General features: G+C 63.3%; 122 protein-coding genes and 2 pseudogenes (2 of these 124 running past the window's edge). 90 read left to right on the top strand and 34 right to left on the bottom strand.

Annotated features, from left to right (window positions below; all coding sequences use genetic code 11):
* Positions 1–402: the start of a tripartite tricarboxylate transporter substrate-binding protein gene (locus L1081_RS28035; RefSeq protein WP_489417889.1), read on the bottom strand. 576 nt of this gene lie to the left of the window's left edge; only the first 402 of its 978 coding nucleotides appear in the window; its start codon is at positions 400–402; its stop codon lies beyond the left edge, outside the window.
* A gap of 112 nt (positions 403–514) precedes the next feature.
* Positions 515–1,468, bottom strand: coding sequence for an NAD(P)-dependent oxidoreductase (locus tag L1081_RS28040; protein WP_489417890.1), 954 nt, complete (start codon positions 1,466–1,468; stop codon positions 515–517).
* Between the two features lie 111 nt (positions 1,469–1,579).
* Here L1081_RS28040 and L1081_RS28045 point away from each other — a divergent pair, with 111 nt between their 5' ends.
* On the top strand, positions 1,580–2,734 hold the full coding sequence (locus L1081_RS28045) for a citrate/2-methylcitrate synthase (RefSeq protein ID WP_489417891.1): 1,155 nt from the start codon (positions 1,580–1,582) through the stop codon (positions 2,732–2,734).
* Here the strand turns inward: L1081_RS28045 and map are convergent.
* Positions 2,698–3,510 (bottom strand): type I methionyl aminopeptidase, encoded by an 813-nt coding sequence (gene map, locus L1081_RS28050; RefSeq protein WP_489417892.1) that lies wholly within the window; start codon positions 3,508–3,510, stop codon positions 2,698–2,700. The two genes, L1081_RS28045 and map, sit on opposite strands and share 37 nt — an antisense overlap.
* Complete coding sequence (locus tag L1081_RS28055) at positions 3,510–3,764, bottom strand: TA system antitoxin ParD family protein (RefSeq protein ID WP_489417893.1); 255 nt, start codon at positions 3,762–3,764, stop codon at positions 3,510–3,512. Before L1081_RS28055 ends, map begins: the two co-directional genes overlap by 1 nt.
* 191 nt (positions 3,765–3,955) lie before the next feature.
* Here L1081_RS28055 and L1081_RS28060 point away from each other — a divergent pair, with 191 nt between their 5' ends.
* Entirely contained in the window at positions 3,956–4,597 is a 642-nt protein-coding gene (locus L1081_RS28060) for a dihydrofolate reductase family protein (protein ID WP_489417894.1), read from the top strand.
* Positions 4,598–4,770: 173 nt separating this feature from the next.
* Here the strand turns inward: L1081_RS28060 and L1081_RS28065 are convergent, their stop codons facing one another.
* Positions 4,771–5,667 carry a LysR substrate-binding domain-containing protein gene (locus L1081_RS28065; RefSeq protein ID WP_489417895.1) on the bottom strand — a complete coding sequence of 299 codons (897 nt, stop codon included), beginning with the start codon at positions 5,665–5,667 and terminating at the stop codon, positions 4,771–4,773.
* A 181-nt stretch (positions 5,668–5,848) separates the two neighbouring features.
* Between L1081_RS28065 and L1081_RS28070 the strand changes: the two genes are divergently transcribed.
* Positions 5,849–6,484 carry an NAD(P)H-dependent oxidoreductase gene (locus tag L1081_RS28070; protein ID WP_489417896.1) on the top strand — a complete coding sequence of 212 codons (636 nt, stop codon included), beginning with the start codon at positions 5,849–5,851 and terminating at the stop codon, positions 6,482–6,484.
* A 54-nt stretch (positions 6,485–6,538) separates the two neighbouring features.
* Positions 6,539–6,961, top strand: a complete 423-nt coding sequence (locus L1081_RS28075) for a 2'-5' RNA ligase family protein (RefSeq protein ID WP_489417897.1) — start codon at positions 6,539–6,541, stop codon at positions 6,959–6,961.
* 284 nt (positions 6,962–7,245) lie between these two features.
* Here the strand turns inward: L1081_RS28075 and L1081_RS28080 are convergent, their stop codons facing one another.
* The gene (locus tag L1081_RS28080; RefSeq protein ID WP_489417898.1) at positions 7,246–7,704 is read right to left on the bottom strand and encodes a hypothetical protein; all 459 of its coding nucleotides are present in this window, start codon (positions 7,702–7,704) and stop codon (positions 7,246–7,248) included.
* A gap of 380 nt (positions 7,705–8,084) precedes the next feature.
* Between L1081_RS28080 and arr the strand changes: the two genes are divergently transcribed.
* From arr to L1081_RS28120, 8 genes are all read left to right on the top strand, one after another.
* Complete coding sequence (gene arr / locus L1081_RS28085; RefSeq protein ID WP_489417899.1) at positions 8,085–8,480, top strand: NAD(+)--rifampin ADP-ribosyltransferase; 396 nt, start codon at positions 8,085–8,087, stop codon at positions 8,478–8,480.
* Positions 8,481–8,683: 203 nt separating this feature from the next.
* Positions 8,684–9,256 (top strand): hypothetical protein, encoded by a 573-nt coding sequence (locus tag L1081_RS28090; protein ID WP_489417900.1) that lies wholly within the window; start codon positions 8,684–8,686, stop codon positions 9,254–9,256.
* A 9-nt stretch (positions 9,257–9,265) separates the two neighbouring features.
* Positions 9,266–9,652 (top strand): hypothetical protein, encoded by a 387-nt coding sequence (locus L1081_RS28095; RefSeq protein ID WP_489417901.1) that lies wholly within the window; start codon positions 9,266–9,268, stop codon positions 9,650–9,652.
* Between the two features lie 192 nt (positions 9,653–9,844).
* Positions 9,845–10,411: a hypothetical protein gene (locus L1081_RS28100; RefSeq protein WP_489417902.1), complete on the top strand. Its 567-nt coding sequence runs from the start codon at positions 9,845–9,847 to the stop codon at positions 10,409–10,411.
* Positions 10,412–10,574: 163 nt separating this feature from the next.
* The gene (locus L1081_RS28105; RefSeq protein ID WP_489417903.1) at positions 10,575–10,799 is read left to right on the top strand and encodes a hypothetical protein; all 225 of its coding nucleotides are present in this window, start codon (positions 10,575–10,577) and stop codon (positions 10,797–10,799) included.
* A 44-nt stretch (positions 10,800–10,843) separates the two neighbouring features.
* Positions 10,844–11,281, top strand: coding sequence for an Imm45 family immunity protein (gene imm45, locus L1081_RS28110; protein ID WP_489417904.1), 438 nt, complete (start codon positions 10,844–10,846; stop codon positions 11,279–11,281).
* Positions 11,282–11,399: 118 nt separating this feature from the next.
* A complete protein-coding gene (locus L1081_RS28115) occupies positions 11,400–11,972 on the top strand; it encodes a hypothetical protein (RefSeq protein WP_489417905.1) in 573 nt (190 codons plus the stop codon).
* A 167-nt stretch (positions 11,973–12,139) separates the two neighbouring features.
* Positions 12,140–12,634, top strand: coding sequence for a GNAT family N-acetyltransferase (locus L1081_RS28120; protein ID WP_489417906.1), 495 nt, complete (start codon positions 12,140–12,142; stop codon positions 12,632–12,634).
* Positions 12,635–12,944: 310 nt separating this feature from the next.
* On the opposite strand, the gene L1081_RS28125 is transcribed toward L1081_RS28120, so the two are convergent.
* Positions 12,945–13,526, bottom strand: coding sequence for a helix-turn-helix domain-containing protein (locus L1081_RS28125; RefSeq protein ID WP_489417907.1), 582 nt, complete (start codon positions 13,524–13,526; stop codon positions 12,945–12,947).
* 227 nt (positions 13,527–13,753) lie between these two features.
* Here L1081_RS28125 and L1081_RS28130 point away from each other — a divergent pair, with 227 nt between their 5' ends.
* From L1081_RS28130 to L1081_RS28170, 9 genes are all read left to right on the top strand, one after another.
* On the top strand, positions 13,754–14,809 hold the full coding sequence (locus tag L1081_RS28130) for a S41 family peptidase (protein WP_489417908.1): 1,056 nt from the start codon (positions 13,754–13,756) through the stop codon (positions 14,807–14,809).
* 109 nt (positions 14,810–14,918) lie between these two features.
* Positions 14,919–15,230: a hypothetical protein gene (locus L1081_RS28135; protein WP_489417909.1), complete on the top strand. Its 312-nt coding sequence runs from the start codon at positions 14,919–14,921 to the stop codon at positions 15,228–15,230.
* Between the two features lie 82 nt (positions 15,231–15,312).
* Positions 15,313–15,705, top strand: a complete 393-nt coding sequence (locus L1081_RS28140; protein ID WP_489417910.1) for a hypothetical protein — start codon at positions 15,313–15,315, stop codon at positions 15,703–15,705.
* A gap of 49 nt (positions 15,706–15,754) precedes the next feature.
* Positions 15,755–16,069, top strand: coding sequence for a hypothetical protein (locus L1081_RS28145; RefSeq protein WP_489417911.1), 315 nt, complete (start codon positions 15,755–15,757; stop codon positions 16,067–16,069).
* 124 nt (positions 16,070–16,193) lie between these two features.
* Complete coding sequence (locus L1081_RS28150) at positions 16,194–16,580, top strand: hypothetical protein (protein ID WP_489417912.1); 387 nt, start codon at positions 16,194–16,196, stop codon at positions 16,578–16,580.
* A 193-nt stretch (positions 16,581–16,773) separates the two neighbouring features.
* Positions 16,774–17,538 (top strand): hypothetical protein, encoded by a 765-nt coding sequence (locus tag L1081_RS28155; protein ID WP_489417913.1) that lies wholly within the window; start codon positions 16,774–16,776, stop codon positions 17,536–17,538.
* A 6-nt stretch (positions 17,539–17,544) separates the two neighbouring features.
* On the top strand, positions 17,545–17,910 hold the full coding sequence (locus tag L1081_RS28160) for a hypothetical protein (RefSeq protein WP_489417914.1): 366 nt from the start codon (positions 17,545–17,547) through the stop codon (positions 17,908–17,910).
* A gap of 368 nt (positions 17,911–18,278) precedes the next feature.
* Positions 18,279–18,614 (top strand): hypothetical protein, encoded by a 336-nt coding sequence (locus tag L1081_RS28165; RefSeq protein WP_143696738.1) that lies wholly within the window; start codon positions 18,279–18,281, stop codon positions 18,612–18,614.
* 144 nt (positions 18,615–18,758) lie between these two features.
* Positions 18,759–19,358, top strand: coding sequence for a hypothetical protein (locus tag L1081_RS28170; RefSeq protein ID WP_489417915.1), 600 nt, complete (start codon positions 18,759–18,761; stop codon positions 19,356–19,358).
* Positions 19,359–19,411: 53 nt separating this feature from the next.
* On the opposite strand, the gene L1081_RS28175 is transcribed toward L1081_RS28170, so the two are convergent.
* The 3 genes from L1081_RS28175 to L1081_RS28185 all read right to left on the bottom strand — a co-directional run bounded on the left by L1081_RS28175 (position 19,412) and on the right by L1081_RS28185 (position 21,280).
* The gene (locus tag L1081_RS28175; RefSeq protein WP_489417916.1) at positions 19,412–20,074 is read right to left on the bottom strand and encodes a DTW domain-containing protein; all 663 of its coding nucleotides are present in this window, start codon (positions 20,072–20,074) and stop codon (positions 19,412–19,414) included.
* 276 nt (positions 20,075–20,350) lie between these two features.
* Complete coding sequence (locus tag L1081_RS28180) at positions 20,351–20,677, bottom strand: EthD family reductase (RefSeq protein ID WP_489417917.1); 327 nt, start codon at positions 20,675–20,677, stop codon at positions 20,351–20,353.
* A 60-nt stretch (positions 20,678–20,737) separates the two neighbouring features.
* Entirely contained in the window at positions 20,738–21,280 is a 543-nt protein-coding gene (locus tag L1081_RS28185) for a carboxymuconolactone decarboxylase family protein (protein WP_489417918.1), read from the bottom strand.
* A 58-nt stretch (positions 21,281–21,338) separates the two neighbouring features.
* Here L1081_RS28185 and L1081_RS28190 point away from each other — a divergent pair, with 58 nt between their 5' ends.
* The 4 genes from L1081_RS28190 (at position 21,339) to L1081_RS28205 (ending at position 24,443) form a co-directional block, all read left to right on the top strand.
* Positions 21,339–21,662 (top strand): HxlR-like winged helix-turn-helix transcriptional regulator, encoded by a 324-nt coding sequence (locus L1081_RS28190; protein WP_489417919.1) that lies wholly within the window; start codon positions 21,339–21,341, stop codon positions 21,660–21,662.
* Between the two features lie 89 nt (positions 21,663–21,751).
* Positions 21,752–22,471 carry a tetratricopeptide repeat protein gene (locus L1081_RS28195; RefSeq protein ID WP_489417920.1) on the top strand — a complete coding sequence of 240 codons (720 nt, stop codon included), beginning with the start codon at positions 21,752–21,754 and terminating at the stop codon, positions 22,469–22,471.
* Positions 22,472–22,670: 199 nt separating this feature from the next.
* A complete protein-coding gene (locus L1081_RS28200) occupies positions 22,671–23,705 on the top strand; it encodes a phosphotransferase (RefSeq protein WP_489417921.1) in 1,035 nt (344 codons plus the stop codon).
* Between the two features lie 207 nt (positions 23,706–23,912).
* Positions 23,913–24,443, top strand: coding sequence for a T6SS immunity protein Tdi1 domain-containing protein (locus L1081_RS28205; RefSeq protein WP_489417922.1), 531 nt, complete (start codon positions 23,913–23,915; stop codon positions 24,441–24,443).
* A gap of 74 nt (positions 24,444–24,517) precedes the next feature.
* Here the strand turns inward: L1081_RS28205 and L1081_RS28210 are convergent, their stop codons facing one another.
* Both L1081_RS28210 and L1081_RS28215 read right to left on the bottom strand, forming a co-directional pair.
* Positions 24,518–25,021: a GNAT family N-acetyltransferase gene (locus L1081_RS28210; RefSeq protein WP_489417923.1), complete on the bottom strand. Its 504-nt coding sequence runs from the start codon at positions 25,019–25,021 to the stop codon at positions 24,518–24,520.
* Between the two features lie 158 nt (positions 25,022–25,179).
* On the bottom strand, positions 25,180–25,500 hold the full coding sequence (locus tag L1081_RS28215) for a hypothetical protein (RefSeq protein ID WP_489417924.1): 321 nt from the start codon (positions 25,498–25,500) through the stop codon (positions 25,180–25,182).
* A gap of 181 nt (positions 25,501–25,681) precedes the next feature.
* On the opposite strand from L1081_RS28215, the gene L1081_RS28220 reads away from it, so the two are divergent.
* From L1081_RS28220 to L1081_RS28230, 3 genes are all read left to right on the top strand, one after another.
* Complete coding sequence (locus L1081_RS28220) at positions 25,682–26,323, top strand: OmpA family protein (RefSeq protein ID WP_489417925.1); 642 nt, start codon at positions 25,682–25,684, stop codon at positions 26,321–26,323.
* A gap of 164 nt (positions 26,324–26,487) precedes the next feature.
* Positions 26,488–27,111 carry a tyrosine-type recombinase/integrase gene (locus L1081_RS28225; protein ID WP_337321427.1) on the top strand — a complete coding sequence of 208 codons (624 nt, stop codon included), beginning with the start codon at positions 26,488–26,490 and terminating at the stop codon, positions 27,109–27,111.
* A gap of 120 nt (positions 27,112–27,231) precedes the next feature.
* Positions 27,232–27,756 carry a hypothetical protein gene (locus tag L1081_RS28230; RefSeq protein WP_489417926.1) on the top strand — a complete coding sequence of 175 codons (525 nt, stop codon included), beginning with the start codon at positions 27,232–27,234 and terminating at the stop codon, positions 27,754–27,756.
* 521 nt (positions 27,757–28,277) lie between these two features.
* On the opposite strand, the gene L1081_RS28235 is transcribed toward L1081_RS28230, so the two are convergent.
* Positions 28,278–30,149, bottom strand: coding sequence for a C1 family peptidase (locus L1081_RS28235; protein ID WP_489417927.1), 1,872 nt, complete (start codon positions 30,147–30,149; stop codon positions 28,278–28,280).
* 211 nt (positions 30,150–30,360) lie between these two features.
* On the opposite strand from L1081_RS28235, the gene L1081_RS28240 reads away from it, so the two are divergent.
* From L1081_RS28240 to L1081_RS28295, 12 genes are all read left to right on the top strand, one after another.
* Positions 30,361–30,861 (top strand): hypothetical protein, encoded by a 501-nt coding sequence (locus L1081_RS28240; RefSeq protein ID WP_489417928.1) that lies wholly within the window; start codon positions 30,361–30,363, stop codon positions 30,859–30,861.
* Between the two features lie 10 nt (positions 30,862–30,871).
* A complete protein-coding gene (locus L1081_RS28245) occupies positions 30,872–31,285 on the top strand; it encodes an SMI1/KNR4 family protein (RefSeq protein ID WP_489417929.1) in 414 nt (137 codons plus the stop codon).
* A 147-nt stretch (positions 31,286–31,432) separates the two neighbouring features.
* Positions 31,433–31,795, top strand: a complete 363-nt coding sequence (locus L1081_RS28250; RefSeq protein WP_209502996.1) for a hypothetical protein — start codon at positions 31,433–31,435, stop codon at positions 31,793–31,795.
* Positions 31,796–31,845: 50 nt separating this feature from the next.
* Positions 31,846–32,097 carry a hypothetical protein gene (locus L1081_RS28255; protein ID WP_145746485.1) on the top strand — a complete coding sequence of 84 codons (252 nt, stop codon included), beginning with the start codon at positions 31,846–31,848 and terminating at the stop codon, positions 32,095–32,097.
* A 110-nt stretch (positions 32,098–32,207) separates the two neighbouring features.
* Positions 32,208–32,744: a GrpB family protein gene (locus L1081_RS28260; RefSeq protein WP_489417930.1), complete on the top strand. Its 537-nt coding sequence runs from the start codon at positions 32,208–32,210 to the stop codon at positions 32,742–32,744.
* A gap of 105 nt (positions 32,745–32,849) precedes the next feature.
* Positions 32,850–33,233, top strand: a complete 384-nt coding sequence (locus L1081_RS28265) for a hypothetical protein (RefSeq protein ID WP_489417931.1) — start codon at positions 32,850–32,852, stop codon at positions 33,231–33,233.
* 199 nt (positions 33,234–33,432) lie between these two features.
* Entirely contained in the window at positions 33,433–33,732 is a 300-nt protein-coding gene (locus L1081_RS28270) for a hypothetical protein (protein ID WP_489417932.1), read from the top strand.
* A 246-nt stretch (positions 33,733–33,978) separates the two neighbouring features.
* Positions 33,979–34,428 (top strand): hypothetical protein, encoded by a 450-nt coding sequence (locus L1081_RS28275; protein ID WP_489417933.1) that lies wholly within the window; start codon positions 33,979–33,981, stop codon positions 34,426–34,428.
* A 489-nt stretch (positions 34,429–34,917) separates the two neighbouring features.
* Positions 34,918–35,541, top strand: coding sequence for a tyrosine-type recombinase/integrase (locus L1081_RS28280; protein ID WP_489417934.1), 624 nt, complete (start codon positions 34,918–34,920; stop codon positions 35,539–35,541).
* 89 nt (positions 35,542–35,630) lie between these two features.
* Complete coding sequence (locus L1081_RS28285) at positions 35,631–36,056, top strand: NIF family HAD-type phosphatase (RefSeq protein WP_489417935.1); 426 nt, start codon at positions 35,631–35,633, stop codon at positions 36,054–36,056.
* A 94-nt stretch (positions 36,057–36,150) separates the two neighbouring features.
* Positions 36,151–36,894, top strand: coding sequence for a hypothetical protein (locus L1081_RS28290; protein WP_489417936.1), 744 nt, complete (start codon positions 36,151–36,153; stop codon positions 36,892–36,894).
* Positions 36,895–37,138: 244 nt separating this feature from the next.
* Entirely contained in the window at positions 37,139–37,807 is a 669-nt protein-coding gene (locus L1081_RS28295) for a hypothetical protein (protein WP_489417937.1), read from the top strand.
* 546 nt (positions 37,808–38,353) lie between these two features.
* On the opposite strand, the gene L1081_RS28300 is transcribed toward L1081_RS28295, so the two are convergent.
* On the bottom strand, positions 38,354–38,617 hold the full coding sequence (locus tag L1081_RS28300; protein WP_489417938.1) for a hypothetical protein: 264 nt from the start codon (positions 38,615–38,617) through the stop codon (positions 38,354–38,356).
* On the opposite strand from L1081_RS28300, the gene L1081_RS28305 reads away from it, so the two are divergent.
* The 9 genes from L1081_RS28305 (at position 38,616) to L1081_RS28345 (ending at position 45,307) form a co-directional block, all read left to right on the top strand.
* Positions 38,616–38,927 (top strand): hypothetical protein, encoded by a 312-nt coding sequence (locus L1081_RS28305; protein WP_489417939.1) that lies wholly within the window; start codon positions 38,616–38,618, stop codon positions 38,925–38,927. The two genes, L1081_RS28300 and L1081_RS28305, sit on opposite strands and share 2 nt — an antisense overlap.
* A 9-nt stretch (positions 38,928–38,936) precedes the next feature.
* On the top strand, positions 38,937–39,437 hold the full coding sequence (locus L1081_RS28310) for a hypothetical protein (RefSeq protein WP_489417940.1): 501 nt from the start codon (positions 38,937–38,939) through the stop codon (positions 39,435–39,437).
* Between the two features lie 73 nt (positions 39,438–39,510).
* The gene (locus tag L1081_RS28315; protein ID WP_489417941.1) at positions 39,511–39,813 is read left to right on the top strand and encodes a KTSC domain-containing protein; all 303 of its coding nucleotides are present in this window, start codon (positions 39,511–39,513) and stop codon (positions 39,811–39,813) included.
* Between the two features lie 118 nt (positions 39,814–39,931).
* Positions 39,932–41,296 (top strand): hypothetical protein, encoded by a 1,365-nt coding sequence (locus L1081_RS28320; RefSeq protein ID WP_489417942.1) that lies wholly within the window; start codon positions 39,932–39,934, stop codon positions 41,294–41,296.
* 90 nt (positions 41,297–41,386) lie between these two features.
* Positions 41,387–41,938, top strand: a complete 552-nt coding sequence (locus L1081_RS28325) for a hypothetical protein (RefSeq protein ID WP_489417943.1) — start codon at positions 41,387–41,389, stop codon at positions 41,936–41,938.
* A 653-nt stretch (positions 41,939–42,591) separates the two neighbouring features.
* On the top strand, positions 42,592–43,131 hold the full coding sequence (locus L1081_RS28330) for an SMI1/KNR4 family protein (RefSeq protein WP_489417944.1): 540 nt from the start codon (positions 42,592–42,594) through the stop codon (positions 43,129–43,131).
* Positions 43,132–43,692: 561 nt separating this feature from the next.
* Entirely contained in the window at positions 43,693–43,944 is a 252-nt protein-coding gene (locus L1081_RS28335) for a hypothetical protein (protein ID WP_145746485.1), read from the top strand.
* 110 nt (positions 43,945–44,054) lie between these two features.
* Positions 44,055–44,591 carry a GrpB family protein gene (locus L1081_RS28340; RefSeq protein ID WP_489417945.1) on the top strand — a complete coding sequence of 179 codons (537 nt, stop codon included), beginning with the start codon at positions 44,055–44,057 and terminating at the stop codon, positions 44,589–44,591.
* Positions 44,592–44,683: 92 nt separating this feature from the next.
* Positions 44,684–45,307: a DUF6985 domain-containing protein gene (locus L1081_RS28345; protein ID WP_489417946.1), complete on the top strand. Its 624-nt coding sequence runs from the start codon at positions 44,684–44,686 to the stop codon at positions 45,305–45,307.
* 63 nt (positions 45,308–45,370) lie between these two features.
* Here L1081_RS28345 and L1081_RS28350 read toward each other — a convergent pair whose 3' ends face one another.
* Positions 45,371–45,751 carry a hypothetical protein gene (locus L1081_RS28350; RefSeq protein WP_489417947.1) on the bottom strand — a complete coding sequence of 127 codons (381 nt, stop codon included), beginning with the start codon at positions 45,749–45,751 and terminating at the stop codon, positions 45,371–45,373.
* A gap of 230 nt (positions 45,752–45,981) precedes the next feature.
* Entirely contained in the window at positions 45,982–47,451 is a 1,470-nt protein-coding gene (locus L1081_RS28355) for an HD domain-containing phosphohydrolase (RefSeq protein ID WP_489417948.1), read from the bottom strand.
* Positions 47,452–47,611: 160 nt separating this feature from the next.
* Here L1081_RS28355 and L1081_RS28360 point away from each other — a divergent pair, with 160 nt between their 5' ends.
* Entirely contained in the window at positions 47,612–48,190 is a 579-nt protein-coding gene (locus tag L1081_RS28360) for a DUF308 domain-containing protein (protein WP_489417949.1), read from the top strand.
* Between the two features lie 179 nt (positions 48,191–48,369).
* On the opposite strand, the gene L1081_RS28365 is transcribed toward L1081_RS28360, so the two are convergent.
* The 3 genes from L1081_RS28365 to L1081_RS28375 form a co-directional block, all read right to left on the bottom strand.
* On the bottom strand, positions 48,370–48,804 hold the full coding sequence (locus tag L1081_RS28365; protein ID WP_489417950.1) for a DUF6841 family protein: 435 nt from the start codon (positions 48,802–48,804) through the stop codon (positions 48,370–48,372).
* Between the two features lie 98 nt (positions 48,805–48,902).
* Positions 48,903–49,715: a methyltransferase domain-containing protein gene (locus L1081_RS28370; protein ID WP_489417951.1), complete on the bottom strand. Its 813-nt coding sequence runs from the start codon at positions 49,713–49,715 to the stop codon at positions 48,903–48,905.
* 101 nt (positions 49,716–49,816) lie between these two features.
* Positions 49,817–50,902: an alpha/beta fold hydrolase gene (locus tag L1081_RS28375; protein ID WP_489417952.1), complete on the bottom strand. Its 1,086-nt coding sequence runs from the start codon at positions 50,900–50,902 to the stop codon at positions 49,817–49,819.
* Positions 50,903–50,982: 80 nt separating this feature from the next.
* Here L1081_RS28375 and L1081_RS28380 point away from each other — a divergent pair.
* Both L1081_RS28380 and L1081_RS28385 read left to right on the top strand, forming a co-directional pair.
* Positions 50,983–51,637, top strand: a pseudogene (locus L1081_RS28380) (glutathione S-transferase N-terminal domain-containing protein).
* Between the two features lie 104 nt (positions 51,638–51,741).
* Positions 51,742–51,933 carry a hypothetical protein gene (locus L1081_RS28385; RefSeq protein ID WP_489417953.1) on the top strand — a complete coding sequence of 64 codons (192 nt, stop codon included), beginning with the start codon at positions 51,742–51,744 and terminating at the stop codon, positions 51,931–51,933.
* Between the two features lie 127 nt (positions 51,934–52,060).
* Here the strand turns inward: L1081_RS28385 and L1081_RS28390 are convergent, their stop codons facing one another.
* The gene (locus tag L1081_RS28390) at positions 52,061–52,951 is read right to left on the bottom strand and encodes an NmrA family NAD(P)-binding protein (RefSeq protein WP_489417954.1); all 891 of its coding nucleotides are present in this window, start codon (positions 52,949–52,951) and stop codon (positions 52,061–52,063) included.
* A 110-nt stretch (positions 52,952–53,061) separates the two neighbouring features.
* On the opposite strand from L1081_RS28390, the gene L1081_RS28395 reads away from it, so the two are divergent.
* From L1081_RS28395 to L1081_RS28410, 4 genes are all read left to right on the top strand, one after another.
* Positions 53,062–53,967, top strand: a complete 906-nt coding sequence (locus tag L1081_RS28395) for a LysR substrate-binding domain-containing protein (protein WP_489417955.1) — start codon at positions 53,062–53,064, stop codon at positions 53,965–53,967.
* Between the two features lie 129 nt (positions 53,968–54,096).
* Positions 54,097–54,468: a VOC family protein gene (locus L1081_RS28400; protein WP_489417999.1), complete on the top strand. Its 372-nt coding sequence runs from the start codon at positions 54,097–54,099 to the stop codon at positions 54,466–54,468.
* Between the two features lie 39 nt (positions 54,469–54,507).
* Entirely contained in the window at positions 54,508–55,074 is a 567-nt protein-coding gene (locus L1081_RS28405; protein ID WP_489417956.1) for an SMI1/KNR4 family protein, read from the top strand.
* Positions 55,075–55,338: 264 nt separating this feature from the next.
* A complete protein-coding gene (locus L1081_RS28410; RefSeq protein WP_489417957.1) occupies positions 55,339–55,767 on the top strand; it encodes a hypothetical protein in 429 nt (142 codons plus the stop codon).
* A gap of 333 nt (positions 55,768–56,100) precedes the next feature.
* Here the strand turns inward: L1081_RS28410 and L1081_RS28415 are convergent, their stop codons facing one another.
* On the bottom strand, positions 56,101–57,387 hold the full coding sequence (locus L1081_RS28415) for an IS256 family transposase (RefSeq protein ID WP_489417958.1): 1,287 nt from the start codon (positions 57,385–57,387) through the stop codon (positions 56,101–56,103).
* Positions 57,388–57,670: 283 nt separating this feature from the next.
* Here L1081_RS28415 and L1081_RS28420 point away from each other — a divergent pair, with 283 nt between their 5' ends.
* The 3 genes from L1081_RS28420 to L1081_RS28430 all read left to right on the top strand — a co-directional run bounded on the left by L1081_RS28420 (position 57,671) and on the right by L1081_RS28430 (position 58,833).
* Positions 57,671–57,907, top strand: a complete 237-nt coding sequence (locus tag L1081_RS28420) for a toxin-antitoxin system YwqK family antitoxin (protein ID WP_489417959.1) — start codon at positions 57,671–57,673, stop codon at positions 57,905–57,907.
* Between the two features lie 76 nt (positions 57,908–57,983).
* Entirely contained in the window at positions 57,984–58,283 is a 300-nt protein-coding gene (locus tag L1081_RS28425) for a DUF2314 domain-containing protein (protein ID WP_489417960.1), read from the top strand.
* Between the two features lie 82 nt (positions 58,284–58,365).
* The gene (locus L1081_RS28430) at positions 58,366–58,833 is read left to right on the top strand and encodes an Imm50 family immunity protein (RefSeq protein WP_489417961.1); all 468 of its coding nucleotides are present in this window, start codon (positions 58,366–58,368) and stop codon (positions 58,831–58,833) included.
* Between the two features lie 105 nt (positions 58,834–58,938).
* Here the strand turns inward: L1081_RS28430 and L1081_RS28435 are convergent, their stop codons facing one another.
* The gene (locus L1081_RS28435) at positions 58,939–59,400 is read right to left on the bottom strand and encodes a carboxymuconolactone decarboxylase family protein (protein ID WP_489417962.1); all 462 of its coding nucleotides are present in this window, start codon (positions 59,398–59,400) and stop codon (positions 58,939–58,941) included.
* 216 nt (positions 59,401–59,616) lie between these two features.
* Here L1081_RS28435 and oxlT point away from each other — a divergent pair, with 216 nt between their 5' ends.
* Entirely contained in the window at positions 59,617–60,972 is a 1,356-nt protein-coding gene (oxlT, locus tag L1081_RS28440) for an oxalate/formate MFS antiporter (RefSeq protein ID WP_489417963.1), read from the top strand.
* 509 nt (positions 60,973–61,481) lie between these two features.
* Here oxlT and L1081_RS28445 read toward each other — a convergent pair.
* Positions 61,482–65,507, bottom strand: coding sequence for an autotransporter outer membrane beta-barrel domain-containing protein (locus L1081_RS28445; RefSeq protein ID WP_489417964.1), 4,026 nt, complete (start codon positions 65,505–65,507; stop codon positions 61,482–61,484).
* Positions 65,508–65,915: 408 nt separating this feature from the next.
* Positions 65,916–66,815: a LysR family transcriptional regulator gene (locus L1081_RS28450; protein ID WP_489417965.1), complete on the bottom strand. Its 900-nt coding sequence runs from the start codon at positions 66,813–66,815 to the stop codon at positions 65,916–65,918.
* A gap of 105 nt (positions 66,816–66,920) precedes the next feature.
* On the opposite strand from L1081_RS28450, the gene L1081_RS28455 reads away from it, so the two are divergent.
* Positions 66,921–68,087 carry an enolase C-terminal domain-like protein gene (locus tag L1081_RS28455; protein ID WP_489417966.1) on the top strand — a complete coding sequence of 389 codons (1,167 nt, stop codon included), beginning with the start codon at positions 66,921–66,923 and terminating at the stop codon, positions 68,085–68,087.
* Positions 68,088–68,114: 27 nt separating this feature from the next.
* Entirely contained in the window at positions 68,115–69,092 is a 978-nt protein-coding gene (locus L1081_RS28460; RefSeq protein ID WP_489417967.1) for a tripartite tricarboxylate transporter substrate-binding protein, read from the top strand.
* A gap of 30 nt (positions 69,093–69,122) precedes the next feature.
* On the opposite strand, the gene L1081_RS28465 is transcribed toward L1081_RS28460, so the two are convergent.
* Complete coding sequence (locus L1081_RS28465; protein ID WP_489417968.1) at positions 69,123–70,103, bottom strand: tripartite tricarboxylate transporter substrate-binding protein; 981 nt, start codon at positions 70,101–70,103, stop codon at positions 69,123–69,125.
* A gap of 205 nt (positions 70,104–70,308) precedes the next feature.
* Between L1081_RS28465 and L1081_RS28470 the strand changes: the two genes are divergently transcribed.
* Both L1081_RS28470 and yccS read left to right on the top strand, forming a co-directional pair.
* Positions 70,309–70,851 (top strand): MarR family transcriptional regulator, encoded by a 543-nt coding sequence (locus L1081_RS28470; protein ID WP_489417969.1) that lies wholly within the window; start codon positions 70,309–70,311, stop codon positions 70,849–70,851.
* Between the two features lie 110 nt (positions 70,852–70,961).
* Positions 70,962–73,121 (top strand): YccS family putative transporter, encoded by a 2,160-nt coding sequence (yccS, locus tag L1081_RS28475; RefSeq protein ID WP_489418000.1) that lies wholly within the window; start codon positions 70,962–70,964, stop codon positions 73,119–73,121.
* A 13-nt stretch (positions 73,122–73,134) separates the two neighbouring features.
* On the opposite strand, the gene L1081_RS28480 is transcribed toward yccS, so the two are convergent.
* Positions 73,135–74,043, bottom strand: a complete 909-nt coding sequence (locus L1081_RS28480) for an amidohydrolase family protein (protein ID WP_489417970.1) — start codon at positions 74,041–74,043, stop codon at positions 73,135–73,137.
* Between the two features lie 215 nt (positions 74,044–74,258).
* Between L1081_RS28480 and L1081_RS28485 the strand changes: the two genes are divergently transcribed.
* The 7 genes from L1081_RS28485 to L1081_RS28515 all read left to right on the top strand — a co-directional run bounded on the left by L1081_RS28485 (position 74,259) and on the right by L1081_RS28515 (position 82,272).
* Positions 74,259–74,909, top strand: coding sequence for an aspartyl/asparaginyl beta-hydroxylase domain-containing protein (locus L1081_RS28485; RefSeq protein ID WP_489417971.1), 651 nt, complete (start codon positions 74,259–74,261; stop codon positions 74,907–74,909).
* A gap of 42 nt (positions 74,910–74,951) precedes the next feature.
* A complete protein-coding gene (locus tag L1081_RS28490) occupies positions 74,952–76,700 on the top strand; it encodes a hypothetical protein (RefSeq protein ID WP_489417972.1) in 1,749 nt (582 codons plus the stop codon).
* 62 nt (positions 76,701–76,762) lie between these two features.
* The gene (locus L1081_RS28495; protein WP_489417973.1) at positions 76,763–77,854 is read left to right on the top strand and encodes a hypothetical protein; all 1,092 of its coding nucleotides are present in this window, start codon (positions 76,763–76,765) and stop codon (positions 77,852–77,854) included.
* 48 nt (positions 77,855–77,902) lie between these two features.
* On the top strand, positions 77,903–78,274 hold the full coding sequence (locus L1081_RS28500; RefSeq protein WP_489417974.1) for an HAD-IIIC family phosphatase: 372 nt from the start codon (positions 77,903–77,905) through the stop codon (positions 78,272–78,274).
* Positions 78,271–79,830 carry a phosphotransferase gene (locus L1081_RS28505; protein ID WP_489417975.1) on the top strand — a complete coding sequence of 520 codons (1,560 nt, stop codon included), beginning with the start codon at positions 78,271–78,273 and terminating at the stop codon, positions 79,828–79,830. The genes L1081_RS28500 and L1081_RS28505 overlap by 4 nt, the downstream gene beginning before the upstream one ends.
* A 3-nt stretch (positions 79,831–79,833) precedes the next feature.
* The gene (locus L1081_RS28510; RefSeq protein WP_489417976.1) at positions 79,834–80,550 is read left to right on the top strand and encodes an NTP transferase domain-containing protein; all 717 of its coding nucleotides are present in this window, start codon (positions 79,834–79,836) and stop codon (positions 80,548–80,550) included.
* A gap of 33 nt (positions 80,551–80,583) precedes the next feature.
* Positions 80,584–82,272, top strand: a complete 1,689-nt coding sequence (locus L1081_RS28515; RefSeq protein WP_489417977.1) for an AGE family epimerase/isomerase — start codon at positions 80,584–80,586, stop codon at positions 82,270–82,272.
* On the opposite strand, the gene L1081_RS28520 is transcribed toward L1081_RS28515, so the two are convergent.
* Entirely contained in the window at positions 82,247–83,116 is an 870-nt protein-coding gene (locus L1081_RS28520; RefSeq protein ID WP_489416863.1) for an NmrA family NAD(P)-binding protein, read from the bottom strand. The genes L1081_RS28515 and L1081_RS28520 overlap by 26 nt on opposite strands.
* A gap of 40 nt (positions 83,117–83,156) precedes the next feature.
* Positions 83,157–84,094 (bottom strand): annotated as a pseudogene (locus L1081_RS28525) (NADP-dependent oxidoreductase).
* A 104-nt stretch (positions 84,095–84,198) separates the two neighbouring features.
* Between L1081_RS28525 and L1081_RS28530 the strand changes: the two are divergent.
* On the top strand, positions 84,199–85,080 hold the full coding sequence (locus L1081_RS28530) for a LysR substrate-binding domain-containing protein (RefSeq protein WP_489416864.1): 882 nt from the start codon (positions 84,199–84,201) through the stop codon (positions 85,078–85,080).
* 46 nt (positions 85,081–85,126) lie between these two features.
* Here L1081_RS28530 and L1081_RS28535 read toward each other — a convergent pair whose 3' ends face one another.
* Positions 85,127–86,080 (bottom strand): DJ-1/PfpI family protein, encoded by a 954-nt coding sequence (locus tag L1081_RS28535; RefSeq protein ID WP_489416865.1) that lies wholly within the window; start codon positions 86,078–86,080, stop codon positions 85,127–85,129.
* A 108-nt stretch (positions 86,081–86,188) separates the two neighbouring features.
* Between L1081_RS28535 and L1081_RS28540 the strand changes: the two genes are divergently transcribed.
* Positions 86,189–87,187, top strand: a complete 999-nt coding sequence (locus tag L1081_RS28540; protein WP_489416866.1) for an SLAC1 family transporter — start codon at positions 86,189–86,191, stop codon at positions 87,185–87,187.
* A 51-nt stretch (positions 87,188–87,238) separates the two neighbouring features.
* On the opposite strand, the gene L1081_RS28545 is transcribed toward L1081_RS28540, so the two are convergent.
* Both L1081_RS28545 and L1081_RS28550 read right to left on the bottom strand, forming a co-directional pair.
* Complete coding sequence (locus L1081_RS28545; protein WP_489416867.1) at positions 87,239–88,165, bottom strand: protein NO VEIN domain-containing protein; 927 nt, start codon at positions 88,163–88,165, stop codon at positions 87,239–87,241.
* Positions 88,166–88,252: 87 nt separating this feature from the next.
* Positions 88,253–89,251 (bottom strand): LysR substrate-binding domain-containing protein, encoded by a 999-nt coding sequence (locus L1081_RS28550; RefSeq protein WP_489416868.1) that lies wholly within the window; start codon positions 89,249–89,251, stop codon positions 88,253–88,255.
* 103 nt (positions 89,252–89,354) lie between these two features.
* Here L1081_RS28550 and L1081_RS28555 point away from each other — a divergent pair, with 103 nt between their 5' ends.
* The 7 genes from L1081_RS28555 to L1081_RS28585 all read left to right on the top strand — a co-directional run bounded on the left by L1081_RS28555 (position 89,355) and on the right by L1081_RS28585 (position 98,060).
* Positions 89,355–90,563, top strand: coding sequence for an aminotransferase class I/II-fold pyridoxal phosphate-dependent enzyme (locus tag L1081_RS28555; RefSeq protein ID WP_489416869.1), 1,209 nt, complete (start codon positions 89,355–89,357; stop codon positions 90,561–90,563).
* 17 nt (positions 90,564–90,580) lie between these two features.
* Entirely contained in the window at positions 90,581–91,570 is a 990-nt protein-coding gene (locus L1081_RS28560; RefSeq protein WP_489416870.1) for a tripartite tricarboxylate transporter substrate-binding protein, read from the top strand.
* Positions 91,571–91,580: 10 nt separating this feature from the next.
* Entirely contained in the window at positions 91,581–92,270 is a 690-nt protein-coding gene (locus tag L1081_RS28565) for an RraA family protein (protein ID WP_489416871.1), read from the top strand.
* A gap of 280 nt (positions 92,271–92,550) precedes the next feature.
* On the top strand, positions 92,551–92,826 hold the full coding sequence (locus tag L1081_RS28570) for a hypothetical protein (protein WP_489416872.1): 276 nt from the start codon (positions 92,551–92,553) through the stop codon (positions 92,824–92,826).
* 1,332 nt (positions 92,827–94,158) lie between these two features.
* Positions 94,159–96,357, top strand: coding sequence for an aminodeoxychorismate synthase component I (pabB, locus tag L1081_RS28575; RefSeq protein ID WP_489416873.1), 2,199 nt, complete (start codon positions 94,159–94,161; stop codon positions 96,355–96,357).
* Positions 96,350–97,213: an EamA family transporter gene (locus L1081_RS28580; protein WP_489416874.1), complete on the top strand. Its 864-nt coding sequence runs from the start codon at positions 96,350–96,352 to the stop codon at positions 97,211–97,213. The genes pabB and L1081_RS28580 overlap by 8 nt, the downstream gene beginning before the upstream one ends.
* A 184-nt stretch (positions 97,214–97,397) precedes the next feature.
* The gene (locus tag L1081_RS28585; protein ID WP_489416875.1) at positions 97,398–98,060 is read left to right on the top strand and encodes an acyl-homoserine-lactone synthase; all 663 of its coding nucleotides are present in this window, start codon (positions 97,398–97,400) and stop codon (positions 98,058–98,060) included.
* Here the strand turns inward: L1081_RS28585 and L1081_RS28590 are convergent.
* The gene (locus L1081_RS28590) at positions 98,037–98,744 is read right to left on the bottom strand and encodes an autoinducer binding domain-containing protein (RefSeq protein ID WP_489416876.1); all 708 of its coding nucleotides are present in this window, start codon (positions 98,742–98,744) and stop codon (positions 98,037–98,039) included. The two genes, L1081_RS28585 and L1081_RS28590, sit on opposite strands and share 24 nt — an antisense overlap.
* Positions 98,745–98,962: 218 nt before the next feature.
* On the opposite strand from L1081_RS28590, the gene L1081_RS28595 reads away from it, so the two are divergent.
* On the top strand, positions 98,963–99,976 hold the full coding sequence (locus L1081_RS28595) for a helix-turn-helix domain-containing protein (protein ID WP_489416877.1): 1,014 nt from the start codon (positions 98,963–98,965) through the stop codon (positions 99,974–99,976).
* A 54-nt stretch (positions 99,977–100,030) separates the two neighbouring features.
* On the opposite strand, the gene L1081_RS28600 is transcribed toward L1081_RS28595, so the two are convergent.
* Both L1081_RS28600 and L1081_RS28605 read right to left on the bottom strand, forming a co-directional pair.
* Positions 100,031–100,930 carry a ParB/RepB/Spo0J family partition protein gene (locus tag L1081_RS28600; RefSeq protein WP_489416878.1) on the bottom strand — a complete coding sequence of 300 codons (900 nt, stop codon included), beginning with the start codon at positions 100,928–100,930 and terminating at the stop codon, positions 100,031–100,033.
* Complete coding sequence (locus tag L1081_RS28605; protein WP_489416879.1) at positions 100,927–101,715, bottom strand: AAA family ATPase; 789 nt, start codon at positions 101,713–101,715, stop codon at positions 100,927–100,929. Before L1081_RS28605 ends, L1081_RS28600 begins: the two co-directional genes overlap by 4 nt.
* Positions 101,716–101,952: 237 nt before the next feature.
* Here L1081_RS28605 and L1081_RS28610 point away from each other — a divergent pair, with 237 nt between their 5' ends.
* The 9 genes from L1081_RS28610 to virB10 form a co-directional block, all read left to right on the top strand.
* Positions 101,953–102,513 carry a hypothetical protein gene (locus tag L1081_RS28610; RefSeq protein ID WP_489416880.1) on the top strand — a complete coding sequence of 187 codons (561 nt, stop codon included), beginning with the start codon at positions 101,953–101,955 and terminating at the stop codon, positions 102,511–102,513.
* Between the two features lie 4 nt (positions 102,514–102,517).
* Positions 102,518–102,850 (top strand): TrbC/VirB2 family protein, encoded by a 333-nt coding sequence (locus L1081_RS28615; protein ID WP_489416881.1) that lies wholly within the window; start codon positions 102,518–102,520, stop codon positions 102,848–102,850.
* A 12-nt stretch (positions 102,851–102,862) separates the two neighbouring features.
* Positions 102,863–103,231 carry a VirB3 family type IV secretion system protein gene (locus L1081_RS28620; protein WP_021004704.1) on the top strand — a complete coding sequence of 123 codons (369 nt, stop codon included), beginning with the start codon at positions 102,863–102,865 and terminating at the stop codon, positions 103,229–103,231.
* 14 nt (positions 103,232–103,245) lie between these two features.
* Positions 103,246–105,753 (top strand): VirB4 family type IV secretion/conjugal transfer ATPase, encoded by a 2,508-nt coding sequence (locus L1081_RS28625; RefSeq protein ID WP_489416882.1) that lies wholly within the window; start codon positions 103,246–103,248, stop codon positions 105,751–105,753.
* Positions 105,746–106,480, top strand: a complete 735-nt coding sequence (locus tag L1081_RS28630; protein ID WP_489416883.1) for a type IV secretion system protein — start codon at positions 105,746–105,748, stop codon at positions 106,478–106,480. The genes L1081_RS28625 and L1081_RS28630 overlap by 8 nt, the downstream gene beginning before the upstream one ends.
* A gap of 277 nt (positions 106,481–106,757) precedes the next feature.
* The gene (locus tag L1081_RS28635) at positions 106,758–107,810 is read left to right on the top strand and encodes a type IV secretion system protein (RefSeq protein WP_489416884.1); all 1,053 of its coding nucleotides are present in this window, start codon (positions 106,758–106,760) and stop codon (positions 107,808–107,810) included.
* 154 nt (positions 107,811–107,964) lie between these two features.
* Complete coding sequence (locus tag L1081_RS28640) at positions 107,965–108,687, top strand: VirB8/TrbF family protein (RefSeq protein WP_489416885.1); 723 nt, start codon at positions 107,965–107,967, stop codon at positions 108,685–108,687.
* On the top strand, positions 108,684–109,526 hold the full coding sequence (locus L1081_RS28645) for a TrbG/VirB9 family P-type conjugative transfer protein (protein WP_489416886.1): 843 nt from the start codon (positions 108,684–108,686) through the stop codon (positions 109,524–109,526). Before L1081_RS28640 ends, L1081_RS28645 begins: the two co-directional genes overlap by 4 nt.
* A protein-coding gene (gene virB10, locus L1081_RS28650; protein ID WP_489416887.1) for a type IV secretion system protein VirB10 crosses the window boundary here: on the top strand, positions 109,523–109,881 show its start. 979 nt of this gene lie beyond the right edge of the window; the window shows 359 of its 1,338 coding nt (coding positions 1–359); the start codon lies at positions 109,523–109,525; its stop codon lies beyond the right edge, outside the window. The genes L1081_RS28645 and virB10 overlap by 4 nt, the downstream gene beginning before the upstream one ends.

Genomic DNA, 109,881 nt, shown 5'->3' on the forward strand with positions numbered 1-109,881 from the left:
CGGGTAGATGGCGAACACCAGCGGAACCTCGTGGCTGTAGACGATGGGCTCGAAGCTTTTTTCCGGATCCCAGCCGAGGTTCTTAAACAGGAACTTGTTGATGTTGTGGCTGCCGCCCACGATGCCGATCGTGTAGCCATCGGGCGCCGACCTGGCGAGAACGTCCGTGCCGAGGTTGTTGGAAGCGCCGGGCCTGTTGTCGACGATCACCGGCTGGCCCATCGACACCGCGAGCTTGTCGCCCACGACGCGGGCGATGGTGTCGATCGCGCCGCCCGGCGGCGCGGGCACGACGATCTTGATGGCGCGCGCCGGGTAAGCCGCCTCGGCCGATGCGGTGATCGGCATCGCAGCCAGCGACGCCGAGACTGCAAGGATCTTGATCAGGGATATGAGCTGCATGGATGTCTCCTCTTGGGGGTGGGTCTGTCGTCTCTTTTGAAAGGCCGGCTCGTCGCGTTCGCTCGAGCGTGATCTTGGTGCGGGCACGGCCGCTGCGCCGCGAGCGCAGGGCTCAGGTGGTCAGGCTCATGGCCGGGCGCTCGCCTGCCAGGGCCTGGGCAATGCTGGCCAGCACCATCTCGGCCATGGCAGTGCGGGTCTCCCAGGTGGCGCTGGCGCGGTGGGCCTGCAAGGTCACGCGCTCGGACTGGCGCAGCGCCGGCGGCACGCGTGGTTCGTCGACGAACACGTCCAGCCCCGCGCCCGCAATGCGGCCCTCAACCAGCGCTTGCGTGAGGTCGGCCTCGTTGACGAGCCGGCCGCGCGCGACATTGACCAGGAAGCCGCGCGGGCCCAGCGCGTCGAGCACGGCCGCATCGACGATGCCTTCGGCCCGGTCCGCGGCTGCGCACAGCACCAGCGCATCCGATTCGCGCGCCAGGTCCACCAGGCTCGGCATGAAGCGGTACGCGACATCTTCCATGGCACGCAGGTCGGTGTAGCGGATGGCACAACCGAAGGCAGCCGCCCGCACCGCGACGGCGCGGCCCACCCGGCCCATTCCGACGATGCCTATGCGCATGCCGCTGAAGCGGCGGGCAAGCGGAATGGCGCTGGGCTGGGGATGGAACTCCCACTGGCCGTCCCGCACGAACCGGTCGCCCGCACACAGGTTGCGGCAGGCCGCGATCAGCAAGCCGATGGCGAGGTCGGCCACATCTTCGGTGAGCGCACCCAGCGTTGCGGTGACGGGCAGGCCCCGCTCCCGGCAGTACGCCAGGTCCACAGCGTCGGTGCCGACGCCATTGACGGCCACCACCTTCAGGCTGGGCAACTGCTCCAGCATCGCGCGCGAAATGCCGGTGTGCCCGCCGGTGATCACGGCGTCGATCGACGCGCCGTGTTCACGCAGCCAGCCCTCTGGATCGGGCAGCTCGAAGTGCTTGTGCACGGCGTAGAGCGAGGCAAGCTTGTCGTTGATCGCGGGGATCAGGATCGGATTGAGTTGAAGGACTTGGGGTTTCATATTCGCCGCTCGAGCGTTCGTCACAGAGCTGGGCGCATGCTATTAATAGATTGACATATAGGTCAATCTTGATACATATAATCAATACAAACCGACTCCGACGACCTGCCCATGGCTTCCTGGATTTCAATGACCGAGGCGTGCAAGCTCCTGGGTGTGCAGCCCCAGACGATCTACGCGTACGTGAGCCGCGGCAAGCTCGAGGTCATGCCCGATCCGGCCGACACGCGGCGCAGGCTCTACCGCGCCGAGGACGTGGCCGGCCTGGCCAAGCGCAAGCAGGCCGGCCGCAAGCACGAGACGCTGGCCGCCAACACGCTGTTCGGGTCGGAGCCCAGCATTCCGACGGCCCTGTGCGCGTTCTCCCGCGGGCGGCCGTACTACCGGGGCCGGGATGCCGTGCGCATGGCCCGGACCGCCACGCTGGAGGATGCGGCTCTACTGTTGTGGGGCGCCGAACATGCCGTCGATTTCGCTTGCATGGCGTCCCTGCGTTCCGGCAAGCCGGGCCGAGGCGCGGCCTTCACCGCCTTGGCGAACCTGGCAGCCGCCGGCCATTCCACCGGGGGGCGCCTGACGCGGGTGCTGCATGCCGAAGGCCAGGACCTGGTGGGCCGGCTGGCCAACGCGTTCGGTGCGTCACCGGGCCACGAAGCGCTGCATCTTCGCTTTGCAAGAGGATGGAAGCAGCCCGCCAAGGTGGCCGATCTGCTGCGAACGGCCCTGGTGCTCCTGGCCGATCACGAGCTGACCAGTTCGGCCTTTGCCGCGCGCATTGCCGCTTCGACCGGCGCCTCGCTGCCCGCATGCCTGCTGGCCGGATTGACCACCCTCTCCGGCCCCTTGCACGGCGATGCCTCGGGCCGCGTGCGCGCGCTGTTCAGCGAGGTGGAGCGGCTGGGGGAAGACCAGGTGCTGGCCCACCATCTCTCGAACGGCTTGTCGCTGGCTGGATTCGGCCATCACCTCTACCCCGGCGGCGACCCGCGTGCGGCCGCGTTGCTGGCCTTGTTCGAGCCTCCCAAGGTGATCGCGCGCTTCATCGCAAAGGTGACCAAGCTGACCGGCTTGCAGCCCAACATCGACGTCGCGCTGGCCGCCATGGCCGCTCACCATCGGCTTCCTGCCGATGCGGCCTTTGGCCTGTTCGCAACCGCGCGCAGCGTCGGGCTGCTGGCGCACAGCCTGGAGCAGCTCGGCACAGCGCAGGTGATCCGCCCGCGCGGGCGCTATGTGGGACCGGTGCCCGAGGCGCTTGGCGCGTAGCTGCCCGTACTTTCCGGCCAGGCCGTCAGCACTTCATATCCCTCGGGGGTGACGGCCACCATGTGTTCCCACTGGGCAGACAGCGACCGGTCCTTGGTCACGACGGTCCACCCGTCGGGCAATTGCCTGATCTCGCGCTTGCCTGCATTGAGCATCGGCTCGATGGTGAAGACCATCCCCGGCTCCAGCTCAAGGCCTTCCCCGCGCTGCCCGTAGTGCAGCACTTGCGGTTCGTCGTGGTAGATCCGGCCGATGCCATGTCCGCAGTACTCGCGCACCACGCTGAATTGCTCCCGGTGAGCGACCGACTGGATCGCATGGCCGATATCGCCCAGCCTCGCTCCAGGCCTGACTTGCCGGATTCCGGCCAACATGGCCTCGTAGGTCGTCTCCACCAGGCGCCGAGCCAGCACGCTGGGCGCGCCGACGAAGTACAAGCGGCTGGTGTCGCCGAACCAGCCGTCCTTGATGACTGCGACATCGATGTTGATGATGTCGCCCTTCTTCAGGATCTTGGTCGGAGACGGGATGCCATGGCAAACCACCTGGTTGACGGAGGTGAGGATGGTTTTGGGATACCCCTGGTATCCCACGTTGGCTGGAATGGCGCCCTGCACGTTCACGATGTGGTCGTGGCAGATCCGGTCGAGCGTCTCCGTGTTCACTCCCGGCACCACGTAGGGCTCGACCATCTGCAGTACCTCCGCGGCAAGCCTGCCGGCGCGCCGCGCCATCTCGAGTTCCTCGGCGGACTTGATGGGAATGCCGTGCGCCACTAGTGTTTTCCGGTCGACGATCCGCGGGGCTTGCCGGGCTGGGTAGTGACGGCCGCGGCAATGTCCAGGCCGCCCGCGAGTTCAGCCTGAATCAGCAATTGGCAGATTTCGCGGTAGTCCAGTTCCGGATGCATCTCGGTCAGCATGCCGACCCTCATCCAGTGCTCTGCCTGCGCATTGATGGACCTGCTCAGCGCGTTGCCCGCCACCCGCAGGTTCTCATGCATCAGGTCCGAAATTTTCACGATGCCCATCGCTTGCCCTTATATGAAACGTACATGTATTGTATATATTTCGTATAGCCACTGGAATTGACCGGACGGATAAGCTCGACGAGCCCGCGGACGGCGCGTCCTTGGCAGAAACCGCGGCTTCATTGGCATTGCCGCGCGGCCCTGCAATTCCTAGACTCGCTCTCTTCGCCCACGCCTGCAGGAGACGCAGCATGTCAAAGCTTCGATTCAGGATCTCGATGTCACTGGACGGTTTCGTCGCCGGTCCGAGCCAGAGCTTGCGGGAACCGCTCGGCATCGGCGGCGAGCAATTGCACGAGTGGGTGGTCCCGCTCGAGGCCTGGCGGCGGCCACATGGCACGGATGGCGGCGTGGTGAACGAGAGCGCGCCCGTGATGGAAGAGGAACTTGCCAACATCGGCGCGACCATCATGGGCCGCAACATGTTCGGAGGCGGTCCGGGTCCGTGGAACAAAACGGATCCCTGGAACGGCTGGTGGGGCCGCAATCCGCCGTTTCATCACCCGGTGTTCGTGCTCACGCATCACGCGCGCGACCCGTTGGTCATGGAGGGCGGCACGAGCTTCACGTTCGTGACTGACGGCATCGAGAGTGCGCTGGATCAGGCCCGCCGCGCGGCGGGCAAAAAGGACGTAGCGCTCGCGGGCGGCGCGCTCGCTGCGCAGCAATACCTGAAGGCCGACCTGGTCGACGAAATGCAGCTTCACCTCGTTCCGACCTTGCTCGGCGGTGGCGAGCGCCTGTTCGACGGCGTCGAAGCCCTGCATGCCCTCGCGATGGTGAAAACGGTGGCGGCGCCGAACGTGATTCACCTGAAATTTACGAGAAAGTAAAAGCGTGCGATGCAGTCCCTTGCTGCAGGCAGAGCTCGGGCCTTATGTGCCTTTTTTCTCCTCTGGGCAGCCACACGGCGCCTGAGCCAACCACCTGCGGCTGATGCTGACGAGTAGCCGCGTTCGGCCACAGCAGGCGCTCGCAAAGGGCGGCTTTCCGGTGTTCCACTTGATCACGAGACGAGGCTTCGACGCAACTCATCGAGCAACCATCGTCCCGCGAAGCCGAGCGCACGATCACGCCGGTGCGCCGCGTAGATCGTCAGTCCTTCGGGCGGCGTTGGATCTTCGTGAACCTCGATCGCGGTGAGCTCCCCGGCGGCGATCAACCTCGCCACGAGGTGCTCGGGCATGCGGCACCAACCGAATCCCGCCAAAAGAAAATCGAGTCGACGACCGAGATCGACAAATCGCCAAAGTCGGGTGCTGGCCACGCCGTAATTTGCGCTGCCCGGGTCGACTGGATCCGACAGGACCAATTGGACGTGCGGCGCGAGGTCGCTCTCTGTCGCCGGACGGCCCAACGAGGCGAGAGGGTGGCCGGGCGAGACGACTGCGCGCATTGGAGCGCGCAGCAACGGATAGGCGGCAATGTCCTCAGGGACGCCAGGCAGCAGCAAGCACAGGGCAATGGCCGCCGAACCACCACGAAGCCGCCGCAATGAACCGCCCAGCCCTTCGGTCGAAAAATGCACCGGGAGATCGGGAAAGGTTTCGCTCAGCGTGCGCAAGCTGTCAATCAACGGTGCGGTCGGCACCAGGGGATCGATCGCGATCGTCAACTCTGGCTCTACACCCGCCCGCGTGCTGGCCGCAACGGCCTCGAAACGAGTGGCGCTTGCAAGCACCAACCGGGCTTGATCTACCAACACCCGACCCACATCGGTCAGACGGGGGCGGTGCCCCCGGCGGTCGAACAGTTCGACGCCTTGGATCCCCTCGAGATTGGCGACGGCTTGGCTGATCGCCGACTGCGCGCGCCTGAGTTCGCGGCCGGCGGCTGAAAAACTGCCTGCGTCGGCGATGGCTACGAGGACCCGCAACTGGTCGAGGGTAAGACTGTCGATCATTTTCCATCTCTAAAACAGATGGAAAGTATCAGATTTTTATCGCTTCCGCTGAAGCAGCGTGGCGCCTAGATTGCCGCCACGCGCCACTTATTGCCCTGCGCGGCGAGCTGCTGAAGCTTTTTCAGCCCATCCATCGGCAGCCCGCGTATCGCTCACCCATTCCGAAAGAAAGAAACCTCCGATGACCCAGCTTCTCGTTGTCGAGACCAGCCCACGCGGCGACCAGTCCGTCTCGCGTCAAATGACCCAACGCTTCCTCACGACATGGCGCACCGTGAATCGGGGAGGTCACATCGTGCATCGCGATCTCGCCGATACCGGGCTCTCGTTCGTCACGGCGCCCTGGCTCCAAGCCTACTTCACGCCGCCCGCAGATCAATCGCAAGCGATGAAGGAGGAGCTTCGACTGTCCGATGAACTGGTCGCCGAACTACTCGCAGCCGAGCACCTTGTCATCTCGACGCCGGTCTACAACTACAACGTCCCGGCCTCGCTCAAGGCGTGGGTGGATCACATCGTCCGCAAGGGCGCGACGCTCGGCTTCGACAACCGAGGTCTTGTCAAGGGCAAGAAGGCGACCCTGCTGCTCGCCTCCGGTGGCGTCTATACCGAGGGATCGCCCATCCAGGATCGCGACATCGCGACGCAATACCTTCGGCTCATCCTCGGCGTTATCGGCATCGGGGACGTCACCGTGGTGGCGGGCGGCGGGGCGAAAGCCGTCGACCTGCATGAGCAGACGATGGATGGATTCCTTGCCGCGCTGCAGCCGCAGATCGACCGCGCTGCGAGAGTTGAAATCACCCGCCAATCCTGAGCCTCGCCGGACGGCAGGGCTTTGCAGGCACACATCACTGTGCCTGTGCCGTTCATGGACCCTCAGCACATCACACCTGCCGTACTGGACCGAGCGCAACACGCGTTGAATCGAGTCGCCGCCTTCTCCTTTTCATTGAACAGGGTGGCGCCCTTCCCAGCGACCGCATATCTTGTGCCGGAACCTCCCGAGCCGTTCATCGCCATGACCAAGGCGCTCGTGGACGTCTTTCCTGATTTCCAGCCCTACGGAAGGGAACACGAAGGAGTGGTTCCGCACCTTACTGTTGCCCATGGGGATCCGTCCAAGCCCGATGCGGCCGCTGCTGAGTTGCAGAGGCGGCTAGATTCATTTAGCGGCATCAAGGCGAATTGCGCTTCGGTCGTGTTGATTGAAAATTCAACAGGCCGTTGGGAAAAGTTGCATGTCTTCCATCTGGCTCCGGCCGATATCCGACCGCGAACGAAACGGCTATGAGAAAGATCCACAATGGCCATCCGCCGTAGGAACCGAAGAAAATAAAAGCAAGAACAGAAGCAACTGTGCCAAAGCCCATGACGGCAAACTTGAGGAAATTTCGCCTCTCTCGGATGTAGTTACCTGAACGAATAAGCAGGTCTCCCATTTGCAACCTCTCAATGTTCAATGTGATGAAGCCTCCTCGGCTTCATGGGCGTCCGGTTCAGCCCTGATCGCACGTCGACAGCCAGATTCGGCCTCTACGCCAGTCGTTCGTTTGGTGGGCCTTTGCTTTCACTTGTTCATTCCAAGTAGTCAATGAACTGCGGGATCACCTCGCGCAGGACGCGGATTTCCTCCGTGGGAATGCTGCGTGACTCCAAGTCGAAATGGATGAAGGTGCCATAAGGCGTGCCGCATCCTCGCGTCAGCAGCCGGCCGTAGTACGACTCGACCATGCCGACATAAGGTCGGCTCGTCAGGCGCTGATCCTCGGAGGCATGGCTGGTCACGAACTCGCCGTGCTCGAGGGCGTACTGGCAGAAGCTCTTGCCCAGAGGCACCACCTTCAGCCAGGTGCGATATTCAGAGTCGCGGTCGAAGGCATGCGCCGCGCGCATCACGTCGCCGTTCAATTTGTAGATCGCCGTGAACCGATAGGACGTCCTATCGTTGAGCAGGGCCAGCGCCGGAACGATCCCGCGGCTGGCAAGAAGGCTACGAACGGCCGCAGCGGGCACTGGCAAGTCGACGTCGAGCATAGGTACCTTGGTTGGGGCGTGTGGGGCGCGAATCTTACGTAATTCTTACTGTGCTCCGGAACAGGGTTTGACCCTCATCTTGTCAACGCAAACCCTAAGAGTGCCCCGCGAATCTCGCGGCTCTGCATCTTCGATGACAGACGCTTCGGAAGCGCGCGCGCCCCCCCCGGGCCGCCTCCTACTGCCCGACCGGGATGGCGCGGCCGCGCGCGCCGGCCGCCGGAAAGGCAGAATGCGGCCAACCGCTGAAATCGGCCAGGAGCTGTCTTTTTCAAAGGCGCCCTGCAGCACCCGAACAGGGGCCCTCGCTCCACGGCTTACGTGAACATTCACCCGAGTAAACTCCGCGGCTTTTCGTTTCTGTCGAGGAGCGACTTGCGATGGCTGTCTTGGACACCGGCCCTTACTTCCACGGAACGCGCGCGGACCTCCAGGTGGGCGACCTGCTCGCCGCAGGCTTCCGCTCAAACTACGACGGCGACGTCGTGATGAATCACATCTACTTCACCGCCTGGCCCAAAGGCGCCGGGCTGGCTGCGGAAATGGCGAAGGGCGACGGTCGTCGCCGCGTCTACATCGTCGAACCGACAGGCGCCTTCGAGGACGACCCCAACGTCACCGACAAGAAGTTTCCGGGCAATCCCACACGCTCATACCGCAGTCGGGAGCCGCTTCGTATCGTCGGCGAACTGGAGACCTGGGAACTCTTTGACACGGAATACATTCTGCAGTTGAGGGAGCGCGTACGCGCAGGCATGGGAGAGATCATTAACTGAATCACGCCTGCCGATGCCGCGCAGGATAGCGATCGGGAAAAACTGGGATGTTGGCCGCTTTGGGAGTTGCAGCTGCGCGGCTGAATTCGGCCACATGCAATCATTCAGCCAGTTGCGACTGGTCCCGCGAGACCGGTCGTTCGCGGCGCATGCCAATCTAGAAGCCTTCGAGAATGCCTCCATCAACTGAAGCCCTGCAACGATTGAGCGACTTCGCCTCTGGCAAAACCCCGGTGTCCGAGTTCGAGCAACAGCTCAATAACGATTCGGACATTGAAACCTTGCTCTCGGCAGAGAGCGCTCCTCGATTTTGCCAAACGGGGACGACGCTGTTCCACTACCTGATCGGGCTCGACCTCAGCGACCCGGGCCACGTGCTCAACGCACAGGACGTACTGGTCTCGTTGCTCCAGAAGCACGGAGTGGAGACGGCGCTGGCCGGGGCCGCAACGGCGGAATATGCGCTGCTGCTCGATGCCCAGCCGCGCTGGCTCGACGCGGACGTCAAGTTCCTTGCCTCGTTACTCGATGCCGCGCCACCCCTGCCTTCCAAACAGAGAAAGGCATGGCTGCGTCAGAGAATCTTGGAACTGTTTAAGTACGCCAAGCAGCCCCCGCGCTGGTTGCAGGCTCCAGCGTGGCCCGTCGGAGATGCTGGCCCTTTGGTCTTCTTGGGACAGTTTCCTGTGGCCGACTACTTTCATGACGAGGCGGCGGTGTATGTTTTCCATGACCCGGCGAAGGACGCGTTCACAACATTCGTTCAGCTCTGCTGAGCTCGCGGCATGAGGACAATCACCAAGACGCCTCCTCGCGGCCAACAGCAGTCATTCGACACGACCACAGACCCATCAGAAGAAGCCAACGACACTATGAAATGGGCATTCGATCAGCCCCGCAACTGCGTAACGGTCTTCTCAAAAAGCGTCTTGAATCGTAGTCGACCGATCCTGCTGGTTTCACATGATGAGGACGATCACGGATGGCAGTTTCTGGACGGAGTAAGCGAGGAGTTGGAAGACGTTGCGCTTGCCGGTCTCGGCCATGTCCTGGAAATCGATCCGGCGATAGTTGAGCTCGCCAAGCTTGCGCCCGGATTCCAGGCCAGGCGTGTGGGTCCTGACGAGAAGTGGGTCATCGAACGAACGCCGCCCGATGAGGACGATGACTGAGCTATCCGCCCCCTCATGTGGCGAGCGTCTTTTTTAAGATGACGGCCACCGGCCAAGACCGGACTTTCGCAGTTGCGGCAGAATTCGGCCACTTGAACTCAGGCGATAGGCCAGATGACGCGGCGTTCCACAACTCCTTGGAAGAAGAGTCGAACCTATGGCGACCTGTATGGAGGCCGAACTCGCCGGAGCTTGACTGACAACATCTTTGCTCGCGCGCACTCGCTGCAACGCCCTGTCGACGGGCAACGCTTGCCCGTGCTCCTGCAGGACAATCCTTCGCGCGACTATGTGTTTCCAGTCAGCGTAGAAGAAGTAGCAGCGGCGCTGGAGCGTCTGCCGGCACAGCACCGCGAGGGCATCACTCATATCTGGCTGCGGAAGCGTGCGCGTCGCCATGGAGGGCCAGATGAATCGCTCGCGGAGTTCATTTGTGGCAGTGGCGTGCGCGTAGTTGTTCTGTACGCTTGGCCTGCAGATGGCGTCTTACCCTTGGGAAAACGACAGCCCCCACGAGGCGGCGTTGCACACTTCATTCGATACGGAGGTGTGCTGCGGCGAATGCGCGACTCTTGGGCGATTTCTTTCGAAATAGCAGGACTGCGTCGCTTCTATCTCGAGCACCTGCTATGCCACGAGGTCGGGCACCACGTGGATTGGTACACCCGTATGTGGAGCAAGGCGAACTCCAAGGAAGTTGAGGCAGCCGCGGACCAATATGCCTATGCTTGGGGTCCCCTCGTCGGTGGCCATCTTTGAGCCCGTGAGGTCGTCCTATCGAGCTGCGTTCGATCGCGGCTGACCCTCATCAGTTGAGGCGAATCTCTACCGGTGATGCTGGCAAGCTGCTCGACCGTCCTGTCCGCAAGTTCGGCACGGCCAGGACCAGACATTCGAACTTTAATGCTGAAGGTTGCTTGATATGGAATTGAGCGGCAAGAGCATCATCCAGGGCTTCTTCTTACTCGCCTGCGCGACACTACTCGCTCTGTTGTTCTTCGGCGCCTGGGTGCTCAAGAAGGTGCTGCCCGAGGAACATCTGATGAAGAGCAGGCTGTCGCCTGAAAGGCTACTGCATATCGCAAAGATTCTCGCAGCAACACTGATCGCGGCATACTTTGTCGGCGCAGCAATCTTGTATGGTTAGGCTGGATGCGGCCAGGAGCGGTCATATAAATCAACCGGTCGTCCATGACGAAATTAAGCGGGGGCGATGAATTGATGCAGACAAAGGGTGCTGCCGTCAAAGGCGTGATAGCAGCTTGGAGCAAGCTTCTCGAGTGGGAGCCAGCGGCACTGTTTCGGGGCACGGTTTTCCGATGTAATGCGGTATGGCCCTACGAAAACATCGTCGATTTCATGCTCGTTGAGATTCCGGATTCGCCAAGTGGACTCTCTGTCATCGTAGTCACCGGATACAAGGCGGGCTTGGTCCTTGTTCATCTGCCGGCAGAGGCAAGATCTGAAGCGAATGCTCGAGCCTTGTCCACGGCATGGGTGATCGAGAACTGGAGCAGATGGATTTATCCAGAGTGTCCGGCCGAGTTGGTTCAGGTGATTCAAAACTACCCTGCCGAGGTTCGTGTTGAAGGAGCGCCCTCATCACCATCAAGAGACCTGAAACTTTAACTTGGATCGGACTGCCTGCCTCCGGCCAATTGCGGTCATAGACCAGCAGGTTGCGATTCAATCCACGCGCATGACTACTGCTAAATTCTTGATCTGAGTCGAACCCCGAAAGCTGCCCATGCGTATTCGTCTGCCAGTTGTAGCTCTTGCAATAGCCGCCTCGCTGCCAGCGATCACCTGGGCTGCTTTCAAGCCAATACGGGTTCTCGCCCCCCAGCTTGTAGGGCTGACCTGTACAGCCGACAACGTCTGTGTAGATGACATGGCCAAGCTTCCAGAAGCAGTAGCTTTGAAGGCCGACGCTCTGAGCTTCGTGGCCGAGCGCGTAGATCGGATTGGCAAAGTGCCGCGCTTTGTATTCTGTTCGCAGCAGGCCTGTGCTGAAAGCTTCGGATTCAAGTACCAAGGCGCGTATCACGTTGGCACCTCTGGGGTCGTGATCGGGCCGCGAGGTTGGCGACCTTTTTTTGTGCGACACGAGGTTATCCATCACGTTCAAATGGAGAACATTGGGAGCGTTCACGCTCTGCTCTTCACGCCGGAGTGGTTTATTGAAGGAATGGCGTACTCGCTCAGTGAAGATCCGCGAAGGCCGTTGCCGGAGCCCTTGGAAGGGTGGCGCAGCAAGTTCGAGGCGTGGTATCCGGCTCTGAGAAAAGAAGAGCTCTGGGACGTTGCTCGCGGGCTCTGACCGAGCGGAACTTCCTCCCACCTTCTCAGTTGACCGGCTGCTTTGTGGCGAAGCAAGAGACCGCTTCGGGCCTCCTCGCGAAGGCGGAGCCACCGGCTAAAGTCGGCCAAAAGCGGTCGCCGGCCATTGAGGCAGAATTCCCTCAAGTGGCACGCCAACTCGCACTGATGTCGAAATCCATTCCAACTATTGTTCGCGCGGCGACCGTCGACGATGCGCCTGCGGTGAGCAGGGTGATCTTGGACGCGCTCCGCCAAAGCAACGCCAAGGACTACTCGCCTGAGGTGATCGAAAGAGTCGGGGCCAGTTTCAGCCCCTTGGCATTGCTGAACCTATTCGAGCAGCGTGAGGTGTTTGTTGCCGTCTACGACGAGCGGATTGTTGGCACAGCAAGCTTGGACGGGCGTGCGGTGCGTACCGTGTTCGTGGCCCCGGAAGTTCAGAGACGAGGCGTCGGGCGGCGCCTCATGGAAGTGGTTGAAGATGCGGCTAGAAAGGCAGGCATCGAAGTCTTGGTCGTTCCCTCTTCTGTGACTGCAGAGCAGTTCTACGCGGACCTCGGCTTCAAGGCCGTGCGCGACTCCTTCCATGGCGAGGAGCGAACCATCATCATGGAACGCGCCTTGATGGAGCTGAGGCGGGACCGGGACGATGGCGAATGAAAGCAAGGCGCCGACGGCTGCCGCCGGCCAAGACCGGACATTCTTGGTCACCTGCCGATTCGCCCTCAACGCCGAAAGCATGGCCACCCACGCTGACCTTAACATCGCCGAGATTCCCAGCGAATCAGGAGCCATCCGATCTCTCTCGATATGCGCTTTTGGCGATGCGCGCCCGCTGACCATCTGCCGGCAGCAGTCGGCCGACCGCTGGAGCTAACGAAGACCAACCGCTAGAGACAAGCGCGCGTCGAGCCGACGGTCGCTTTTGCGTTGCTCACACACGCTCTTTTTGGCGAGTAAAGAGAAAGACTTAAAAAAAAGGTGACCGGGAAACTGTGGAAAGTGCAACCAAATAGCGTGCAAACTTTTCACCAGGGTTGTGGAACACGATCGGCTGACTAAGTTGCATGGCTAGGCAGTCGCCCTTTTCAAGACGCCAGTTTTTCTCACCAAGAGATAACTCCATTGTTCCATCGAGCAACCATACTTGCTGATAGATGTCGGCGTCGTGCACTGCTGAATCGAGCGGTAGACGCTGACCAGGAGGAAAAAGTACCTCTACCATTTGAAGCGGCGAACACGCAGGTGGGGAGAGCCTCCTGCGTACATAGCCCGAAGCGGGGTCTTGCCATATTGGTTGGTCGCCCAACCGAATTACAGGTTCGGGTGATCCATTTGAATCTGCACTGTCTTCGAAAAATGAAGCAAGCGCTACGCTTAAACCAATCGCGAGTTTGTCGAGCACTGTGGCGGAGGGACTGCTTTGACCCCGCTCAATCAGCGAAATGTTCGACCGACTGACTCCGGATCGTTCTGCCAACGTCTCGAGTGAGTAGCCGCGCGAGTCGCGTAGCTCACGAAGGCGTAGGGCGATGCGTTTATTGACGTCCATTCCGACAGTTTAATGGAGTTTTCCTCCAATATACAAGATATTCGTTACGGCGCGATGCTCTAGAAGGCACTCGCAGTACTGCAGAATTCCATCAACAGCGGTCACTCGCTATGGCTCCAGAACCTCTTTAGAACTGAACATCGCTCATGCATCCTTCTAGGTTTGAAAGTCGGCGCCTGATGCCCTCGGGCTCCAGAAACTTGTTGCTGCTCTGCCTTAGAACCATCTTGGCGATCGGGACATTCGTATTGGTCGGTGCGGCTCGAGCACAAACCGGCGGCCCCTCGGTTCCAATCGCCTCCAACGTCATCCGAAAGATCGCCGTCAGCGCCGCGGCGGCCGTCGAGCAGAACTACGTCTTCGCAGACCGCGCGGTAGAGATTGCCAAGCACATTCGCAGTAAAGAGAGATCCGGCGGCTATGCGTCCATTCGCACCGCCCAGGAGCTTCGTCTCGAACTGGAGACAGACCTGCGATCCGTGAATGGCGACAAGCACTTGATGGTTTTGTTTGATCCCACCCCCTCGGGGGGCCTCGCATCATCATCGCCTGCCAAGAAAGTCGCCGAAGAAGAGCGACGCTACTATTCGTACTCAAACAATGGCTTCGTCAAGGCTGAGCGGTTGGATGGCAACATCGGCTACCTCGACATCAGAGGTTTTTCCAAGCCGGAGGCCCTTCAAGATGTGACTGCTGCTGCTTTCGGCTTCGTCGCAGGTACCGCCGCACTAGTCATCGACATGCGGCACAACGGGGGCGGTTGGCCGGCCGGGGTGGCCTGGGTGACCAGTTATCTTTTCCGAGATCGAGTTCATCTGAACGATCTCCTACATCGAGAGAACAATCGGATCGAAGCGTTTTGGACGACCCCCAGCGTCCCAGGCCGGAAGTTCATCGAGCGCCCGGTGTACGTTCTTACTAGTAAGGACACCTTCTCTGGAGGCGAGGAATTCGCATACAACCTGCAAGCCTTGAAGCGGGCCACTGTGATAGGAGAGACCACACGCGGGGGTGCTCACCCGGTAAAGCCATTTCGCCTTGGTGAGCACTTTGAGGTATTTGTGCCTTTCGCCCGAGCTGTGAATCCCATCACAAAGGACAACTGGGAGAGCCGCGGGGTACAACCTGACATCGCTGTGCCTGCCGACGCCGCACTGAATCGCGCTCACCTCGCGGCACTGCTGGCGGCGCGGGCAGTTGAACTAGACCCCGTTCTAGCTGCCGACCAAGACCGGGCGATCGCTACGACACGCTCGGCGGCATTGAACTCGGGAAAGAAGTAGACGCTACGGCAGAATTCGGCCAGAAGCTGTCAGTCGACGCCGAAGCCCAATTCGCTCGGAAGCAGACAGTCGGTGCGCTTGCACATCATCCATTTCACTGAAATAAGACATGCCCGATCGTGACGATGCATGGCCCTTCGAGGACGCGTCGAACCTCGCTTGCTTCACCGTGAGGCCCATCATGAATGGGACTGCGCCAATCCTCTACGTCTCCCACGACGATGACGATGGCGCTTGGCAGATGCTCACGAGCGACGCCGCCGATATGTCCCAAGCGATGATTGTGGCGCTTGTGCAGTTGATAGAGCGCGACCGCACGCTTATTGAACTGGCGGACATGCCACTCGGGTGGTCTGCTTCGCGCGAGGATGCGAACTCGCCATGGATACGCCGGGCTAAGTCAGAATCTGCGGTCGACTGAAGCAGCAACATGCGGCCACGAGCAGACATTCAGAACCGCTATTGCAATCGACGAGACAGCATCAAGTACTTGACCAAAAAAGATGAGCTACTACACCCGTCTTGAGCTGCAATGGGACGACGCGGACTACACGCTGGGGACCATCACTCCTGAGATGGTCTCCAGTGCGGCCGTGGATTTCGTCACCCGGAACGAATGGGGACGAGATGTTCTGGATGACTTGCGTGCTTCTGCTGCAGGCGAGGGCTTGGAGCGTCAAGGGTATAACCGGATAGAGGCGGAAGCGTTGGTCGAGATGCTTCGCGAGATTTCCCGAGCGTTCTCAAACGTCACTTTTTTTGCGCGGGGCATCGGCGAAGACATGTTCGATACGTGGATGCGTACCATTCGTGCAGGGGAGATCGTTTCGGAATTGGTCCGTTCGAGCCTTCGGCGTAGAGGGCAACAGTCGGCCAATAGCAGCCTCGCGCTCTAAGTCTCGCCGGAAGCGGACGTTGACGACCTGTAGAAAGGCAAGAAGATCTATGAGCAGCCAGCCAGATTTTTATGAAGACACGAAGCAGATGATTCTGCTGAGGCTGGGCCGGATGTTAGCGCCCGAGGAAGGCGGTTCAATCGCATCTTTTTCAATGTTGACCGAACACCATCTAAGAGAAATGCTGACGATCGGTGAAGCCTCCACTGTGGATGCGGCCGAGTTCATGCTCTTTCTTTGCGCTCCCGAACTCCGGCAGTACGCGATCGGCTTTTCAAAGTCCTTGTTGGAAGGCAAGCTCAGTGCTCGCTCCGTGATAGATCACTTCGAATGGCGCCGAGCGCGTAGAGAAACGAGCGTTTAGGTCTAAACGAGACCGAAGCACCTGTACTGGAAAGACTGCCGTACGAGAGGGTACTTCGGCTTTGCGTCCAAAGCTCCAGAGGCCGCAACCGGCTACAGTCGGCCAGAACCAGCTACTCAAACCAATGAGCCTTCTTCGACCGTTCTTGCAAAGCGAATCGTTACGGATGCAGTTCCCGATCTGCACCGTCGGGGTGCCGGTTTCACAGCTGTCGGCGCAACTGGCAATCCCACTTGAGGACTGGCATGAGCCAGGGATGGGAGAGGTTCGTGGTTTTGGTTGCCACCTTCCGAGCGGAATGATGGTCTTTCTCGACGAGTTTTTATCGGCGACGCAGCTTGGCGCGACTGTTTATGTCGACGCCTTTGCTCTTGCTGGCCGAGATGTCGACGACGTGTTATCGGCCGCTCTCAGCGGGTTAGGACTGCCGCTGTCCTGTGTTACATGGCGCCAGGCAGAGGCAAGTTGGAAGGCCGCTCAAGAAATCGCCAGGACGGCCGGCGCACACTAACCCGAAGGGCAAGATGCGGCCAATACCGGAACTTCGTCGCTGCCGCACAACTGTCGCGACCTGTATTCCGTGTGAGCGCGTGCGTACTAACGGAAGGTCCCTCAACAATCGTGCAGAAGCTGCTATCGGGCGAGGGCGGAGAGGCCCTTCGTCTGTCTTTTAAACCATCATCTCGCGAGGGGAAACCTGGCCTATGAACCTCAAGCCGAAATTCCAGCTCGGCCTGTTCTACAAGGTCCGAAATGGCCGCGAGGACAAGCTTGGCGGACTTGCTTTCGGTTTCCCTGCCGAGCGTTGGCCCACATGTTTCGTATGCGGTCGTCCGCAAAACTTCATAGGCCAATTTCACCACTCGGATGTTCTCAATCTGGGTCAGGAGGGGCGTGCGCTCTACCTATTCCAATGTCCGGATGGGGCTTTGTGCGGGGATTGGGACTATCTTTCTGGCGCGAACGCGGCCGTGATCCTGAATAGGGATGAGCAGACTGGCGTCAGCACGCCATCGCCGGAGGGCGCAGAAGTGGAGCCCGAAGCAATCATTGTTGGGTGGGATGCTACTGAGCCCTCGCCGTGGGACTCTTACCTGGGCGCTCGGCCTTCGTATGGCCCGAATCACCAAGAAGGTTCGGAACCACCTGGTCGATTCTTGGTTCAGTTGGTCGGAACGGTGGCGCCCGAGGGACCTCCTCCATCCCCCGTCGAAACAGGGGCAGAGCATCTGCACTACTGGGGCGGGGAATTCGGTCAGGACCACATGAGGGTAGAGGCACCGCCGAACGAGAGACGCCACTACGGCGCATGGTCAAGAGGTCAGGTGGACCTTCCCGGAAGGCCATCGCAAGTTTTGGTGCGGGAGACCGGTGAATGGTTCTTCGAATGGGCGAATTTCGGAGGCGGTACGGCCTATGTATTCGTCGACGATGAGGCCAAGAAGGCGCTCATGTTCAGCGAACGCTAGCATTCAATGAGCATCCCAGCAACCTACGCAATCGGCCATAACCGGCCGTTCGTGCTGTCGGGCAAAATTCGGCCAAAACCCGACGTTCGGCAACAAGCCACACCACAGAGAGATTTGGGCATGACCACAGACGCTGATATTGCGAGGCGCGCCCTCGACTTTCAAGCTCGCGCGAAGGATTTTCCACTTGTGAGCTTGCCAAGCTATCGGGCGTGGTCAGAGCGCAAGCTTCAGGAAGGAATTTCTGAGGCCCTCATTGCGCATCTCGATGCCATGAGCATGCATCTTCTGCCCGAAGAAGTTCGGGGTGTGACCGAAGACATATTTGAGGAACTCTTGGCCGATTTGCGTGATGCTACAGGGCACACTTGACTCTTGTCGGCCACAACCAGACATTCATTTCGTTGGCCAAAATGAGCCTTGTCCAAACATGAAACGCCGGATTTCGCCTAGCCTGATTGCGCTTGGAGCTATCGTGGCCTTCGGCGTGGTGAGCGTGCTGATTGCCTTTGGTGCTGGCTGGCTTGGCTCGCGCCTAGAGGAGCGATGTCGAACCTATTGCGCGGCGCGAGCGAAGCAAGGTCAGATGGTGCCGATTTATCCCAAGACCATGACAGGCTCCCGCGATGGGGCCACCGAATGTGGCTGCCGATAGTCGCCCGTCGGCCAGAACCGGCCGGTCGCTGACGCGCCTCAATTGCTCATAAGCAGACTTTCGAAAACGGTTAGGGAGGGATTCAATGGCGATCACGATGTATTGTTGGCGCTGCAAGGCTGACATGCCCATGCTGACCGAGGAAGAATGGCAAGCAGTCAACCCGATCAGCTACATCGAGCAGGTGAAGAGATATCGAGAGGAGACGGGATGCACATTGGCGGAGGCGCAGAAAGCCGGTCTTGGCTATCTGTCGTTGGCCGCGTATGAGCGAATCACCGGTTTCAAGGAGACGAATCCCAATGCTCTTCTCCACCACCGGATGAGTCTTTACGGCCCACCGTGCCATGAATGCGGTAAACCGCTTCGCACACCGGCTGCAAGTTTCTGTGCCTCGTGTAGTGCGGAACGGCTACGCTGACGTTCCGAACGGCTGCTCTGCACTTGCGCGAGGCACAGGTCGGCAGCAGGTTCGTCGCGGCGGCAGCGCGACCGGCTACAGCCGGCCACAAGCAGAACTTCAACGACAGCCTCCAGCTGACCCGCATTTATAACTCGACCGACCATGCAAGCCCTCGAAGTTCTGCGCAATGGACAGCCCCTGGTGGTGGCGGGCACGGAGGACGCGGTGCTCCTCTCCTTTTCCGTGCACATGAGCATCGATGGCGAGCATCCCGCGACGCTCGACATGCGAGGCATGAGAGACCTTGGCAATGGCCGCCAAGCGCACCTCGAATGGATTCAAGAACTCCCTCTCGGCGTAGGGGACGAGATTTGCGTGACGCTCCTCGAGGTCGAAGAGGTAACGCCGCCGGCTGAAGACATCGCGTCCGACTCGGATGAGCACATTGCCGCGCACGCCGCTTACGAGTCTCAACTTGCATCCGGCCTTCCGGTACCCCGCGCCTTGGAGCGCAAGCAACCCGACGCCTCGCTGGAGATTGTGGTCGGCGACGCGCCGGTCGTCGCCACTTTTGATGGCGGTCGAGAGTTGGTGACCATGCGCGTTGATTGGAATCGGTGGCGTCCGGAGCGGTGCCGCCTCTCTTTGCGCAGTTTCTCCGTCAAAGAAGGGCTGGCGCGAGAAGAGGGAAAGAATTGGCTCACCGCATCTGCCGCGAGGGACCAAGTGGTCCTTGTTCGTGTCGGTCCTGGCCACGCCTAGGAAAATCCAACCAACAGCCGTCACCGGCCAAAACCTGCCATTTAGCTGGTCACTTAAATGAACCCCGTAACCCTTGGTTGAGGGCAGGACTTGTCAGTTTGCGCATTTCGCTGCCCGCCAGCCTGCTCCAAGTACTCCACAAACCCGTCGAAGGCGTCCAACAAGGGCTGGAACCGCGCCGCGCCGCCTTCCAGTTGGCACAAGGCGTAGCAGGTCGCCTCCAACGTGGACAGTTGATCGGGCCCATGGGCTTTGCGGATACGGTAGTGCGAAGGCGGCAGGTTGCGCAGGGCCAAGCGGGGCAACTGTTGCAGTGGCGGGCTTTGGTAGAGCATCTTTCGGCTTTTGCGCCAGGTGCCGTCCAGCACGACTAGGCGCAGGCGCGACGGGGCTTGCGGCCACTCGGGCGGTAGCGGAGGTGGGACCCGCAGGTCCGGGGCGGGATCTTGCAGACTGTCCGGGTACAGCAACACGGTGTGCTTGCCGTCCACCGGCCAGACTGGCATGGCAAATGCCTCACCCACCACCAAGCGGCAATGAGCCAAGCTGAGGTGCAGCAGGCGGGCACTGCCTTTGGCCTGGTGTACCTCCAGCGGGTGCTGCAACACTAGTACTTCCACCGCGTGCTCGGTGGGCGCGACCCAGCGGCAAATGCAGGCGCTGAGCGGGCGGAGGCAAACGGTGCACTGGGGGCGTGGGACTAAAGCGGCGGACACGGCTGGATTCTATTCAGCGTGCCTGGCTGACAATGCGTGGAAGGAGATGTCTCTTAGCTGTGGCGTGGCGACCGGCAGCTTTGGACAATGTCGGAAGACCGCAGTGGGCCCGTTCACTGCGCCGACGTGACCGGCTACAGTCGGCCACAACCGGACATCGCACCGCTTGGGCTGGCTTCGCGACTACGTCGACGTGGTGAAACGCTTGCAAAAGCACCGCACTATCCCCGGGATTTGCCATACGCGGATGCGGTGCTTGGCCAATTCGCACCTTGGTCAAACTTCCGAACGCTCTACTACCACTTCGCTGATCTGCACCACGGGTTGAATATCCGTGTAATTGGCGATGTCGCCCCTGATCTCCTGCTGGTGCTGGCCAGAAGCTGCCCGATAAGCTTCGACAGAAGTACAGACGAATTCGCATTTGGCTACGTAAACAGGGTCTGTGCCCGGGGCGCGCCCTGAGATGCCCTTGTCTACCATGTAGTACAGACATGCAGTGCCGAGCAGCCGTTTCATCATTGGCATATGCGTCTCGCGGTAGTAAGCGTGATCGAATCGGGCACCTCCGGCATACGGGTACATGACACTGACTTTGATCATCGAGAGTTCTCCTGTTGTTGCACGGTAGTCAATACGCCGACGCCTCGCCCAGAAGCCGCCTCAAGCCGGGAATCGTGCGCCCGCCTCTTCCAAGGGCATGCGCAGCCCGTTCGTCAGGTAGCTGACGGTGCGATAGAAGCCAGCAAGCATCAGCAATTCGATGATGGCTTCTTCGGCAAAGTACTTTCGCAACTCGTTCCACAGTCCATCGTCGATGTCGGAGTGCTCGTGCAGAGAGTCGCATAGGCGCACAAGGACCTGTTCCTCGGCTGACCAGCAGGCGTCGTTCGCCGAACCCGTGACGGTCGCCTGAACCTGCTCTGGCGTCAGGCCGCCGAGCTTTGAAAAGGCCGTGACGTGGATGCCCCATTCATATTCGGATTTGCTCAGTGCCGTTGTGCGATGAATCACGACTTCGCGCTGTCGGATGCTCAAGTTGCCTTTGTCCAGCAACCCGCCGGCAAAGAACTTTTGAAATAGACGAGGGTCGCGTGCCAACGTCGTGAACAGCCGAAGAGGGGGCTGTCCCTTCATCAGTCTGTCGAGTGGCCTGGAAATGTCTTCACCAAATGGTGGAGTTGCTGGCTCAATGCGTGCGGGCATACGGACTCCTGATTCAATGGCCGCGCTATCGTAGGCTTTCTGCTGTATAAAGTAAAGCATGACGACACCTCGTATCGGCCAACCAGTTCGCGGCTCCACCACCGGACGCCCCATCATGGTGGCTCTGGACCTATTGGGACGGCGCACGGCGCTGCGCGTGCTCTGGGAACTTCGGGGGGACCCGCTGACCTTCAGGGCCTTGCAAGACGCTTGCGAGACGAACACCAGATTGCTCAACACGCGGCTCACTGAACTGAGGGAGGCCGACCTTGTCGAACATGCCGAGGGCGGCTATCGATTAACGGACGAAGGGCGACGGCTTACGAAGGCGCTGAAGCCGTTGTCAGCCTGGGCGGATCAGTGGGGGCAAGGAAAGCGATGAGAAAATGCGAGGACTCAGGTGCCGCGGCCGATCCTGACGAAGTTGAAATCGCAAACTGATTGACGCCGCATGCGGCGCGCGCCACAACAATGAACAACAAGCTACAGCACGTGATCCTGGGAGTACTGACAATTGGACTCACAGCGGCTCTTTTGGAATGGTCTGGATCAGGCGACGAAAGTACCGGCGGTGGTAGTGATTTCCTGAGGTTCACCTCTGCCACAAAAGACTCTAGGTACATCGGGAGCGAAATCCGTTCGGATGGGTCTAGCTCAGTCCGAGAAACTGGCATTGCGATACGACACGCTGAAAACCGCCAAAGGATCGCGGATGCAGGAAAATTTGCGAGCCGCGAGGACTACAGCAAAGCCGAATCCCTCTATCGAGAGATTCTCCAAGCGACCCCCGACGAATCGATTGCAAAGCACGAACTGGGAACCGTGCTCTTCTTCCAGCGCAGATACGCTGAATCGAAAATAGTGTATGAAGACCTTCTGAGACAAGACCCGAGGTTTATTCGAGCGCAAAATGGTCTCGGTGCGATCTCCAGGGTGCAGGGACGCTATTTCGATGCTATCGGGCATTACTCCCTGGTAATTGAGTCGAATCCAAGCTCTGCTTTGGCGCACTATGGCCGAGGCGTTTCGTACTTCAACATTGGGAAGTTCAAAGAAGCTGAAGCCGATCTAAGAAGAACCAAGGACCTTCTGCCCAAGGAATCGGATATGTCGATCGAAGCGAGAGCCTTCATCGAGAAAATCGAGGCTAGCAAGGGGCGGATCGAAGTTGATGCTCCCGAGCGCCGGTAGGAAGGTCCGGCCTATCCAAGGCCCCTCGTATTGGCGCATGCGTGTACCTGCCGCACGGGTTGCCGCCCCTCGCGAGCGGCTCCTTTTGGAGCAAAGCCAATGTCTCGTTCGGGCGGCGGACGTTCGACTCAGGCCTCCAGTTCACACACAATCATCAACCGCAAGGTAGACGCACTTTCGTGCGCTCAGAGGAGTCGTATTGGACAGCTCGTTGTTGGCACGCCTGCTCACTATTGAGCCCTTGATGGAGGCAATATCGCAGAACGTCGACCTCAACGGTGCACAGCTGCGTTCCGCAACCCCGAGACCCATAGAGGCTCCTGGCTACCTTTCCGACTTGGTGGGTGTGACGCTGGTGTGGACTGGCGGGACCAGCGCTCCGACGCAGGCCGTGCTCAAGGCTTCGCACGTCGGGTTTGGGCGGGAAGAACTGCCGTTCTATCAGACCATCGCGGAGCGCCTGAATTGCCCCGTCGTTCCCCAGTTTTTCGCTGGTGGCACGGATGAAATGACCGGGCGAACGTGGCTGCTGATGGAGGATTTGTCCGGCTCGCACGAACGCCCCAGCGAAGCTCCGCTGCCGCCGACCCTCGCGCGGAGCACCAAATTAGTCGAAGCGTTGGCGCAGTTTCACGCTGCGGGATGGGGCAACGCCAGCTGGCAAGGCACGAGCCCTACGCTTTGGCAAAGGCTACGGTCATCGGACTGGCTCGAACCGGCATCTGAGCGCTTGTTCAGCCAGGCTGGCGATGCGCTGGATGACCGCACACGGGTCATGTACACACGATTCCTGCGCGACTTTCCTGTACTGGTGGAGCGGTCCGAACAACTGCAGGGGAAGACCTTGGTGCACGGCGACGCACATGTCTGGAACTGGATGCTGCCGCGCGACGACAAGCTCGATATACCGAAGCTCATTGACTGGGATGGCTGGCATGTCGGTGTCGGCGTTTGGGACCTTGCCTACATGATGGCGCTGCAATGGGACCGGGAGGTGCGTCAGCGCTTCGAGAATGAGCTGCTGGACCGCTACTACGCCGCATTGGCGGCTTCCGGCGTGAGCGGCTATTCGCGCGAAGAACTTCAGGAAGACTATCGGCTCGCAGTGCTTCTTCATCTTCGCACGCCTCTCGCCCGATTCAACAGGAACATGTCGGCCTACGTCTGGTGGCCGCAGCTCGTACGCATTCAGCATGCGGCGGAAGACCTCCGCTGCCTGGAGATGTTGAGCTGAGGTCGGACGCTGGCCACGACAGACTACAGTCGGCCAGGACCAGTCACTCGGCCATGCGCCAGAATCTACCCGAAAGCGGACGGTGGCCGCGTCCCAAACCGAGCTCAAGGACTTCCAGTGTTCAAAATCTTTGGGGATGTGTTCCAGCGAGACCAACGTGAGGACCTTGCTTCCGTGGGAACCGCTCCGAGGTCGGGGAACCTGGAGGTGGACCAACTGTTAGAGCAGTACGGGGGAAGCTCTTTCAACGACGGCATGTATCGAGTCATTTCAACTGGCGCCGTGTCGCGTTGGGCCCAGCGGGCGACCAACGCGTTTCCTCGCTTCGCAGGCCGAGTCACACCGTTCGGAGTTGATTGGCTGGGCCGACTGTTTGCGCTCGACTCAGGTCGTCGCGTCGACGGCGGACCGGCTGTCGTGATGCTGGAGCCGGGAACGGGGCAAGCACTTGAAGTGCCCTGTGATCTCGTTGCGTTCCATGACGCCGAACTTATCGAGTACAGGGAAGAGGCCCTGGCCGAAAGCTTCTACAAGCAATGGCGGGTAGCGGGCGGTGCAGCGCCTCGCATCAGTCAATGTGTCGGGTACAAGCGACCACTCTTCCTGGGAGGCTCTGACACAACGGACAACCTTGAACTCGTGAACCTTGAGGTGTACTGGGAGGTTTCGACGCAGTTGCTCGACCAGACACGGGACTTGCCCATCGGCACTCGCGTGGACGACGTCAACATTCGTTGAGAACGCTGCCGCCCATTCCGACATGGCACTATCGGCCAGAACCAGCCTTTCGCCAAGGCAGTTCGATCGGTCGCTTAGCCGCGGAGCAACTTCCGCATCGCGGCGTACTCTATTCCGACTCCGCGCACTTCATTCACGTGCTTGTCCACAATTTCAAACCCGAAGTGCAAGTAGAACGGTTGCGCGGTGCGGCTCACTTCCGACGTGAGCTCGGGAATGCCCAATTGGGCGGCTCGTTCATGTATGCGTTGCATCAATCTCCGTCCAATTCCTTGTCCGTTGGCAGGTGCGGAGACGAAGAAGTGGTCGATGTAGCCGGTGGTCTGCACGTCAGCGTAAGCGACGATGACGTCGTCCCGCGCTACGACGAACGGAGCAATTCCTTGCATGCGTTTCGCCCAGAGTTCCTGGTCGAACTGGCGCGGTGCCCAGGCGTTGACCTGTTCCAGGGTGTAGTCGCGAATCGCTACATCATGGATTGCAGACTCGAAAACGAGCCGCAGCGCGGGCTCGTCGCCTCGCTGAAACTCACGCACCTGAATCAACGGCTCTGGAATTGTTGCCACGCTGCGCAGCATATCCCAGCGCCGCAGAGGATGTCCCTGGGTCGCCACTCATTCGCCCATGAACCACCCCGCAGACGGAAGCGCGGAACCGCCGCTTAGGGCCTTTGCGGGGACGGCCTGTCCGGCTACAGTCGGCCACGACCGGACCTTCGACCTCGCCGTCCAGTTTGCTAGTAGGTGAACTGGACCGAGTACTTCCAGTCGCCGTCTTCGTCCTGGCTGACGGAGTATGACGCGGAGCGCCAAATGGTCCCGCGCTCACGAAAAAGGTCGGCAAGCGCGTAGAGGCTCGAATAGATTTCCTCGGTTGGGCTAACAGGCTCTGGCTGCCCGTCCGGCGACGTGATGACGATGGTCATCCGCTCCTGCGAGCCTTCCTGTTCCCGGGCGGCGAAAAGGCTGGCCGACTTCCACCATTCCGGGGTCGCAGCAATCAGGGCATTCGCTACCGCCACGTCGAGCGGAGCTTGTCTTTCGAGCCAATCGTCCATCTATGATTCCAACGAGCCATGTCGGCCCGGAAGGTAGCATGCCGCCGGCGGCAGTCGGCCAGGAGCGGACGCTCGTTGGGTCGATCCAACTCATCCCTCTGACTGACTAGCGTCGATGGAAGACAGAGCGAGCACGCCAGCCGCGTCTCATTGCATTGATTGACAGCACCAATTCGAAAAAATGAATTACATCCTTGAGTGTTCGCTTGCCGCTGCCTTGGTAGCAGGGCTTATTGGTTGCGCCAGCAGGCCCGCTGACGCCCCCTCCAATGCTCCAGCAAGCACAAGTGTCTGCGCTCGCCAATACGCAGAATCGGCCACCAGCGCAGAGCAATTGCAAGCATTGCTCGATCGTTGCGGCTGGGATACCGAGGCATCCATTCCCGCCCTGCAAAAGCTCAACGGTTTGCCAGCCCCAAGCAATCTGCAGCCCATTGCTCTCAAGCGGCGTGTTGCCGGGGCGCAGGTGGTCGCGGTTACCCTCGAGGCGGACGTTTTTTTCAACCTCATGCAAGCCTACCCGCATCCCCTTGCCTTCTCCAAACTGGACCAGCTCGCAGCCAGGATCAGCGAGGGGTTCGAGGTGACTCGCATCGAGATCACCGGCTACGCAGATCCCAACGAACGCACCGAGATGCCGCAGTGGGCTGTGGACCGCAAGCGTGCAGAGTTCATGCGCAAGTATTTCGAGGCCCGTGGCATCCCGCCAGGCCGCATCATCGTGACGGCCGCTGCGCCCAGACATGAGAACACCCGCGAAGGGCGCGCGCGGGACCGTTCGACCGCGGTGAAGGTTGTCATCCTTCGTCAGAATAAAACCTGACCACCACACACCTGATCGCTACATGAAGGTCGTCGCCAGACATACGTAGGGGCCGTGTACCGCACTCGTTAAGTGACCGCTTTGGAGCAAGGCGTACAGCCGGATAGCGCCCAGAGCGACCGAGCGCAAAGTGTCGATCCCTTAACTTCGCGCAGGAGATCGACATGGAAACACTGATCGTCAAAAATTCTCGGACGCCCTGGAACAAGGAGAAGCTTGTGGGGCAAAAACGGCCATTCAAGCTCAAGGAAATCTGGGCGATACGGGTCCGGCTGCAGCTGTCCTGCCGGACGCGCGAACTGGCACTGTTCAACCTTGGTATTGACAGCAAGCTGCGAGCCTGCGACCTGGTCAAGCTGCATGTTCGGGATGTTGCTACCGGTGACCGAGCGGCAGCGCGAGGCAGCGTGGTCCAGCAAAAGACCGGCCGTCCGGTCCAGTTTGAATTAACGCAGCCGACGCGAGAAGCAGTGGGTGCATGGATCGCAAAGGCTCAGCTTCGGGCCGAAGACTTCCTTTTCCCCAGCCGCGTTACCGCATCGCCGCATCTTGGAACGAGGCAGTACGCAAGAATCGTCGATGGATGGGTCGCGGAAATTGGACTGGACCCTGCAGCGTATGGAACTCATTCCATGCGGCGGACCAAAGCGTCACTGGTGTATCGACGCACGAAGAACTTGCGCGCCGTACAGCTGCTGCTCGGACACACCAAGCTGGAAAGCACGGTTCGCTATCTGGGCATCGAAGTTGAAGACGCCTTGGAGATGGCTGAGCAAACCGACGCCTGAAGCTGCAGCCCGCCCGGCCTTGTTTGACCGGGCGGCTCTCCGGCAGAATGCGGCCAACAGCAGTCCTTCGAACTCAACTCAGATTCGCGGCGCTACGCGCCCGGAGTATCACCATTGCTTATGTTCAAGCGCGGCCTAAACCTGTTTCGCCCTGCTGCTGCACCTTCCCAGCAGACCGACACCGTTGCTCCAGCAAATCCGTCAGAACCGAGCCTCCCGCTCTCGCTGGACGCCCTGTATGCGACCATGGCACCCTACCACCGCGAAAAGCGTTGGATGGACCTGTTTTTCGAGTTCCTTGTTCTCGACGTGATTGGTCAGCTCCCGGCTGCGACTCAGGAATCAATCGACGCACTCGTAGTCAAGCATCCGGTCTTCTTTGCCGACACTAGAGGTGACTGGCGGACAGGGACCAGGAAGGCGCTTCAGTTGTCCGTGACCATCGACATTGCGATTCTTGACCTCTGGTTTGGTAAGAGCGCGGAGGCAAGCGCAGAAGGCTGGCTCTACCACCCGTGGAGCTTTGCCAGGGACTTTCACCAGCAATTTGTGGCAGACGGCAGCCGCGTAGATGTCTGGGAAGGCGACAGCTTCGAGCTCGCGAAGGCGCGGATAGCCGCGGCGCAGGCCGCTCCGCGGCACTAAAACGGCCAAGGGCTACCGTCGGCTGTCGGCGGCCACAAGGAAGCGGTTGACCACTGCATTCGAAGCGCGTGCGCACTGACCTCGGGTCCGGCAACAATCGGCCAATAGCAGCCGGTCGGCCACTCCGCTGAATTCGCGGCTTAGCAGACGTTCGCGGCGCGTGAACAGCGATTCCGTTCGGAGTTGAGGTCGTCTAACCTGGAAGCGCGTGCACACAGACTGTGGCCGTCATTAACCGGCCACAGATAGGAATGTCGGGGTGCTTCCGGGGGTGACCCTCAGAATGCCTCGATGCGCAATGGATGCTGACCCGCCATGCGCGAGTTCCTTCGAAGTTGCTTCGCAGTTCGCGGCGCACTAAGCGCTCGGGATCCAGCGCGTCCCGGATGATGCACTCGAAGCAGATCTTCACCACTGGTGGTGCCGGGTCGCGCGTCGGCCCGGGATCGGGTCTGGCTCTGGGCTGGGTCGGCCATCCGGCTCTCCTTCTACATGGATCCTCCCCGAGTGCTCTTGTGGGCCTATTTCAACTTGACGAAGTCGACCACCTCGCGCTGCGTTCCGCGGTCGTTGTCGAAACCGCCATGGGTGCTGCTGGCCACAGGCGGCACGTCGGGGCGCTGCGGGTCTGCCGCGGCCGGAGAGACGTGCAGCTTCTTAACTGGAAACGGGTCCTGCGTCATCAGCGACCTGAAATACTTGTGCATGCCCAGCAGCGGCGTGGTGGTGCCGCCCTCGAAGGACTCGCTCACGAGGTACAGCAGCGAACGGCGATAGGGTCCGCAGGTCGGGTCGTCCTGCTCGGCTTGCTCGGAGAGATGGAACTGCTGGAAGCGCTTCACGCGGCCGCTTGCGAGATGCGGCTTCACCAGTTGCTGGAACCTGTCGACCCTGACGGCGGGTGCCATGAAGCTGAGCGACTCGACCTCGCCGCCGGCGCGGACCAACTCGTCCACGAAATAGCTCGCGACGATGGCACCGGCGGAATGTCCGACGAGATGCATCCGCACGTCCTTGCTTTCCACGTGGCTCCTGAAGTGCTTGTACAGCAGCACGGCACCGGCCTGCTCGTCGTCGGTCGCATTGGGGATGGGCTGGCTCATGGCTTGCGCGTTCTGCTTCATCTCGCCCCAGATGACGGTTCCCGGCCGCGCTAGCCATCGCTCCAGGCGCTGGTTCCACCATTGCTCCAGCTTCTCGCCGATGCCGCCCGTCGTGCGCGGAACGCCTTTCACCGCGTCGCGCAGGATGTTCATCACGGTGGAGATGAAGTCGGTCTCCCACATCAGAAAGACGGGAAAGATCCTGTTCTCATAGAGCAGCGAAATCCATTCGGCTGCGGCTTCTGCCGCGTTTTCCTCGTCCACCAGGCCGCCGTGCATGTAGACACAGACGTCAAGCGGCTTTCCTTCTAGGCCCCAAAGCTTTCGCGCCACCGCAAGCTGAACGTCAACGATCGCACGCACGTCGTCCGGCTTGGTGCGAAACGCGCCGCTGTTGCTAAGCAGGCCGTTGTTGCCCATGTTGACTATGAAGGGCGAGATCTCGCGGTTGCGCAGCACCTTGCCGGCGGCCAGCGCCACCTTGCCTTGCCCGTCGGTACGAAGGCTGACGCTTCGAGCGATCTCCTTGTGTTCTTGCGTCACCACGCCGAGCTGAACGACCCAGCAATCCATCGCGTTGCGAAGCCAGTCGTCGTAGGTGAGCACGGCAATACCCTGGGTTCCCCATTCCGTTCCCCAGGAGTTCTGGATCAGGAAGCCCAGCTCGGTGTAGCCCACGATTGCGAACGCATGCCCTGGATGGAGCGCGCCGATGCCCATGGCGGGAATGACCCAGATGCCCTTGTTATCCTCAGACGCGGCGTTGCTTCCTTGATCCCACCCGGGATGGCATCCTGCGCTCGCATAGAGGATGCCCACCTCATTGAGCGCTGCATGCATGTCGGTGATGCTGCGCGTATCGATGCGGAAGTACGCGCCGAGCGGGCGCCTGACCGCGTCGAGCCACCAGTCGTCATCGAGCTCCCCGGTAGCGGCCGGCATCTGGATCGACGAATAGAGCCTTTGCTCGCACGCGCCGTGCTTGAACCATCCCTTCAGCGCGCCGCGCAAGCTGGAACCACTGTCCTCGGTGGAGCCCGGGAATTCGTCGTAGCGCCTGGCCATCGAATAGAGCATGTAGGGCGAGATCGCCGCCAGGGGTTCGCGTTCGGACTTCTTCAGCAGGTATTCGATCACTGTCGAGAGCGCGAAACCCGTGCAGGCATTTGTCTCGCCCTGGTGCTTGCGGCTTAGCTGATTCAGGCCTGGGTAGAACACCGTCTTCGGCGTCACAGACACGTTGGGGCGGAAAGGCCTGTCGCGCTCGTCGAAGGCGTCCGGCTTCGCCACGGTCCGAAAGGGCCTTGCGCGTGGCGCCGTCGCGGGCGCGGGCTCCGTTGGCTTCTTCTTCGGTGAGCTCTTCGGCTTCGGTCTCTGAGCCGATGCCTTTACCCTCTCCGTAGCCGCTTGCTTCGTTGCCATGCAGTCTCCTCGTTGCGAGTGCCGAGTAGTTGAGCACTTTCGGAATCGCTTGCCTGTACGGCTTTCGGCATAGAACTGGGTGAAAGACACCGGCGAGGCCTTTGTCGGCGGCGCGGTGTTCCCGCCGCTCGACCGCATGGGCGACGCGGCCGTGCACCTCGCGAGCATCAAGCCGGAAGGTTCGCCGCCGGCGATGAAGATCCTGCTCCACTTGGTGGTATGCATCGCACGCCAGCGCATCCGCATCCGCATTCGGAATCGCTACTTTCTGCCCGACAGCGACGCGATCGGTGCGCTGTGCGAGGCGGCGAAGCGCGGCATTGACGCGCGGGTGAGGGTGCCGTCGACCTGCATGTCCGCGAGCCGACGGCTGATGCCGTCCTTCTTCGGCTGCGCGAACTCGGCGTTCGTACCGCAGAGTCGTAACGGTATACCCGCCTTCGGCCAGGACCCGTCATTCGGCGATGCACCACAATTTGCCGGTTTGCAGTCGTTCGCCCCTCTCCCCAAAGGTACCGATGCCACTTCAGTTCTTCGACGCATCCCTGGTCGGCCCCACCTCGAAGCGCGAGCTCGATGAGATGAGGGAAATGGTCCGCGCCGATTCTCCTTCCTTCGAGTTCGACCCAGCCTACCTGCAGGTCGTCGCGGAGTTCAACGGTGGCAGGCCCTCAACGAGATACTTTCACACGCGCAATGGTCAGCTTGCTCCACCGATAGAACGCTTCCTCCACTACACGGCCGGTCATGACCTTAAGGACCATCAGCTCGGATTCTTAAACGCCAATGTCTTCTGGTCCGCTCTGGAAAATCGTCTCGGGACGCTTCTGCCGTTTGCCGTGCTGGCAAACAACGATGCGCTTTGCTTCGACTGCGGCTCGGGCGAGTCGCCGGTCGTCCTCTGGAGCAACGAGCGGTCCGTAGAGGACGAGCCGTCATACGAGCATGTAGCGGATTCGTTCGACGACTTCTGCGCAGCACTCTCGTCCGTGGCCGCCGAGTGACCGCGATGCGCCGGACTCGGCGACCTTGGAGCGGCGCCGAAGCTCCCTCCCAACCGGCTGAGATGTTCAGCCAGACCGTTGCATCGACCGGTTAAATCCGCCGCCAAAACCGGACGTTGGACATTGGCATCAATTCGCATGGATCTTATGGCTACAAAGGACGACCTGTTTGAGGACATGGCGAGGGCACTGGAAGCGTGGACGACAGCCGCGTCGGAAGCCCTCACCGACGCCCAATCCGACCTTGTCTGGGTAGAAAACGAGAAGCCGTATCGCGAGATTCAACACGCCCTTGCCGCCGCTGGACTGGCAAGAGAAACTCTGGCGACGGTCCTATCGGAGTGCTTTCGGGGTCTAGGGCATTCGTTCCTGGTTGCAATGGACGGCGGCACGGCTCTTGCCGAGAAGGGGCGCCTCTACGTGGTTGATGAACACGGGCGCCGAATAGGCGAAGGCCTTCACGATGATTTCGTGGGATATCTCATGGACACCGGACGGCTGCCGAAATAGGACCTCCGCGTGCGGTCAAGAACAGGCCTTCGCAAGAACCCAGCAAACCGATGAACAACTTCCCTGTGTTTGCGCTTCTGATAGCTTTTGTCGCCGCGGCGCTGTTGTTCGCCGGCCTGGTCATCGTTGGCTGCCTTGTCGCAGCGGCGTTGTATCCCCGCGGCCATCCGTCGGCAGACCGACTGCGAGCGTTCGCTGGGCGATTGCCTCACCTGGTCGCCCGTGGTGTCATGCATTTCGAGGGGCTCGCCTTCATACTCGTCTTGGCGATTTTCACAGTTCTGACGGTGGTCTATTCCTGACTTCGCCAGTCAGGACGGAATGCGGCCACAACCTACCGTTCGTGAGCCGAAGCGAATCTTCTGAGAAGCTGTGATTCCATAGGCTTGAAGTGAATCAACTTGGTGCCCAGATGAAACTCGAACGATTTGATGAGGGGCTGCATCACCGGCACATCGTTGCCTACGATCCTGTCTATAGCGAAGTCTTTGCCGAAGTGCGGGAGTTCGTTCGCGAGGTCCTCGAAGGGGTGGAACTGGTGCACATCGGCAGTACGGCGGTTGAAGGCCTGCGCGGCAAGGCCATGATCGATGCTGTGGCGATCACGGCACGGCAGGATCTTCGAGACGAACAACGCGCGTTCGAGCGGATGGGCTTCCATCGCCGGCCGGTATGGGTGGACACGGACGAGAAACCATACGTTTGCGCATCTGTCGTTCACGCTGGCCGGCGTTTCAACGTCAATGTGCACATTTGCCACCGTGGCGATCCTGTGCACAAGGATTCGCTGGCCTTCATGGATATCCTCGGTCGTCGGCCCGACCTCCGCCAGAAGTACGAGGAGGCAAAAGACCGAGCTCACTCAATAGACCCGGGCGACCCGCAGGTCTACAACAAAGAGAAAGAGGCGGTGATCAGGGAAATTGAGGCCCTGATCGATCGCCGGTAGATCAACAGCGACGGTAGACGGCCGGAACCAGTCGTTCGCCCGTCCGACAGAATCCGGCCATAACCGGTCATCCAAGGCGTCCTCTCAGTTCGATACAAACCGCATATGTACGACGACCTCCTGAAGCTGAAAACGCCCGAGAAGCTCTTGGGAAATCTAACGCCCGTCGACGAGACCAAACTCCGCAGTAGTCACCCGGACCTACCAGACGACTATGTCTTTTTCCTGAGTCGTATTGGCGCCGGGATGATTGGGCAAGGCCAATACAGCCTCTATACCGGTCTTGCGGAGCCAAGCTTCATCTACGGCGACCTACCACCTCAACTCGTAGGCGTACTTCTTTTTGGCGACGACTTCCAAGGATTCAACGCGGGATTCCGCACCAACTCTTGGGAGGTGGTGGAGGTGGACCCTCTAGATCGAAGCGTGCACGTCGCGGCCCCCACCTTCCAAGCCTTCATCCGGGGCACAATCAATAACCTCTTATAGAGGGCCGCGCGGCTAGCAGCTTTCGGCCAATACCGGACGTTGCCCGAGCACGGTCAACCCGCGTGCGAGATAGCTAGTTGCGACAGCATGTCTTGTCGGAAGCACAGTACCATTCCGCCGTCATCCGACACACCACCCTAGTCGGACCAAATACGACAATAGCGACAACCTAGGGTGTTCACCCGAATGGAGCGACCCAATGTGGAGCATCTTGGCCGATCTGTGCATCGGCTTCTTCGAACTTGTTATGGATGTCTTGGTGTTCAGGCGTCAGCGCAGCAAGCACGGTCGCAGTCCCCGCAGTGTTGCCAAAGACACGTTCGAGGTCGCACGCTTCAATTTCGTCACGTTGATTTTCATCGGGCTGGTCTGTGCCGGGTTGATGCTGCTCCTGGCCTTCGGGTTTGGGTTGTCAGTCGGCCTAAGCGTCGGGATCGGCATCACCGTGGGAGCGTTCTGGGGAGTCTGGCAATACTCCCAATTGGTTCGTGAGCGATGAGCGCGTCGCGCCGCTGATCCCTTCCCCGAACTAAGACGGCCTTCGCCGACGGCATGGGCGTCGTCGGCGAACGTTCCGAGCTCGACAGAAAAATCGCGCCACTCCCGCCGAGCAACTTGGCAAACAGATTGAGGGGGAAGTTGGATGGTTGCGCGACCGGCTACAGTCGGCCAGAACCGGTCGTTGGTACCGCAGGTTAAATCACCCGGATAGCGGACGTTCAATCCCTGTGACTACGGGTATCAAATGAGTTTCTACAGCAAACGCAACATTGCCAACATATTCATCCTTTTGGGGTTGGTCCCCAGCGTGTTGTGGCTAGGACTTTTCGCGATCAGCGGGGCACTGGCCCCGTGGGTGGCCGCCGGCGTCATCTGGTTAGGCGTTCCTCTGTGTTTTCTGAGCCTCCTGATTTCCGGCAGTGCGTGGGTATGGGCGCAGGATCTTGCAAAAGCCAATCCTGAAGAATGGAGAGGTGCTCATCGTGTCCCTGGATGGATCGCGGCCGGTGTCGGTTGCCTTGCAATCGGCGCAGTGATCGCCATCAACGTCCAAGGTTCTAGGACGCCTGACAAACTCCCGTCTCGATCAGTCCAGTTGTCGGCGGAGGAAAGTGCAGAGGTCGAACGGCAGGCGAAATCAAAGATTGAACAGTTGACCGGCAAATCTCATTCGCCGAACTCACCCACTCGCTGATGGCGGATGCGGCCAGAACCGGACTTCCGCATGAGAACAATGCCACCACACGACCAATCTCGATTGCACTGGGGTTACCTTCACGAGGTACGCGTCCATCCAGATGGACTTCACAGTTGCCAAGCGCTCGGACCAGCCGGTGATGCCGCTAGACGCATGGTTGGCGAGAGCACCTGCGTGTGGGTGTTTTGGGCGCGATGTCATCTCGACGCGATGAATGTCTACTACGACTTCACTGACGGAGGAACGTACAAGAGCGATGAGCCCTGCGATCGAGAAGACTACCCTTCGGCTTGGTACGTCGAACAGGAAGCGTATCTCGCCATCATCTGCAGACCGCGGAGTAAAACGGCCGAGTAGCTTCTGCTTGATCGTCGACGCAAAAAAGGCCAACGTAGGGCGGCTTTGGAGAACTCTTTACAGCCGCTCAGGGGCGCCAGGCGCCCCCACTGGCGCAAAGTTTCGATCCCTACTGCATAGGAGATCGACATGGACGCTCTCACCGTCTCAGCCCCACGGCCGCCGTGGAACAAGCACAAACTCGTCGGACAGAAGCGGCCTTTCAAGCTCAAGGAAATTTGGGCGATCCGCACTCGGCTCCAATTGTCCCGTCGTACGCGAGACCTTGCACTTTTTAATCTCGGAATCGACAGCAAGCTCCGGGCATGCGACCTGGTGAAGCTGCGGGTCCGCGATGTTGCCAACGGCGAGCGGACGGCCGCACGGGCGAACGTGGTTCAGCAAAAGACCGGGCGACCGGTCCAATTTGAGCTCACCGATCCGACGCGGGAGGCCGTGTCCAGCTGGATCAATGTGGCCCACCTTCGTTCCGAGGACTTCCTGTTCCCGAGCCGGGTGCATTCGTCGCCGCATCTCGGGACCAGGCAGTACGCCCGAATTGTTGATGGGTGGGTGGAAGAGATCGGACTGGATCCGGCCGAGTACGGTACGCACTCAATGCGCCGGACCAAGGCGTCGTTGGTCTACCGCCGAACGAAGAATCTCCGCGCGGTGCAGCTCCTGCTCGGCCACACCAAGCTCGAGAGTACTGTGCGTTACCTCGGCATCGAGGTCGAGGACGCACTGGAGATGGCTGAGCAGACGGAAGCCTGATGAGATCTTGGCACCCTGAATGAGGGGTGCCAGGTCGAGGGCAAAATGCAGCCAAGACCGGACCTTCGCGGCCAATCAAACGTCCATTCATGAACAGCTACGTCCTTGCTCTCGATCTCGAAGGCACCCTGATCTCAAACGCGATGAGCCAGATACCGCGGCCCGGCCTGGCTGAGTTCCTGAATCGTTGCGCTGAACTCTTTCCCCGCATCGTCATGTTCACCACTGTCAAGGAAGAACGATTCAGAAAGATCGCGCGCTTATTGGTGGAAGAGAGAATTGTGCCTTCCTGGTTCGCGGAGATGGAGTACATCACTTGGCACGGCGCGACGAAAGATCTCCAGTTTGTCCCCGGCGTAAGTCCACACCAGGTGTTGCTGGTCGACGATTTTGAGAAGTACGTTCATCCCGGCCAGGAAGCACAGTGGCTGGAAATTGAACACTTCGATCATCCCTACAGTTCAGCGGATACCGGCCTCGCCAAGATGCTCGTCACATTGGCGGCGCGTATTTGATCGATGATCGTTGTGCATCGGTGCGGAAAGAATCGGCCAGTAAGAGACCTCCGCTCGGCGCGGTGGGAAAAGCAGAATTGACGAGGAAGAATCCATGGGAGTCGCACAAGCGGGAATTGCCTTTCGGCCAACCACCGAGATTGCAGACCTGAAGAGATTTGTCTCAGAGCTGCTTGACGACCGATATGAGGAGATCCCGCACCCGAATGTGCGGGAGTTTGATATCCGCCACGCCGGGGATGTGATGGTCCAGGATTTCGGGGGCGCCGTCTTCATATGCAGCGATGCACTGGCGTGGAAACATCTAGAGGATCAGAGCAGCGACGTTAGCTCGCTTCATCAGCGCCTCGGGTCTCCGGCGGCATTCATGGTCTTTTGCAACTACGACTCAGGCGGAAGCTACGGCTACGCGCTTGTCGAAAATGGCTTGCGAAGGCGCTCTCGGCTTCAAACGACGGGCGTATCTCGATTGCCACCCCTGCTTGAACATGGGCAGCCAACCATCATCGAACAGAGATGGCTCTCGGCAAAATGGTATCTAGAGGATGACGACTGCCCGCCCGAAGAAAGGCAGCGTGTTTTCTACTTGGAGAATCCCAGGGTCGAGGTCGCCGAGTATTTTCTTACTCAGCAGATGCTTGGCGACATATTGATGGATCAGTATGGCGTGTGCCCTTGGGATACCACGACAGAGCCGATCTACCATTTTTTTAGGGTCGGCTCCAACATTCCGGATGCGGAGACCGAGCCGACATCTGAGAAGCTCCCCAGATCCGAAGCAGCCGAGCTCTCCAGCAAACAACGACGTCCCTGGTGGCGATTTTTCCGTGCGCGCTAGTCATCATTCCCTGAGAACCTCGTCCAGGGGCGGGTAATCGAAACCAAGGCAACGTCGCGCCGTCCATGACACTCAACGAATTGCGCAAATACCTCGTAGATCAATACCCGAGGCCCTGCTTGCGCGTGCGAACACGCTTATCACCGACCGCCGAGGCTACGGAACAATCAACCTGCAGCCTTGAGTCGGCGATGGCGGTGAAAGAAGCCGGATTCATCGACTAGTTCGGCGTTTGGCCCCCTCGATGGCGGCGGTGCAGGTGTGGCAGGATGCGGCCAATAGCGGAAGTTCAACCAACCCCCCAGCACTGGTCTATATGTGGCCCTTCAGAAAACGCGTAGAGGCCTCGCCGGCACACACCATCCCGCCTTCAGAAAAGGTCGTAGAAGCCACGGCCGATCCCGGCGCTCGGGTTTACTGCCATGTTGAGTTCGAGTCGAGTGGCGAGAAGTCCTTACAGCGGCTGACGGAATTCTTTGACCTCGTGAAGGCAGCGAAGGATAGCGATGAGCCCGCCGATGAATCGCACCTATTGGCTTATCTGAGCGATGGTGAACGCTCCTACTTTTCGAACCTTACCCCGGAAGAAGTGGCTGAGTGGAACGAATATTGGTTCTCAACGCCGCTTCCAAAGCGGCATTCCCCTGAGATGCTGACTCCGCAGTGGGATTTCGCTTCCATGCTTGATGCATTCTGGAATGGGGACTACGACCTCATTGCAATCAAACCGCGAGCGACACGGCATGTATTGGAGTTCAGCCCCCATGGCTATCCGTACGGCGGCACCGGCAGTCTTGTTGCGCTGGTCGAGTGTTTCGGCCATCGAGTTGTCGGCGTTGATGATGGAACGGGATATGAGAAATACGTGCCACGCACGAACATCTGGAAGCCGTCTGCCAGCCGTGATGTCTGACCTCGTATCGCGCCCGCACCTACTTGGCTGCGGCCACTCGCGGCGACGAAGGACCACATTTTTTTGAGAGGAACATTGTGGCGCTTTGGGCTCCTGATGCTCTCGTCGAACTACGGTTGTTCCCCTCGCACGCAGGCGGACGGGCGGGGCCGACTTCCACCGCCTGGTGGGGTTGCCCGCTCAGCATCGATGGTGAGCTTTTCGACGCGAGATTCGACCTTTCCGAGATGGAGCCGCTTTGGCCAGGAGAGTCTCGCGTCGTCCCCGTGAAGTTTCTCAGCCTGAATCTCGTGAGGCCTCTCATTGCCGAGGGTCAAGAGTTGCGCGTTTGGGAAGGACGATGCATCGGGGAGGCCACAGTTTTGACTTTGTGCTGGTAGGCTGCCCTCGGCCAGAACCCGTCATTCAAAACCGCCCTCAAAAATGGACATAACACGCATCCAGCGCTCGGTCTTCTACCGCTATCAGCACGTGACCGGTCCAAAGTGCGTCCTGGTTTCCGTTCGATTTGGAAAGGCGCCGCCGAATGGCCCAACGTTGATTCGGCTACTCGCGATGGATCGAACGGAAGCCGCAGTCCAGTTTGACCTGTCGAATCACGTGTCCGAGATACTGGCTGGTGTGGTTCGGGCAAACTCTGAACTTGGAAGCCGCCTTGAAGTTGAGGCGATTGAGGTCGTCCCCGACGACTATCCAGGAAAGGGCCAAGCCGAGCACGTCGCCTATCAAATCGCAATGGCCGTGGGTCGGGGCGAGGTATAGCGGCAGTCGGCCAGAACCAGCCAGTCGACATGCGGCGGGATTTTTCATGCTTTACGAACTCAAGAATCTATTTGCGAACGTCAGGAAAGAAAATAAATATCGACCAACGGTGAGGTCGATAGCCTTTCTTGGCATGCATGGCGACGGCCAGCAGTGGTACTTGCAAGTTCGCTTTTGCGATTTCGATGCGATGGACATTGAGGGCGACCATCTGATATTCAGCCTCCAGGAGGCGATGGACTATGCGCGAATGGAGTATGGAGTTTTGGAGTCCGACTGGCGGCTATTGCGATCCGACGAAGTTAACGCAATCCCGACCTTCATCGCAGGGAAACGAGTCCACCGAAACAACGACTGAGGCTGCTCCATGTTGTCGCCTTGGCTCGCACCCTCGCTTGGCTGTCGACTTTGGCACGGCGGGTTCGGACGGGTACTATCGGCCAAGACCGGTCGTTCGGCGCGAGCACTCAATTTCATCGAAATGTTCATTCGCTTTGTAATCCACAGCAACGACATCGACTCCGGACGAAGGCAAGGTTTGTTTCAGGCCCTCGGAGAACTCGAGATACAAGGGTTGCTTCTGGAGCACGAAGTTGAGCACTACTACGAACTTCGTGACTGGTTCCGAAAAAATCTTTGCAAGCCCGTGAGCTTCACTCGTTCATCAAAACCGCACGCCAAGAAGGTGGCGCTGAGTTGGTTCAAGGACACTGCCACTGAACACATCGGCATGATGCGCGGCTTGGCTCGGGTATTGGAAGCGCACGATGTGATGGTTGAAATCTTGCATAGCGACCGGCCTGGCTACGTTGTCTACGAGGACGAATTTCAAGTCGCGGCTGAACCGTTCAACGAAACACTAACCTAGCTAATCACTGTCATTGGAGGTCATGTTGAAATCCATCATCCTTTCGGCGCTGGTCTTGATAAGCTAGGTCGCCATGGCGGAAACCGTCCAAGTCAAGTATCACGGCAGCATTTCACTTGACGCCTTCGCGTGCGAAGACGTTAAAGACAGTGGTGACGTTTCGCGCATTTGCTACGACAAAGCAGAGCGGTACATGGTGATTCGGCTCAAGACGACCTACTACCACTACTGCGAAATCGACGCCGCTACCGTGCAAGGTCTCCAAAGGGCCAGTTCGAAGCGGCAGTTCTTCGAAACCCGCATGCGCGGAAGCGGTGCGGATGGACCATTCGACTGCCGGACGCACCCTGTCCCGAAGAAGTATCAATCTAGATGAAAGCAGATCAATTGCGGGAAGTGGGTCCACCCATGCATGCAGCCGAGCGGGGCGCAAGCTTCGCCGCAAGCGCGGCGTAGCCGTTGGCGCATTGCGAACTAAGAGAAAGATAGGACCCATGAGAACGATCATCCGACACGTCTGCCTGGTCAGCAGTCTTGTTCTCGGTGCAGTCGCGCACGCCCAGGCACCAGTCTCTACCGCTGCCTTGAGAGACTTCGCGAAATGCGATGCGAGCTTCTTCACGGCGCTCGGCAAGGAAATGGCTGAATGGAGCGCCGTAGCACCCATGAGCGGGAACGGCGAGGCGGGCTGGGTCAGGGTGGCCAACCGCAACAACAGCGAATACCGCCATCTGAAGCGCGACAACCAAGTCGTCTTTGCGCCCACTCCGGCACCGGGCGGCGTGCCGCTACTGTCGTACTTCGATCAGGCCGTCGATAGCGGTACCGGGTTCCTGCGGTACGAATGGGGCTTCACGGCGAGGGGGCGTGTGGAGGAGGTGATGCAACGGCTTCGCCCTATCTTGGGCGAAGGCCTCGAGGCCCGGCCAGGCTTTGCTGGCGAGACCGAATACGTCCGCATCGAAGGCAAGCTCCCTGGCGCGACATGGGCACCGATTCCCCAACGCAAACTGGAAGATCCCCCTTTCGAGGGGATCGCCCGATCGTTCATTGTCAAGAGCGACCCGGACAGCCGGCCGAACCCCGTGGTGCGTATGCAATGCATGCTGTCCGGCCCAGTGGATGCCAAGACGCTGAGCGCGTCTCGGCCCGATATCGATCCGAAAACCTATCCGGCTCAACCGACGCAACAACCGTTCGACGCTGTCGCATTGCCTTCCGACCTGCTCGATGCCGTGAGCCGAGCCGCGCCGGCGCAGTCGATCTGGCGACCCAAATTCAAGCGCCTGAGCTATGCCACCCGATCCGTCATGCGAATGGCTTGGCCGGGCAAACCGGTGATTGGGGAATTGCAGAGCGTGATGCGCCTGGTGGCCCACGACGACGGATCTGTGCAGACCGAGGAAAGCCACATCGGCCCAGAAGGAAGCCCTGCCGTTGGCTCGCGGCATGTCTCACTTGCGGGCGTTCTGCCCCTAAAGTCCCAAGGCGGCCCCGCGAGCGATACGACGGTCCGCATCACCCGATTGACGGCCATCGTGCTACCCGCGGCCCTCACGCCCGGCGCGAAGCTCCGGTTCGCCACCGAGAGCTACGGCGCGGTTCCCGGCCCCCAAGGATTGGCCACGTCCTACGTGCTGAGCTGCGAGGCGAAGCAGGCCAGCGAGGCGGCGGCAATCTTCCCGAACTTGACCGGGCGGGCCATCGGCCTGTCCTGCCTGTACCTTGCGGGCGAATCCCACGCCACCGTCGAACTGGCCTTCCTCGAAGACCTGGGCATCGTTGTCCGACTCGGATATGACTCCGTGACAACCGGCTCCTTGCAGTCCACTTTCGTTCGATTTGACATCGACAGGTAGCGTAAAGGCTAAGGGCTATAGGCTATCGGCCAACAGCAGTCATTTGGTGCTACCCAGATCCATTTGCAAAAGACACGTGAGTTCAGATTCATGGCCGCGTACTCCAGCCTCTATTTCACTGATTCGCCCTTGCCGCCAGCAACTGGCGCCTTAGCTGATTCCAACGAGCCGTACCTTCAATCAAGATATCACCTGCCCCTCTTTTGGCTTGCTATGTACGAGCAAAGGGATCTGACGGTTCTCACCGCAGACGAGAACGGAGACGCCTGGCCCTATCTCGTCAAGCGACGGCTCGACGCGATGGAAATGCTTGCTTCTCGTGAAAGCTGGCTTGTCTCCCACTTCCCTACGCTGGATCGCGCATGGCTGAACGCATTTCAGTCCATGCTCAGTCAAAATTCTTCTGACTATGTTCACTTCGATACTTCAGATATCGGAGGAATGCTGGGCTCAGCTGAAGACTGGCTACCAAAGCTTTCGGCCTATCTGAAGATCTTCGACGTGCCTCAAGATCAAGAAGACCAGAACGAATCGTGGAGGATATTTCGACAAATAGAAGGCTCATTTTCTGGGGCCAGCGCGCATGAGTCTTGGGCCTTTTGCGGAACCAGTGATGATGGCAACATGGGCTGGGAACGCTAAGCCGACATCAGATGCAATCCATCGGTGTGTATTTCGGTTGTTTTGCGTGGCCTTCGGGACTGAAGCACCGGTTCTTGCAATGGCTACAGTCGACCAAGACCGGTCATCCACTTGAGCAACTGGCCCTTCTTGCAGGATCCTATAGATGATGCGTGAGCCCCCCTACCCGGAGATCTACTGCGACTTCAACGCAAGGATGAGCGACCGTGGGTATCACTGGAGCGAATGGGTTCAATTCGGGACTTGAGCAAGTTAGGCCTCACGCTGGAGAAGCCGTCGGCAAACGCTTCACGTTCGTCGCGGACGATGCGGACAAAAACGGCGTTCCTGATGACATCATGTCCAACGGTGTAGTGATCAAGGATGTTCGTTGCGTGCTTGATGGCATTGCCGTGCGCAGTTGCGGTTTACTTGATTGCTGTCACGAACGCGGGTGCAGTGGTCCTTCTGTGTGGGGCGCTGCTCGTCGCAACGGCGTGGTTGCTGTCCGCATGCGTCTTTCCGGCTTGGCTACAGGTGGACCGAGTCGATACGCCTGCATGAGGTATCTCTTCGGTGACTGAGGAAAGGTCGCTTCGGAGGCGGATGCAGTTCTGCTCAGCACTCCTTTTGCACTGACAGCCCGTACGGCTACAGTCGGCCAGGACCCGGCGATGCACCACAATTTGCCGATTTGCAGTCGTTCGCCCCTCTCCCCAAAGGTGCCGATGCCACTTCAGTTCTTCGACGCGTCCCTGGTCGGCCCCACCTCGAAGCGCGAGCTCGATGAGATGAGGGAAATGGTCCGCGCCGATTCTCCTTCCTTCGAGTTCGACCCAGCCTACCTGCAGGTCGTCGCGGAGTTCAACGGTGGCAGGCCCTCAACGAGATACTTTCACACGCGCAATGGTCAGCTTGCTCCACCGATAGAACGCTTCCTCCACTACACGGCCGGTCATGACCTTAAGGACCATCAGCTCGGATTCTTAAACGCCAATGTCTTCTGGTCCGCTCTGGAAAATCGTCTCGGGACGCTTCTGCCGTTTGCCGTGCTGGCAAACAACGATGCGCTTTGCTTCGACTGCGGCTCGGGCGAGTCGCCGGTCGTCCTCTGGAGCAACGAGCGGTCCGTAGAGGACGAGCCGTCATACGAGCATGTAGCGGATTCGTTCGACGACTTCTGCGCAGCACTCTCGTCCGTGGCCGCCGAGTGACCGCGATGCGCCGGACTCGGCGACCTTGGAGCGGCGCCGAAGCTCCCTCCCAACCGGCTGAGATGTTCAGCCAGACCGTTGCATCGACCGGTTAAATCCGCCGCCAAAACCGGACGTTGGACATTGGCATCAATTCGCATGGATCTTATGGCTACAAAGGACGACCTGTTTGAGGACATGGCGAGGGCACTGGAAGCGTGGACGACAGCCGCGTCGGAAGCCCTCACCGACGCCCAATCCGACCTTGTCTGGGTAGAAAACGAGAAGCCGTATCGCGAGATTCAACACGCCCCTTGCCGCCGCTGGACTGGCAAGAGAAACTCTGGCGACGGTCCTATCGGAGTGCTTTCGGGGTCTAGGGCATTCGTTCCTGGTTGCAATGGACGGCGGCACGGCTCTTGCCGAGAAGGGGCGCCTCTACGTGGTTGATGAACACGGGCGCCGAATAGGCGAAGGCCTTCACGATGATTTCGTGGGATATCTCATGGACACCGGACGGCTGCCGAAATAGGACCTCCGCGTGCGGTCAAGAACAGGCCTTCGCAAGAACCCAGCAAACCGATGAACAACTTCCCTGTGTTTGCGCTTCTGATAGCTTTTGTCGCCGCGGCGCTGTTGTTCGCCGGCCTGGTCATCGTTGGCTGCCTTGTCGCAGCGGCGTTGTATCCCCGCGGCCATCCGTCGGCAGACCGACTGCGAGCGTTCGCTGGGCGATTGCCTCACCTGGTCGCCCGTGGTGTCATGCATTTCGAGGGGCTCGCCTTCATACTCGTCTTGGCGATTTTCACAGTTCTGACGGTGGTCTATTCCTGACTTCACCAGTCAGGACGGAATGCGGCCACAACCTACCGTTCGTGAGCCGAAGCGAATCTTCTGAGAAGCTGTGATTCCATAGGCTTGAAGTGAATCAACTTGGTGCCCAGATGAAACTCGAACGATGTGATGAGGGGCTGCATCACCGGCACATCGTTGCCTACGATCCTGTCTATAGCGAAGTATTTGCCGAAGTGCGGGAGTTGGTTCGCGAGGTCCTCGAAGGGGTGGAACTGGTGCACATCGGCAGTACGGCGGTTGAAGGCCTGCGCGGCAAGGCCATGATCGATGCTGTGGCGATCACGGCACGGCAGGATCTTCGAGACGAACAACGCGCGTTCGAGCGGATGGGCTTCCATCGCCGGCCGGTATGGGTGGACACGGACGAGAAACCATACGTTTGCGCATCTGTCGTTCACGCTGGCCGGCGTTTCAACGTCAATGTGCACATTTGCTACCGTGGCGATCCTGTGCACAAGGATTCGCTGGCCTTCATGGATATCCTCGGTCGTCGGCCCGACCTCCGCCAGAAGTACGAGGAGGCAAAAGACCGAGCTCACTCAATAGACCCGGGCAACCCGCAGGTCTACAACAAAGAGAAAGAGGCGGTGATCAGGGAAATTGAGGCCCTGATCGATCGCCGGTAGATCAACAGCGACGGTAGACGGCCGGGACCAGTCGTTCGCCCGTCCGACAGAATCCGGCCACACCCGGACATTCAATCCTTCAGCCTCGCGCCATGAACACCGCCCACATCTCCGCCACCGACGTTCCACTGAATGTGCAGGGTCTGCCGACGCTCTACGGGTCCAAGGGAAGCTGGTGTGCCTGGGTGACAGCCTTGCCATTGCCCCATACCGCGCGTTTTCGCGGCGCAACCGCACTGGCGGCGTCGCCAGGCTATGCCAAGGCCGACCGGATCGCCGAAACTGGTGAGGTGACCGTTTACCTCGAGAACGACGATGGGTCCGACCACGCGCCCGATGCGGCGATGATCGAAGCCGCACGCTGGCTGCTCGAGAACGATGCGGCCTTTTTCCGTGCAGTGCTGGAGGCCATGCTGGCTGATCTACCGTCTCTGCACGCCATCGAGAACGCGACCGTCCTGGCCGACGATGCGTTCCGACTGCCCGAGCGCTGGGACGAGGCCACGCTGTTGCCCTTGGTTCGGCTCAACAACATCAATCTATACCCCGTCCTCGGTGCGCCCTATATCGGTCTGGACTTCAGCTGCGCCTGGGAGGACGAGCATGGTTATGGGCTGATGATGGCAGGCACCGAGGTCGTGGAAACGGGTGGTGCCGACGTGGGCGCGCTGGCTTGGATCGCCGCGCGACATGCGGAAGGGCGGCAATCGCAGTGATGGAGGCGCCGTACAGCGGGGTGAGGCGCGGCATGGCCAGGGACGGCAACTGCATCACCGAATTCAAGAACCGTTGGCTTCACCGCCGGGCAACTGGAAGGAGTCAGGCCCCGGGAAGCTCTTGTCGGGTCTGAGAATCGGACGCTTGTGGAGCGACGCGAAGCTGATGCAGCATGCGGCCCCGATCACGGGAATCAACCACACCAGAGCCAGCTGGAGCCTGCGTTGCAGTGGCGAGTAAAAATCGCTGCGCAATATCGCGACCGTTGCAATCAGATTGCCTGCGAACACCGCGACCGCAACGAACGCGAATATGAAGTACATATGTCTAGGCAAAGCAGCTTCTCCAAGAGCTTCTTGGGAAATGTAGCCAGGGGTGCGCGCCGTCGTCAACCGATCGGCCGGTTCGTCATAGAGGCAGCCACGAACATCCATCGGCAGCATGCGGTCCAGCGACTGCTTCAGAGAAGATCGAACTTCGGCTTCGGGCCCAAAGCGGTCATCGAGCGTGCTCGAAAATGGTCTACGACCTCAGGCGCCAGATATGCATCGTCCGTTTCCACCGCCTCTGTCTCAGTTGGCGTGGCGATACCCGTTCTCAGACGCTTGGCCCTGACTTTCCGCCGTCGTCGCGCTTTACCTGCAGCACACCTGCGCTGCCGTCCGGTCTCCCGCTACAGCAGACCTTTGGCAGACGCCTTCAGCGTTGCGGCCGCGCGGGTCGAGCAGCCGAGCTTGCGAAACACACGTTCGACATGGGTTCGCACCGTACTCGGGCTGATGCTCAGCACACGAGCGACCTGCTTCGTGTTGTCGCCCCGGCTGATGCAGCGCAGGACTTCAAGTTCGCGCTGGGAAAGCGACGGATCGCCCGGCGCAGGTGCAGCGGGCTTCGCAGGCGTTCCCGACAGGGCGCAGGCCAGCAGTGCAGTGATGACCTCCTGGTCGAAGCGGCCTGCCTCGACGTCCTCGTGCATGCGATCGAGCGACTGTGCTTCGGTCAGTTCCGGCCGCCACGGACGGCGGGTGCGATGCGAAACCCACTGCTCGGCCGCCGCGACGATCTGTCCTTCGAGCGGCATCGACATGCCGGAGCGGCCACGGAAGTAGCCGGAGCCATCGCGCCGCTCGAAGGCGAACGATGCGATCTCTGCTTCGGCCGCAAGGCCGTCGATCTGCCCGGCGGCGCGGGAAGTCCAGTACGGCACGAGCCGCAGGCGCTCCATCGACGAGGCCGGCAACGGTTCGGGCGCGTTCCAGATGGCGTTGGGAACCGCTGCGCGCCCGATGCCATGGATCAAGCCGGCCTTGTACATGCGTTGGCGCAACGGTTCGTTCATTCCCAGTTGCGTGCCGCAATCGCGCGCCAACTTGGCCACGCGACGCGAGTACCCCGTCATCCAGGGAAGCTTGAGATCGCTCACGTCGCCGACGAGTTCCAGCCCGACGCGCCGAAGCATCGAAGCCGGCTGGTCGGCGACGCCGGTCCACGGCGCGGCGGGAGAATCCAGCAGCTTCATCCACTCCCGGGCGTGCGGTGAGCTGGCGTCGACGAGGAAGTCCGGGTAGAGGCTGTCCGCGCGTCCCCGCGCCAGCGCGAGGGCTTGGTCGAGCCCGTAGAGGCGGCTGAAGATCTCCAGGTCGCTCGCCAGGGCCACGACATAGGTCGCAAGGGGCACGTCCTTGCCCCGGAGGATGCCGGGAATGCCGCTGCCATCGTAGGCCTCGAAGATGGCGCGCAGTGCCGCTTCGACATCGGGACTCAAGCCGAGCATGCCCGCGATGTCGCCTGCAATCTCGCAATGGATATGGGCCATCGCAACCACTGCCCCGGGGATGGGCGCGCGGTGCGGCTGATGCAGCCGCGGCTGCGGGGATGCCAGAAGGGCTCGCCGGCCGAGCACGTCGTCCTCCAGGAAGTCCGCGAACTCCTGCGCATTCGCCGTGCAACCCGACCAGCGCAGCAGCGCAACGTGCCGCGCGGCCTCGACCTGTGGCGCGTTGCAGCCGGCTTCCGTCGCGATCATCCCCGCCAGCCAGGCTGTACGCAGGGAATGGTCGATCGGCTGGCCCATGCTCAGATCGCCGATGAAGGCCAGCGCGCGGGCCGCGTCAAAAACGGTGATGGTTGTGTCTTCAGGCATGGCATCACTGTGGCGGGCGCACAGCATCGCACAGTCCTCGTGCGGGTGCCTGTCGGTCATCCGACCGATACCGCAGCCGGCGGCGCAGGACAAGAATCGTTGCATCCGCCTCGCTCGATGCGCGGAAAGCTCTCATCCCCACAGCCTTCGCCCCACATCCATGTCCGACATCATCCAGCCTCATCTTCAGCGGGCCGCCTGGCTGCGCAAGCTCTACTTCATTCGTGCGGCCTTCTCCTTCGCATGGGTCGCGCTGGCCTTCGCCACGGCCAGGCAATCGGCCGTCGCGACGGCCGCCCTGCTGATCGTCTACCCTGCATGGGACGCGCTGGCGAACCTGCTGGACGCCAGGATGGCGGGCGGCACCAAAGCCAATCCGACTCAAATGCTGAACACCTGGATCAGCACGATAGTCGCAGTTGCGGTCACGGGCTCGCTCGTGCTCGGGCACCAGATCGTCCTGGTCATCTTCGGGATCTGGGCCATTGCTTCAGGCCTCCTGCAGCTGGCGACAGCCATTCGCCGCCGCAAGAGCGATCGTGGGCAATGGGCCATGATGCTGAGCGGCGCACAGTCTGCGCTTGCCGGCGGCTTCTTCATCGCACAGCAAGGCGCCGGCACGTCGGTCGTCCAGACGCTCAGCGGCTATGCAGCGGTTGGCGCCGTGTACTTCCTGATCTCCGGACTTGTGATCCTATTTCGCAAACCGGATGAGAGGCCCGTAAGCTCGCCCGGCTGAAGACCTTGTGGCTTGCCTGCACATACTTCAAGAGAACCCTCGTGAGAGCTTCGGGGGTCAGCCGCGGAATATCGTGTTGCGCATGCCAGCAAAGGCGCAGCAAGCATCGAGCCACAGGCCGCAGCACGCTTGCGCTTCTGGTGAAATTGTGGCGTTGAGGCTGAAGCCTCCGGATTCGCTCAGGTGATGCCGTGCCTTTTCAGCTCGGCATCTTCGTCCCCGGTGATCCAGCCGAACACCTTGCCCTTGGCGCCGTCGATCCGGACCAGATACACGTTGGTGAAATCGATCAGCTTGCGTGCGCCGTCGACCTCGTAGGTGGCGCGCCAGTCGACGTGCACCAGGCCATGGAACTCATCGATCGGCGTCACGCGCAGATCGCTCACTTCCATCTTCTTCGTGCCCATCTGGCGATAACGCGCGAAGCCGCCAGCCATCACCTTCTTGAGTTCATCGTCGTTCCTGCCCGACATGATCCCGGATGGCGATGCAGCGATGAACGTGTCGGTGTACAGGTCGGCAATGGCTTCAAGATCGGGCTCGGCGGTCAGCGCGTCGTTGAAATGCCGCGCGTACCGCTCGAACAGTTCTTTCATCGCTTGCTGCATCCGCATGATTCGTGCTCCTTCGGATAGTGGCCGGCAGTCCGATTCGTGCCAGGGGCAGGCCGGCCGAAACGTGAGCGCCAAGATCGAGGCGCGCGCCGCTGCGGCTACGCCGGCGCCGTGCCCTTGACCGCCCACGCGAGCGCGGCATAGGAGCGCGCGCCATCGGCTTCGCCGTCGAGGTAAGCCGCCTCGACCGCTTCGCGCAGCCTGGAGCGCGCCTCCGCATCGAGCGTGGCGACGTATTCCGCGCCGGGCCCGTCCTTGCCCTCGAAGGGCGCCCAGTAGTCGGCGAACGATGCGAACTCCATGCGGATGGCGAGCGTCGTTTCTTCCACGCCCTTGAACCCCGCATCGCGCCAGGCCCGGGCCAGTTCGCCGGGCCGAGTGAGGGGCCGCGTGTAGTTGCGGGCGCGGCGGGCGCCGGCCTCGGGGTCGAGCACGGCGGCGGTGTCGAAGAACATGCGGTTGGCAACCCAGCCGCCGCGCGCGTCCCACACCGCTGCGCCGACCACCGCGCCGGGCCTGGCGACGCGGCGCATCTCGGCAATGGCCTTGCCCGGTTCCGGCACGAAGTGCAGCACCAGCAGCGAGAGCACGCGGTCGAAGCTTTGCGCCGGGTACGGAAGCGAACACGCATCGGCCACCTCGAAGACGATGCGCGCATCCTCGTTGTGGCGCCTGGCATGTTCGATGTAGGGCAGCGCGATGTCCACGCCCCGCATTTCGCCGGCGCCGGTGCGGCGGGCCACGGCGAAAGTCAGGTGGCCGGTGCCGCATCCGACGTCGAGGATGCGGTCGCCATCCGCGGTGCCGACAAAGTCGAGAAAAGGCAGCGCGAGGAGGCGGCTCCAGCGGCCCATCAGCCGTTCATAGCCATCGCCGTCGGCGGCGACGAAGGTCGAGGACGTGGTGCTCATGGCAATCCCTCCGCACGGCCGGGCGCATGGAAGAGTGCCGTGCAGGCCGATGCTATGCCTCGGCCGATGGCTGCGTCAACGCCGGCGCGCCTGCCGGTTTTCTACAGTCCTCGTCTTGGCGCTTTTTGCAGCAGTTCCGCAAGCTGCCCCTTCCACCAGGTTGCCTGTCCTGTGGTTCCGTGCCCGGTGGTCCGGTCGCTGGCCGGAATCAGGTAGTAGCGGCCATTCTTCACACGCTTCATTTCACGTTCCATGATGCCGGTCTCAGGCGGGTTTCGCTCGTCGTCGGCGGCGTTGATGGCGAGGACGGCAGCCTGGATGCGTTCCAGCCCGGGGGACGGGTTGTAGTCGGCGGACGCCTCCCATTGGTAGAGGATGTCGTTTGCGTCCGCAGTGAAGGGCGCACCCAGGCGCGTCTCCAGCAGCTTGTCGGCCTGGGCACGCGTCGGCGCAGCCTTGTACATCGCCAGGTTGCCGCCGTTGGTGGCGGTGGCGAAGAACACGGAGGCAAACTGGGCGCTGCGAGGCTGGGTGGTGTAGTTGCCGTTGTTCCACTCCGGATCCCTGCGGATGGACTCGGTCAGCAGCCGGCGCATCATCCAGTTGCGGCTGGACATCTCGGTCGGCTGGCACGCCATCGGCACCAGTGCGTCCATCGCGTCAGGGTGCTTCACGCCCCACATCCAGGCATGCATGCCCCCCATCGAATTGCCGATGATCGCCCGGAGGTGCTTGACGCCGAGGTGTTCGGTGACGAGCCGGTACTGTGCGTCCACCATGTCGTCGTAGTTGTAGCGGGGAAAGTTGGCGCGCAGGCCATCGGAGGGACGGGCCGACTTGCCGGTTCCCAGACCGTCGGGAATGATGATGTAGTAGCGGGTGGCATCGAGCGGCTGGCCCACGCCGAACAGCTCGCCGGCAAATGCGGGCGTCAGCATGCTTGCTGCCGAGCCGGTGGTTCCATGCAGGATCAGCACCGGCTCGCCGCTGGGCGCGCCGATGGTCACGTAGTTCAGGCGCAGTTCCGGCATGACCTGGCCGGTGTGAAAGCGAAAGTCCTTGGCGATCCAGCTGCCCTCCTTCGGCGCCGGGTAGTCGGCGGCCCGGCTCGTCAAGGCGAGCATCGCGAGGCAGGAGTACAAGGCGGCTCGCAAGGCGAACCGGTTGAAGTGTGGAATAGCGGGCATGCCAGTCTCCTATGGTTTGAGCACAATTTACCGCGAAAGCCGCATTTGCCATGCCATGAACTCTCTTCTGGACACTCACCATGACCATCACCATCACCGCCTTTGAACGGTCGCCCGACGGCGGCAAGGGCCTGGCACGCGACACGCGCGTGCGCTGGGCACTGGAGGAAGCCGGCCTGCCCTATCAGGTGCGCCTGGTGTCCTTCCGCGCGATGAAGGAGGCCGCGCATCTGGCGCTGAATCCCTTCGGCCAGATCCCCACCTACGAGGAGGGCGAGCTCGCGCTGTTCGAGACCGGCGCCATCGTGCTGCACATCGCCGAGCGCCACCCGGGCCTGTTCCCCGCCGATGCCAACGCAAGGGCGCGCGCCATCACGTGGATGTTCGCGGCGCTCAATACGGTCGAGCTTTCCCATCCTCGAACTCGTCACAGTCAAGCTGGCGGAAGGCGACAAGCCCTGGAAGGCCGCGCGCCTGCCTCTCGTCGAGGACCGGGTGCGCGCCCGACTGAATCAACTGGCTGCCCGCCTCGGAGATGCCGACTGGCTCGACGGCGGCTTCAGCGCGGGCGACCTGCTGATGGTGTCGGTGCTGCTGCGGCTTCGGCCCTCCGGCCTGCTGAACGAGTTTCCCAGCCTGGCCGCCTATGTCGCGCGCGGCGAAGCGCGGCCAGCCTACCAGCGGGCGTTCGCCGCGCAGCTGGCGATCAACGCTGCTCCCTTGCCAGGGAGCTGACCGGACGCCTGTGCAAGGCTTCGCATGTCGAATCAGGCCCAGCCACGCCAATGGCCCCCCTCTCCGCTATAGTGGCCGAGAGAAGACATCCGGATCTGATCCCAATGCTTGATGCACTCGTTTCACCCTGGTCATGCGTTGGCGCTGTCGCCGGGCTGCTGATTGCGATGCTGATCTACTGGGTTGTGCCTGCTGACATAGATACCGTCGAGGTCGGCGCATGGCTGGTTGGTATTGGGTGGGCTGCAGGTCTTGCATGGGATCTCATCGGCTCCGAGCGCCGAGGTAAGCGGTGAAACCGGGCGATCCCCCACCCCGGGGTTCGGCTCTGATCGTGACCGCCCGACCAGAACCTCAATTGGGCATCCCACACGGCGCCGAAACCGGTTCGGTGCGCGTTTGATCTGTGCAGGCAGGATTGCCTCAGGTCTTCTCGAAAGCAGGCCTGAAAACCGTGGCCGCGAAATCCTCGAGCGTCGTCGGAGTGATCTCGGTCGGGCCTTTGTCGTACTCGCCATCGAGGCGTCCTGTGGAGAAGGCCGTGCTCATCTCCACGAGCTGCGCGGCGGCGTGCGCGGAGAAGCCCTGCTGCACCAGCGCTGCCCTGCCCTCTTCCGGGTCGGATTGGACATACGCGAGATCCGGCTTGCCAATGGCCGCGCCGAGCAGCGCCGTGGCTTCTTTCATCGTGTAAAGGCTCGGCGCGCGCAGATGGAGCACGCGCTTGCCCTTGCCTGAAGGCGTACGCAACTCGCGCGCCACGACTTGCGCGATGTCGGCGGTTGCCACCATCGGCAGCGGTGCATCGGGCGCAGTCATGTCCGCATACACGCCGATGGTCCGGAGCATCTCGATCGCGATCAGGTGGTTCTCGAAGAAGTAACCCGGCCGCAGGTGCAGCACGTCCACGCCGGCGAGTTCGTCCAGGCGCCGCTCCTGCCGATGCAGGCCCGCGATCGGGCCGTTCCCCGAGCCCAGGTGCGCGCCGACGCTGCTCAGATTCACGACGCGTTTCAGGCCAGCCGCAGCGATGGCGCGCGCGATTGCATTGCCCAGCCGATCCTGCTCGGCCGCCATGTCGTGCGCCGCGTAGTCGGTAGGGATCATCGTGTAGGCAGCCGTGGCGCCGGCGAATGCCTGCGCCAGGAAGCCCGCATCGCCGATGTCGCCAGCCGCGATATCCGCACCCGCAGCCTTGACGGAGGCGAGCGATCCCGCATTGCGACCGACAACGCGTACCGGTGTCCTGTGTCCAAGCAGCAGTGCCGCGACTTTGGACGTGATGTTGCCGTTGGAGCCGAGGAGCACGTACATGGCAGTTCCCTTCATGGGTGATGTTGCGATGGGTGCCATGGTGCGCGTGGCGGTTGTTTTCAGAAAGCGACTGCGGGAGAATTCATTGTCCAGTTCTGGAGAACAATCGCGTGAAGGCTCCTGCCATCTCCTTTGCCCGCCTGGCGGCCTTCGTTGCAGTCGCCGAGGCTGGAACCTTCACCGCGGCCGCCGAGCGCCTGAACACGACCAAGTCTGCAGTCAGCCAGGCGGTAGCGGTGCTCGAGCGGGAGCTGGGCACGCAGCTGCTCCAGCGATCCACGCGCAAGCTCGCGATCACCGAAGCTGGCGAGGCATTTCTCTCCGACTGCCGCCAGCTGCTGGCCGGTGCCGAGGCCGCGATGGAGCGGGCACGCAGCGGGCACGCGCAGCCTTCGGGGACATTGCGGCTCACCAGCCCCCAAGGATCGGCCGGCATGGTGGCCAGCTGGATCGCGAACTACAGCAAACGCTATCCCGCAATGCGCGTGGACTATGTGCCCACGGACCGCAAGCTCGACCTGATCGCCGAGCACTTCGATCTTGCGATCCGCGTCGGACCGATGGCCGATTCCGGCCTTCGCGCGGTGGTGCTCGAGGAACTCGGGCTTTGGACTGTCGCGGCGGCCAGCTACCTTGCCCGGCATGGCACACCGCGGAAGCCTTCGGAGCTTGCGGGCCACGAGTGGATCGCGCTGTCGCTGCTGCCCGCCCCGTGGTCCATCGATTTCGAGCGCGGCGGCCGCAAGGTGCGTGTGAAACTGCGCGGCTCGATATCAGCAGCGAGCACGGACGCCGTGCTGCAGCTGGTGAGCCAGGGCGCTGGCATCTCCTTCTTTCCCAGCACGGCAGATCTGCGCGCCGAGGTGGAAGACGGGCGCCTCGTTCGCCTTTTTCCCGGCTGGGCGTCGGGGCGCATGTTTCTCTACGCGGCGTATCCGGGCAACATCGCGCCTCCCGCGAAGACACGCGCCTTCATCGATCTGGCGAAGGAAGCAGTGCGATCTGCGGGTTCGTAGGGTCCGGCGGGCCGAAGACGGCTGGCTTCGCAGCACAATGGCCCCGATGAGCACGCACCATCGAGCTCACCACTGGCCGCAACCGGCCGGAGCTGACGCTTGGAGTCCTATCCGCAACAAGAGGCCTGTATGGATTCGCCACTAGGAACCGTCATCATCTACGCCAGAGACATGCAAAAGGCTGCTGCTTTCTATGCCCGGCATTTCGGCTTCCTTACCAATGGTGAGGTCATCGAGGGCCTGATCGAGTTGAAACATCCGGGCGGCGGCGCTGGCATGCTCATCCATCAGGCAGCCAAGTCCGTGAAGCTTGGTCAAGTAGGCGTGAAGCTGAGCTTTCATGTGAGCGACGTGGCAGCCTTTGCCGCACAAGCCAAGCTTCGAGGTCTCGTATTCGGTACAGTGCACGAAGCCAATGGGTATGCGTTCGCGAATGCCAAGGACCTCGACAAGAACTCCATCAGCATCTCGAGCCGAGCGCATCGTGCTACCGCGGCTTGATGGCAATTGACGGCCAGGAGCGGTTCTTCGAGAATTGCCATGAACATTGAACACCTGGACCTTGAGTTGCCCGCTTGGGCCCTGCCTCCCTCGCTCTCGCTCGTTGAGGAGTACGAAAGAGAGTTTGACCTCAATCTCCCTGCGGACTATCGCGGCTTTCTTGCAGCCCATGGGGGCGCACTGGTGAATGCAACCTGTCCATTTATGGAGCCTACACCGCTTGGAGATGTGGCCCCTGTTGATCAGTTCTACGGATTCATGCAAACAGGTCGGTCCGATGATGTCCGCCAAGCTACGAGGATGATTGATGGAGCACCAGATGTTGTTGCGGTTGCTTCTGATCTGATGGGCGGCATGCTGTGGATGAAATGCACAGGGGACGATACCGGCTGCATCTATTTTCATGACCCACAGCAGCGCTGGACTTGGCCTGATGAACAATTTCGTCGGACTTTCCAGCTGGCGCCGTCCATTGAGCGTTATTTGGAGTTGCGTACGGCAAGCTCCTTACCGAAGAAGAGGCGTGGCTACGAGAATGTGTACCTTGTTGCCCGGTCATTTAGCGACCTCATCGAAAAATTGGTGCAAGTCGAAGACGTCGCCTAACCAGCTTCGAAGCCGAAAGCCGGCTCATGGCCCATGCGTTGCGTGACCTGAATGGTGTCTGCTTTCGCGAAGCTCCAAGGGCAGTGTTTGGCCGCAGTCTCCTGGATCGCAAAGAATCGCCCCTCAGAGCAGGACGGGAACGATCGAATACGTCAGCGTCGATGAAGCGATGCGGGCGAGTCCCACCTACACACAATGGTCGTTCGTGCCTGTCGGGCACTAGACCAACGAGCAAGATTTCTTAGTTCTAGCAAGGGAGCTTCTATGGATTTCGAGTCGCTGCTGGGGCGGCAGTTGAAGGACGACGAAGTTGTTGAAGTATTGGATGCGCAGGACATGCAAGTCATCTACGATTTCGACCGGTCGCACGAGAACCTTGAGGATGCTTATTGGGCTGCAGCACAAGCCTCCGGTTTTCAGTTCCGATTCGACCAAGACCAGAAGCTAGACGTTGTTTTTCTCTATATCGAGGCCAGCGAGGGTTTCAGGCCTATTGCGCGTGACGAAGTGAGCATCCCCTTGTATGAGAGCTTCGATGAAGCGAAGCAGGACTTCACGCGGGAGAAAATTCCTTTCAAGGAGAGCCCGGGAGAAAAATGGTGGATCAAAGGCGATTTTGGGTCCAACACACGGCACTATCAGTTTCGGGACGACACGCTGTTTCGTGTCACGCTGAGCACCAAGGCGGCATAGGCCTCCAGAATGAATCATCAATTTGACGAGTTGAAGATTGCTCTCCTGTCGGCGACGGAGGTGCACTACAGCCGGCTCCATTCCAACGAGAACATTCCCGTCAGAATTGACGATCCACTGCACAACTACTGCCGGTATGGACCGCAGGAGTGGTTGATATGGGATGACCTCGGCTTGTTCGGGGAAGTAAATCGGATCATTGCGAGCATCCAGGGGGTGTCCGGATTTCTGTGTGTGAGGCGGTTGGTTGAATCGGATTGACTGATTTCTCTTCTCTATCTTCAGGCCCCTGCCAGGCCGCCGGAGGCACCCGGTTGAGCCATGTATTCATGCTCAACCTCCTGTTCTGCCGCCACCGTGAACGGGCTGCGTGAATCGTTCTTCGTAGAGTATCGCGAACTGGTTCATGGCCTCGCGCCATTCCTTTGCCGCGCGACCCCAGTCCGCCGTGATGTTGCGCAGCGCCAGCCAGATGAGCTTGGTGGCCGCATCGTCGCTTGGGAAGTGCCCGCGGGTCTTGATGATCTTGCGCAGCCGGCTGTGCACGCTCTCGATGGCATTGGTCGTGTAGACCACGCGACGCACGGCCGGCGGGAACGCGAAGAACGGAATCACGCGATCCCAGGCGCGGCGCCAGGCCCCGGTGACGGTGGGGAATTTCTGGCCCCACGGGCTGCGCTCAAATTCGTTCAATGCGTCCAGCGCGGCCTCGGCGCTGGGCGCCGTGTACACCGGGCGCAGCGCTGCGGCAAGCAGCTTGCGGTCTTTCCAGCTCGCGTAATCCAGGCTGTTGCGGATCAGGTGCACGATGCACGTCTGCAGCGTGGTGGCCGGAAACACCGTGCCGAGCGCCTCGCCGATGCCCTTGAGGCCATCAGTGACGGCGATCAGGACGTCGCTCACGCCGCGCGTGCGCAAGTCGTTAAACACCTTCATCCAGAACTTGGCGCCTTCGGTGTTCTCGATCCACAGTCCCAGGATGTCGCGCGTGCCGTCAGGCAGCACGCCCAGGGCCAGGTAGATCGCCTTGTTGCGCACCACCGCCTCTTCCCGGATCTTCACGCGCAAGGCGTCGAAGAAGATCACCGGGTACATCGGCTCCAGCGGGCGCGACTGCCAGGCGCCGACCTCGGCCATCACGGCATCGGTGACCGAGCTGATGAACTCGGGGCTGACCTCGGTGCCGTATTGCTCGGCCAGGAAGCCCTGGATCTCGCGCACGGTCATGCCGCGTGCGTACATCGCCACGATCTTGTCGTCGAAGCCGGTGAAGCGCCGCTCGTGCTTGGGGATCAAGACCGGCTCGAACGAGCCTTCCCGGTCGCGTGGCACCTCGATACGCAGCGGACCGTCCTCGGTCAGAACGGTCTTGCCGCTGGCACCGTTGCGGTGGTTGCTCGCGTCCTCGGTCTTCGCCGCACCCGGCGGGTAGCCCAGATGGTGCGACAGCTCCGCGCCAAGGGCGCGTTCGATGAGCGCCTTCTTGAAGGCCATCGAGGCGGCCTGCACCGCCTCGGCACTCATGGGCCCCTTTACGAACTGATCAATCAGTTCCTTGGGGATCGACGGCAACGCCGCCACGGCGGCCGTTGCCGCCTTCGTCGTCTTCCTGCTTGGCATAGATGCTCCTGCTCGTCATGCTATGCCTCGCACACAAAATTCCGGACAGGCTCAGCATCCATGATCGCGGAGGCTTGTCGTTCGACGCCAAACGCGATGGAATCCTCGAGGCCGCATTTGAGGCGCCTGTCATTCTTGAGGGGCGCAATGTTTTTGGCCCCAGAACGGACCGTCGGTTTAACCGCCTTGCCTTCACAATGCGCTGATGCCCTCGGAAGCTGACCTCCATCTTGCCGAAATTCCCTACGAGTCGGGGAGCCTACAGTTCCGCTACATGCGCTACATGGCATCTGACGGCTCCCGCTGGATTCGACATGGCCTGTTCGTGGCCTATCACGAGAACGGCGTCGTGAGTTCCGAAGGCAGCTACTTCGAGGGGAAGGAACATGGCGCCTGGCGCGACTTCCATGCGAACGGCCAGCTGGCGTCCGAAGGCAACTACCACCACGGCCAGGAGGTCGGAACGTGGCGCTTCTGGGGCCCCGACGGAAGTGAACAGCCTTCCGACGAAGCACGATGACTGTCGACCAGTTTCGGACATCGTTCGATAAGACACCGCCGGGAACCGCTCATTCGCCCAAGCAAGGAGGACAGTTGTGTATTTCGAACTCGATGATGGGGAAGCCCTGCACAAAGAAGCACCAGCGACGTTCTACATCCCTCCTCGGGAGCACCGAGCCAACCTCCAGCTTGGTCAGCTCGCCAAGCTGGTGTTTCGCATCGAGCATGACGAGACAGTTGACGTTGAACGGATGTGGGTGATCGTCGAGGAAGTCACCGCTACCGGCTACGTCGGTTCGCTGAATAATCAGCCGGTGTCCACGGACGAACTGCAGATCGGCGCTTTGGTCCCATTCGGCCCTGAACACATCATTCAGATCTACGACGACGAGTGACTGGCGTTGCTGCTTTCGGCTGCGGATTCAACCGGTCATTGGCAAAGAGCTGCTCGTGTGGCCCTCATCGTATGCTGTGACCATGAATCCTCCCGTTGACGCCTACGCATTCATAGAGAACAACAGTGCCGTTCTGAAGGTGTTCGGATGTTGGCCCAGCTTCCATGATGGTGAAGTGCATCGTGTCGTGATGGACCGGGCACGGAGGCACGCAAACGGCACGTACTACCCCAGCATTGAGCTCACCATCCGGGGTTGGAATATGACCTCTGACGTCACAGCGGACGGGTTCTACAGGCTGGAGGCTGACTCGCTCGTTCACTTCCTGTTCGAAGAGGTGAGCGAGGTTGAGTTTGATGGTTTGAATCATCAGAACGTCCTCTCGGGTCTCGATTTCGAACTTGAGACTACCGATGAGGGGAACACTCCGCTCCTTTCAGTGGAGCTCTGTCACTGCTACGGGCTTTCGGGAAGCTTCAAGGCAAGACGAGCAACCGTGGTCGGCGTGGCTCCATTCGCGGAGCATCCGGTCAGCTTTCCGAATAGCTGATACCCACAATCGGCCATAGGCCGACCTTCGTCATCAACTCCGAAATGGTCGAATTCGCGGCAGAGGCCCCGATGCTGTTCGATCTCGGCCGCCGGCCGGACGGATTCAACCGGCTGTGTAGGGCGTTTCAGGCACCGGCATGTGGAAGCTGGCATTGAGCATGTTCCACGAGCGAATGGCGCAGACCGCGAACGTGAGATCCGCGATCTGCGCATCACTGAAGTGCCGCTTCACAGCCTCGAAGTCCGCATCGCTGGGTGTGCGCTGCGGCACCGCATTGACGGCCTCCGCCCAGTTGAACGCGGCGCGCTCGGCTTCGCTGAAGAAGCGTGCCGCCTCGCGCCAACCGGCGACAGCGTTGACATGGCGAGGCTCCATGCCTTGCTTGATCAGATCGGCCCAGTGCATGTCGATGCAGAAAGCGCAGCCGTTGATCTGGCTGATGCGCAAGTTCACCAATTCACGAAGGCGCTTGTCCAGCGTGCTGCCGGCGGCGTGGGAAAACTGGGCGCCGGCGCGTGCTGCGGTGGGCGCGAGGGCGTGGTAGTCGAGTCGGGCTGAGGACATTGTGAGCTCCTTGTAGCTTGAGGGTTGGGGGAAACACCTCTTAGACGTGCGGGCACATTGTTTTGTGACAGGCGGCGGCAATCTTGACGCAGGTCAAGAGTTTTTCCCGCGATCGCCCGGACATTGCCCCTTCGGATCGATCGCATGCGAGTGCGGCGATTCGATGGCTTTCCACAACTACAGACTCCACAAAGAGACAAAGGAAAGGTTCTTCTCATGATCCCTCAGCCCAGGGATGGCACGCCTTCGCGCGCAGCCATCGCAACCACCTCCCAAGCGGCCTCCACGGCCACTACTACCACCGCTACCACTACCGCCCCGAGCAGATCGTTGCGCTGGGTGCAGCTCGCGCTGGGCATCGTCTGCATGGCGATGATCGCCAACGTGCAGTACGGCTGGACCCTGTTCGTCGCCCCGATGGAGGCCAAGCATCACTGGGGTTTGGGCGCGATCCAGATCGCCTTTTCGATCTTCGTCGTGGTGGAGACCTGGCTGGTGCCCGTCGAAGGCTGGCTTGTCGATCGCTTCGGTCCCCGCCCGGTGGTCGCCTCCGGCGCTGTGCTCGCCGCACTGGGCTGGATTCTCAATGCCTATGCCGACGGGCTGACCATGCTCTATACGGCCGCCGTGATCTCCGGCGTTGGCGCCGGTTGCGTCTACGGCACCTGCGTCGGCAACGCGCTGAAGTGGTTCCCTGACAAGCGCGGTCTGGCCGCGGGCCTCACGGCGGCCGGGTTCGGTGCCGGCGCGGCGCTCACCGTGATCCCGATCGCGAACATGATTCAGAGCACGGGCTACGAACACACCTTCGTGTACTTCGGCATCGTCCAGGGAGGCTGCATCTTCGTGCTCGCGATGTTCATGACGAAGCCCTTTGCGCCCAAGGGCGTGACCGCGCAAACACGCCTGGTCATGACCAAGGTCGACTACACGCCTGCGCAGATGATGAAGACGCCGGTCTTCTGGCTCACCTATCTGCTGTTCGTGCTGGTGGCCGCCGGCGGACTCATGGCAACGGCAGAGATCGGCCCGATCGCGAAGGACTTTCACATCGACAAGTTGCCGATGCACTTCCTTGGCATGTCGATGCCGCTGCTGACCATGACGCTTGCCATCGACAACCTGGCGAACGGCTTCACCCGGCCGCTGTGCGGCTTCGTCTCGGACAGGATCGGTCGAGAGAACACGATGCTGTTGGTCTTCGTCGGCGAAGGGCTCGCGCTGCTCGGCTTGAAGCTGTACGGCCATGAACCTGCGGCCTTCATGACCTTTGCGGCGCTCGTGTTCCTGTTCTGGGGCGAGATCTACTCGATCTTTCCGGCGCTGGTGGCCGACACCTTCGGAGGCAAGAATGCCGCCAGCAACGCCGGCACCATGTACACGGCCAAGGGCACCGCGTCGCTGTTCGTGCCGCTGGGTTCGGTACTCGCCGCGGGCGGCAATTGGGACCGCGTATTCCTGGTGGCTGCCGTTGTGTCGATCGGCGCTGGCATTGCCGCCAAGCTGGTCCTTGCACCGATGCGCCGGAGAACGATCGAGGTGGGGAATGCGAACATGAGACGAGGGCCCTGAGAGTCAGCGCGACGAACCGGTCATTCAGCTCGGCGCTGGGTTCGGCTGGAGCTTCATGTTCAGCATGGAACCACAAGTGATCGCGCAAATCCCCTCTGACGACAGACAACGCAGATGCGACGAATTGTTGGCATCCTTCATCGCAGCGCGGGTCGTAGGACGGATTCCGGCCAGGACCGGCCATTCCCACCGACCTCCCACTTTTCACGAGAGCACAACTTTATGAAGAGCCGCATCATGTACATTGAAGCGAAGTCGGGTGGTCTGACAGGACCAGCTCGCATCGGCCGAGTTACCTGCTCGAAGTCCGGGGCGACGCTGTACCACGTAGGCCAGGCTTTTTCGTAGCCTCAAGGGGAACGGATTCAAGTCGAATTACTTCGACGTTGAGACCAGGCGAGCACTACTGGATCTCCGGCCCCCGAAGAGACGGCAAAGGATGCTCTGTACGCCACACACAGTACATCTGCATGAAGGCCAGGCGGCTGTGGTCGCCCAACTGCGGAGCCTCACCACTTCACCCGAACACCCAGCGATCCATTGATCGAGCTCTTCACCCTGGCGTTGCCGCCGCTCGCCCAGAGCTTGCCGACTTCGCCGTAGAGGCTGGTCGACTGGCCCAGTGCGAGCGTGAAACCGCCCGCGAGTTCGGTGCTCGTGCCGCCGGTCGGCGCGGCGATGTCGGTGGTGGTCGTGCCGTTCACGAAGCGGGCGACGTCCGCGCCGCTGGACGTCCGATAGACGTTGAAGCGGCCGTAGGGCTGCAACGTGCCGACGCCCGTCGCGATCTCGCCCTTGACCCGCACGCCCGCGCGGGCGATCCAGCCGCTGTCGGCCTGCGGCTGGACGACGGCGCCGACGATGGCGGAGTTGTCCAGGTCCATGTGCTGATGGATCAGCTGCAGCTGCGGCTCGATGCGCCAGCCGCTGCCGCCCAGCGCGAAGGACTGCCCCACTTCGATGGAGCCCAGCAGGCTGTTGCCCTTGCCGCTCGTGCCCGGGCTCGCCAGGGGTTCGACCGTGTAGCGGTGGCGGCCCGACTGCGCCACCGCGTCGGCGTAGAAGCCGCTGTCGCTGGTGTAGGTGCCGTACACGCCCAGGTACTGGCTGCGCAGGTCGTTACGGCCGACGCTCAGGTTCTGGATGCCGCTGGCAAAGCCCCTCACGCTGGCATCGCCGTCGAACTGGCCGACGTAAATGCCCGCGCGCCAATTCGGCGTGGCCAGCAGGTCGGTGCCGGCCTGGAAGCCGGTGAGACGGCCCTTGCTCGACGGCGATACCGCGCCGCGCTGCTGGATGTCGATATCGGTGGAGAGCACGCGGGCCCAGGCGCGGCGATCGGAGCCGGCCGGGGTGGTCGCTGCGCCCTTCACGTCGTCGTCGCCCACGCGCTTGCGCAGGTCACCCAGCATCGCGAGGTTGCCCTGGCGCAGCTGGCCCGCGAGGGCGGAATAGAGCGAGGCTTCGGCGCGGTAGGTGATCACGGGCGTGAAAGGCGCAGAGGGCGTGGGAGCCGCGGGGGTGCTCGACCGCAGATACCAGTTCTCGCCCGCACCGCTGGCATCTGCGGCGTACAGGCGGTACTCGTAGGCGCCGGCATCCACGTGACCGTTGGCCAGGCTGAACGCGTCCTTGGTGGTCTGGGCCGTCGTGGTGGCACCGTTCTTCGCAGTGACCACCTCGATGCCGTTGCCGCTGGTGAGCGCGCCCAGGCCGCCGAGGTTCGTGATCTGCACGGTCGTCCTGCCGCTGGCGGAGGCAGTAGCACCGTCGAGCACCAGGCGGTCCGACGGGCCGGTGCCGTTGAGCACAGTGCCGAGCCTGAGCACGCCGTTGTTGCCGACGAAGGCGCCCGTCACTGTGAGGGTGGTGCCGGCGGTCGCGCCCGCGAGCGAGACGGTGCCGCTGTTGGCCAGCGAGGCCACTGTCTGGCTGAAGCCCGCGAGGTCCAGCGTCGCGCCCGAGGCCACGCTGTGGGCGGAAGCCGCGCTGAAAGTGTTGGCGGCGCCGGCCTTGAGTGTGCCCTGCGCGACGTTGGTGGCGCCGGTGTAGTCGTTGGCGCCGGACAGCGTCAGCGTGCCCGCACCTTCCTTCGTGATGAAGCCGCCGCCGCTGATGGCGCCGCTCAGGGTCGCGTTGAAGGCGCCGGTGTCGATGACCGGATCGGTGGTGCCCGTGAGCTGGATCGCGTTGGCGATCGTCAGCCCGTCGGCGCTGAAGCCCAGGGTGGTGCCGTCGTCCATCGCGAGCGCGCCGGTGCCCAGCGCCTGGCTATGGCCGAGGTTGAGCCGGCCCTGCTTGAGCGCGGTGCCGCCCGTGTAGGTGTTCGCGCCCGAGAGCGTGAGCATGCCTGTGCCCACCTTCACCAGCGAGCCGCCGGTGCCCGAAATCACGCCCGAGACTTCGGTGTCACCGTTGAGTCCGCCCGTGCTCAGCGTCTTGGCGCCGAGGATCACATCCCCCGCGCCGGACAGCGAGCCGATGGAGATTCCCGCCGCCGTCAGCGAACGGATGCGCAGGCGTCCGCCCGCGGCGTTGACCACGGTGGCCTGGTCGGCGGTCGCGCGGTCGAAGATGTCGATCAGGCCGCCGCTTTCGTTGATGAAGGTCGCCTGGCCCGCACTGGCGTCGTCCAGCAGATTGATCTGGCCGCCGGCGAAGTTCGTGATGCGCGCGCTGCCAGCCGTGGCGTTGGACACGATGTTCGTCAGTCCGCCGCGATTCTCGATGACGGCGTTGCCGGCGGAGGCGTTGTCCCTGAACTCGGCCGACGCATCCCTGTTCATCACGAGGCGGGCATTCCCGGCCGAGCTGCTGCCGCCGAACTGCACGAAGCCGGCGTTGTCCGTCGGCAGGGGGCCGCGCTCGGCGGCAGTGATCGTCAATCCGCCCGCGTCGGCATTGCCGCCGAAAAGCAGCGAGGCGTTGCCGGCCACCGACACCGGCCCGGTGCCGAGCGCGCCGGTCGCCAGCGCCTGCAGGCTGCCCGCTGCCACCGAGGTGCCGCCCGTGTACGAATTGGCCGCGCCCAGCACCAGCGTGCCTTGGCCGGTCTTCAGGAGCGCTCCGCCGCCCGAGACTTCGCCGTTCAGCGTCAGCGTGCGGACCAGGTTCACATCGAAGGTGCCGCCTCCCGGGCCCAATGCGACCGTGCGGGTGGCGGTGGTGTCGCCGGTGACGTTCAGCGCGCCGCCGTCGAGCACGAGCCCACCGCTCGAATTGCCGAGCGCACGATCGTCGGCGATGGAGAGCGCGCCGCCGCGCACGGACCAGGGCGTCAGGCCGGTGTTGATGCCGGTCAGCGTCCAGGTGCTGGCACCGGTCTTTTCGTAACGCGCGAAGCCGCTGTAGGTGCCGGCGTCGAGCGAAGTGGTCCCGTTGGTCGTGTCGCCCGCCAGCCTCAGCACGTTGCCGGTGCCGGAAACCACCCTCAGCAGGCCGGTGATCGTCGAGCCGGCACGCAGTTCGAGCCGGTTGTCGTTGCCGGTGATCCGTACTGCGTCGCCGCGCGTGGCACCGTCGCCGCCCATGCCGGCCGTCAGCGTCCCCGTGTTGACGATGGTGTTCGAGTCGCCCCGAACGCGCAGCGCCGCACCACCCACGCCGAAACGCACGGCGATGCCGCCGGCACCGCCCGCGCCCCCCGTCAGCGAGCCGGTGTTGGAAACCGAGTTGTTGCTGGACTCCAGCGCGAGGCCCGCGCCGCCCTCGCCGCCGAATGACGACGTCCCGGTGAACCCGCCGCTGACGGTGCCGATGCCTCCGGCACCGCCGACGGACGCGCCGCTGTTGGCGACGGTCGCGCCGCCGCCTTGCAGCACGATGCCGTCGCCACCACCACCGCCGCCGCCGGCCCATTGGCCGACGCCACCCGCGCCGCCGTTGCCGCCGATGGTCTGCCCCACATTGTTCAGGTTGACGCCGGCCGCCGTGGACTGCAGGCCCGCGCCGCCACCGCCACCGCCGCCGGCCAGCCGCGCGACGCTGCCGGCACCGCCATTGCCGCCCCGCAGGATGGTGCTGTCCGACACGGTGATGCCCGTGTCGGATGTGTACACGGCAGCACCGCCGCCACCGCCGGCGCCACCGCCGTAGACCGGATCCCCATCGGGCGTGCCGTCGGTTCCCGAGCCCCCGGTGACCGAGCCGGCCACGCTGGTCGCCCCCACGGCACCGCCCGTTCCGCCAAGCCCGCCCCCGCCGATGCCGCCATCGCCCCCCGTGCCGCCCGACGGAGCCAGGCCGTTGGTCTCGGGGAACTCACCGAGGCGGCCGCCGCCGCCGCCGCTGCCGTTGCCCGCACCGCCCCGGCCGCCTGTGCCGCCAAGGCCGACGAAGGTCTCGCCGCCCGCAGCCTGAGCCCAGGCACCGCCGGACACGGCGACCAGCGTGAGCAGGCAGGCGGCCGCCGCGAACCGCTTCGCTTTGCGGCTTCCTTCGACTGTCGAGCACCGCGCAGGCGATGCAGCAAGCTCCGACACGGCCTGCCAGACACCCAGCACGCCGTTCCATACAACGCGATAAGTACGGTTCATTCCGACGATTCCTCACCAAAAAGGGCAAAAACGGGCGCAATGTAACATTTGCAACAGAAGATTCAACTACCCGAAGGTAGTCATGGACATCGCCGCCGCTTCTGCTGCGGGAGATCGTTCACCCTAAGACGCCAAGGCCAACCTGCTGACCCTGCCGAAACTCCTCTTCAAAGCAAGGGCGCTGCCTGCCCCCGGACTTCGACGTGGTCGGCGCTGCCAGCCATACCTGCGCCTGATACCTTGTCGCAGCGTGCACTTCCGCGCTCGGCACCAGCAGGTACCGAGCGGCTGCTATCCGCCGATGTCTGTGTCTGCAAAGGCCCGCTGCTGCCTTACGGTTACCGCAACGGAAGTCCGCAATGCAGTGCAAAGCGTCCTTACATTGCGGATTCGTCCAATTGGCAGCGATCACACTCCAATCGCTGCATTCCAGAACGCGTTCGCGGCCGTCCCCAAAAGCTCGCTGTCGCGATAGAGCCTTATTTCCAAGGGAACCTCCCACTCGCTGCCCGCCGCGGCGACAAGCCGACCCTGGTCGATATCGTCTTGCACCAGTGTCTGCGGCAACCACGCGATCCCCCTGCCGTCCAGCACCATCGTTCTGAGGACAGAGGCGAGATGGGCCGTGAAGACGGCCTGCGCCGGAACCGACTCCAGCCTGCGAACGATCACGGCGCGCATGATGCGTCCCAGTCCTGATTCCTCCGTGTACTGGAGCATGGGTACTGCAGGTCCGCCTTGGCGCGCGAGCTGATAGCGCGCGTTACCCTCCTCGTCCGGCGCCGACACCGCGATCAGCAGATCCTCACCGATCCGGGCCGACCTGTACGGCTCTGCATCCAGCGCCCCTTGCGCCTTGCTGTGCGCGTGGCTCAACACAAACTGGACCTTGCTTTGCAGCATCAGTGCTTCGCAACGCTGGAGCACGTCGGACATCAGTTGCACCGGCCCGAGCGTCGTATTCGATTCGAGGCTTCGCAGCCATCGCGGCAGAAAAGTAAACGAGAGCGCATGCGTGGAGGCGATGCGCAAGGTGACCGAACTGGCTTCGGCGACCTTCTTGGCGTCGCCCGGCACCCGCGCGACTCTGGCGATCAATTCCTGTGCCACGCCGGTGAACCATTCGCCGACTTCGGTCAGCTTGGCGGGTTGCGAACTCCTGTCGAAAAGCTCGGCGCCGATCCACTCCTCCAGCGCGCGAATGCGCCGGCTGAACGCGGGTTGGGAGCTGTGGCGATCCTCCGCGGCGCGCGAAAAATTTCCCGTGGCAGCCAGGGCCACGAAGTCTTCAAGCCAGATCAGATTCATGCGCGGTTCGTCCAGTGCATGGAAGCAGCGAAAAGGAGCATTGGCCCAAAAATCCCGTGCGGCGGACCATAGAGGCTCTCAGCCAAACACCCCCTGGAACCAACCATGAAGATCGTCGAAATCCGCGAGAAAACCATCCCCATCAGCTCCCCCATCCGCAACGCCTACATCGACTTTAGCAAGATGACGTTGAGTCTTGTCGCGGTGATCACCGACGTGATCCGCGACGGCAAGCCGGTCGTCGGCTACGGTTTCAATTCGAACGGCCGCTATGGCCAGGGCAAGCTGATGCGCGAGCGGTTCATCCCGCGCATCCTCGAAGCGGATCCGGCTTCGCTCGTCGACGACACGGGCGACAACCTCGACCCCCACAAGATCTGGAACACGATGTTCACCAACGAGAAGCCGGGCGGCCATGGTGAACGCTCCGTGGCGATCGGCACGATCGACATGGCGGTGTGGGACGCCGTGGCCAAGATCGAAGGCAAGCCCCTCTTCCAGTTGCTGGCGGACCGCTACGGAGACGGAACGCCCAACCGCAAGATCTTCGTCTACGCGGCGGGCGGCTACTACTACCCTGGGCAGGACCACAGGAAGCTCCAGGACGAGATGCGCAGCTACATCGACCGCGGCTACACGGTCGTCAAGAAAAAGATCGGCGGCGCCTCGCTCGACGAAGACCTTCGCCGCATCGATTCGATCATGGAAGTGCTGCAGGACGGCCAGAAGCTCTGCGTCGACGCGAACGGGCGCTTCGACCTTGAGACCGCCATCGCCTACGCGAAGGCGCTTTCGCCATACGACCTGTTCTGGTACGAGGAGCCGGGCGACCCGCTGGACTTCGAACTCCAGGCGGCGCTGCGCAACTTCTACAAGAACCCGATGGCCACGGGCGAAGACCTTTTCTCGATGCAGGATGCGCGCAACCTGATCCGCTACGGCGGCATGCGCCCCGACCGCGACTGGCTGCAGTTCGATTGCGCGCTGAGCTACGGCCTCGTGGAGTACCTGCGCACGCTCGAGATGCTCAAGGAGCACGGCTGGTCGGCCAGCCGCTGCATCCCGCACGGCGGGCACCAGATGTCGCTGAACATCGCCGCTGGGCTCGGCCTGGGCGGCAACGAGTCCTACCCCGACCTGTTCCAGCCGTTCGGCGGATTCCCCGATGGCGTGAAGGTAGAGAACAGCCATGTGACGCTGCCCGACTTGCCTGGCATCGGCTTCGAAGGCAAGGCCGATCTGTATCGCGAGATGCAGGCGCTGTCGGCCTGACACCCGCAAACCCAAGGAGACAAGATCATGATCCATCTTTGGCGCTGCGGCGCCGGCCTCGCCGTGCTCGGATTCGCTTCGTTGGCGTGCGCAGAGTTTCCCGAGAAGCCCGTCACGCTGGTCGTGCCTTTTGCCGCCGGCGGCCCCAGCGACAAGATCGCCCGGGACCTGGCCGAGGCGCTTCGCAAGCCTCTCGGCCAGACCGTCATCGTCGACAACGCCGCCGGCGCGGGCGGCACGATCGGCTCGGCCAAGGTGGCGCGCGCCGCGCCGGACGGCTACACGCTGCTGGTGCATCACATCGGCATGGCAACCGCACCGGCCCTGTACCGCAAGCTCAGCTACAAGGTGCCGGAAGATTTTGAAACCCTGGGTCTTGTCAACGAAGCGCCCTCGGTGCTGATAGGCAGGCCGAGCCTCGCTGCCGGCAACTTCGCCGAGTTGCGCCAGTGGATCGCGTCGAATGGCGGCAAGGTGAACCTCGCCAACGCGGGGATCGGTTCCGCATCGCACCTGTGCGGCCTGATGCTTCAGGGCGCGCTGAAGACGAGCATGACGCCCGTGCCCTACAAGGGGACCGCGCCGGCGATGACGGACCTCATCGCCGGCCAGGTCGATGTGATGTGCGAACAGGCGACCAACGCGGTGCCGCAGATCGAGGGAAAGAAAGTCAAGGTCTACGGCATCACCAGCTTGCAGCGGCTACCGCTCGCGGCGCTGAAGGAAACGCCGACCCTGTCTGAAGCCGGACTGAAAGACTTCAACGTCCAGGTCTGGCACGGCTTGTATGCACCGCGTGGCACACCTCCCGCAGTGCTCGCCAAGCTCAACGCCGCACTGCGCACCGCGTTGAAGGATCCTGATCTGATCAAGCGGGAGGAGGCGCTCGGCCTCACAGTCGTCAATGACGACCGACTCGAGCCTGCCGGCCACAGGAAATACCTTGAAGCCGAAAAAGCGCGGTGGTCGACGGTGATCAAGGACGCCGGCGAATACGCCGACTGATGCGACGAGGGCAGCGGGCCGGCGGACCGCTCAGGGCTGAAAGCCCGAGCGCCGCACCACCGGCTCCCACTGCTGGCGGAAGGCCTTGAGCATCTGCACGGTCTCGGCCTGCGTGCTCACGATGGGTGTGATGTAGGCGGCGTTGGCAGCCTTCTGCAGCGCCGGGTCCTGCATGACCTCGCGGATCCTGGTGGACAGCAGCTGCACCTTGGCCGGGGGCATCGAGGCGGGGGCGAAGAAGGTGTTCCAGCCGTCGGCATCGATCTTCATGCCGGCCTCGCGGAAGGTGGGAATGTTCGGTGCGAAGCTCACGCGCTTCTTGCCCGACACGGCCAGGATTCGGATCTTGCCGGCCACGTGCTGGCCGTAGAGCGAGTCGAGCGTGTCGATGGCGATCGGCAGGCTGCCGCCGCTCAGGTCGGCCGACAGCGGGGCTGAGCCGCCGTAGCCCTTGATCTGCGGCTGCACGCTCAGCGCGTCGCCCACCATCAGGCCGAAGAAGTGCGGCAGGCTGCCGGTGGCCGGCACGCCGAACACGGCCTCTTCCGGATGCGCCCAGAGCCGCCCGACCAGGAACATCGCGCGGTCGAGCTGCAGCTTGTTGCCCACGGCCAGCGCGAAGTCGTAGCTGCTGACCTGCGACACCGGCACGAAGTCTTTTTCGGCGTCGTAGCCCGCGTCCTTGAAGACCAGCGGCGCCACCACCATCACCGCGGGGTTGCCGAGCATCAGCACGTTCTGCGCCGCGGCCGCGCGCCTGACCTCCTTGGCTGCGAGCCGGCCGCCTTCGCCCGGGCGGTTCTCCACCGTGACGGCCACGCCGAGCTTGGGGCCAAGCCGCTCGGCGACCAGGCGCGCGATGCGGTCGGTGCTGCCGCCGGCGGTGTAGCCGACCACGAGCGTGAGCGCGCCATCGAGCGCGGGCGCCTGGGCGTGGGCCAGGGGAGCGGCACCGGCGGCGAGCGCCAGGCACCATGCCGTGAGCTTGCGCCGGGAAAGGAATGCGGTCATCGGATCTTCCTGCTTGCAGTGGTGGCGACCGGGCACGCGCAGGGCTTCACGGCGACAATCGCCAGCCCACATTCGTTTCTTCCCGTGTCATTTGTTACATGGTTATACGCACGCAACAAACAGTTGATCTAATCCATCATTTCCGCGCGAGGCGCGCGAACGACACCGCCTTGACGGGCCCGACCTGATGCACGACACGCAAGGCATGCAAGCCTTTCCCGACGCCCGCGCCCTGCGCGCGCCCCGCTCCCTGGACGAGCTGCTGTTGTACCGGCTTTCGCGCGCGGTGCGCACCGCCAGCGGCATGGCCACGCGCCTGGTCGAGGGCGGCTTCGGCATCACGCGGCGCGAGTGGGGAATGATCGGCACGCTCGCGCAGCACGGCGAGATGACGTCCTCGGCGCTGGCCGCGCATCTGCAACTGGACCGCGTGCGCACCTCGCGCGGCCTGCGCAGCCTGGTCGAGAAGAAGCTGGTGTCGCGCCGGCAGGACGAGGAAGACCGCCGCGGCGTGCACGTGCGGCTGAGCCCCTCGGGCCGGGAGCTCTTCGAGCGTGTGTTCCCGCGCATCGCGGCACTCAACACCGATCTGCTCGCGGGCATCGCGCCCGCGCAACTCGACGTGTTCCTCCAGTGCCTGCAGCACCTCGAACAGCGCGCCGGCGCGCTGAGCGCACAGGGCGTGGTGGCGGAGAAAGCCGACCGGCGCGCGGGCGGCACGCGGCATCGGTGGCCCGAGGCGGGCTGAATCCCGCGGATACGGCCGCAGCACGGGCCGCGCGCTGGCACGCATCGTGCAAAACGATGGCAATGCCTTTTCTTTTCTCCCTCGATCTTTTCCACCAGCGCCTTCGCTGGATGGCGGGCCGCGCACAGTCGCTGCGGGTGTTGCTCACGCTCGGCAGCCTGATGGCGATCGGCAGCCTCAGCGGGCATGCCGAAGCCATGACACCGCTGTTCCTGGGTGCGATTGCAAGCGCACTGGCCGAGACCGACGACAGCGGCCGGGGCCGGCTGCGCGCGCAGGCCGTCACGCTGCTGTGCTTCGCGGCAGCGGCCTTCGCGGTCGTGTCCTGGATCGACCACCCCGTGCTCTTCGTCCCGGGGCTGGCGCTGGCCGCGTTCTCGCTGACGATGCTGGGCGCGATCGAGCCGCGCTACAAGGCGGTCGGCTTCGCCACGCTCATTCTGGCGGTCTACGCCATGCTGGGCATCGACGGCAACGCCGTCGCGCCCGACGGCGCCGGCCGGCTCCACGAGGCCTTGCTGCTGCTGGCGGGCGCCGCGTGGTATGGCGTGTTCTCGGTGGCATGGAGCATGCTCTTTCCGGCCCAGCCGGTGCAGGCGCAGCTGGCGGGGCTGTTCCGCGTGCTGGGCGACTACGTGTGTTTCAAGGCCTCGCTCTTCGAGCCGCTGCGCGGCATCGACATGGAGCGCAAGCGGCTGTCGCTCGCGCAGCTCAACACCCAGGTGGTGGCCGGGCTCAACGCCGCCAAGGAAGGCATCTTCCGGCGCATCGGCAGCACGCGCGCGCCCACGGGCCGCATCGTGCGCTACCGCGGCCTCTACCTGATTGCGCAGGACGTGCACGAGCGCGCCACCTCGTCGCACGACGACTACAACGCGCTGGCCGATGCCTTCTTCCACAGCGACCTGCTCTACCGCTGCCAGCGCGTGCTGACCCTGCAGGGCGAGGCCTGCCGGCGGCTCGCATTGTCCATCGAGCGGCGCGAACCCTTTGCCGCCGATCCCGCCACCGGCCACGCGCTCGCGGAGCTGCACAGCGCCATCGATCACGAACGCGCGCAGCTGCGCGAACCGCGCCGCGTGGCGCTGCTTGCGTCCGTCGAGGCCATGGCGTGGAACCTGGCGCAGCTCGAGCGGCAGCTCGCCGGCGCCACCGAGCCGTCGGCCCGGGCCGGACGCGCCGACATGGGGTTGTTCGACCGCTCGCCGCGTTCAGCGCGCGAGATGGTGGAACGCGTGCGGCGCCAGTTCACCCCGCGCTCGGCGCTGTTCCGCCATGCGCTGCGGCTGGCCGTCGCGCTGGTGGCCGGCTATGGCGTGATGCTGCTGATCCATCCGGTGCGCGGCTACTGGATCCTGCTGACCACGCTGTTCGTCTGCCAGCAGGCCTGGGGCGACACGGTGTCGCGCGTCGGCCAGCGCATCGCGGGGACGGCGATCGGCGTGGTGGCGGGCTGGGCGCTGCTGGTGCTTTTTCCGCAGCCCTGGGCCCAGTCGCTGCTGGCGGTGGCCGCGGGCGTGTTCTTCTTCGCCACGCGCGCGACCCGCTACCTGCTGGCGACCGCGGCCGTCACGGTGCTGGTGCTGATGTGCTTCAACCAGGTGGGCGACAGCGACATGCTGATGGTGCCCCGGCTGATCGATACCGCCATCGGCAGCCTGATTGCCGCGCTCGCGATGGTGCTGGTGCTGCCGCACTGGCAGGCGCGGCGTTTCAGCGACCTGGCGGCAGCGGCGCTGCGCAACCATGCGCACTACCTGCGGCAGATCGCGCACCAGTACCGCTCGGGCGCGCGCGACGACCTGGCCTACCGGCTCGCCCGGCGCAACGCACATAACGCCGATGCGACGCTGTCCACCGCCGTGTTCGAGATGTTCCGGGAACCCGGCTTCGCGCGGCCGCGCGCGGGCACGGCGCTGCGCTTCCTGATCCAGTCGCACACGCTGCTGAGCTATCTTTCGGCGCTCGGCGCGCATCGCGTGGCACTGCCTGCGCCGCAGCAGCTGGACGCCCTGGGCATGGAGGCCGAGGGCGCCGCGGCGGCATTGGATGCGCTGGCGTCGTACATGGAAAGCGGCTCACCGGAAGCGGGCGCCGAGCCCGTAGACCTTGCGCCGCCGGAAGCGGCGCCCCAGGGAAGCGATGCCGGCGACCACGCGGCGCGGCTTTTCCGCACCGAGCTTGCGCTGGTCCGCCGGCAGATCGAGGCACTGCGCGAGCAGGCCGGCCGATGGCTGCAGCCGCAGCCGGACGGCGCGCCCGGCCACTGAGCGGCAGAACCGCTCAGCGCAGGTCGAACAGCGCCGCCGCGTTGCCCCAGGCAATGCGCCGTGCCACATCGGGCGGCAGGTCGCCGAGCCAGGTGCGGTAGCCGCGCATGATCTCGTCGTAGGCGCTCCAGCGCTGGTTCACCCAGGTGTCGGAGCCGATCATGAAGCGCTCCGGGTACTTGAGGATCAACGCGCGCCACTCGGGGCACAGCCGGCCGCCCTCGCAGGTCAGGCCCGGCCGGTACGAGAGTTCGCCCATCAGCAGCGGATAGCGTTCCAGCAGCGCCTGCACCCGCTCGATGGGCGCGCCGCCGATGCCCGTGTGGGCCCAGATCAGGCGAAGGTCCCGGCCCTTCGACGGCGCGTTGGCCATCAACAGGTCGATCGCCACGTCGTCGACGTGCGCGAGCACCGCGAGCTTCTGCCGCTCCGCCAGCGCGATCAGCTTCTTTGCCACCGGGCCGTTGGCATTGGCGCTGTCGTACAGGTGGAACTCGCCGATCCCGCGGTAGGGCCCGCTGGCGGTGCCGCGCGCCAGCTCGGCCTGCACCATCTCGTGGATCGTCTCGTCGCGGAACCAGTTGCTGTAGTCGTCGCGGTTGCGGTACAGCCGCACGAAGGGCACCACGGTCACGCCCGCAGCGCGGGTCTCGCGCGCCGCGGCCAGCGTTTGCGTGCCGGCGTTGGGCCGCGAGTTGGCAATGATGGCCGTCACGTTGTTGCGCTGCATGCGTGCGAGCGCCTCGGCGGGCGGGTAGGGCCCGGTGTTGCCGTCCCAGGCTTCCTGGTTGTAGTGCAGGTGCGTGTCGAACAGCGGACCGGCGTAGGGCGGCGGGCTCTGGGCGGCTTGGCCGTGGGCCTGGGGCGCCACGGCAAAGAAAGTGGCCAGGACAAAGGCCGCGAGGGGCGCGATGGCTCTCATGTGTGTCGTGAGGGTGGAACCCCGCCTATTTTCGAAGCTGCCGAACCGGGCGGCGAGAGAGGACGCGGGGCCTGAACCCGGTTCACTTTTGCAACGCGGTTTCGTGATTTCCGGCACGCGCGCCTTTCGCAGCCGGTGCTAGTATGTGTATCAATTGTATAAATCGGCAAAGAAGATGGCTTTTTTGCCGGGGCATGGAAGGACGAGAAGACACCATGAAGCGCTCGAAAGACGTCATGTTCGCGAGATTGGCTGATTTCAAGGTCGATCCGGAAAAGCTCCGCGCCCACTTCCTGGACCACGTCAAGCAGCAGCCGGCCGTGCCCTACCGAGACAACCGGGTCGACTACATCGGCTGGGCCGTCACCAGCCGCGACGGCACCTTGGCGGACGGCATCCGGCGCATCGCCCCGACACAGGCCGCCGCTCCCAGCCGGGGAGTCACGCCCACCGAGGTGTGCACGGGCTACCTCGCCGAGGTCATGGAGAGCCTGCACCATCGCGGCATCGAGCACTTCCGGGCCCGCATCATGCAGCTCGAGAGCGAGGGCGAAGAGATGCCGCTGCACACCGATGCGCTCAGGGAGACATGGCGGCTGCACATTCCGATCATCACCAATCCCAATTGCTTCTTCGAATGGCAGCGTGCCGATGGCAGCATCGAGAGCGTGCACCTGCCCGCCGACGGTTCTGCATGGCTGGTGCGGGTGGACCTGAGCCATCGCGCGGTCAATCGCAGCAACGAGCCGTCGAATCGCGTCCATCTGTTGATGGGCCTGAGCCCCGGCCCCGACTTCTCGATGCTGGCCGAGCCCCGGCTGCCCGTGCTGCAGGAAGCGCCTGCCGCTGCAGAGCGGACCGCATGACCGGCGCCTCCGCCGGAACGCGCCGAGCCGCCGAAGCGTGAAATGGACAGCTTCAACGAATGGCGCTGCGTCGCGGACATGGACGCGGAACTGCAGGCCTTCAGCCAGTCGGACCAGCTGGAACTGAGCCTGTATCGCTTGCGCCGGGCCCTGGAAGAGGGGCATGAATTCGCGAAGGACATTCTTTCCAGGTACCACGACGGCCTGATCCTCTCGGGCAACGCCAGCGCTGCGCTGGAATTGAGATCCAGCGGGCGATGGAAGGAAGCATTCGAGAAGACGGACTCCGAAGCGATCGACATCGCATCCACGCAGCTGATCGTGGGGCAGATCGGTCACTTTGCGCGAAAGCTGGAGGAAACGATCGATGCATCTCCCTTCGGCTTCGCCAGCTATCTGGCGGGCCTCAAGCGGCACCATGGGGCAACCTACACGAGTGCCGCTGGCGTTGCCAGGCCGCTGATTGAAAACAAGGCCTTCAAGAACGCTCGGGACAAGACTGCCCTGACGCTGGCGATCGAGGGCTTTCGCGCCTACGGGGAAGACATCGGCAAGGAAACGCTGGTCGATTTTCTCGAGCGGTACAACCACGAAGTCCTGTGCAAGTTCTTCCAGACCGTGCTTCCGAAGAATGTGGAGATCTTCAGGAATTTCGTCCTGGAGATGCTGCAGGACGACAAGGGGGTGCGTTGCCTGAACGAGGCCGCCATATGCCGCCTCCTGATCCTGGGCTATGCATTGCTGGACCACGCCGTCTATGACCGCGTGCTCAACCAGGTGCACGATCTTTACCCGGCGCCCGCGCCCGGCTATGACGGGCCGGCGCAGTCCAGTGCAAGAATCGCGCGCGCCTTTTGCGTCGACGCCAGGCGCTTGGTCACGGTTTCAAGAAGGCACCTGAATATTGCGGTTTGCGTTTCCGGGCAGTTGAGGGGATACGCCAAGGCTTTCGAGACCTGGAAAAATCTCCACCTTCACGAGCATCGCGTGAAGTATTTCGTGCACACCTGGGAGGACACCGGCTGGCGGCTTCCCGATCCGATCTCCGGCAACGGCGTCGACAGGATATTCAAGTACACGCCATTTGCCGCGGCCTACAAGCAGGCGGGATTCCTGTACGGCATGGAAGCCCTGAAGAAATCCTATCCAAACTTCTTCTCGCTGCTGGCCGTCTCCTCGACCGTGAGCGAATCGGACATCCGAGCGGTCTACGGGACCGATGCGAAGGTCGTGATCGAAAGCCATCAACGGCCTGAATTCGAGAACGATGCCAACAACCAGCGCAAGATGTTCTACAAGATCCAGGAGGCGCACCGCCTGATGGAAGAGGACGGGGAGGCCTATGACCTCGTGCTCAGGATCCGGCCGGACCGCGCCTTTCGGGCTGGAGAGAGCAAGCCCGACTGGATGAAGATGGCCGAGGAATGCCGCAAGCAGCGCCTGATCTACTTCAACAACCTGATGATCACGAAGACCCTCTATGCAGGGGATCAATTCGCCATCGGATCCGCCGATTCCATGCGCTGCTACGCCAACACCCTCGCGCTTCAGACACAGGCCGCCCAGGAAGAGTGGTTCGGATTTCCAAGGCGCCTGCGGTCTCATTGCTCCCTGGCGCATGCCCTGCTCTTCCAGGGCGTGCGGCGCGAGCCGCTGCAAAACATCCATCCGACCGAAGCCATGCCGGCGGCATCGTACGGCCGGGGGGAACTCAAGAGAATGCTGAGCGCCGACTTGCCTTCAGGGCCCTTGAGCGAGATGGACAAGCTGCTCTGGAATTCCCTGAGCTGAAGAGTGGTCCGTCGATCGAGCCTCGCCTGGCGAGCCATGCAGGATATGCAACAGGAGCAGCAATGCCGGCCAAGAAATCGCCATGGAAGCAACTGATCGCGGGCGGAGCGATCGCCTTTGTACTACTGGGCTCTGCTTCCGCAGTTCTGGCGCAGGACCTGCAGGAGGCGCCCGCATGCAGAGCCTCGAAGAATCCGCACAGGCTGGAACTGGAGCAGAAGTTCGAGTTCAACGGCATCCGGGTCTTCTACACGCAGTCAGGGCCGCACGCGCTGTACACCAACGTGGATCTGAATCGCAACGGCGTGCCCGACATCGTCGAGGACGCGGCATTGCACCTGGACACGGTCCGGCAGATATTCAACGGGAACGGCTTTCGCGACCCGCTGCGCAGCACCAGGTTCCGGCGCGCCGAATCCATCGACATCGACTTCCTGGACTTCGGCACCTATAGCGAGGAGAACGCGAAGAAAAGAGGGCTGTCTTTCTCCGGCGTGGTGCGCTACCCCGGCAGCCGCAACCGCGATGACAGATGCTCGATCTCGATCGGCATCAATTCCACGATGCGCGGAAATCATGAGCGGGTGAAGGACTACCTCATTCCGCATGAGCTGTTCCACCTTTATCAATACGGCTACACCATGTTCCGTGCGAGCTGGTTCCTCGAAGGCATGGCGAAATGGGCGGAATGGGTCACTCTGGCCGAGAACGAGCGCAGCCGCGAAATGTGGAGCACCCCGCTTCCTTCCTCTCGGAAGGAGCTCAATGAACGGGTTTTCTTCAACCCGAATCCCTATGACGTGAGGCATTTCTGGAACCGGTTGGCCGAACTCGCCAGGAGCCAGGACGCGCCGATGATCGTCCCTGAAGAATTGCGCAGCAGAAGGTTTGCCGATGGAACGCCGGTGATCCGGGACGAGGTCTGGCGCGGACATTCCCTGATGCTGAAGATTCTTCAGGAACTCGATGAAGACGACGACAAGGTCACGCGGGAAAAGAACCGGCAGCCGAACCAGTGGACCAACGAAGACCAGCGTTCGACCGCGAACAACCCGATCCTGATGCGGGCCGTTCAGCGCGCCGTGGGTTCCTTCCGGATCTCCACGCCGGAGGTCGTTCGGTTCCTGGCGCTCGATCCGGCATCGCCGGGCTGAAGATGCCGTCGACCTCAAAGCCATATTCCGAGAACAGAGGCAAATGAATTGAAGCGATTGATCTTCGATCTGGACCATACCTTGTGCATCGCGGAGGCAAAGGACTACGCCAACGCCCGCCCGCGGCTGGAGATGATCGATCGGCTCCGCACCTACCGGGCCATGGGGTTTTCCATCGCGATATACACCAGCCGCAACGTCAACAGCTTTGCCGGCAACATCGGAAAGATCAATGCCCACACCTTGCCGATCATCATCGAGTGGCTGGGCCGGCACGACGTGCCCTACGACGAGATCCATGTGGGCAAACCCTGGTGCGGCGAAGAAGGGTTCTATGTGGATGACCGCGCCATCCGTCCTTCGGAGTTCCTGAAATACAGCCAGGAAGAAATCTCCCGATTGCTGGAGCGCGAGAAGTGATCATCATCACTTCCGCGGCCTACGTCGATTCCGAACTGCAATCGGAATTCGGCCGCCTGCCGCCGGCCTTCCTGCCCGTTGGCAACCGCCGCCTGTTCCTGCGGCAGCTCTCGGTATTGCACACGCACTTCCCCGCCGAGAGCATCTATCTCTCGTTGCCCGAGAGCTACGCCATTGCGCACCGGGATGCGCGCGCGCTGGAAGCCCAGGCGATCCAGGTGCTGCGGGTGCCCGACGGCCTCACCCTGGCCGATTCGCTGCTTTTCTCGATCAACACGGTCGGCAGCTACGACGAGGGGCTTCGCATCCTTCTTGGCGACACGCTGATCCTCGACCTCCCGGCCGCCTGGGACTGCCTTTGCGTGGCCGAATCGGCCGACGACTACGACTGGCATGTCGACCAGGGTTCGGGCGCCGGCGCGCGGGTCTGGTGCGGCTACTTTGCGTTTGAATCGGTCAGCCGGCTGGCCAAGTGCCTGGTCGCCGCGCGCGGATCGTTCGAGAAGGCCGTGTCCACCTATGACGAAGCCTGCTACCTGCAGCGTATCCACTCCGAGAAGTGGTCGGATTTCGGCCACGTCAACACCTTCTACCGGTCGCGGGCCCAGATCACCACGCAGCGCTCGTTCAACGACTTGATGATCGGCGACCGCCGCGTCCGCAAGACAGGCCGCCCCGCTGAAAAGATCAAGGCCGAGGCCCAGTGGTTCGACGCATTGCCTTCCCGCCTGCGCGTGTATGTGCCGCAATTGCTGAGCCACGGCCAGGTGGATCCGGACGGGTATGGCTACGAGCTCGAATACATGTGCATGGCGCCGCTCAACGAGCTGTATGTGCATGGCCGCAACTCCACGGCGTTCTGGTCCCGGGTCTTCAAGCACCTGGCCGACTGGCTCGGCGCCTGCCAGGCCGCCGTGCCCCTGACCGCGAGCGAGCGGCAATTGGTGGAGGAAGACAGCCGGGGGATGCTGGAGGAAAAGACGCGCGAGCGGATGCAGGCCTATGCGGCCAGCTGCGGCTTGAGCCTTTCGGCTGCCACGCGCCTGAACGGGCGCCCGTTGCCGCCGTTGTCCGACATACTGCAGCGCTGCGTCGATGCCGCGGCGCGCGTGCCGCTGGCGCCGGGCGTGATGCACGGCGACCTGTGCTTCAGCAACATCCTGTTCGACACGCGCTCGGACTGCATCAAGGTGATCGACCCGCGCGGCCTCAACTTCCGGGGTGAACCCAGACTGCTGGGCGACCTGCGCTACGACCTCGCGAAGATCGCGCATTCGGTGATCGGCCTGTACGACTACATCGTCGCGGATGCCTTCGACGTGGACGACGGCGCGGGGCTGGATTTTCATCTGCGCATCCACGCCGATGAAGACGCCGCCGCGATTCAGAAACTGTTCGCCGGCCTGCCCTTGCTGAATGGCATGACGGCGCGCCATGTCGCACCGGTCACCGTGATGCTGTTCCTGTCCATGCTGCCGCTGCACCAGGACAACCCGCGCCGCCAGCGCGCCATGCTCGCCAATGCATTGCGCCTGTTCGAGCAAATGGAGCACTGAAAGATGTTTGTCATTCCCATGATGGGCAAGAGCCGCCGCTTCACCGAGGCCGGCTACGCGCTGCCCAAATACCGCCTGCCGCTGCACGGCCAGAGCGTTTTCTTTCACGTCGTGAAGTCGTTCGAGCACTACTTCCAGGACGACCTTTTTCTTTTCGTGGTGCGGCGCGATCACGAGATTGCGGGGTACCTGAGGCAGGAACTGAAGAGCCTGGGCGTCAAGGAATTCCGCATCGTCGAGCTGGAGGGAGACACCCTCGGCCAGGCCGACTCCGTCTACCGCGGGCTGCAGCAACTTCGATCCGACGAGCCTGTGTACATCTTCAACATCGACACCATCAGGCCGGGGTTCAGGAAATCCGAGCTGGCCGCCGGCGCGCTGGGCTACCTGGAGGTATTCGAAGGCGAGGGCGATCACTGGTCGTTCGTGGAGCCCGGACCCGGCCACGCAGTGCTCCGGACGACCGAGAAGGAGCGCATCTCCAACCTGTGCAGCGACGGTCTCTATCACTTTGCCGACGCCCGAATCTTCAACGATGCCTTTGAGCACCAGTTGGCCAACAAGCTGGTGAACCGCGGCGAATACTACGTCGCGCCTTGCTACAACATGCTGATCCAGAACGGCGGACGCGTTGCTTACGAACTGATCGACCGAAGCGAGATCGTCTTTTGTGGAACCCCGCAGGAATATGAAGAAGCCGCCGCCAAAAAATGGGCATGAAGCCGCCGTTCGGAACGGCCAAAGGAACGCGCAATGAGCCTGGGTGAACTGCTGGCCTCGGCCAAGCCGGCGCTTGCCGCCACATGGGCCGAGTGCATGGAGGCTTCCGCTGCGGGCGTGCTCTTCATGTCGGTGTGCCACGGAAAAGAGCGCGCCCATGTCGTGACGGTCCGCGGCAAGAACTTCGAAGAGGTGTGGCGCCGCGGCGCGCAGCTGCTGCAGGCATGGCTGCGCAAGCAGGGCAGCGCGCCCATCTGGCTGCGCGTGGACGTGGTGCATACCGTGCACGCGATGACCTGGCAGGCCCTCAAGCAGGCGCTGGCGACGACCAAGCGCAACTACTTTCGCCACGGCATCGCATTCGACGCCGAGCTGTCGGTGGCCATGCTCGAGGAAGAGATCGGGGCGCATGCCGTGCTCTACGACGGCAATTTTTCCGAAGCGACGCCGAACGCCGCCAACCTCGCGCTGTTTGGCAAGCAGCGCCACGGGCGGGAACTGCATTGGCCCACGGAGGGGCAGCAGCCGGTCTGGATCTTCGACACGCGGGCCGTGTTCATCGACGGCAAGGGTCTTCACGCCATCGAACACCAGGGTCGCAACCGCGGCTACCGGCGCCTGCCGACGTGGGATGCCGACCGGGTCCGCGACATCGCCGCGACCAGCACCGCCTACCTGGCGCGCCAGGTCAAGACGACCGGCGCGTATCACTACGGCTGGTTTCCCTGCTTCGATCGCGCCATTCCCACCTACAACGCGCTGCGCCACGCCAGCTCGACTTACGCGCTGCTCGAAGGCTGGGAGCTCACGCGCCAGCCCGAGCACAAGGCCGCCATCGAGCGGGCGCTGGGGCACCTGACCGGCAAGCTGATCCAGCGCATCACCTTGCCGGGTGGCGAGCAAGCCGCTTTTCTCGTCGACATCGACGACGAGATCAAGCTGGGCGGCAACGCCGTGTGCCTGCTGGCCATGGTCAAGTACACCGAGCTCACCGGCGACACGCAGTACCTGCCGCTGCTCGAGCAGCTGGCGCTGGGCATCGTCCACATGCAGGACCCGGCAACGGGCCGCTTCGTTCATGTGCTCAACCATCCCGACCTCAGCGTCAAGGAAGAGAACCGCATCATCTACTACGACGGCGAAGCCGCCTTCGGCCTGATGCGGCTGTACGGACTGACGCGCGACCCACGCTGGCTGCGAGCGGTCGAGAAGGCCTTCGAGCATTTCATCGCAGCCCGGCATTGGGAAGCGCATGACCACTGGCTGAGCTACTGCGTCAACGAGCTCACGCTCTACCGGCCCGAGGAGCGCTACCTGCGCTTCGGCCTGGACAACGTGCGCGGCCACCTCGACTTCGTGCTCGACCGCATCACCACCTTTCCAACGCTGCTCGAACTGATGATGGCGGCGCAGAAGATGATCGTTCGCCTGCAGGCCGATGTCTCACATGCGCACCTGCTGGAAGGCTTCGACATCGAGAAGTTCTACCGTGCGCTGGAGCAGCGTGCGCGCTACCTGCTGACGGGGCACTTCTGGCCGGAGCTCGCGATGTTCTTCAGGAACCCGTCGCGCATCGTGGGCAGTTCGTTCATCCGCCACCACAGCTTCCGCGTGCGCATCGACGACGTGGAGCATTACCTGTCGGGCTACGTGGCGTACTGGAAGTACCTCGAGGGCGGCGGCCGGCTTGCGCCGCCTACGACCCGGCAACCGCTTCCTTGACGAAGTCCGCGTACCTGCGCAGAGGGCGACCGAGCATGGCCTGCAGGCGATCCGCTGCGCCCTCCGCACCGTGCATGCCGAACTTCTGGATCCCGGCCATCATCAGGCGCATGTCGTAGGCCAGCCAGGACGGGCCCAACGTGGCCATCTGTGCTTCGAAGGCCGCGACGTCATCCCCGCCGTAAGTCACTTCGCGACCGAGCGCGGCACTCCAGATGCCGGCCACGGACTCTGCCGTCAACAGCTCGGGCCCGACCAGCTCCAGCGTCAGGCGCGGTGAGGGCGCAGACGCGCGGTCGCGGCGCAGCAGTTCGGCGACAGCGGCGTCCGCGATGTCCCGCGCATCGATCATCGCGACGCCCGTGGAGCCGATCGGCATCGGGTAGACGCCGTAACCCTGGATCACCTGCTGCACCATGCGCTCGTTCTGCATGAAGTAGGCCGGCCGAAGAATGGTCGCCGGAATGTCGAGGGTCTCGATCATTCGCTCGACCGTGTGCTTGCCGGTGAAGTGCGGCACATCGGTGAACTTGTCGGCATGAATGACCGACAGGTAGACGATGCGCTCGATGCCCGCTTCGCGCGCCAGGTTCAGCGCGACGAGGGCCTGCGTCACTTCGTCGGGCGTGACGGCGTTCAGCAAAAACAGCGTGCGCACCGGCGACAGTGCCGCGCGCAGCGAGGGCACGTCGGTCAGGTCGCCGACGACCTCCTTGACGCCCGCTGGAAAGGCTTGCTTTCCGGGTGTGCGAACGAAGGCGCTGACCTCGGCGCCGGCAGCGGACAAGCCTTGGACGACGAGGGAACCGATGGTGCCGGTGGCACCCGTGACGAGAATGCTCATGAAAATCTCCGGGAAAGTTAGAGAGGGATAAAAAGATCGATCAGCGCGAGAAGTCCGCGACCACCTTGCCGATGCGAGGGTCGGTGCGATTGCGTTCGATGGCTGCGGGGATGTCGCCGAAGCCCACGACCTCGCCGAGCTTCGAGATCAGCGTGCCTTCGGCGATCTCTGCCACCAGCCTTTCCAGCAGGCCGGCGTCCGACTTGTTCATGAACCACAGTCCGCGGCGGCCGGGGGGCGTGCGGGCCAGGATGTCGGGCGAGGACGTGCCGACGATCGCGCCGTCCTTCGACAGCACCTGCCACGAGCGATCGAGCACTTCGCCGCCGACGTAGTCGAGCACCAGGTCGATGTCCTGCGCGACCGATTCGAAGCGTTCGGTCCGGTAGTCGATGACGTGGTCCGCGCCCAGGCTGCGCACGTATTCGAGGTGCGCGGTCGACGCCGTGGCGAAGACTTCGGCGCCTGCCCGCTTGGCGTACTGCACGGCATAGCCGCCCAGCCCTCCCGCGGCGCCGTGAATCAGGATCCGCTGGCCTGCGGTGATCGGACCCGCGTGGTGCAGGCTTTGCCAGGCGGCCACGGCCGCCACCGGAACGCCGGCCGCATGAACGTCGCCCAGGCTTTGGGGCGTGCGCACCAGGTTCGCCTCGTCGACGGCCACGAAATCGGCATAGGCACCGAGCCCGCCCAGCGGCCCCATGACGCGATCGCCCACGCGAAAGCGCGAAGCGCCGGGGCCGAGCGCCTCGACGGTGCCCGCAAGCTCGATACCCAGCACGGCGGGCAGCTGCAGCGGGAAAGCCTTCTGGACGAAGCCTTCGCGAACTTTCCAGTCGATGCCGTTCACGCCGGCGGCCCGAACGCGGACCAGGACTTGGCCCTCTGCGGCTGCGGGCCGCGCGATCTCGGCGATCTCGGCGGCGGCAGCACCCCATAGGCCCGGATCAGCACGGCGCGTTGCGTGGTGTTGGTCATTTCAATTTTCCTCATCTCGAAGTTGCGATAAGGAGAAGATAGGCCGTTGCATTCGTAAAACGAAGACCCGAAAATGAAGACACCTCGTTTCAAATCCGGAACACATGGACCTGAACGCATTGACCGACTTCGCGCTGGTCGCAGCAAATGGAGGCCTCGGAAAGGCAAGCCGCGCGAGCGGAAGATCGAAGGCCACCCTGTCCCGGCGCATCGCGGACCTGGAAGAGCAGCTCGGCGTGCGGCTCATCGAGCGCAGCGCCCGCGGGCTCAAGCTCACGGAGGCCGGCCAGATGCTGATGGATCGCACCGAAGGGCCGATGCACGAGGTGGCCGACGCCATGACCTCCACACGCGAGGGCCTGTCGGTACCACGTGGGCGCTTGCGCATCGCCTCGCCGGTGCTGTTCTCACAGCTGGCGATGGGCCGCATCTGCGCCGAATTCTGCGCGGCCTACCCCGATGTCAGCTGCGAGGTGGTGGCGGACGATCGCCTGGTCGACCTTGTCGAGGAGCAGTTCGACGCCGCGATCCGGATCAATCCAAGCCCCGACAGCAGCCTCGTGGGCCGGTGCTTCGCCAAGGACCGGCTGGTGGTCGTGGCCGCGCCCTCGGTGCCCATGCCAAAGCCAGGCAAGGGCAAGGTCAGCGCTGTTCCAGGCGTCGTTGCAACGACCTTTCAAGGCGGCAACTGGACGCTCGACGACGGACGCCTGATCGTGGAGCCGGTCCCGAGGCTCAGGCTTTCATCGTTCCTGATGATTCGCGACGCCGCGGTCGCCGGCGCCGGCGCCGCCTTGATACCGCAGTCGATCGCGTGGAACCAGCTGACGCGCGGAGAACTGGTTCAGTGGGGCATGGTCTCGGGCGTGGAGGTCGCGCTCTGGGTCCTGCATACCTCCAGGCGACTTCCTGCGCCGAAAGTCCGGGCGTTCGTCGAGTTCATGTGCGAGCAGTATCCGCAGGGATCGCTCGTGCTGAACGGCTAGAAGACCTTGCCGGCCGCGGCAAGCATGGCGGCGCCGCGCCCGGCCTTCACCTTGCGAACCGCTTTCGATACTCCACGAGGCTCACGCCAAGGCGCCGGCCGAAGGCACGCCTGAAGCCATCCACGTTGGCATAGCCCACTTCGCCCGCGAGCCGCTTGGCCGGCAGCTGCGACTCCTCGGCCAGTCGACGGGCGGCGTCGATGCGGGCGTTCTCGACAAACTCGGCCGGCGTGGTGCCGGTCTCGTTTCGAAAGATCCGCGCAAAGCTGCGCTCGCTCATCCCGGCCAACGCGGCCAGCGCGGGCACCGACAGGTCGTCCTTCAGGTGCGAAAGCACGTGGTCCTGCACCTGCCGCACGCTCGAGCGCTCGGAGGTCTGGGCCGCCAGGTGGGCGCTGAACTGGCTCTGCCCACCGGGGCGCTTGAGGAACATCACCAGCTCGCGCGCAACGCGCAGTGCGAGTTCGCGGCCGTGGTCCTCTTCCACCATGGCGAGCGCCAGGTCCATGCCCGCGGTCACGCCGGCCGAGGTGAAGAGCTTGCCGTCCTTCACGTAGATCGCGTCCGGCTCGACGGATGCCAGCGGGTAGGCTGCTGCCAGGCGCGCGGTGGAGTTCCAATGCGTCGCCACGCGTTTGCCATCCAGCAGCCCGGCGGCCGCGAGCACGAAGGCGCCGCTGCACACGGAGCCATAGCGGCGCACCGTGCGCGACTGGCGCCTGAGCCAGCTGTGCAGCGCCACATCGCCGGCGACCTGGTCGATGTCTGGGCTGCCGGCCACGAGCAAGGTGTCGATCGGTGTGCGATGCGCACCCACTGTGGCATCGACGGCCAGGCGCACCCCGCTGCTGCTCTTGAGCAACCCGGCCCCGGCACCGATCACCTGCACCTGGTAGGCGCGCGGCTGTCCGAGCTGGCGCGCCGCCTCGGCGAACACGTCGGCGGGGCCGGCCACGTCGAGCAGCTGGACACGGGGAAAGGCAAGGATCGCGACACGCATGGCGGTGAAGGCTCGGTGATTGGCGGAAAACGTCGTGCCGCGGCGCCCGCGGCACGGGCAGTTTGGCAGAAACTATCCATACCAGCAAATTCAGCCAACGAGATCATCATGCAGAACGAGTTATTGAATCCGCCCTTCCCGGTTTTCCATCCCTCCAGCGAAGCTTCGCTGCGCAACCTGCCCGTCAACCTGTTCGGCTCCGTCATGGGACTTTCGGGGCTGGCCCTGGCCTGGCGGCTGGCACATGGCAGCCTGGGCGCGCCAGCCGTCATCGGCGAGGCCATCGGCGCCTTTGCGCTCGCCGTCTTCATGCTGCTGGCGCTGGGCTACGCGGTGAAGCTGGCCAGGCATCCGCAGGTCGTGCATGCGGAATTCCATCACCCGGTGACCGGCAACTTCTTCGGCACCATCGTCATCTCGATGCTGCTGCTGTCGGCCGTGATCGCGCCCTACAGCGCGTCCGCCGCGCACGCGCTGTGGACCCTGGGCGCGATCGCGACCTTCGCGCTCGGTTTCGTGGTGGTCTCGCGCCTGCTCAGAGGGCAGCTGGATGCGTCGCATGCGGTGCCGGCCTGGCTGATTCCGGGCGTCGCCACGCTGGACATCGCGGTGACCGCCGGGCACGACCCGTCCATGGCCTGGGCCGCGGAACTCAACTTGCTGGCGATGGCCGTGGGCGCGGTGCTCGCACTGGTGCTGTTCGTGCTCATCGTCGGCCGGCTGGTGCACCAGGCGCCGCTCGCGCCGGCGATGACGCCCTCGCTGATGATCCTCGTGGGGCCCTTCGCGGTCGGCTTCCTCGCCTACACGAACATCACGGGCAGCATCGACCGCTTTGCCGCGCTGCTCTTCTACTTCGCGCTCTTCATGTTCGCGGTGGTCGCACCGAAGGTGTTCCGGCCCAGCGTGAAGTTCTCCCCCGCGTGGTGGGCGATCGGCTTCCCGATGGCCGCACTGGCCAACGCGGCGTTGAAGTACGCGCAATTGCGTGCGAGCGCGCCGCTGTGGGTGATCGCAATCCTGCTGCTCGGGATGCTGACGGTGGCGCTGGCGGTGCTCACCGTGCGTACCCTGCGCATCGCGTTCAACGGAAAGCTGTTCACCTGAGCCAGGCGCTTGGCCGGCCCACCGCCGTCCCGAGGCAGCGGTGCCCGCCAGCTAATCCAGCGGCTCGAACCCCGGCGCCTGCTCCATCTCCGAAGGCTTGTAGATCTTGTGCTGCGCCGCGGTGCCGATGGCATCGGCGACCACCAGCAGCCGCCAGAGCGGCTCGCGTGCCGAGCATGCGCGTTCTTCGCTCGTGAGCCGGAAACTGGGCACCCCCGTGGACGTGCCCTTCACCACCACCCTGAGAAGCGTGGCGCCCTTCGCGTTCGACACCTCGAGGTCGTAGCCGAGCTTCTGGCTGCTGACGTCCTCGGCGTTGTAGCCGTAGCCCTTGAAGTGGCGCATCACGTAGTCCATGGCGGCGGCCTGGACCTCCTCCCGCGAGGCCGACCGCTCGGCAGCCGCCGCGGCCGGATCGGCGGCCGCAGCGACCGGCACGCTGCCTCGCGCCTTGGCTGCCTGTATCTCCGCTTCGCCGGGCACCCAGCCGCGCGCACCGCGCACCAGGATCGCAAGTTGCTGGTCGGAATCCCAGGAGGCGACATGCCATTCGGCGTCGTCGCGCACCCGCGTGGAGACCTTCGCGCTCTTGTTGCTCTCGAGTTCGGCAATGGCGACGCGGTTGGTCTGCAGCACGGCGCGAAAGCCCTGGCCTGCATCGACGGTGCGCTTGAGCAGCGCACGGCGGTCCTTGGCGCGCTGGATCTGCTGGGGGCTGCGCACGCCGCCGCCGACACGGTGCTGCGTGTCCAGCGACTCGAGGCAGAACCAGCGCCCGTCGGCGCCAATGTTCACGAATTCGGCCCAGATGGTGGCGATGACGTTGTCGCCCGTCGCGAGCCAGGCATGATCGAACGGCTTTTCCCGCGCATCGAAGACACCCATCTTCGCGACGATCTCGACCGGCGTCAGCCGTGGTCCTGACAGCCGCATTTCATCGATGACGGCGAGCACTTTGGGGTCGACTTCCTTGTCCATTCAGCGGGGTCTCTGGCGAGTTCGGGGGGTGGGAAGTATGCCGCATCGGATGCGGGCCCGGCGCTCGCGCCGGCCAATGCCACGACGCTAGCTTCTCGCCGGCTTCTTCTTCACGCCCTTGCGTACCGGCCGTTGCCGCAAGTTCGAGCTCGAGCCTCGCAGCGGCCGGGCCGGGGCCACGTCGTGCTGGCTCGCCCGCAACTTGAAATCGCAGGTCTTCACGGCCAGTTCGACGATCCGCGCCAGCGCGGGACTGGAATTGTCGCTTCGATAGACCGCGCTGTAGACCAGCGGTGGCGGCATCGGGTCGCTCCTGACGATGCGCAACAGGCCGCTCTTGATGTCCGGGCGCACGTAGTCGAGCGCTTGCTGGCTGATGCCGAAGCCGCTGATCGTCAGCTCCCGCAGAACGGTCGTGCTGTTCGTCAGCATGACCTTGCCGAAGCGGAACCCGTGCTCCGCGCGCCAGGCCTCGTAGAACTTGTTCTTCGAGGCGCCTGCGGGCTGCTCGATCACCGGATAGTCGGCAAACTCGTGCGGCGCCAGCGCTCGTTGCGGAATGCCGAGACGCGGGCTCGCGATCCAGGCCTGGTCGACCTGCCCGACCTTGATCGATTCGAAGGCCTGGCCCCAGAAGGTGCCCGGCATGATGGACAGGTCGAGCTTGTTGGCCTCGAGGCGCTCGAAGAGCGTCAGCCCCGCGTCCACCACCGGCTCGAGTGTCAGCTGGGGGTGCAGCTTCTGAAGCAGCTGGATCAGGCGCGTGAGCCACGTCATCGCAATCAGTTCCGTCACGCCCACGCGGAAAGTGCCGCGCAGCGTCTTGTCCACGCTGATGTCGTGCTGGATGCGCTGCCACAGGCGATGGGCTTCCTCGGCCAGCGGCAGCAGCTCGCGGCCGGCCTGGGCCAGTTCCAGCCCATGGGAGGTGCGGTGCAGCAGGGTCCCGCCCAGCGACTCCTCGAGTTCGGCCAGGCGCTTGGAGATGGCCGACTGCGTGGTGTGCAGCTTCACCGCCGCCGCGCTGAAGCTCTGGAGCTTGGTGCTGAAGAGAAAAGCCTCCAGCTGCTTGAAGGTGAAGTTCATTCCAATGGAATGTAAGCCCAGTGCGCCGCAGGAAAAAAAGGAATACCCAGATCCTCCGATTTCTCGTTTTGTCCCGCAGCGCATGGCCTTTGATACTGCGCCCATGCTCCATATCGCTCCCCGGCTCCATCGCATCCAACCTTCCCCCAGCTCCATGGCCGGCCAACGTGCGCGCGAACTGCGCGCCATGGGCCGGGACATCCTGAGCCTGACCGCCGGCGAGCCCGACTTCGAGACGCCCGGGCACATCAAGGAGGCGGCAACCCGCGCCATGGCTGCCGGCCAGACCCGCTACACCGATGTCGGCGGCACGCCGGCGCTGAAGGAAGCCATTGCCGCCAAGTTCCGCAACGAGAACGGCCTGGACTACGCGCCGGGCGAGATCATCGTCGGCACCGGCGCCAAGCAGGTGATCTTCAACGCCCTCATGTGCACGGTGGCGGCGGGCGACGAGGTCATCGTGCCCGCCCCCTATTGGGTGTCTTACCCGGACATCGCCCTGCTGGCCGGCGGCGTGCCGGTGTTCGTCGACTGCCCGGCCGCCAACCGGTTCAAGCTCCAGCCCGCGGATCTCGAGCGCGCCATCACCGGCAAGACACGCTGGCTGATGCTCAACTCGCCGAACAACCCGAGCGGCGCCACCTACACGCGCGCCGAGCTCCAGGCGCTGGCCGAAGTGCTGAGGCGCCACCCCCACGTCTGGATACTCACCGACGACATCTACGAGCATCTCATCTATGGCGATGTCGAGTTCGCCACCATGGCCCAGGCGGCGCCCGACCTGAAGGACCGCACCCTCACGGTGAATGGCGTTTCCAAGGCCTACGCGATGACCGGCTGGCGCATCGGCTACGGCGCGGGTCCTTCGGAGCTGATCAAGGCGATGGTCAAGCTCCAGTCGCAAAGCACGTCCGGCCCCAATTCGATCGCCCAGGCTGCGGCCATCGCGGCGCTCGCGGGCCCGCAGGACATCGTTGCCGCGAACCGGCGCGAATATCAGCAGCGCCGCGACACGGTGGTTGCGGCGCTCAACGCCATCGACGGCATTCATTGCCAGGTGCCCGATGGCGCCTTCTACGTCTTTGCTTCATGCAGCGCGCTGTTCGGCCTCTGCACGCCCAAGGGGGTGAAGATCGGCAGCAGCGACGACTGGATCATGCATTTGCTCGATGCGCAGGATCTGGCCGCGTTGCAAGGCAGCGCCTACGGCGTGCCGACGCACTTCCGGCTCTCTTTTGCCTCCAGCACCGAACAGCTGCTGGAGGGTTGCCGCCGCATTGCGCAGGCGCGCAACGAACTTGTCGTCGTCTGAATGAACCAGGAACAGCCATGAACGTCCGATCGCTTCCTCCCAAACTCCTGCCGTGGCTCGTCGCCGGCACCGCCTGGCTGTGCGCCGCCCATGCGTTCGCGGCCGATCCCTTTCCCTCGAAACCGGTGAAGATCCTGGTCGGTTTTTCGCCCGGCGGCTCCAACGACGTCGTGGCGCGCCTGATCGCACCGAAGCTGGCCGAGGGGCTCGGTGCGCAGGTGCTGGTCGACAACAGGCCCGGCGCCGGCGGCAACATCGCGGTCTCGGCCATGCTCACGGCGCCCGCGGACGGGCACACGCTGCTGATGTGCACGACCGGAACCCTGTCGATCCAGCCGCACGTCCTCAAAAGCATGCCCTTCGACCCCGAGAAGGACATCGTGCCGGTCACGCAGGTCACCAACGCGCCCTACATGCTGATGGTCAACTCGACGCTGCCGGTGACCAGCGTCAAGGAGCTCGTCGCCTACGCCAGGCAGAAGCCGGGCGAGCTCAACTTTGCTTCTTCCGGAACCGCAACGGGCGGCCATCTGGCGGGCGAGATGCTGAAGACGCGCGCAGGCATCGACATCGTTCACGTGGCCTACAAGGGAACCGGCCAGGCGATGACGGACCTGCTGGCGGGTCAGGTCTCGATGATCTTCGACCAGCCCGTGAGTTCGATGCAGTACGCGCGTTCGGGCAAGCTGCGCGCGCTGGCGGTGGCCAGTCCGCGCCGGCTGGCGGCGTTCCCCGACATTCCGACCGTGACGGAAGCCGGCATTCCCGACTTCGAACCCGTGACATGGGCGGGCATCTGCGCCGCCAAAAATACGCCGCCCGCCGTCGTCGAGCGCATCCAGCGCGAAGTCGCCAAGGTGCTCGCGACGCCCGAGATCGCCAAGCGGCTCGCCGCCGACGGCCTGGAGCCCGTGGGAAGCACGCCCGAGCAGTTCCGTGCGTTCCTGGCCGCCGACAAACGCAAGTGGGGCCGCGTGGTGAAGGACGCCGACGTCAAGGCCGAGTGAGAACAACGACATGAAGAGCCCCTCCCCCGATATCGTGCGCGACTTCCCGCGCATTTCCCCTGACCTGGTCGCGCAAGCCTCGGCGTTCCAGCCCGCCATCCTGGCCGATGTCGCAGGCCGCCGCGGCGCCCTGCACGGCCGCATCGCGGCCCTGCGCCACCGCATGAAGCTGGCCGGCAGCGCGCTCACGGTCGAAGTGCGGCCGGGCGACAACCTGATGATCCACGCCGCCATTGCGCTGGCCAGGCCGGGCGACGTGCTGGTGATCGACGGCAAGGGCGACCAGACCGCAGCCCTCATGGGCACCATCATGATGAACGCCTGCCGGCAGGTCGGCATCGCCGGCGTGGTGGTCGACGGCGCGGTGCGCGACAGCCTCGAGATCGACGAGATGGACTTTCCCGTCTTTTCGGTTGGAACCAATCCCAACGGCCCGACCAAGCTGGCTTCAGGGCGGATCGGACACCCGGTGTCCGTTGGCGGCGTGACCGTTCGTTCCGGCGACCTCGTGGTTGGCGACGCCGACGGGGTGGTCGTCATCGAGCGCGAAAGGGTGGAAGCGCTCCTCCAGGCCGCAGGCAGGAAGGTCGAGGACGAGGCCGCGCGGATCGAGGCGATCAAGAAGGGCAACACCGCCGCCAAGTGGCTGGACGCCGCGTTGCGCAGCGCGGGGGTGCTCAAGGAAAACGAGACGCTCTAGCAAAGCGCACAGGGAACTATCGGCAGCCGAACGCCCCGACCCGCACCGCCCTTGAACCCGGCAGTGAACGGTCTTCAACCTTCCTGCCGAGTGCCGCATCGATCGGCATCGCCGAAAGAAAAAGTGGGTCGGACACTTCATCAGATCGTGATGGATTTGGCAGAACTGATTTCAAATCATAACGAGACAGTTGCAATCGAGCTGTCTGCAAAGCTAAATTTTGTCGACCAAAAACGGCCGGCATTTTTGGCAATGCAAGAGCCGGCAATCGGAGAGTCGAATGCCCCTCTTGTTCCTGATGAGGCTGCAGCGTGTGCAGCTTCCAGTCCGAGTTGCTGACCGTCGGGAAGTCCGGTATGTGTCGGTGCTTCTGGCCACTGGTCTGATCGAAGCCGAGATCACAACGCTCAAGGCGACCGCCCGATACGCCGCATCCCAAGTGGCAACGGTGATTCGTATCACGGAGGACGGCCTCGCCGAAATCGCGAAGATGGACGATGTCCCCCACTTCGTGAAGACCTCCATGCGATTCGCCCGAGGATTGCGCCTGATGTGACCTCGAGCGCAACCGCTGCATGAGCCAATCTTTGGCAACCCAAATCCGAAACCCAAAACAGATCCGCTCATCTTGGCCTTCCTCGGCTCGGACTCATCGCCCCTTGGGCCAATGTCGAAATCTTCGACCTTCTTCTGTAGCTCGAGCGGACCGGCCATCATGGCTGCCTTGTAGGTCTTCATGGACCTCGACTGCGGGTTGAGGACGTGCCAGCCATCGCAGCGAGGCCCCGCCTGGCTCCGCGCGTCGCACGCTGCACCCACCTTCGCCATCCGCTGCATCCCGCGGATTCGCCATCTCGCACATCAGCTGCCGCTGGAAGCGCTCGAACGGCCGTATAGATGGCCTGCGGCAGATGCCGTAGGCGAACTTGCGGGAGCTGCTCCTCCTGATCGAGACGGAACGCCTGTTCGGATTGGGGTGCGGGTTCCTCGAACCTGACTCTTCTGGCATCCACGCTCATGACAGCGGGGGTCGAGCTGTGGACCTTGGACAGGCGCCTGGACGACTTGGCACAGCGATTTGCGGTGAGCCCGGCCGGGCATTGAGCCTGCGCGCATGCACATGTCGCCTTGACCGTCCGCATCGAGACGCGCCGAGCATTGGCACAGCCGCGTGCCGGCGGAGCCGCTGGCAGGCGTTCTGAGCCTGCTGCTGCTCGCGATGCTGACCAGCAGTTTCTCCACGCTTTCGGCGGCGACGGTGAGATCGCTCGGGATCGGCGATCTTCGGGGCGTGAGCGTGGTGGTGTCTCCGGAGACATGCCAGGCCCTGCGCACGATGGCGGGAGCCATCCAATGCGAACCCCTCGAAGACAAGGCCCAGGCCGGCTGCTCAAGGAGGTGACCATCCTGTCGCACGTCGGCGTCCACCCGGTGCTGGAGAAGGCCCCAGCGGCCGCGTCGACGCCGGTCTCGCGGCGGCTGGTCTTGCGCAAGGATGCCGTGGTCCTCTGGATGACCCCGGGCTCTCCCGCGCGCTAGACCGGCGCCGTGCGGCCGGCGAGCGCAGAGCCCGCTGCGCATCGGCCCCTCGTGGGCTTAGGCGGCGGACCATCGGAACTCGCGCTTGCACGGGATCGCGGGTCCTCACGCCGAGTCGCGCCTGCCGACGGCGCCGCCCAGCGGCAGGCCCTCGCCGCTCGCCTTCCCTTCCAAGAGCCCGGGGGCACGGACCGGAACACCGCGGAAATGCGAGCGACCGGACATCCGGGCAGTGAGCGCGCTGCATGCACAGGCGCTGCCGGCCTGCGCAACTAGCACATTGCGCAGTGGCGACATCCGCCTGATTCTTCAACGATGCACAGCCCCGCTTTCCGCCGAGGAGCCTTCCATGCGCACGCTGTTGATCGACAACTACGACTCGTTCACCTACAACCTCTACCAGTACCTGGCGGCCTGCAACGGCGAGCCCCCGATCGTGCTGCGCAACAACGAAATGCACTGGGACGAGGTCGAGCGCATGCACTTCGACAACATCGTGATCTCGCCGGGCCCCGGACGTCCGCAGCGGCGCGCCGACCTCGGCATCTCGGCGGACGCGCTGCAGCGTTCGCGCAAGCCCGTGCTCGGCGTCTGCCTGGGCCACCAAGCCATCGCCCACCACTGCGGCGCCCGGGTCGACCTGGCGGTGCGACCGATGCACGGACGTCTGGACCGCGTCTCGCATGCGCAGCGCGATCTCTTCGCCGGCATTCCGGACCGTTTCGAGGCGGTGCGCTACCACTCCCTCGCGGTCACGCAGCTGCCCTCATCCCTGGAGCCGCTCGCCTGGACGTCGGACGGCACATTGATGGGACTGCGCCACGTCTCTCTGCCCTGGTGGGGGGTGCAGTTCCATCCGGAGTCGATCTGCACCGAATTCGGCGCACGGCTGCTGCGCAACTTCAGAGACCTGACGCTGGAGTGGCTCGCACAGGCGCCCCGGCGCGAGGCACAGAATCGCTTCGGACCCCCGCTGCGCTTCGAAGGTCCGCAGGCGTTGTCGCTGCATGCGGAGTGCATCGACACCACAGCCGATGCCGAGACCGTGTTCATGGGAACGTTCGCGCAGCGCGACTGCGTTTTCTGGCTGGACAGCAGCCTCGCCGAGCCCGGGCGGGCGCGCTTCTCCTTCATGGGCGACGCGAGCGGCCCGCGCGCCCAGGTGCTGAACTACCGCACCGCACCGCGCGAACTGATGGTGCGCCGGGGCGACGTCGTCCAGGTGCGCGACGAGAGCATCTTCGACTACCTGCGCGACCACCTGCCGGGCCAGCCGCCTGCAGGTCCCCCGCTTCCCTTCGACTTCGCCTGTGGCTTCGTGGGCTACTTCGGCTATGAGCTCAAGCGGGAGCTGGACGGCACGCATGCCCACGACGCGGACACCCCAGACGCGATGTGGATCCTCGCCGACCGCTTCCTCGCCTTCGACCACGCCGAGCAACAGGTCTGGATCGTCTGCCTGGATGAGGCCGTGCCGTCCAATGAGAATCGACGCTGGATGCAGACCATGCGCGCGCGGCTCGCAGGCGCACAGGCGACCGCGCCGGACGACAGCGCGGCCGCGGCCCGCGATCTGCAGCCACTGGCCTGGCGGATCGACCTGGCGATCTACCGGGAGCTGATCCTGCGCTGCCAGCACGAGATCCTGCAGGGCGAGACCTACGAGGTCTGCCTCACGAACCAACTGGTCGGCGAAGGGCGCATCCGTCCGCTGGAGATCTACCGGATCCTGCGCAGGCACAACCCTGCCCCCTATGCGGCCTACCTGCGCTTCGGCGGCTATGCCGTGCTGTGCGCCTCGCCCGAACTCTTCCTGCACATCTCCAGCGCCGGCGATGTGGAATCGAAGCCCATCAAGGGCACCGCGGCGCGCGGCGCGACGCCGGCCGAAGACCAGGCGATCGCGGACGCCATGGTCGCCGACGAGAAGACCCGCGCGGAGAACCTGATGATCGTCGACCTGCTGCGCAACGACCTCAACCGGGTCTGCGAGATCGACAGCGTTCACGTGCCGAGCCTGTTCGCGGTCGAGACCTATGCCACCGTGCACCAGCTGGTCAGCACGATCCGGGGGCGGCTGCGCGCGGACCTCGGAGCGGTCGATTGCATCCGCGCCGCGCTCCCCGGCGGCTCCATGACGGGTGCGCCCAAAGTGCGCACGATGAAGATCCTGGACGAACTCGAGGCGGCGGCCCGCGGCATCTACTCGGGCAGCATCGGCTATCTGTCGCTCAATGGCGCGACGCAGCTCAACATCGTGATCCGCACCCTGGTGTCGGCCAATGGCCGCGTCTCCATCGGCGCCGGTGGCGCCATCGTCGCCATGTCCGATCCGGACGCCGAGGTCGAGGAGATCGTTCTGAAGGCGCAGGCGCTGTGGGACGTCCTCAGGCGTTGCGGCGCACCGCTCGGTCCGCGGCCGGGGACGGCGCCGGATGCCGGCGCCGCGGGCGATCCCGGCGTTCCGCCGCTCCCGGAGCCGCCGTCGGCGCCCGCGATCCCGCAGGCCACCCCCGCGCCGTCCCCGCCCGCGTCCGGCAATGGCTAGCGCACAGGCCAACCGCCGCGGAATCCTGCTCATGCTGGTGGCCATGGGCTGCTACGTGCTCAACGATGTTTTCGTGAAGCTGGCAGCGCAGAGCCTCCCGCCCGGGCAGGTCCTGGCCGTGCGCGGCGCCTTCGCCACCCTCTTTGTCCTGGCCCTCGCCCGCGGGACACGCGCCGGCTGGCGCACGGCACTGCGGCCGATCGTCGGCGTGCGATGCGGGCTCGAGATCACGACCGCCCTCAGTTCCGTCATCGCCCTGTCGCTCGCGCCGCTCGCCACGGTCAGCACGCTCATGATGACCGCGCCGCTGATGATTGCCGCCACTGCGATGGCGCTGCGATGGGAGCCTTGGCATGGGGGCCGGCTGCTCGCCACCGCGGCGGGATTCGCCGGCGTCCTGCTGGTGATCCAGCCGTCCGCGCGGTCCGAGGTCCCTGCAGCCGGCCTCGCCTGCGCGTTGTTGTGTGCCGCCTCGCTCGCCGCGCGCGACCTGGTGACGCGGCGCATTCCCGCCACGGTCCCGTCGTCGATCATCGCCGTGGCGACCACGCTCGCCGTATGCCTGGCAGGCCTGCTGCTGGGTCTCGTGGAACGCTGGGCGCCGCTCACGCGCCACGAGCTCGGCATGCTCGCTGCGGCGGCGGGTTGCGCGGCACTGGGCAACTACGCGCTCATCGTGGCCTGCCGCGGCGTCGATCTCTCGGTCGTCACGCCCTTTCGCTACAGCCTGATCGTCTGGGCCCTGCTGTTGGGATACGCGATCTGGGGCGACATGCCGCGCCCCGAAGCCGCCGCCGGCGTGATCCTGATTGTCGCGGCCGGTGCCTTCACCATCCGGGCGGCGCGCCGTCCGTGAGCGAACCGCCGGGTCCCCCGCCTGCGGCGGGACGGCCCCGACAACCGATCTGCCCCACGACAGCAGTCTGCGAGGGCGACCGCCCCAAAACGAAGGCCTCGAACCGCCAGCCCTATCAACTCTGACAGTGTCCCCGGTGTGTGTCATCAGGCTGTAATGCGGCCTCATTCAGCGAGGTGACCTCATGGAGATCATTGCGGGAACGATCGATTCTTTCTCGGCGGACGTGCTGTTCGACATGGCACGCTACCGGCACGAGGTTTTCGTCGAGAAGCTGGGCTGGAAACTCCATACGCGCGGCCGGCTGGAACTCGACGAATTCGACCGGAAGGACACCATCTATCTGATCGCACGCAATCCGGACGGCGAGATCGTCGGCACGAGCCGCCTGTTGCCCACGCACCGGCCCTATCTTCTGGCCAGCGTCTTCCCGCAGCTGCTCGGCGACACGCCGGCGCCGTGCTCGCCCGACATCTGGGAACTGTCGCGATTCGCCGCCGGCGACGGCACGCGGCTCGGGATGGGCGGGGATCCGCATGGATGGTCGCTCGCGCTGGACATGCTGAGCGCCGCGATGCGGACCGTCGCCAAGGAGGGCGGACGACGGCTCATCAGCGCCTCGCCTCTGGGCATCGAGCGCATCCTGCGTCGCACGGGCCTGTCCGCGCACCGTGCAGCACCGCCAGTGCGGGTCGACGGCCAGCTTCTGTTCGCATGCCTCATCGACGTGGACAAGAACTGGCGTCCGCACCGGGACCGCCACGCCGACGGGATCGGCCGAGTCGCCCGCCGGCCTGCGGGCGAAGGGGCCGCTGCCATCCATTCAGTTCAGGAGCCCGAGACGTGAAGCGAACGCCGCGGCCGAGCTCTTGGTGGCAGCACCCAATCTCGCCATTGCATTCCTCAGATGGAAATCGACCGTGGGCTTCGAGATGCAGAGGATGGCCGCGATTTCGTCGCTCGTCTTGCCGTCGCCCGTCCAGCGCAGCACCTCCACCTGCCGCTTCGTCAGCGGTTCAATCCCCGCGAGCGGGCCGCCCAGGAGGCGGCAGAACGTGCGGTGGGCGTTGTTCACCAGCCACTGGAGCGAGTGGTCCTTGGCGCGCATCTCCGCGGCCGTCAGCGGTTCGCCCGAGCGGGCAAGCGACAGCATGCCGACCCGCGCGTCGGGCTCGAAGACCGATTGCGCCCAGCCGACGCGCAGGCCGAAAGAGCGCGCCTCGTCCCACATCTGCGGCGCGTCCCGGAAGACTTCGTTGCTCCAGACCACGGGCGCCCCGCTGTGCACGCCGTGGGCGACGGTGGGATCCACCTGGAGATATCCCGCACTGATGTACCGGCGGCTCCATCGCTCATCGTAGGTGCTGAAAATCAAAGTCTTCGGCCGGGTGAAGGGCACGAGGGTGCGCAGCCCGTAGGCGCAGTGCTCAAAGCCGAGGTGCCTGGCTGCCACGCTGACCTGCGCGAGCACCTGGGATGGTTCGCTGGCCTCGTTCAACCGACCGAGAACATCTTGGGTCCACTCGTTCATAGGTGCACTTCCTGCGTCGTCGGCACCCCCACCTTTTTCGCGGGCGCGGTCCACGCTCCCGCGGCGTGCGCGTGGCCGTCGTTCAGCGCGTGATGGAGGCAAGGGTGCGACAGTTTAGGAGCGCCTTGCGGTGCCCGGAGGCAAAATTCACCACCATTTCTGCCAATTTCGCGAGCCTGCCTTCGCGCACTGGCGCGGTGCGGCCCAGGGTCGGGAGATTGGAAATCGACCCCCTACGTTGGCTTCTCACGATGCACAAGGTCTGGCTGCTGCTGCTTCCCGGCTTCCTTCTTCTCGACGTCATCCGCATGCTCGCGGTCTTCAAGGCCGCCAATGCCTCCTTTCGCCGGACGCGCAACAAGCTCGCCGGCTACGATGTGCGGCTGGCCTCTGCCGCGGGCGGCCAAACCCTGAGTTCAAGCGGTGTGGCACTGTCGACGGGTACATTGCCGCACCGGCTCGTCGGGCGGGCGAGCACGCTCTTCATCAGCGGCGAACCCGTTCCGGGCGCGGCCGAGGCGGCAGGCGCGCAGCGCCTGCGCGAATGGCTCTCGAGGAACCGACGGCGTCTGAACCGCTGCGCCGTGCTGGGCGCGCAGGCATTGCTGCCGCCAGCGCCGGAGGCCCGCATCGTGCGGCGACAGGGGCGTGCCGCGCCGCCGGCGCTGCGCTGTGGCGGGCAGGGACCGGACCTGTTCGCGGCCGGCATGAGAACGCGCAGCTGGCGCGTCATCGAACCGGGCCAGGGCGCCGATCTGGCGCTGTCCTGGATCGAAGAGGACCGGGGCGCCGCGTTTGTCGAGACACTTGCCTCCCGCCTGCCCGGACCGCGCAGCCGTCGCTGCGGCATGCTGCGCCGTCGCCGCTTGCCGCTCGAGCCGCCCGCGCCCGACGCGCGGATCGGCGTGCTGCACCAGTGGATCGCGGCACATCTGCAAGAGAAGCTCAGCGTCGCCCGATTGGCACAGGAGGTCCACATGTCCACGCGCTCCTTCGCGCGTTTCTACGAACGCGCGACGGGTCTCTCGCCCGGGCGTGGCGTGCAGCAGATCCGCCTCGACACCGCCCGTCGCCTGCTCGAGACGAGCACGCGCCCCCTCAAGGCCGTCGCCGCGCAGTGCGGCTACGGATCACAGGAGGTGATGCGAAGAGCCTTCGTTCGCGACCTGCAGATGACGCCGCGCGAATACCGGCGCCGCCACACGGCGATGAAAGCTGCCGGCGCGGCCTAGCAGGACCTTGTCCCGCCACCGGGTGTCGAGCCGCGCCGGCCAACGCCGGCATTGCTATTCCTCCGTGGCCCAGCACACCAGCCGCAAGTCCGCCAGCGGCAGCATGGCGCGCGTGCCATCGCCGAAGCGGACTTCGCCGACGTTGCCGTCCTTCGCCTTGATGCGCAAGGACCCGCGCCGTCCTCCATGCTCGACCACCAGCACCGTACGGCCGCCGCTGATGATCCTCGGGATCCCGTTTCCGGGCGTCGGCGCCGCCGAGCCGCCGACGGGCTCGGGCGATTGCGGGCGGCTCCTGGTCTGGACACGTCCGATCGGGTCGCCCCGCGCGATCAGTTCCTGGAGTTCCTGCGGGCGATCTCGCGCGACGGCCACCAACTGGTAGAGCACCCGCACATCCGCGCCGAGCCGCCCTTCCTCCACCGCTTCCCGCAACTGCCGCGGTGCGTCGCTGAGCCGCGCGGCCTCGGTGATGAAGGAGCGCGGTTTGCCCAACCGGCGCGCGATCTCGGCGCGCGAATGGCCTTCCCCTTCCCGCTCGGCGATGAAGGTCGCCAGATCGAACGGCGACATGTCCTCGCGGTGCAGGTTCTCCGCCGCCTGAGCGAAGGGATCGTCCCGCGGGTCCACGAACGCCGGAACGCAGGACAGGCCGGCCCGGCGCGCCGCGCGCACCCTGCGCTCGCCGCGGTTGACGATGTACCGATCCGCGTGCTCTGGATGGCAGCGCAGGGACACCGGCTCCAGCACGCCATGCTCGCGGATCGATTCGGCGAGTTCCTCGATGCGTTCGCCCCGCATGCGACGGCGCGGCTGGCCGGGGTCGAAGTCGATGTGTTCGAGGGCCACCTGCGTTGGTGCGCCTGGGCCCGCAGGGGCGGCTTCGACCGTGAGCAGATCGGCCGCCCTGAACTGCGACAGCGCACTCAGGTCCAGGCCGTCGGGCACCCTCATGCCTGCGTATCCGCCGGCATCGACGCGTTCGAGCCGTCGATGCGTTGCTGCAGCAACTCGAACACCCGCATCACCTCGAGGCTCGCCTCGCGTGCCGCGCTCTTGGGCAGCCGCCACACGGGCACCCCCGCGGCCAGCGCCTCGGGAATGGCCGAACGGGTCGAGATCCGCGCCGGTATCACGAACTCCCGGAAGTTCAACGCCAGGTCCTGCATCGCGGCCTTCTGCCGCAGCGAATGCGGATTGAACCGGTTCAGCACGATGGCCGCCATCCGCAGCTGCGGGTTGTAGCGCCGCCTGACCCCGAAGACGGTCCGGAGCATGTCGGCGACGCCGTCGATGCTGTACTCCTCCAGCTCGATCGGACAGGCCACCGCATGGCCGGCAATCAGCGCCGCGCTCATGCGCAAGCCCAGCGCCGGGGGCGTGTCGATCACGACCGCGTCGAAATCTTGCGCCAGGCGCCTTACATTCCCGCGGAACAAAGGAATCACGAGGTCCGCCCTCGCGAGTTCGACGTCGGCCAGCTTTCTGCTGCCCGCCGCCAGCGCAATGGTCCGCTCGCGCGGCGGGGCGATCGGGCCCAGATCCGGACCGAACAGTTCCACCGCTTCGGCGATCGCCGAGGACCGGTTCAGCGATTTCGAGCTGTTCGCCTGCGCGTCCAGATCGATCACGCACACCGACCGACGTCGCACATCGGCCAGCCAGCATGCGTACAGCACCGCCAGCGTGGACTTGCCGACGCCGCCCTTCTGGTTGCCGAAGATGACCACGTTGCCCATGACTTGCTCCTCAGGCCTCGGCGCGGGACGCGCGTCCATCACACCCGAACGGCGCGCCTCGCGGGCTGCCGCTGCAACTTGCAACAGGGCCCCGCAGATGGGCGGAGCCGCCTCACTGGCCGACGATCGAACCGCCCTGCCGCGTCGCTCACGAAATATCGCCGCCTCGCGCTTTGCGACACCACTGTCAAAAACAATAGTCGACACACGCACGGGCAGAGGCGGACATTGCGCCCCATGCAAGCAAACGACACTCAACGCGAGCATGCGACCGATGAAGGCCGACGCTCAGCCTGGCTTTCCATGCTCATGTTCGCCGGCTTGATGGCGCACGCGCGCCCCCTGTGGGCCCAGGCGGAGCCCAGCGCATCGCAGGGCGTCGGACCACAGCAGCAGGCGGCGCGCGACAACGACCGCATCGAGATCCTTCGCGAGGAGCTCAAGAAGTCGGAAGCGCAATTGGAAGGTCTCATGCGCCGCAAGGCCGAGCGGCTCGCCGCATCCGACCTGAAGGCAGCGACAGAGGCCGAGGAACAGCGCGTCCGCACGCTCGGCGACATCGCGGCCATCCGGCGGGAGATCGCTTCGGCCTCTCATGCCGCCGCCCAGACTACGGCGGTCAGGCCCATGGCCGTTCAGGCCGCCAAGCAGGCTTCCGCCGCTGGCAAGCGCGCGGCACCAGCACCGTGGTGGGACGTCTACGGCAGCGGTCGGCGCATTGAGCCGCCTGCTTCACTTTCTCCTGCGTCCCCGCCTGGGCAAGTGCCCGCGGGATCAGCCCCCGGCCCAACGGAGTAACGCCATGACCGCATGCTCGATCGACATCCGGCCCGCAGCGGCAGCCGGCATCCGTGTCAAATGGATCGGATGGCTGCTCATCACGTGGCTCATCGCCGCCGCCCCTGCCGAAGTCGCCTGGGCGGGCAGCCCGTTCGCGACCGGTGCGAACGCGACCCAACAACAGCTCGTCGCCATCCTGACGCCGCTGGCCGCAGTCGCCGTGATGGTCTCCGGTGCCATGGCCTGGTTCGGGCGCCTGAGCTGGTGGTGGATGGTCGCGGTCGTGATCGGCACTGTGCTGGTCTTCGGCGGCCCGCAGATCGTGTCCTGGATCCGGGGTCTGTTCGGAGTCTGAGGGGAGCAGTCCATGAGTCGCAACCAGGGCATTGCCGCGGATCCCCTGTTCGTCGGCATGACGCGGCCTTCGATGGTCTGGGGCGTCACCTACTCGGCCATGATGTTCAACATCGTCGTCACGACCGAGTCGTTCATCGTGACCAAGAGCCTCGCGTGGCTGCTGGCCTTCGTGCCGATCCACGGCGTGCTCTACCTCGTGTGCCTGTACGAGCCGCGCTTCTTCGACCTGCTGCAGCTCTGGGGCCGCACGCGCCTGCCGGCCATGCTCGGCGGCAACCTGCGGTTCTGGCGTGCGAACTCGTACAGCCCCCTGGCGCTGAACATGCCTGACTGGCGGGGGCGCCGCCGCATGCGCACGCCGCCCGTGACCTTGGTCTGACGCCGTACCGCGCCATGAAACTGCTGTCACGCTCCGAGCACACGCTGCGCCGCGAAGCCGGCGCCGCGACCATGATTCCGCTTTCGGCGCATGTGGATGAGCATGTGGCCCTGACACGTGCCGGCGACTATGTGCAGACGCTCCGCCTGGCCGGCACGAGCTTCGAAAGCGCGGACGACGAGGACATCAACAGCTGGCATGAGCGCCTCAATGTCCTGCTGCGCAACATCGCGTCGCCCAACCTGGCGCTCTGGGCCCACGTGATCCGCCGTCGCGAGGCGGCCTATCCGGCCGGGCAGACGACGCCCGGCTTCGCCGACGAGATCGAGCAGCGCTATCGCCACAAGATGGCTGGCGAGCGGCTGATGGTCAACGAACTGTACCTGTCGATCGTCTTCCGGCCGCAGCCCACCCGGATCGGCAATGCCGCATTGCGGCTGTTCAAGCGCGCGGACCCGGAGGGTGCGCGGGCGGAACTGCACGATGCGCTAGACGCCTGCAGCAAGCTGCGCCAGGAACTGCTCGCCGCCCTTGAACGCTACGACCCCGAAGCACTGGGCATCTATCGGCTGCAAGGGAACGACGGGCTTTTTTCCTCCCTCGTGGAATTCCACGGCCTGCTCGTCAACGGGGAGTGGCAGCGCATGCCCCTGCCGCACTCGCCACTCAACGAGGTCCTGGCCACCACCCGCCCCTTCTTCGGCAATGAGGCCATGGAATACCGCACGGGCACCCAGACCCGGATCGGGGCCTTCCTCGGCATCAAGGAGTACCCCACGCCCACGGCGCCGGGCATGTTCAGCGCCCTGCTGACCGCGCCCTTCCCCTTCGTGCTCACGCAAAGCTTCACCTTCCTGGCCAAGGCCACAGCCACCGACATGATGAGCCGCCAGCATCACCGGATGGCCGCCGCCGGTGACCTGGCAGTCTCGCAGGCGGAGGAGCTCCAGGACGCGCTGGACGACCTGATGAGCAATCGTTTCGTGGTGGGCGACCACCACTTCAGCCTGCATGTGCTCGCCGACACCTACGACGGCGTCAGCGAGTCCGAGGGCCGGCCCCGTCTGAAGCAGCTCAACGACAGCATCGCCCGCGCCCGCTACCTGCTGGGCGACGCAGGAATGGTCGTGGCCCGCGAGGATCTCGCGCTGGAGGCGGCCTTCTGGGCGCAGCTGCCGGGAAACTTCGGCTACCGCAGCCGCAAGGCGCCCGTCACCAGCCGCAACTTCGCTGCCATGTCGCCCTTCCACAATTTCCCGACCGGCCGGGCGACGGGCAACTACTGGGGCGATGCGCTGACCATGTTCACCACGCGCGCGGGCTCGCCCTACTACTTCTCGCTGCACGCGAGCGACCCGCGCAGCCCGGACGGCGGCAGCCGCCGCGACGTCGGACACATCACGGGTGTGGGACCGGTCGGGACCGGCAAGACCACGCTGCTGGGTTTCTGCATGGTGGCGATCTGCAATCGCCTCGATGCCACCCAGGTCATCTTCGACAAGGATGAAGGGCTGCATATCCTGGTGCGGGCCCTGGGCGGGCAGTACCTCCCGCTCAAGAACGGGACACCAACCGGCTGCAATCCGCTGCAGCTCGACGATTCGATCGCCGACAACGTCGAGTTCATGCGGCACTGGCTCAGGCGCCTCGTGATGCGCACGCCGGGCGAGACGCTGACCCTCCGTCAGGAGGACGATCTCGACCAGGCACTGCGCGGCATCCTGAAGCTCGAGCCTTCTTTCCGGCGCCTGTCCCGGCTCGCCGCCTTCCTCGATATCACGGATCCAGAAGGGATGCATGCACGCCTTCGGAAGTGGTGCGCCTCGGAACACGGCGACTATGCCTGGGTCTTCGACAATGATCACGACGAGGTGGCCCCGCTGCTTGCCCGGCACACCCTGGTCGGCTTCGACGTGACCGACTTCCTGGACAACGAGGTCGTGCGCGCCCCACTGACCCTGTACCTCTTTCACCTGGTCAACCGGATGGTGGACGGCCGCCCGTTGGTGTGCTGGATGGACGAATTCGCCAAGCTGCTGAGTGACCCGGCCTTCGCGAAGTTCGCCAAGAACGGCCTGGAGACCTGGCGCAAGAAGAACGCGAACATCGCCACCTTCACCCAGAGCACCAGCCATGTGCTCGATTCCAGCATCGCGCGTGCGATCGTCGAGCAGACGCCGACGAAGATCCTGTTTCCGAATCCGGAGGCGGACTACGACGAATACACCCGGGGCTTCAACCTGACGGACCGAGAGTTCGCGCTCATCAAGCAGGAGCTCGAGCCTGGCTCTCGCCAGTTCCTCATCAAGCAGAACCATGTCAGCGTGGTCGCACAGCTCGATCTCCATGGCTTCGACGACGCCTTGCACGTCATCTCCGGGCGCACCGGCAACGTCCGCCTCATGCGCGAACTGATCGCGATCTGCGGACCGGATCCCGCCCAATGGCTGCCCCCTTTCCGCAGGGCGCTTGCGAACGACCCTTCCCATTCATCCTCACACCAGGAGATCTCCCATGCGTAGATTCCTTGTTGCTCTCTTCCTCGCGGCCACAGCTTCGCTCGCACCGCTGCACGCGAAAGCCGGCATCCCGGTGATCGACATCACGGCCGTCGCCAACCTGATACAGCAGGTCATGTACTGGCAGCAGCAGATCTCCGGCATGCAGAAGCAGTACGACCAACTGAAGGAGTCGAAAGACCAGCTGACCCAGACCCACAACGCCATGACGGGAAGCCGAGGCATGGAGCAGTTGCTGCCGACCTCGGACCTCGCACGCAACTACCTGCCTCCCAGCTATGGCGTACTGATGGGCACGCTCAACGGCTCGTCGGCCAGCCACGCCGGGCTGGCCAGCCAGGTCCAGTCGATCATGAAAGCCAACAGCGTTCTCTCGGGAACGCAGTTGGAGGGGCTCAGTCCGGAGTTGCGCCAGGTCGTCGAGCAAGGGCGGCAATCGGCAGCGCTGCTCAACGGAATGACCCAGAACGCGTACCAGAACACCAGCCAGCGCTTCTCGGCCCTGCAACTGCTGATCGATCGCATCGCGTCCGCACAGGACCCCAAGGCGATCCAGGACCTGCAGGCAAGGATCCAGGCCGAGCAGAACATGCTCACCAACGAGCAGACGAAGCTGCAGAGTCTCTATCAAATTGCAAGAGCCGAAGAAGCTTCACAGCAGCAGCGCCTCCGCGAACGCTCAGCCACGGACGTAGGCACCGTGAGAACCTTATCTGCCGTGAATTATTAAATCAGGAGAAGAGGGAGATGTTCAAGAGCAAATCGGCTTGTGTGGCGCTCAGTGCCGTCATTGCGGCAGCGTGCGTCGGAGCGTACTACTGCATCAGTCGTCCCGTGGTTGGGCAATCAGTACCTCTCAGTGTGCCCGCTCCTGAGAATGCAGCGCCATCGGCGCCCCGGAACGAGGAGGTAGAGCATGAAATCTTGAATGGCATCGGCAGCATCAGGGATCTGAAGCCGGTTCCACAACAGTCGGCTTCGCGACGGTAGTTGGTACTCGAGGTCATATGGGCTTCTTCGAACAGTTTTTCACTTGGCTCAACGGACAATTGGCGGTCTATGTGAGTGCGAATGCTGCTCGGGTTGCTTCCGCAATCGAGCCGGTAGCCGTGACGCTCGCGACCATCTACGTAATGGTGTGGGGGTATCTCTCGCTTACCGGTCGGATTCAAGAGCCGATCTGGGAAGGTGTCAAACGAATCGTTGTCATCGGTATCTTGCTCGGCATTGCCCTGCGGCTCTGGACGTACAACGACGTCGCCGTCGACACCTTCACCCACGGGCCTGACCAACTCGCTGCCGCTATTCTGGGATCTTCGTCAACTGTGTCTGTGGTCGACCAAATCTGGATCGACGGGAACTTGACAGCGGAGCAGTTGCTGAGCAAGGGAAGTGTCCTCAACGCAAACTTTGCGTACTATCTCGCGGGTTTTCTCGTCTATCTACTCGTTGGTTTAACCGTCGTCGCTACCGCGTTCCTGTTGGCTCTTTCGAAAGTCGCCATCGCGTTGATCCTCGCACTAGGGCCGATCTTTATCGTGCTTCTTTTCTTTGAGGCTACCAAGCGCTTCTTTGAAGCTTGGGTAGCGCAACTCACCAACTACGCCCTTGTCACCATTCTTGCAACGCTGGCAGCAGCCCTTTTGCTGAGCGTTCTTCGGTCATACACCGAGAACACGGCCTCGCTTGGCGGCGCGATCACGATTGCTGAGGGCGCCAGAGTGTGCATCGCCTCGGCATTGGTGTTTTTGATAATGCGCCAAGTAATGTCTATCGCTGCAGGGTTGGCAAGCGGAATTGCATTGAGTTCGTTCAACGCAATCAGCGGCTTTATCAGCTGGGCAATGGGCGGCGCCAAGCGCTCCAGCTATGAGTTCGGACGCGGCGTGCTGGACGGCCTGCGGCGAGAGCCTGGCAGTCGCTGGGATTCGTTCCGCCGCTTGGCGGGTAACCGCGTCGGCACGGGCGTAGCTTCCTTCAGAGGAATCGGTAGCTCGCGTCGCGGTGGTACCGTGCTTTCCAGAGAGCAGGTCATGCCGAGCCTCTCGCGCAGTCGCTAGCGGTGGAGTGTGCAGATGAAGCCCTCGATCATCCTTTCTCTGCTTACCCTTTTTCTGGCGGCATGCGGCACTCGCCCACCCGCACCGCCGGACTGCGAAGGGCCACTCACACCGATCAACGTCTCGGGCGGTGTTTCCCCATCAGGAGCAGTCAATGCGCCGGGACGCCTCCCTTGAGAATTACCTGAACGAAGCCCAGAGCTGGGAACTCGACCGTGCACGTCGGGCGGAGCGATCGACCAGGATCGCCTGGGCCGTAGCTACATCGGCGGCATTGATCGCGGTTCTCGCCGTCGCCGCCGTCAGCGGGCTCACGCCGCTGAAGGAGCCAGTCCCCGTTCTCATCCGGGTCGACAGCAGCAGTGGCATCGTCGACATCGTTCCCACCTACGAAGGCACGACCGACATCGAGCAGGTCGTGACACGCAACCTGCTGCAGAACTACGTGATTGCGCGCGAGCGTTATTTCTACGGCACCGCGGAAGCGGACTACGAATTGGTCGCCTCGCAAAACTCGCCTCGTCTCAACCAGGAGTGGGCGACTTTGTGGCCGGCCGACAACCCGGCCTCACCTCTGAATGTCTACAAGGACGGCACTTCCATCCGCGCACAGGTGCGATCGATCACCTTCCTCAAGCTGGAGAGCGGGAGAGACAAGCTGGCACAGGTCCGCTTCAGCCGCTCGACGCGCGCAGGCGGCACCGGGGAGGAGCAGACCAGCCACTGGGTTTCCACGATCGAGTTCGCCTATGTCCCGCCATCTGCGGACAACAAGATGCGTTCGCTCAACCCGCTGGGCTTTCGCGTCGTCGAATACCGCCGCGAGCCCGAGGTCGCCCCGGCCGGCGTTGCACCCGGCAGGCAGGATGCACGATGAAGCCCGGGCGCGTGCACCGCAGCTTTCCGCTGGCGATCGGACTGGCGGCAAGTCTGGCGCTTGCCGCGCCGTACGGCCGAGCCGCGACCGTGCCGGCTGCCGGCAAGGTCGATGCCCGGGTACGGGTGATCGCCTACAACCCGGCAGACGTCATCAGCTTGCAGGGGTACGTGGGCTACCAGATCCATCTGCAGTTTGCCGAAGGCGAGGAGTTCGTGAATCTCGGCTCCGGCGACAACGGCGCCTTCGACATCGGCGCCGAGCGCAACCACTTCTTCATCAAGCCCAAGGAAGCGCGCGCCGCGACCAACTTCACTGTCCTCACGAACTGGCGGACCTATCATTTCGACTACACCGTCTCCTCCATCACGCCGATAGGCGCTGCCACCAGGCGCATGGTGTATTCGATACGTTTCACCTACCCAGAAGACGAGGCCCGAAAGGCAGCCGAGGATCAGGAGCGGAGCCGGGCCGAGGCGCGCATGAGCGAAGGGGCGACCGATCGGCCACGCAACTCCGACTACTGGTTCTGCGGGAGCGATTCGCTCAAGCCCGTGAGCGCCCATGACGACGGGGCGCAAACGCGTCTGCGTTTCCACGCGCGCTCCGACTTCCCGGCGATGCTCGTCCAGAACGACGACGGTTCCGAATCGCTGTTGAACTTCAACGTCGACGCGGACGAGGTAGTGATTCACCGCGTGGCGCACCGCATTGTGCTGCGGCGAGGCGGACTGGTCGGTTGCGTGATCAACCGGTCCTTCGTCGGCGGCGGCGCGCGCACCCCCACCAACACCAGCGCAACAGGTGTGCGGCGCATCACTGCAGGAGATGGGCCATGACCTGGATGAGCGAGCCCCGTCGCGCGTCCCGGACCGATCCCCAGGAGCAGGGCGACGCGCCCGAGATCGACCCGGACACCGGGGAGATCCTGGCAGCGCAGCGAGCCGCGGCCCCGGGAGGCGGGACGTTCCGGGCCGCCGAAGAGCGCCCGACGATCCAGGGCGAGCGCGCCATTCCATCGGTCAATCGCGAGCGCTCCATCCAGTCGCGCATCAGCGGGTTCCTGGCGCTGACAGCGATCATGCTGCTGGGCGCCGGATTCCTGTTCTGGTACTACAACACCCAGTATGCCAAGACCCAGGAGGCCGAAGAGGCTGCGAGAAAGGCGGCGGCTGCGCGCGCCGGCGGCGAGAT

This window comes from Variovorax sp. MSC1_012 (genome assembly GCF_023667525.1).
In the GTDB taxonomy this organism is placed as follows: Bacteria; Pseudomonadota; Gammaproteobacteria; order Burkholderiales; family Burkholderiaceae_C; genus Variovorax; species Variovorax beijingensis_B.

Excerpts from the sequence above, each read along its gene's own strand:
- L1081_RS28220 (WP_489417925.1), top strand. The coding sequence starts at position 25,682 with ATGAATTACATCCTTGAGTGTTCGCTTGCCGCTGCCTTGGTAGCAGGG.
- L1081_RS28445 (WP_489417964.1), bottom strand. The coding sequence starts at position 65,507 with ATGAACCGTACTTATCGCGTTGTATGGAACGGCGTGCTGGGTGTCTGG.
- L1081_RS28585 (WP_489416875.1), top strand. The coding sequence starts at position 97,398 with ATGGAGATCATTGCGGGAACGATCGATTCTTTCTCGGCGGACGTGCTG.
- L1081_RS28255 (WP_145746485.1), top strand. The coding sequence starts at position 31,846 with ATGAACAACTTCCCTGTGTTTGCGCTTCTGATAGCTTTTGTCGCCGCG.
- L1081_RS28460 (WP_489417967.1), top strand. The coding sequence starts at position 68,115 with ATGATCCATCTTTGGCGCTGCGGCGCCGGCCTCGCCGTGCTCGGATTC.
- L1081_RS28390 (WP_489417954.1), bottom strand. The coding sequence starts at position 52,951 with ATGTACGTGCTCCTCGGCTCCAACGGCAACATCACGTCCAAAGTCGCG.
- L1081_RS28060 (WP_489417894.1), top strand. The coding sequence starts at position 3,956 with ATGTCAAAGCTTCGATTCAGGATCTCGATGTCACTGGACGGTTTCGTC.
- L1081_RS28150 (WP_489417912.1), top strand. The coding sequence starts at position 16,194 with ATGAGCCTTCTTCGACCGTTCTTGCAAAGCGAATCGTTACGGATGCAG.
- L1081_RS28135 (WP_489417909.1), top strand. The coding sequence starts at position 14,919 with ATGCCCGATCGTGACGATGCATGGCCCTTCGAGGACGCGTCGAACCTC.
- L1081_RS28065 (WP_489417895.1), bottom strand. The coding sequence starts at position 5,667 with ATGATCGACAGTCTTACCCTCGACCAGTTGCGGGTCCTCGTAGCCATC.
- L1081_RS28275 (WP_489417933.1), top strand. The coding sequence starts at position 33,979 with ATGAGTTTCTACAGCAAACGCAACATTGCCAACATATTCATCCTTTTG.
- L1081_RS28180 (WP_489417917.1), bottom strand. The coding sequence starts at position 20,677 with ATGATCAAAGTCAGTGTCATGTACCCGTATGCCGGAGGTGCCCGATTC.
- L1081_RS28360 (WP_489417949.1), top strand. The coding sequence starts at position 47,612 with ATGTCCGACATCATCCAGCCTCATCTTCAGCGGGCCGCCTGGCTGCGC.
- L1081_RS28510 (WP_489417976.1), top strand. The coding sequence starts at position 79,834 with ATGTTTGTCATTCCCATGATGGGCAAGAGCCGCCGCTTCACCGAGGCC.
- L1081_RS28640 (WP_489416885.1), top strand. The coding sequence starts at position 107,965 with ATGCGCCGGGACGCCTCCCTTGAGAATTACCTGAACGAAGCCCAGAGC.
- L1081_RS28225 (WP_337321427.1), top strand. The coding sequence starts at position 26,488 with ATGGAAACACTGATCGTCAAAAATTCTCGGACGCCCTGGAACAAGGAG.
- L1081_RS28040 (WP_489417890.1), bottom strand. The coding sequence starts at position 1,468 with ATGAAACCCCAAGTCCTTCAACTCAATCCGATCCTGATCCCCGCGATC.
- L1081_RS28285 (WP_489417935.1), top strand. The coding sequence starts at position 35,631 with ATGAACAGCTACGTCCTTGCTCTCGATCTCGAAGGCACCCTGATCTCA.
- L1081_RS28570 (WP_489416872.1), top strand. The coding sequence starts at position 92,551 with ATGCCCCTCTTGTTCCTGATGAGGCTGCAGCGTGTGCAGCTTCCAGTC.
- L1081_RS28615 (WP_489416881.1), top strand. The coding sequence starts at position 102,518 with ATGACCGCATGCTCGATCGACATCCGGCCCGCAGCGGCAGCCGGCATC.
- L1081_RS28465 (WP_489417968.1), bottom strand. The coding sequence starts at position 70,103 with ATGACCGCATTCCTTTCCCGGCGCAAGCTCACGGCATGGTGCCTGGCG.
- L1081_RS28340 (WP_489417945.1), top strand. The coding sequence starts at position 44,055 with ATGAAACTCGAACGATGTGATGAGGGGCTGCATCACCGGCACATCGTT.
- L1081_RS28635 (WP_489416884.1), top strand. The coding sequence starts at position 106,758 with ATGGGCTTCTTCGAACAGTTTTTCACTTGGCTCAACGGACAATTGGCG.
- L1081_RS28160 (WP_489417914.1), top strand. The coding sequence starts at position 17,545 with ATGAGCATCCCAGCAACCTACGCAATCGGCCATAACCGGCCGTTCGTG.
- oxlT (WP_489417963.1), top strand. The coding sequence starts at position 59,617 with ATGATCCCTCAGCCCAGGGATGGCACGCCTTCGCGCGCAGCCATCGCA.
- L1081_RS28515 (WP_489417977.1), top strand. The coding sequence starts at position 80,584 with ATGAGCCTGGGTGAACTGCTGGCCTCGGCCAAGCCGGCGCTTGCCGCC.
- L1081_RS28355 (WP_489417948.1), bottom strand. The coding sequence starts at position 47,451 with ATGCCTGAAGACACAACCATCACCGTTTTTGACGCGGCCCGCGCGCTG.
- L1081_RS28245 (WP_489417929.1), top strand. The coding sequence starts at position 30,872 with ATGGTCCGCGCCGATTCTCCTTCCTTCGAGTTCGACCCAGCCTACCTG.
- L1081_RS28485 (WP_489417971.1), top strand. The coding sequence starts at position 74,259 with ATGAAGCGCTCGAAAGACGTCATGTTCGCGAGATTGGCTGATTTCAAG.
- L1081_RS28610 (WP_489416880.1), top strand. The coding sequence starts at position 101,953 with ATGCAAGCAAACGACACTCAACGCGAGCATGCGACCGATGAAGGCCGA.
- L1081_RS28140 (WP_489417910.1), top strand. The coding sequence starts at position 15,313 with ATGAGCTACTACACCCGTCTTGAGCTGCAATGGGACGACGCGGACTAC.
- L1081_RS28185 (WP_489417918.1), bottom strand. The coding sequence starts at position 21,280 with ATGCCCGCACGCATTGAGCCAGCAACTCCACCATTTGGTGAAGACATT.
- L1081_RS28330 (WP_489417944.1), top strand. The coding sequence starts at position 42,592 with ATGCACCACAATTTGCCGATTTGCAGTCGTTCGCCCCTCTCCCCAAAG.
- L1081_RS28310 (WP_489417940.1), top strand. The coding sequence starts at position 38,937 with ATGTTGTCGCCTTGGCTCGCACCCTCGCTTGGCTGTCGACTTTGGCAC.
- L1081_RS28350 (WP_489417947.1), bottom strand. The coding sequence starts at position 45,751 with ATGCTGCCGATGGATGTTCGTGGCTGCCTCTATGACGAACCGGCCGAT.
- L1081_RS28450 (WP_489417965.1), bottom strand. The coding sequence starts at position 66,815 with ATGAATCTGATCTGGCTTGAAGACTTCGTGGCCCTGGCTGCCACGGGA.
- L1081_RS28080 (WP_489417898.1), bottom strand. The coding sequence starts at position 7,704 with ATGCTCGACGTCGACTTGCCAGTGCCCGCTGCGGCCGTTCGTAGCCTT.
- L1081_RS28365 (WP_489417950.1), bottom strand. The coding sequence starts at position 48,804 with ATGCGGATGCAGCAAGCGATGAAAGAACTGTTCGAGCGGTACGCGCGG.
- L1081_RS28095 (WP_489417901.1), top strand. The coding sequence starts at position 9,266 with ATGAGGACAATCACCAAGACGCCTCCTCGCGGCCAACAGCAGTCATTC.
- L1081_RS28590 (WP_489416876.1), bottom strand. The coding sequence starts at position 98,744 with ATGAACGAGTGGACCCAAGATGTTCTCGGTCGGTTGAACGAGGCCAGC.
- L1081_RS28075 (WP_489417897.1), top strand. The coding sequence starts at position 6,539 with ATGGACCCTCAGCACATCACACCTGCCGTACTGGACCGAGCGCAACAC.
- L1081_RS28560 (WP_489416870.1), top strand. The coding sequence starts at position 90,581 with ATGAACGTCCGATCGCTTCCTCCCAAACTCCTGCCGTGGCTCGTCGCC.
- L1081_RS28280 (WP_489417934.1), top strand. The coding sequence starts at position 34,918 with ATGGACGCTCTCACCGTCTCAGCCCCACGGCCGCCGTGGAACAAGCAC.
- L1081_RS28305 (WP_489417939.1), top strand. The coding sequence starts at position 38,616 with ATGCTTTACGAACTCAAGAATCTATTTGCGAACGTCAGGAAAGAAAAT.
- L1081_RS28325 (WP_489417943.1), top strand. The coding sequence starts at position 41,387 with ATGGCCGCGTACTCCAGCCTCTATTTCACTGATTCGCCCTTGCCGCCA.
- L1081_RS28605 (WP_489416879.1), bottom strand. The coding sequence starts at position 101,715 with ATGGGCAACGTGGTCATCTTCGGCAACCAGAAGGGCGGCGTCGGCAAG.
- L1081_RS28270 (WP_489417932.1), top strand. The coding sequence starts at position 33,433 with ATGTGGAGCATCTTGGCCGATCTGTGCATCGGCTTCTTCGAACTTGTT.
- L1081_RS28125 (WP_489417907.1), bottom strand. The coding sequence starts at position 13,526 with ATGGACGTCAATAAACGCATCGCCCTACGCCTTCGTGAGCTACGCGAC.
- L1081_RS28400 (WP_489417999.1), top strand. The coding sequence starts at position 54,097 with ATGGATTCGCCACTAGGAACCGTCATCATCTACGCCAGAGACATGCAA.
- L1081_RS28470 (WP_489417969.1), top strand. The coding sequence starts at position 70,309 with ATGCAAGCCTTTCCCGACGCCCGCGCCCTGCGCGCGCCCCGCTCCCTG.
- pabB (WP_489416873.1), top strand. The coding sequence starts at position 94,159 with ATGCGCACGCTGTTGATCGACAACTACGACTCGTTCACCTACAACCTC.
- L1081_RS28550 (WP_489416868.1), bottom strand. The coding sequence starts at position 89,251 with ATGAACTTCACCTTCAAGCAGCTGGAGGCTTTTCTCTTCAGCACCAAG.
- L1081_RS28190 (WP_489417919.1), top strand. The coding sequence starts at position 21,339 with ATGACGACACCTCGTATCGGCCAACCAGTTCGCGGCTCCACCACCGGA.
- L1081_RS28490 (WP_489417972.1), top strand. The coding sequence starts at position 74,952 with ATGGACAGCTTCAACGAATGGCGCTGCGTCGCGGACATGGACGCGGAA.
- L1081_RS28345 (WP_489417946.1), top strand. The coding sequence starts at position 44,684 with ATGAACACCGCCCACATCTCCGCCACCGACGTTCCACTGAATGTGCAG.
- L1081_RS28545 (WP_489416867.1), bottom strand. The coding sequence starts at position 88,165 with ATGGACAAGGAAGTCGACCCCAAAGTGCTCGCCGTCATCGATGAAATG.
- L1081_RS28070 (WP_489417896.1), top strand. The coding sequence starts at position 5,849 with ATGACCCAGCTTCTCGTTGTCGAGACCAGCCCACGCGGCGACCAGTCC.
- L1081_RS28535 (WP_489416865.1), bottom strand. The coding sequence starts at position 86,080 with ATGCGTGTCGCGATCCTTGCCTTTCCCCGTGTCCAGCTGCTCGACGTG.
- L1081_RS28045 (WP_489417891.1), top strand. The coding sequence starts at position 1,580 with ATGGCTTCCTGGATTTCAATGACCGAGGCGTGCAAGCTCCTGGGTGTG.
- L1081_RS28580 (WP_489416874.1), top strand. The coding sequence starts at position 96,350 with ATGGCTAGCGCACAGGCCAACCGCCGCGGAATCCTGCTCATGCTGGTG.
- L1081_RS28145 (WP_489417911.1), top strand. The coding sequence starts at position 15,755 with ATGAGCAGCCAGCCAGATTTTTATGAAGACACGAAGCAGATGATTCTG.
- L1081_RS28430 (WP_489417961.1), top strand. The coding sequence starts at position 58,366 with ATGAATCCTCCCGTTGACGCCTACGCATTCATAGAGAACAACAGTGCC.
- L1081_RS28630 (WP_489416883.1), top strand. The coding sequence starts at position 105,746 with ATGCGTAGATTCCTTGTTGCTCTCTTCCTCGCGGCCACAGCTTCGCTC.
- imm45 (WP_489417904.1), top strand. The coding sequence starts at position 10,844 with ATGACGAAATTAAGCGGGGGCGATGAATTGATGCAGACAAAGGGTGCT.
- L1081_RS28315 (WP_489417941.1), top strand. The coding sequence starts at position 39,511 with ATGGCGGAAACCGTCCAAGTCAAGTATCACGGCAGCATTTCACTTGAC.
- L1081_RS28320 (WP_489417942.1), top strand. The coding sequence starts at position 39,932 with ATGAGAACGATCATCCGACACGTCTGCCTGGTCAGCAGTCTTGTTCTC.
- L1081_RS28195 (WP_489417920.1), top strand. The coding sequence starts at position 21,752 with ATGAACAACAAGCTACAGCACGTGATCCTGGGAGTACTGACAATTGGA.
- L1081_RS28435 (WP_489417962.1), bottom strand. The coding sequence starts at position 59,400 with ATGTCCTCAGCCCGACTCGACTACCACGCCCTCGCGCCCACCGCAGCA.
- L1081_RS28165 (WP_143696738.1), top strand. The coding sequence starts at position 18,279 with ATGGCGATCACGATGTATTGTTGGCGCTGCAAGGCTGACATGCCCATG.
- yccS (WP_489418000.1), top strand. The coding sequence starts at position 70,962 with ATGGCGGGCCGCGCACAGTCGCTGCGGGTGTTGCTCACGCTCGGCAGC.
- L1081_RS28260 (WP_489417930.1), top strand. The coding sequence starts at position 32,208 with ATGAAACTCGAACGATTTGATGAGGGGCTGCATCACCGGCACATCGTT.
- L1081_RS28565 (WP_489416871.1), top strand. The coding sequence starts at position 91,581 with ATGAAGAGCCCCTCCCCCGATATCGTGCGCGACTTCCCGCGCATTTCC.
- L1081_RS28405 (WP_489417956.1), top strand. The coding sequence starts at position 54,508 with ATGAACATTGAACACCTGGACCTTGAGTTGCCCGCTTGGGCCCTGCCT.
- L1081_RS28375 (WP_489417952.1), bottom strand. The coding sequence starts at position 50,902 with ATGCCCGCTATTCCACACTTCAACCGGTTCGCCTTGCGAGCCGCCTTG.
- L1081_RS28290 (WP_489417936.1), top strand. The coding sequence starts at position 36,151 with ATGGGAGTCGCACAAGCGGGAATTGCCTTTCGGCCAACCACCGAGATT.
- L1081_RS28415 (WP_489417958.1), bottom strand. The coding sequence starts at position 57,387 with ATGCCAAGCAGGAAGACGACGAAGGCGGCAACGGCCGCCGTGGCGGCG.
- L1081_RS28230 (WP_489417926.1), top strand. The coding sequence starts at position 27,232 with ATGTTCAAGCGCGGCCTAAACCTGTTTCGCCCTGCTGCTGCACCTTCC.
- L1081_RS28420 (WP_489417959.1), top strand. The coding sequence starts at position 57,671 with ATGGCATCTGACGGCTCCCGCTGGATTCGACATGGCCTGTTCGTGGCC.
- L1081_RS28495 (WP_489417973.1), top strand. The coding sequence starts at position 76,763 with ATGCCGGCCAAGAAATCGCCATGGAAGCAACTGATCGCGGGCGGAGCG.
- L1081_RS28530 (WP_489416864.1), top strand. The coding sequence starts at position 84,199 with ATGGACCTGAACGCATTGACCGACTTCGCGCTGGTCGCAGCAAATGGA.
- L1081_RS28410 (WP_489417957.1), top strand. The coding sequence starts at position 55,339 with ATGGATTTCGAGTCGCTGCTGGGGCGGCAGTTGAAGGACGACGAAGTT.
- L1081_RS28520 (WP_489416863.1), bottom strand. The coding sequence starts at position 83,116 with ATGAGCATTCTCGTCACGGGTGCCACCGGCACCATCGGTTCCCTCGTC.
- L1081_RS28600 (WP_489416878.1), bottom strand. The coding sequence starts at position 100,930 with ATGAGGGTGCCCGACGGCCTGGACCTGAGTGCGCTGTCGCAGTTCAGG.
- L1081_RS28620 (WP_021004704.1), top strand. The coding sequence starts at position 102,863 with ATGAGTCGCAACCAGGGCATTGCCGCGGATCCCCTGTTCGTCGGCATG.
- L1081_RS28105 (WP_489417903.1), top strand. The coding sequence starts at position 10,575 with ATGGAATTGAGCGGCAAGAGCATCATCCAGGGCTTCTTCTTACTCGCC.
- L1081_RS28555 (WP_489416869.1), top strand. The coding sequence starts at position 89,355 with ATGCTCCATATCGCTCCCCGGCTCCATCGCATCCAACCTTCCCCCAGC.
- L1081_RS28540 (WP_489416866.1), top strand. The coding sequence starts at position 86,189 with ATGCAGAACGAGTTATTGAATCCGCCCTTCCCGGTTTTCCATCCCTCC.
- L1081_RS28335 (WP_145746485.1), top strand. The coding sequence starts at position 43,693 with ATGAACAACTTCCCTGTGTTTGCGCTTCTGATAGCTTTTGTCGCCGCG.
- L1081_RS28215 (WP_489417924.1), bottom strand. The coding sequence starts at position 25,500 with ATGGACGATTGGCTCGAAAGACAAGCTCCGCTCGACGTGGCGGTAGCG.
- L1081_RS28115 (WP_489417905.1), top strand. The coding sequence starts at position 11,400 with ATGCGTATTCGTCTGCCAGTTGTAGCTCTTGCAATAGCCGCCTCGCTG.
- L1081_RS28385 (WP_489417953.1), top strand. The coding sequence starts at position 51,742 with ATGCTTGATGCACTCGTTTCACCCTGGTCATGCGTTGGCGCTGTCGCC.
- L1081_RS28370 (WP_489417951.1), bottom strand. The coding sequence starts at position 49,715 with ATGAGCACCACGTCCTCGACCTTCGTCGCCGCCGACGGCGATGGCTAT.
- L1081_RS28295 (WP_489417937.1), top strand. The coding sequence starts at position 37,139 with ATGGCGGCGGTGCAGGTGTGGCAGGATGCGGCCAATAGCGGAAGTTCA.
- L1081_RS28480 (WP_489417970.1), bottom strand. The coding sequence starts at position 74,043 with ATGAGAGCCATCGCGCCCCTCGCGGCCTTTGTCCTGGCCACTTTCTTT.
- L1081_RS28155 (WP_489417913.1), top strand. The coding sequence starts at position 16,774 with ATGAACCTCAAGCCGAAATTCCAGCTCGGCCTGTTCTACAAGGTCCGA.
- L1081_RS28210 (WP_489417923.1), bottom strand. The coding sequence starts at position 25,021 with ATGCTGCGCAGCGTGGCAACAATTCCAGAGCCGTTGATTCAGGTGCGT.
- L1081_RS28300 (WP_489417938.1), bottom strand. The coding sequence starts at position 38,617 with ATGAAAAATCCCGCCGCATGTCGACTGGCTGGTTCTGGCCGACTGCCG.
- L1081_RS28170 (WP_489417915.1), top strand. The coding sequence starts at position 18,759 with ATGCAAGCCCTCGAAGTTCTGCGCAATGGACAGCCCCTGGTGGTGGCG.
- arr (WP_489417899.1), top strand. The coding sequence starts at position 8,085 with ATGGCTGTCTTGGACACCGGCCCTTACTTCCACGGAACGCGCGCGGAC.
- L1081_RS28055 (WP_489417893.1), bottom strand. The coding sequence starts at position 3,764 with ATGGGCATCGTGAAAATTTCGGACCTGATGCATGAGAACCTGCGGGTG.
- L1081_RS28120 (WP_489417906.1), top strand. The coding sequence starts at position 12,140 with ATGTCGAAATCCATTCCAACTATTGTTCGCGCGGCGACCGTCGACGAT.
- L1081_RS28645 (WP_489416886.1), top strand. The coding sequence starts at position 108,684 with ATGAAGCCCGGGCGCGTGCACCGCAGCTTTCCGCTGGCGATCGGACTG.
- L1081_RS28265 (WP_489417931.1), top strand. The coding sequence starts at position 32,850 with ATGTACGACGACCTCCTGAAGCTGAAAACGCCCGAGAAGCTCTTGGGA.
- L1081_RS28625 (WP_489416882.1), top strand. The coding sequence starts at position 103,246 with ATGAAACTGCTGTCACGCTCCGAGCACACGCTGCGCCGCGAAGCCGGC.
- L1081_RS28455 (WP_489417966.1), top strand. The coding sequence starts at position 66,921 with ATGAAGATCGTCGAAATCCGCGAGAAAACCATCCCCATCAGCTCCCCC.
- L1081_RS28250 (WP_209502996.1), top strand. The coding sequence starts at position 31,433 with ATGGCTACAAAGGACGACCTGTTTGAGGACATGGCGAGGGCACTGGAA.